Source organism: Endozoicomonas sp. ALD040 (genome assembly GCF_049275945.1).
Lineage (GTDB): Bacteria > Pseudomonadota > Gammaproteobacteria > Pseudomonadales > Endozoicomonadaceae > Endozoicomonas_A.
Window position 1 is genome coordinate 4,813,419 of record NZ_CP184829.1, and the last position, 115,343, is coordinate 4,928,761.

At 50.4% G+C, this 115,343-nt stretch carries 34 protein-coding genes and 1 pseudogene (2 of these 35 cut by a window edge); 17 read left to right on the top strand and 18 right to left on the bottom strand.

Annotation, left to right across the window (positions count from 1 at the left end):
• The 3 genes from ACOJUN_RS17900 to ACOJUN_RS17910 all read right to left on the bottom strand — a co-directional run.
• Positions 1-5,422, bottom strand: partial view of a TcdA/TcdB catalytic glycosyltransferase domain-containing protein gene (locus ACOJUN_RS17900; protein ID WP_422133271.1) — the 5' end (the start) only. Its footprint begins 18,455 nt before the window's first position; the window shows 5,422 of its 23,877 coding nt (coding positions 1-5,422); its start codon is at positions 5,420-5,422; the stop codon falls past the left edge of the window.
• A complete protein-coding gene (locus ACOJUN_RS17905; protein WP_422133272.1) occupies positions 5,355-8,966 on the bottom strand; it encodes a hypothetical protein in 3,612 nt (1,203 codons plus the stop codon). The genes ACOJUN_RS17900 and ACOJUN_RS17905 overlap by 68 nt, the downstream gene beginning before the upstream one ends.
• 123 nt (positions 8,967-9,089) lie before the next feature.
• Positions 9,090-9,731: a hypothetical protein gene (locus tag ACOJUN_RS17910; RefSeq protein WP_422133273.1), complete on the bottom strand. Its 642-nt coding sequence runs from the start codon at positions 9,729-9,731 to the stop codon at positions 9,090-9,092.
• Positions 9,732-9,838: 107 nt separating this feature from the next.
• Here ACOJUN_RS17910 and ACOJUN_RS17915 point away from each other — a divergent pair, with 107 nt between their 5' ends.
• Positions 9,839-10,339 carry a hypothetical protein gene (locus ACOJUN_RS17915; protein WP_422133274.1) on the top strand — a complete coding sequence of 167 codons (501 nt, stop codon included), beginning with the start codon at positions 9,839-9,841 and terminating at the stop codon, positions 10,337-10,339.
• A 725-nt stretch (positions 10,340-11,064) separates the two neighbouring features.
• Here the strand turns inward: ACOJUN_RS17915 and ACOJUN_RS17920 are convergent.
• The 5 genes from ACOJUN_RS17920 to ACOJUN_RS17940 form a co-directional block, all read right to left on the bottom strand.
• On the bottom strand, positions 11,065-14,064 hold the full coding sequence (locus tag ACOJUN_RS17920; RefSeq protein ID WP_422133275.1) for an RING finger domain-containing protein: 3,000 nt from the start codon (positions 14,062-14,064) through the stop codon (positions 11,065-11,067).
• A gap of 232 nt (positions 14,065-14,296) precedes the next feature.
• Positions 14,297-16,537 (bottom strand): hypothetical protein, encoded by a 2,241-nt coding sequence (locus tag ACOJUN_RS17925; protein ID WP_422133276.1) that lies wholly within the window; start codon positions 16,535-16,537, stop codon positions 14,297-14,299.
• A complete protein-coding gene (locus tag ACOJUN_RS17930) occupies positions 16,534-17,223 on the bottom strand; it encodes a hypothetical protein (protein WP_422133277.1) in 690 nt (229 codons plus the stop codon). The genes ACOJUN_RS17925 and ACOJUN_RS17930 overlap by 4 nt, the downstream gene beginning before the upstream one ends.
• Before the next feature lie 220 nt (positions 17,224-17,443).
• Positions 17,444-19,333: a hypothetical protein gene (locus ACOJUN_RS17935; RefSeq protein WP_422133278.1), complete on the bottom strand. Its 1,890-nt coding sequence runs from the start codon at positions 19,331-19,333 to the stop codon at positions 17,444-17,446.
• Entirely contained in the window at positions 19,291-20,175 is an 885-nt protein-coding gene (locus ACOJUN_RS17940; protein ID WP_422133279.1) for a hypothetical protein, read from the bottom strand. The genes ACOJUN_RS17935 and ACOJUN_RS17940 overlap by 43 nt, the downstream gene beginning before the upstream one ends.
• 288 nt (positions 20,176-20,463) lie before the next feature.
• On the opposite strand from ACOJUN_RS17940, the pseudogene ACOJUN_RS17945 reads away from it, so the two are divergent.
• From ACOJUN_RS17945 to ACOJUN_RS17965, 5 genes and pseudogenes are all read left to right on the top strand, one after another.
• Positions 20,464-20,652: pseudogene (locus ACOJUN_RS17945) on the top strand (ISNCY family transposase); the annotation flags it as partial.
• 234 nt (positions 20,653-20,886) lie between these two features.
• Positions 20,887-21,384 (top strand): hypothetical protein, encoded by a 498-nt coding sequence (locus tag ACOJUN_RS17950; protein ID WP_422133280.1) that lies wholly within the window; start codon positions 20,887-20,889, stop codon positions 21,382-21,384.
• A gap of 6 nt (positions 21,385-21,390) precedes the next feature.
• The gene (locus ACOJUN_RS17955) at positions 21,391-23,805 is read left to right on the top strand and encodes an ankyrin repeat domain-containing protein (protein ID WP_422133281.1); all 2,415 of its coding nucleotides are present in this window, start codon (positions 21,391-21,393) and stop codon (positions 23,803-23,805) included.
• 268 nt (positions 23,806-24,073) lie between these two features.
• Entirely contained in the window at positions 24,074-24,322 is a 249-nt protein-coding gene (locus tag ACOJUN_RS17960) for a hypothetical protein (protein ID WP_422133282.1), read from the top strand.
• Positions 24,306-24,743 carry a type II toxin-antitoxin system VapC family toxin gene (locus ACOJUN_RS17965; protein WP_422133283.1) on the top strand — a complete coding sequence of 146 codons (438 nt, stop codon included), beginning with the start codon at positions 24,306-24,308 and terminating at the stop codon, positions 24,741-24,743. Before ACOJUN_RS17960 ends, ACOJUN_RS17965 begins: the two co-directional genes overlap by 17 nt.
• A gap of 324 nt (positions 24,744-25,067) precedes the next feature.
• Here the strand turns inward: ACOJUN_RS17965 and ACOJUN_RS17970 are convergent, their stop codons facing one another.
• The 4 genes from ACOJUN_RS17970 to ACOJUN_RS17985 form a co-directional block, all read right to left on the bottom strand.
• Entirely contained in the window at positions 25,068-25,568 is a 501-nt protein-coding gene (locus ACOJUN_RS17970) for a DUF29 domain-containing protein (protein ID WP_422133284.1), read from the bottom strand.
• Between the two features lie 508 nt (positions 25,569-26,076).
• The gene (locus ACOJUN_RS17975; RefSeq protein ID WP_422133285.1) at positions 26,077-54,645 is read right to left on the bottom strand and encodes a TcdA/TcdB catalytic glycosyltransferase domain-containing protein; all 28,569 of its coding nucleotides are present in this window, start codon (positions 54,643-54,645) and stop codon (positions 26,077-26,079) included.
• A 30-nt stretch (positions 54,646-54,675) separates the two neighbouring features.
• Positions 54,676-83,289, bottom strand: a complete 28,614-nt coding sequence (locus tag ACOJUN_RS17980; protein ID WP_422133286.1) for a TcdA/TcdB catalytic glycosyltransferase domain-containing protein — start codon at positions 83,287-83,289, stop codon at positions 54,676-54,678.
• 30 nt (positions 83,290-83,319) lie between these two features.
• Positions 83,320-93,189, bottom strand: coding sequence for a hypothetical protein (locus tag ACOJUN_RS17985; protein WP_422133287.1), 9,870 nt, complete (start codon positions 93,187-93,189; stop codon positions 83,320-83,322).
• Between the two features lie 366 nt (positions 93,190-93,555).
• Between ACOJUN_RS17985 and ACOJUN_RS17990 the strand changes: the two genes are divergently transcribed.
• On the top strand, positions 93,556-94,188 hold the full coding sequence (locus ACOJUN_RS17990; RefSeq protein WP_422133288.1) for a LysE family translocator: 633 nt from the start codon (positions 93,556-93,558) through the stop codon (positions 94,186-94,188).
• Positions 94,189-94,262: 74 nt separating this feature from the next.
• Here the strand turns inward: ACOJUN_RS17990 and ACOJUN_RS17995 are convergent, their stop codons facing one another.
• A complete protein-coding gene (locus ACOJUN_RS17995; RefSeq protein WP_422133289.1) occupies positions 94,263-95,732 on the bottom strand; it encodes a NarK family nitrate/nitrite MFS transporter in 1,470 nt (489 codons plus the stop codon).
• A 376-nt stretch (positions 95,733-96,108) separates the two neighbouring features.
• On the opposite strand from ACOJUN_RS17995, the gene nirB reads away from it, so the two are divergent.
• Genes nirB through ACOJUN_RS18015 form a run of 4 tightly spaced genes read left to right on the top strand, consistent with a single transcriptional unit; the run spans position 96,109 to position 103,040 of the window.
• Positions 96,109-98,643, top strand: coding sequence for a nitrite reductase large subunit NirB (gene nirB / locus ACOJUN_RS18000; RefSeq protein WP_422133290.1), 2,535 nt, complete (start codon positions 96,109-96,111; stop codon positions 98,641-98,643).
• 40 nt (positions 98,644-98,683) lie between these two features.
• Positions 98,684-99,058 (top strand): nitrite reductase small subunit NirD, encoded by a 375-nt coding sequence (gene nirD, locus ACOJUN_RS18005; RefSeq protein ID WP_422133291.1) that lies wholly within the window; start codon positions 98,684-98,686, stop codon positions 99,056-99,058.
• A 1-nt stretch (position 99,059) separates the two neighbouring features.
• Entirely contained in the window at positions 99,060-100,325 is a 1,266-nt protein-coding gene (locus tag ACOJUN_RS18010; protein WP_422133292.1) for an NAD(P)/FAD-dependent oxidoreductase, read from the top strand.
• Positions 100,326-100,352: 27 nt separating this feature from the next.
• On the top strand, positions 100,353-103,040 hold the full coding sequence (locus tag ACOJUN_RS18015; protein ID WP_422133293.1) for a molybdopterin-dependent oxidoreductase: 2,688 nt from the start codon (positions 100,353-100,355) through the stop codon (positions 103,038-103,040).
• 94 nt (positions 103,041-103,134) lie between these two features.
• On the opposite strand, the gene ddpX is transcribed toward ACOJUN_RS18015, so the two are convergent.
• The 5 genes from ddpX to gltA form a co-directional block, all read right to left on the bottom strand.
• The gene (ddpX, locus tag ACOJUN_RS18020; RefSeq protein ID WP_422133294.1) at positions 103,135-103,701 is read right to left on the bottom strand and encodes a D-alanyl-D-alanine dipeptidase; all 567 of its coding nucleotides are present in this window, start codon (positions 103,699-103,701) and stop codon (positions 103,135-103,137) included.
• A gap of 62 nt (positions 103,702-103,763) precedes the next feature.
• Positions 103,764-104,777, bottom strand: a complete 1,014-nt coding sequence (locus ACOJUN_RS18025) for a PTS fructose transporter subunit EIIC (protein ID WP_422133295.1) — start codon at positions 104,775-104,777, stop codon at positions 103,764-103,766.
• Positions 104,778-104,960: 183 nt separating this feature from the next.
• Positions 104,961-105,584 (bottom strand): HAD family hydrolase, encoded by a 624-nt coding sequence (locus ACOJUN_RS18030; RefSeq protein ID WP_422133296.1) that lies wholly within the window; start codon positions 105,582-105,584, stop codon positions 104,961-104,963.
• A gap of 53 nt (positions 105,585-105,637) precedes the next feature.
• The gene (locus ACOJUN_RS18035; RefSeq protein ID WP_422133297.1) at positions 105,638-106,360 is read right to left on the bottom strand and encodes a TerC family protein; all 723 of its coding nucleotides are present in this window, start codon (positions 106,358-106,360) and stop codon (positions 105,638-105,640) included.
• 313 nt (positions 106,361-106,673) lie between these two features.
• A complete protein-coding gene (gene gltA / locus ACOJUN_RS18040; RefSeq protein ID WP_422137092.1) occupies positions 106,674-107,957 on the bottom strand; it encodes a citrate synthase in 1,284 nt (427 codons plus the stop codon).
• Between the two features lie 440 nt (positions 107,958-108,397).
• Here gltA and sdhC point away from each other — a divergent pair, with 440 nt between their 5' ends.
• From sdhC to odhB, 6 genes are all read left to right on the top strand, one after another.
• Positions 108,398-108,772 (top strand): succinate dehydrogenase, cytochrome b556 subunit, encoded by a 375-nt coding sequence (gene sdhC, locus ACOJUN_RS18045; protein WP_422133298.1) that lies wholly within the window; start codon positions 108,398-108,400, stop codon positions 108,770-108,772.
• On the top strand, positions 108,766-109,134 hold the full coding sequence (sdhD, locus tag ACOJUN_RS18050; RefSeq protein WP_422133299.1) for a succinate dehydrogenase, hydrophobic membrane anchor protein: 369 nt from the start codon (positions 108,766-108,768) through the stop codon (positions 109,132-109,134). Before sdhC ends, sdhD begins: the two co-directional genes overlap by 7 nt.
• Before the next feature lie 3 nt (positions 109,135-109,137).
• Positions 109,138-110,910: a succinate dehydrogenase flavoprotein subunit gene (gene sdhA / locus ACOJUN_RS18055; protein WP_422133300.1), complete on the top strand. Its 1,773-nt coding sequence runs from the start codon at positions 109,138-109,140 to the stop codon at positions 110,908-110,910.
• Between the two features lie 15 nt (positions 110,911-110,925).
• Positions 110,926-111,648, top strand: a complete 723-nt coding sequence (locus ACOJUN_RS18060; protein WP_422133301.1) for a succinate dehydrogenase iron-sulfur subunit — start codon at positions 110,926-110,928, stop codon at positions 111,646-111,648.
• Positions 111,649-112,194: 546 nt separating this feature from the next.
• Positions 112,195-115,026, top strand: coding sequence for a 2-oxoglutarate dehydrogenase E1 component (locus tag ACOJUN_RS18065; RefSeq protein WP_422137093.1), 2,832 nt, complete (start codon positions 112,195-112,197; stop codon positions 115,024-115,026).
• 56 nt (positions 115,027-115,082) lie between these two features.
• Positions 115,083-115,343, top strand: the 5' end (the start) of a protein-coding gene (odhB, locus tag ACOJUN_RS18070) for a 2-oxoglutarate dehydrogenase complex dihydrolipoyllysine-residue succinyltransferase (protein WP_422133302.1). The gene runs 966 nt beyond the window's last position; the window shows 261 of its 1,227 coding nt (coding positions 1-261); it begins with the start codon at positions 115,083-115,085; the stop codon falls past the right edge of the window.

Consider the following 115,343-nt stretch of genomic DNA (forward strand, 5'->3'; position numbering starts at 1 on the left):
CCAGTTTCGACAGCTCACGCAGCTGAGAGCGATAGGCTCTGTGCTGGACGGTCGAGAAAAAAAAGGGTGAACGAGCCCCCATGGTGGTTTGCGAGGTCAAACGCTGATGCTTGTCGACAGACATCAAACCGTCGAGAAAAACCTTGCGATGACGGTTTCCTGAAGGTGGGAGCTCGACGATGAAGACCCTTTCGTCGGGGGCCAGGGCGAGTAATTCTGCGATCAGTAACCTCTCCTGGTGATCGGGTTTCTGATCAGTGTCCAGAGCTTTTTCTGCGTTGGTCACCAGACGAAGCAACAGTCTTCGTATCAGGCTTCGCAGAGCATCAGGCTCCGAGTCCATGTTAATGACTTCGTTGGCCAGTGTGACTACATCAGCCAACGGCAGTTGGTCTATTTTTTCATCAAGCTGCTGTCCTACCAGGGAGTCTGAGTGTTGGGTATAGGCTGACTCAATGGTATTGATCAGTGTCTGGGCATCACGCGATCCAAGCGGACCAGAGGACTGAAGCATAGACAGGATATTGCGCAGATTATCCGGAAAAGCCAGGCTCCTGGTCTCTGGCAAGTCCACCAGAACATAAGTTTCACCCGAAAGGTCGGTGACAACAGGCAGGTACTTGTTGTGTTTGTCGCTATCAAAAGCCTCACCACTGGCCAGAGACACAGGATCAGTAGAACTGAGAGCGCCATCAGGATCGTGCTTCAGCCTTTTGTTAATCCCAAGGGAAAGGCTTGCTTGCAGCGACTTTCTCTGTTCGCTCCTTTTTCTGGCGTTCAGTCTCAGTACTTTTTTGTCTGCTTGGTCCGTCAGATAGTGACCCAGCAAATCTTTCAGAGACTTGATATACCAATCGCTCAAGTCGGAAAAGTGAGTTTGTGACCGTTGGACCGAGAGGGCAAGCAGGTCATCTTTTTCGAATACAGAAGCTATCAGGTCAGGGCTGGAGATCCGGAATGGGTCTATGTCATTGCCACCAGGTGCGACAATGTCCTGCAAAGACCCAAGCAACAGGCGAGTAAACAATGCTGTCATCGCATTGGATGGCGGGTTTGCGACTTTCCGGGCCAGTTGATACCCCGCCTGCTGGGTCCGGAAAAAATTCTCCCGGGCAAAGGGATCGCCATAGGCCACCAGACCCACCCCGGAAAACGGGTCACCGATTGAGTCTGCGCGGACAAAGGCGCTCATCTGACGTTTTTCTTGTGGCTGAAGCTCTTTTGAAGCCCCGGCCCGGGCAACAGGGAGTTCGACATCGGCAGTCGGCAAAGGCATCAACTGGTAAGGAGAAAGGTTATCACCGGTGTTTTGATAGAGTCGACGGTTGTAATCCTCAATCAGATCGGAGAGTTTCTGCCTGCCATTGTTTTCGATAATCGCTTCAAGCAGTAAACGTTTGGCTTGTTGGAAATCAGGGTCACTCTCTTTACCTAGACGAACATAATCCCTGCCGGTGGGTAAAACGGGCAAATTCCGGAGTTTTTTCACCAACCCTCCTGCAACCGGGAGCTTGCGGGTTATTAACTGTCCCCGGTCGTCTTTCTCAAGCACCAGTTTGACGCGATGGTCTGACTGTGACCACAGCGGATCGCCGTTGGCGGGCAGCACACCCGTCCATTTGCGCCCCAACTCATCCACCGCCACCAGAGCGTTACGAGCCGTGATTCGACGTGTCCGGATTTCACCAAACAGTGCTCTGGCGAAAGCCTCCACAGGGTAATGCTCGCCACTGGCATCAGCGCCACAGCCCACCAGACTGACAGTTCTGACAAAGCGCCCGCCGGTTATGCGCTCAAGCACTTTGGCCAGTTGCGCAACCGTCTTCCCGCCCAGAAGAAACTTTTTGGAGTCGGCCTTATCCCCCTGAACCTGACTACCGTGGCCAACTACAATAATGCGGGTGTCGTCTTTAAGAAAATCAGCTTGCAATGCCTCAAGCTTAATGTCGTGGCCTGTATTCGGGTCGTACAGGGAACCATAAGAATCCAGAACTATATGGCGGCTGAAATCGGGCTGGTATTTGTTTGCCAGATATAACCTGGCTGTGGTTTCATTGTCGCTGTCGTCCAGCTGAAGAATGACCTGATTTTTATAATCACTGTCTTGCTCAGCAGTCAGGGCATAACGCTTGGTTTTATCCGTTCTGGGTAACCAGCTACTGGGGCATTCATCAGTATCGTAACTGACTAAATCAATCTGTGCTAATGGATTGACTTGCATGAAATAGTCTTTTACTTCAAGACCAACAGGGTCTTTATTTGAAAAAAAATCAGACAAATAATTCTGGGAGACTTCTATAAATCCTTGGGACCCTGATATGGCCATCGTCGATTTAGCCTGTTGCAATATTCCATCTTTCCGGTAATCAAAAAAACTGTAGGCGATTCTCTGATCAATATTCAATTCCCTGGCGATTGATTTTGCAGTTTTGTCTATATCTGTCTTGGCAGCGTTTAATGGCTTATCGATATTTAAACGTTCAATTAATTTATAACGTCTTATAATTCGTTTCTTAACTGCGTCAAGAGCCTCACTGTCAGGTGGCGCGATAATCAAGTTGTTGTTGATCTTTGCTTTTTCTTTGTAGATTAATTTTATTTCCACTGAACCAGGAATAACCCTGAGCGAATCTTGAAAGACAAAAAGGGGTTTTTCGCCGTGGTTGGCTATGGCTTCTTCAATGCCCTTAATAAGATCAGGGTATTCTTCCTTTATTCTGTCATAGTATTTCTCTTGTTCCGGATCAGGTGTCCGGCCAAAAAACAGCTGTTCCGGCCCTTTCTGGCCAAAATACTTAATGATTGCATGGTTAACGGGGTAATTCGGACCGATCCGACGGTCTCCAAAGGGAAAAAAATCCGGAAATCTAAGGTGTTTAAACAATTCCTTGTTAAAAGCAGGTAGTATATCAACGTCCAAATAGACACCCCCTCCTTCCTTATCTTTGGCAAGTACTTCCACTCTTGCCAAATCTGCTGCAGCGGCCAAAATCCCCCTTAGTGCAAGTTCTTTGATGTACCATTTTTTCAGGCTGGCGTTATTGCCTGTCGGCCAGAGTTGATTGATGTCTGCCAGCTTGAATTCACCAGATACAGGGCTGCTCCTGAGCTTGGCCAACTCGTCGCTGAACGCCTTCATTTGCTTCAGACTGTCTGTTCGTATTTTTTCTAATTCGCTTTCATCCATACCCAAATGGTTGACTAAAAACGCCTTTGCCATTTCGTCAAAGGATTTACCCTGGGCGATGCCGTTTTTTATAGTGCTATAGGCCAGATCTTGCAGTTGATTTAAACGTTTCACAAATTCATTCCTGGCATTTTCTTTTTTCAGGAATGATTCGGGTACTTTCTCAGCGGCAACAGACTCACGTATTTCCCGGGCCAATATGGGCGCTAAAAACGCTTGCGGATCGTACCAGAGCGTCATAGACCAGGCGGGAATCTGTGAAACCCAGATCTTGAGACAGTCTTCAACACCTTTTTTAAGAGGCCCAATCCAGATAGTGTTAAGCTCTTTCGGTACCTCGACCAAAGCATCCAGCAGGTACTGCTTTATTGTGGCGTCCAGCAGGGAGACGGCTGCTTCACCCATAAACGTTTTGGGCAGGTTTTCCTGCATCCGATAGACAAGGGCGTATTTTTGAAGGGGCGTTCCCTCTGGGCGAAGTTGGTCAAATTGGTCAATTTTTTTCTCCAGCGATGCTAAATTATCCGAACCAAGAGTACCCAGATGGGGCTTCAGGCTGTGCTTGAACATCGCCAGAGTCGGCATGGCATCATCGGGATTGACGGGCCCCAGCAACCCGCTGTTGTCTGACAATACAGAAGACAACTGCCGCATTCCAGCGGCACTTTCAGCAAGCAGGTTTTTTTCAGACAAGCGTTCGACTCTGGCGTCCCCCTCATTCATGCGAAGCGCTTTCAGCTTGTCAGACCTGTCGGCCAGCGACCAGGTCACCAGACCCGTGTCTCCAAGCAGGCCAACCCACAGACGCCCCCAGATATCCACTCTCAAAAGACCGTCACGGGCAGTCACTGCCTGGGTTTTTGTTGCTTTCAGGGTCTCTCTCAGGTATTGGCTGACAAGCCCGTCGTGATCAATGCCTGAGCCAACCAGGTTAATGGTTTTAACAGGAGTATCTGCAATCAATTCATTGATTGTTTTTGACAGGTCTGACGCGGTTTGCCCGCTCAGGGTAAATTTCCCATTGCTGGACTGACCCGCACCGACCACATGAATTCGGCTATCTCCGTCCAGAAATTTACCAATATCGGCAGTATTAATCCTTGCGCCTGTCTCTCCATCTGACCAATAACTGCCCTTATTGACCAGCCAACGGATTGAGTTATAACTAACTCTCGTTGGTTCGCGGTTTTTATATTTGTCAAACAGGTAATGGCTGGCCTTGCTAATCGGGTTAGCATCGCCAGACTCCATCTGGAGAACCAGTTGTTGGCTGTATTGGCCAGGCTTTTGCGGATCCGTGTCTATATAACGCCGGATATCGTTTTCCTGGTCCCGGACAGCTGCCGCTGCGCTGGAAATGGTAAAGTGTTCTCTGGCTGAAAATTGCAGAACATCCAGTAAAGCTTCGTAGCCTGCCGTCCAACTCATGGCAAACTTGCTTTCCCTCAATGCCTCATCGCCATTCAGGATTTGATAGCCTTTCCCAAACTTCTGTATCCCTCTGAGTCGGTAATAAACCAATGCCGCAGCAGCATCCTTTGTTTGGGTTAAAACCGCTTCTTTTCGTTTGGCATCATTCCAATTTGTCAAACTGGACAATTCCAGCCGACTAATATCTTCATGTTGTAATAAGAGCGTGCTTTGAGCAAACTCAATGTTTGGGTTGCCTGGTGCCGCCGCGAAAAATAAACCCGGATTTTTTTCTGATGGCACACAGGCCTGATAGGGCATGACTTGAATTTTTTCCAAAGGCTTAAACAGTTGCGAGGGATCAGCACTCGCCAGACGCTGTTCAATGTCGCTCTTCAACTCGGGGTATTTTTCACCGAACCAGGCAATATCGTCTGCAACCTTCTGTTGAATGGCAGGAGCCTGATCGTCAGGAAGGAAATCTTTGCCAAGCTGCCGGATGACCAGCTGTGTCTGTACTGCCCTTACCCTGTCCCAATCTGTTTTGCTGACGCCTGAATAATCAACACCCTTGAAAAGATCCTCATTCAATGCCGGCGAAAGCGACGTATCAGAATAAACACCGCCGAGGGTGGCCATCACCCTCATTTTCACCAGTGCCTCAGCCGCAGGCTGATGGCCACGCAACCCCAGTTCCCTGTAATAGTCCTTTTCAGTCTCCTTACCATCTTCCCCGTAGGCAGCGGTCCAGACCTTATTAAGATCGATGAGGGAAAACTTCGCCTGTGGGTAAGAAAACTCTATCTGCCGTGCAAATTCCTGCAAGGATTTCTGCATTTGGGATTTTTTTTTTGTCAAGGTCCGCCTTGTATTTGAGGTGGCCTGTCAGAAAATTCTTCACCGCCTGATCAAACGGCTGGCCCCGTTCTATTTTTGGCTTTATGGCTTTCCAGGCCTCATCCTGTAACTTCATCAGGTCTTTCAGTAAACCCGATTCAAAATCAGAGGGATTACCGGGATTGGTTTGACCGGCCAATTTACGGGTCATTGACTCTTTAAGGGCTTCGGCAAGCACACCGGCAAGCATTGCATTGGGGTCATACCAAAGATTTATTTTTAAACCGGACTCTGAATTGGCCAAAATCCATGACCGGATACGCTTCAGTTCGTCATCGGTTGGGTTAACGCTGACAAAATGCAGCTGTGGAGGGACTGGCTTCAGATTACTTTCTAACCAGCGCCGGATGTTGGTAGCCAGTTTCGCAAATTTTACGCCGGTTGCCTGTGGGTGATTCACGATCAGGGCGGTGAGTTTTTCGTAGATTTTCAACGCCGAAACAAAGGTTGATTGTGCATTCACATGGCGATAACGATCAAACACCATAAAAGACGAGAACAGGTCTTCAAAACGTTTGTTCAAGTCTGCGTTCAAGATCCGTTGATACTGTAATAACGGCTCAAATTCCATATGGAACGTCTTGGCGTCAGGAATCAGTTTATCAATTAATTTCAAGTCTGAACCTGCCACAGGATCAGAATCGGAACGGCGAACCCTTTGTACTTTTGCCGGTCTTGTGACTGCCGGATAGCGGTGCCGCAGGGAAGGTGGCAGAAGACTGTCATCTGCGGTCATAGTGCCAATGGCAGCCAGTTGCAGACGATAAGTACCGTTCCTGTCAGGCTCTGCCGTCAGTTCCAGATGACGTCCCAGGGAGCCGCGTCCGGTCACTGCCAGACGCACAGATTTTCTACTGTCTGTCTCTGTCGTTTGATTAAACCTTACCTCAACGGAAAGGGTGTCTTTGACCATCATCTGACGGGGGTTCACTACCGGTAACGGCAGTTTGTCCTGTCCGGGATAGTGCCGTGGCAAACCAAGCTCAGTACGAATCCGGTTTTTGGTCGCATTGATATTTTCTTCTGGTGCCAGCCCAAGCGCCAGCCGTAATGCCTCCCCCAGTTGGTAAAAGAACGAAAGATGGCCTGCCAGCCATCCGGAACCGTAGGGCAGGTTCCCCTCATCCGGATCAAAAGGGATAAGCGTGAAGGTGCCGTTATTGACTGTCTGGTTAATGGGTGCAAGGTCTGTCCCATTATTCGGGGCAAGATCATGGACAGTGTCATTTTCCGCACCATGATCGATGGGCAGGTAGGGCAGTGGGCCGGACTGACTGCCGGGGAACGCACCATTGCGATCGGGGATAATCAAGCTGACATACTCCCCGGGGATCGTCCTGTTGCGCTCATCGGGGTGGACCTTAAATATACCTTGGTCGTGTATGTCGCCAAGGGTGTCAGGTCTTATCGGGGTCGTTACGTTGCCCGACAGCATTCGTAACGCGTCGGTATTGTTCAACCGGTGTCTGAACAGGTCGCTGGCATCCACCAGTTGCCGCAGGTCACTGGCGAGGGTCTGATTACCGGAACTGGCCAGATAGTCCGGTGTCAGGTAAACCCCTATCCAGTCACCCAGAGCCTTGAGGGTAAGGAATCTGCCCCGAACGCTGCTGGTGGTGTCGTTAAAGAGCGGCGCCTGTTCCGGCTCCAACAGGCCATCGTATTCATCCTGTTGTGCTTCGTCATTTTTCTTCAGGCGCTGAAGGTTTGCCAGAGCCGTATTGTTGGGATCTCGGGCGATCAGCCAGTCCAGACTGTCATCGAGCGCCCTGCGGAAAAACCATTGTTCACTGCGCAACGGTTGTTCGTCGTAAACGGTTTCGATGGCCTTGAGCAAATCCGCCATTTCCCCGCCTGTACGGTTACTCTCCGCTGACGCTTGCCAGTCTCCCATAACGCTGGCAAGTGCTGGCGCCAGCCCGTCACCCTGATAAAGTTCCCGGACGGCATCAACAAAGTCTTCGGCTGTGCCGCCACGTTTCCTGAGGTCATGGCGTTGGCCTGACATCAGTCGCTGGTATAGATCACCGGACTCTGGTGGCCATTGCCGGGCCTGGTAACGTTCATCAAGCCCATAATGCGGTTGCAGTGCTTTCAGCCTGTTGTCAGTGATTCCCCAGAGCTGTTCAATACCGGCCACAGCCACGGCATTGTCGGTCAGGGTTTTTCGCCATGCAGGTACCAACAGGGATGACAGTCCGTGTCCAAGAGCCTCGTCAGAGTGCCGGGAAAGATCGGCGGCTCCCAGACGAATCAGTGGCTGACTGTCGTTTGTGAAGGTTGCGTCACTGTCAATAAATAATCGGTCGGACTCTGCCTTGATAAGAGGGACCTTGTGATCCGGGCCACCCGGATCACTGGCAATCTGCAGTCCGTGAAGAAAGGTCAGCAATTGCCGGTTAAAACCACCGTATAGAAACAGTCCTGCCAATTTCTTGAGGTCAAAAACCAGCCGCTGGAGCGTTTGTGCCGGATCTTTGTAACCGAGTGAATGGTAGCCTTCCACATCAAGGGTGATGTCGGCCAGTCGCAGTGGCGGAGCGGCGTCGCCCTGGGGGTATACCCTGATGCCTATTTCTGTTCCGTTAGCCCGGGTGCGGTAACCATCGCCAAAAGCAGGGCAGGCTATTGTCTCGTCGATGCGCAAAAGAGGCGCGACGGGTGTGAAAGGAGAAAAACTGTCAGGCACTGGTCTGGTAACATTGCCTGTTGGACGGATCTCCTCACTTTTGAGCCAGGCAAGTGTTTGACCAAGATCGTTTTTAGAATGCCAGTGTCTGGCTTGCAGTTGGGCACTTAGAGGAGTTGGCGGCTTCCCAGGATTTTTTGGGGCATTGAACAGATCAGGAAGCAAAGACTCCAGCCAATAGAGTGAAACCGGTGATACTTTCTGATTCAACCATTTGGCAGCCAGGGTTTCAGAGATAAAGTCGAGCTGTGTTTGCGTGGCTATAGCGGAAACCACGTCATCAGTCTGGCTGATGGGAGACGGGATTAAACCGCCACCATTTTCTGTGGAACCATTCTGACGTGCCTGAAATTCTGACCAGAAGTTATTGGGGTCACAGGCTTCATAAACGACCATTGCCATATTTTTCAGCAACGTGGCAACGAGTTGGTCAGCTCCGAGCGATTGCCCGATTAACAATGTAACGCCATCGTCGTCATAAAAGATATTCTGACCCGGCAAATCAGAGTCAGACAGGATAATACTGATATTCCGATGTAAATAGTGGGGAAAAAAACCGGACTGCTCGATTAACCAGAAGGCTCTGTCAATGGCTGTCCTGACCGTGCTGATGTGTGCTGGCGTGGCAAAGGCTGATCCGGGGCTGGCCTGATCCGTTGACAGTCTGATGCTAAAAATATCGGTATTAACAATGGCCGGGTAAAACCAGCCATCGCTGGTCTTGAACCACTGTCTTTTGGGAGTAGGATTGAGAGGGTTTGTATCAGTTAGATTGGCGGGCATGCAGGAAGCTCTCCGGAGCTGTAATGAATTCTACCGAAGTACAACAGTGGGAAAGACCAACTGGAGTAATGCAACAGATGTTGCTTATCAGTAATATCACTGTGTTAATGATTTCTGAGTTTTTCAACCCTGACTCATCGTAGTCGAAGGTAGTGGAGTCGTCAGGTTTTGTATCATTCCCTGGCTTGCCGACGGTACAAACGACGTGCTCTCGCCACTGCGATTGCCCGACAGGGCACTGAGGTCCTGAACCAGTCGCTGGTAGTGCTGGTAAAGTTCCGTATCATTCAGGCTTGCCATCACTGGTTGCTCACTTTCCGCTGTACCCGTTCCAACGTCGCCTTCCTCACCTCCGACCAGGCTGCACAGGTAATTAACCAGCCGTTGCCCCCTGGATCTCAGGCTTAAGCTGATGGCATCAGAGCTGTCAGCTGCGGCAAAATGAACCAGTTTGCTCCCGGCCCGTGTTCGCCTGCCCAGCGGCAGGCCCCGGCGAATCCAGGCGGCCAGGATAAAACTGCCGCCAGTGACCGGAGGTGGCATCAGGCGGGATAAACCGGCGGGGCAACGAGCCTGGTCACCGCTTTCAGTGGCATTACGCCGAGCCAGCGAATGCCAGCTTGCCGCCTGCAAATCTGCGAGGCTAACACCAGCCATTCGAACACGGTTAAACGAAGCAGGGGCGAATTTGCTAACGATTTGTGCCTTTGTTCCTGCATTGGGGGGTCCGCTGTCAGAAGGTTGTCCATCTTTATTACCTGCCAATTAAATTATCGGAAATTGCTGGGGAATTGCCATCAATCTGCTCACCTAGCTTTCTTTAGAAGTTTGGGGAGTTCGATGTGGCTACGCAATCGGTTTGATTATTTTTGATGCATTTTTTTGTTTTTATAACAACTTTAAGTAGTGTGGCTGAGTCTCAAGATAGTCCAGATGAGGTTGCAAAAGATTTATTAGTATTTTTTTCTGTTGTCAACGATTACCGAAAAGGAGCAGATACAGACAGTGAACTTTTATTCGGTGGTTATACGAAGGGTGTGGGTGGTGGTGTATGTATTTGTGCAGGTGCTCGAGTCAATAAATATTGGGTACTTACATCGAAAACTTGCGCCAAGCTTATTAAGTTAATCTTGTTAGAAGGTGAAAAATCAAAAGTCGAACATGAGATAGGATTTTTCGTTAAACTTTTCAGCAAAGATAATCCCAAGGGTATTGGTTATATTACTGTTACAGCAAACATAATATCAGATAACAATAAACCAATTGCTTTAATAGGTATTGAGTCAGCAGAGAGTGCAAGTGGCTACCTTGACTTAAGTTCGGCAGAAGAAGAAGTAAATAATGGAGATGTAAAAATCATAGGTAGAAGGTGATACGGAAGCAATAGTTCTCCGTGGTTTGCTCAGTGAGTATTTTCTGGTTTTCTGAGGAACAGGTATGGAGATACGACGGTGATTGTGTAATATCTGACATTTAGCTCAAACTTCAGGAAAATGCCTTTAAATAGCACCTTTGCGGAGCTTGGAATTACTGAGAAAAGGTAGCCCCTGATTTTTATTTGTGACACCATACCTTCAAATCACATAAACCGGGGGCGGGAACTAACTCAACTTTACCCAATCAGGGCTTTTTATAAAGAGGGATACTTTAAAAGCTCGCTGCAATAGTAGCCACAGATACAACCAAAAGGCTAAAGACTCCCGCTGTTAAGGAAGCTGCGCCAGCTGTGCATGTTTTTCCGCTGCAATCTCCATCTGAGTTACAGACACATGTACTTGTCTGCAATTTTCCAGCTTTGCCGTTTGTAATGCTACATTTACCAAAGCAACCACAGGCTGTGCAATTGCTACAAGTCCAGGTGCCAACTTCTACGTCACTCGATCTGACACTGTCGAAATCACAACCAGTTGCTGTCCCGCTAGCCTCCTAGGAGCCTGACCGAGAATAGACTGCCCTACTGCGGCGGCAGCAAATTGGTCTGAAAATCCGCTTTTGTTCGTCAAATAGCTCGCTATTCTCCTCACAAAACCGAATTTTCATCCTCAATTTTCTGCCGTCCTCGCTACGGGCGCTATTCTCGGTCAGGCTCCTAGTGGAGTTACTCTTCCTTCCATAGTTCAGTAATTTTCACAATGCTGCTACAACTTTCAGATGTTGGTAAAAAAAAACTTTGGGTCAGCACAAAGCGGCTATCGGCGCTGAAGTTGGTTGCGTGGATTGGATAGGGGTGGCGAATTTCTTGTTCCCATGACCCATCGCCCTCCAGTTGAATGATTTTCGCGGTACGATCAAAACCAAAGGTCATAACTAAGCGGCCATCGGTACTGAAGGTGGCTGAAGTGCCCCGATCATTGTGATGGATAGTGAGTCCTTGATCCCATGATCCTCCATTCTTGTGGCTATGGATTTTTGCGGTTCCATCATAACTGCTGGTTACTGCATGTTGGCTATCGGGACTGAAGGTGGCTGATAAGACCCAATGATTATGGTGGATAGTGATTTCTTCTTCCCATAATGCATCGGTTTTTTCGCCGTAGATTTTTGCCTCTTTGTCGAAACTGGCTGTCATCACATGGTGGCTATCGGGGCTGAAAGTGGCTGAGGTGATACGATCAATATGGGAAATGATGGCTTTTACTCCCCATGTTCCGTCGGCCCGTTTACCAATGATTTTAACCAGTTCGTCATCACTGCCGATAGTCAGCACATGTCGGCTATCGGGGCTGAAGGCGGCTGATCTGATCGAACTAACAGTCCTGATGTGACCGATGGTAACTTCTTTTTCCCATGACTTATCGTCTTTCTGGCCAATGATTTTTGCCGTACCATCGTCACTTGCGGTCACCACATGGCGGTTGTCGGGGCTAAAGATAGCCGAGTTGACTTCGCGCTTATGGATTACGTTGATTTTTACTTGCCATGATCCATCGGCTGATTTGCCCGTGATTTTTACCACGTTATCTTTGCCAACAGTCACCACATGGCTAGCATCAGGACTGAAGCTGGCTAAATGGATCGGACCATCATGGTGGGTGATCCCTTCTTGTTCCCATGATCCACTCTCCTTCAGAACATAAATTTTTGCGGTCCCATCGTCACCGGCGGTCAACACGCGGCTACTATTGGCGTTGAAGGTGGCTAAACGAATGGGCCCATCGTGGCGGATAGTGATTTCTTCTTGCCATGATCTATCCTCCTTTCGAACATAGATTTTTGCTGTCCCATCGTCACTGGTGGTCAACACACGGCGACTATCGGCGCTGAAGCTGGCTATTATGACCGGACTACCGTGGTGGATAGTGAACTCTTCCATCCATGTTCCATCGGACTGATAAACATAGATTTTCGCAGTGCCATCGTCACTGGCGGTCACCACAAGGTGGTTATTGGCGCTGAAGGTGGCTGAGTTGATCACGTCGTCATGGCGGATCTTGGCTTTTGTCACGGGATGAATGAGGGTTCGCAAGAGTTTTGCAAACCGTGAATCATCAGATGCCTGGCTGCTATGTCGGCAAAATTGGACAAAATGGTACAAGGTTGCATAATTTTTTTCTGTTTTATTCCATTCCTTAACGGCTCTTTTTGCAATAGCTAAAGAATGACAACCGTCGTATTTTTTCAATAGTTTGTTAAAGTCGTTAAGTTTTGTTGTTAAGCCATTTAATTGTGTACGACATGTAGGACAATCTTGGACTGCACGATCCCGCCTCCTTTTTTCGAGCCACTGACTTAAACAATCAACGTGATAAAAGTGATTGCAGCACGTTTTCACTATATTTGACGAGCGTTCAAACGGCTCCTTACATACCGCGCACTCTGCACCAATAATTTGACTGGATTCATGTTTATCCACACGCAGTCCATTATTGGCAAAAGCAGTGATCGCTATGAAATCATTTTGCATACACTGTTCATTTGATAAGCGTATTAATTCAAGGAACGATGAGTGCTGGTTAAATTGTTTCAAGGTATCCAGAAAGGGGGAGGGGAGTGTTAATGATTGTGGATTATTTATAATCTCATTCCTTATGGCTAAATCTGATATTTTTTCTAATAGATTGCGAATACGCTCAACCGGGTTTGAATGAAGCAGGAACAATTGAAGGAAGTACTCAGTAAAGCAACATTTTTCGAAATCCCCTATCTGCGGTGGTTGGTCAGGTTGGTTGAGCTTGTGGATTATGTCCAGAACAATCTCAGACAAAATCATCTGGCAGTTGTTGCCAGCGGCTTCTATCAGCTGCCTGATAAATCGGTTGCGTGTTGATTGCTCAAGGGAAGAACGCGGCAGTGCCAATATCGCCTCAAGAGGAGTAATAGTATCGCCGCTGATGTTTGTGCCTTTTGTTTCCAGAACCTGCAAACGCTGAGGCATGTCCAGCTTCTCTAACATTTCCCTGAATTTAAAAGCGGCGTTGGGATTGTCGCTTGCAATAATAGCTAAAAGCTTGTTGGCAAGTAGCTGAAGGTCCTGAGTCGAAGCATTATTTTTACCCTCCTCGCCATTGTCGTCTTCTCTGTTATTGCCATCGCCGCTGCCACTATTTTCTTCTCCGGGTGATTTGTTCTCTCGGTTTTCAGGTGCTTTTCTTTGCTCCTGTTGATGGTGGTGGTTAGTTGCGTCATTTGATCCTGCATTAGGTCTGCTACCAGAGGGTTGTCCATCCTCATTACCTGCCTGTCGGTCATCATTATGATGGGTCTTGCCTATGGACATCAGCCAGTTGATGACGGGTTGCAGAACAGCCAGGTCAATTTCGAATAATCCCGATGGCCAGCCGCCTCCACCTCCCCAGGGTGGAGGCGGCGAATAAAAAAAGCCTCCGTCGCCGACACTGGGAAAATCGGCTTTGTCAGCGAGCTTGCCTCCTGTCAATGTCAGTGTGCTATTGCGGGTTTTCCCATCATTGATTTCAATCAGAGTCTTGCGCCCATCGGGATGATGACGGTCAATAAGGTTTGAGGAGTAACATAACGGCACAATCATCATAGCCAGCAGGGAAAAAGCAAAAATACCAACCACGTCCTTCTTGTTTGTCAGGAAATGCCAGAACAGTCCGTGTTGAATGTCTGTTCTGTAAAAATAAAGGAACGCCATGGGTGAATCTCATTATTCGAAGTGCATCAGAGAATAGCCAAGATTTTCCGGGACTACTCTTCTTTCCATAGTTCAATGGTAACTATTCAGCACCCAGCAAAGGATGATTGCAGTAATTCTTCATGGCTATAAGCAGGGCTTCAAAAACATTCTGACCCTGATTTCCGATGCCAGAGATCAGGTTGCCATGGGACGAGAGCCGAATTTAAACGTGGGGATGAATCAGCTCAGGCTATAGATTCAACAATATAGCCAGCGAGGCGATGACCCCCAAAGCATTGGTCACTGGAGTTGTATCCGCTGATGAAGCAAAGGATTGAAGCTCTGTCATGCAAACAGCTGAGTCAAAGTAGAACTGCCCCTCGACGTTGGTCAGCCCAGTCAAAGCAGTGGCTTTGGAATCATTGATAGGAGTCCAGCTATTCACGATCTGGCAAAGTGTCGGTGCACTGGTCGTTGCCGGGTCGACGGTTGAACTCACAGAACTTGGGCACTCATCTGCCAGTGGCAATGGATCAACGGCTTTCAGGGAGAAATATTCGTTGTCTACTTTCCACAAAGTCATTCCCCGAAAGTGGTTACAGGTCAGTGCCAGATCAAGCTCGTCGTAGATAGTTAAAGCTGTCGTTGTGACGTTGATATTGTTACCAGCCAGATTAATGAGAGGCGCTTTGCAATAGGCAGACGAGGAAAGACCTATTAAAGCGAACCCTCCCCTTCGGGTTTCAATTCCTGTACAACTTTCTCTACGTGTCTTGCCTTTATTATCAATAACAGCAGTGTTTCTGAAGATATTAATATTGCTTCCGGATCCAATTGCAATCTGAGCCAATTCCGAGATTTTGCCCTGGAATGTGTTATCAATTATTTCGAGTTTGTTTGACAGGTTATTGATGTTGCGAAGATTAATGAATATTGCTTCCTCGGGAATTATACTGAGTTTTGTTGTGTGGATGGTTTCACCAATGACCTTGTTATTAGCGAAACGTAAGCCTGGGCCCGTGTGCAAATCATTGGTGGATGCATCCAGATTCGCAGAACAATGAATGTTAACTGCGGCCCAGACAGGAAGATAAAAAACGTTGTTCTCTATAGATAGTGCCCCATAATAGCAGCTTGTGTGGACAATAACGTGAGTTTGAGTACCTGGATTAACTCCGGTTGGCTGGAAAGTAATGTGTTTTATATGATTGTCTGCTGTTTCTCCAAAATTGAATTCGTTATCGCAGTGAGCGCCAACTCCGATCATGTATCTACTTGTAAAGTTATCATGAAGCTTGATAACAATTTCAAAACCGTCATCAGCAGCCCCGATGATCTCCTGACCGCTCTTCAAAACTATTGTATTGGCGATAAAATATTCAACAGTGGGCTTACCTGTCACGGGGGCAACGGTTGGAGAAGTTGTTTTGGAGGAAAGCAAGATAACAGTGTTATCAGGAATCTGTTGTATCAACTCACTTAAATCATCTGCAGGGTCGGCACTGAGAACAACGCAATGTCGTTCCCTGACAAGATCACTGTCGTCGATTAGCCGTTTTTGAACCCCCGTCGTTTGACCTCTGAGAGAGCTGCATAATTTCCTTGGAGGGGAAGTTGCAGTAGTAGTAGGAGCTGCAGTAGCAGGAGCTGCAGTAGCAGGAGCTGCAGTAGCAGGAGCTGCAGTAGCAGGAGTTGCAGTAGCATTAGCATTAGCATTAGCAGTAGCAGTAGCTGCAGTAGCATTAGCAGTAGCTGCAGTAGCTGCAGTAGCTGCAGTAGCATTCTGTTGATAGGTACCGTTTATTGGATAGTCGGGATGTAGGCCAATCTTGCCCAGGGTTCCTGCATAATTAATTTCTATGGGTGTTGATGCTTTAGTGGGTGTTGACTCTTTAGCGGCTCTTGACTCTGAAGTGGCTGTTGACTCTTTAGTGTCTGTTGACACTGTAGCGGCATTTACCGGGCAAGCATTACTATTCGAAAAATCCAGCGCATCCAGAAATTCAGTTCTCGAAGAGCAATTGGCTGTTAACACACGTAGGTCGGCTTTTTGGCAAAGAAGCTGATCATTGGAGATAGATCCAAAATTCGTTATATTGCCATTGATAAAGCTGTTCACCGCCGTGGTGTTGGTGACGACCGCTCCACGTGCAAAAATCCCTGCCCCTATGCCAGCTTTTGCTCTCTCGCCCGAGGTTTTGTTCCTGCTGTTCACCGCCGTGGTGTTGCCAACCGTGTCTGTAACCACGCCCCCCCCGATGTCGATGCATGCATTTTCATTCCTGGTTGTGACATGGCTGTTCACCGCCGTGGTGTTGCCAACCACTCCTAAATAAACCTGCCCCCCCCCGATGCCGGCGTCTGCCCCATAACCCCTGGTTGTGACATTGCTGTTCACCGCCGTGGTGTTGCCAACCGTTCCACGAAAAAATTGCCCCCCCCCGATGCCTGCGTCTGCCCTACAACCCAAGGTTTCGACCGTGCTGTTCACCGCCGTGGTGTTGCCAATCTTTCCTTTATGAACCCACCCCCCCCGATGCCGGCGTTTGCATATGCACCGCGGGTTTCGACCCTGCTGTTCACCGCCGTGGTGTTGCCAACCGTTCCTTTTACCTGCCCCCCCCCGATGCCGGCGTGTGCCTCATAACCCAAGGTTTCGACCCTGCTGTTCACCGCCGTGGTGTTGCCAACCGTTCCTTTAACCAGCCCCCCCCCGATGCCAGCGTAATTTTCATCACCATTGGTGAGAATATGAACATCTTTCGCCCGGATATTACTGACTGTGCCAGTATCATCAACAACACAGGCTGCTAACCCGGTCGTGTTCTGGGAAGTTATATTGGCACCAGTAAAATGAAGGTTCCTGATGCTGCCTTTCAGAGTGTCAATAAAACAGTTAGACAGGCCGCTGATGGTACGGCACTGCCCATAGTACTCCCCGGTGAATGGGTGGGTATCATTGCCAATGGATTGATAGTCTTTAGTGACAACAATATCCGCTTTCTGTTGATAGGTACCGTTCAGTGGATATTCTCGACCAATCTTGCCCAGGTCTTTTGCATCATAAATTTCTATGGGGGCTGTTGACGCTTTAGCGGGTGTAGATTGAGTGGTCAGGGGCAGTAACAGAAATACAGGAGCAATGAACAGAGCCGAATTGTGCTGCAACTTGATCATTTTCAGGACTCCTTGGAAAAGTCGCTAAGAAGCCTAGACGCTGTGTTTATAGTTTTCCATTAATATGATTATGGTGTTGCAAGAAAACAGGCGGATCTTTTTGTCAATACTCTCTTTAGTGCTGCTACTCAGGGTATTAGCCATGACTCCTGAGCCATCCATATACAGGGCGAGGGCGTTGCAACAGCCTCTTTTAAACGAGGGGATGAATCAGCTCAGGCTATAGATTCAACAATATGGCCAGAGAGGCTATGACCCCCAAAGCATTGGTCACTGGAGTTGTATCCGCTGATGAAGCTAAGGATTGAAGCTCTGTCATGCAAACAGCTGAGTCAAAGTAGAACTGCCCCTCGACGTTGGTCAGCCCAGTCAAAGCAGTGGCTTTGGAATCATTGATAGGAGTCCAGCTATTCACGATCTGGCAGAGTGTCGGCGCGCTGGTCGTTGCCATGCCAACGGTTGAACTCACAGACCTTGGGCACTCATCTGCCAGTGGCAATGGATCAACGGCTTTCAGGGGGAAATATTCGTTGTCTACTTTCCACAAAGTCATTCCCATAAAGTGGTTACAGGCCAGCGCCAGATCAAGCTTGTCATAGATAGTTAAAGCTGTCCTTGTGACGTTGATATTGTTACCAGCCAGATTAATGAGAGGCGCTTTTCTATAGGCAGACGACGAAAGACCTTTTAAAGCGAACCCTCCTTCAATTCCTGTACGAATTTCGTCAGGTGTCTTGCCTTTATTATCAATATCAACAGTGTTTCTGAAGATATTAATATTGCTTCCGGATCCAATTGCAATCTGAGCCAATTCCGAGATTTTGCCCCGGAATGTGTTACCAATTATTTCGAGTTTGTTTGACAGGTTATTGATGTTGCGAAGATTAATGAATATTGCTTTCTCGGGAATCATACTGAGTTTTGTTGTGTGGATGGTTTGACCAATGACATGATTATCAGCGAAACGTAAGCCTGGGCCCGTGTGCAAATTACTGGTGGATGCATCCAGATTCGCAGAACAATTAATGTTAACTGCGGCCCGGACAGGGAGATAAAAAACGTTGTTCTCTATAGATAATGTCCGGTTATAGCAGTTTGTGTGGACAATAGCGTCAGTTTGAGTATCTGGATTAACTCCGGTTGGCTGGAAAGTAATGTGTTTTATATGATTGTCTGCTGTTTCTCCAAAATTGAATTCGTCATCGTAGTGAACGCCAACTCCGATCATGTATTTACTTGTAAAGTTATCATGAAGCTTGATAACAATTTCAAAACCGTCATCAGCAGCCCCGATGATGTCCTGACCGCTCTTCAAAACGATTGCATTGGCGATAAAATATTCAACAGTGGGCTTACCTGTCACGGGGGCAACGGTTGGAGAAGTTGTTTTGGAGGAAAGCAAGATAACGGTGTTATCAGGAATCTGTTTTATCAACTCACTTAAATCATCTGCAGGGTCGGCACTGAGAACAACGCACTGTCGTTCGCTAACAAGATCACTGTCCTCGATAAGCCGTTGTTGAACCCCCGTCGTTTGATCTCTGAGAGAGCTGCATAATTTCCTTGGAATGGAAGTTGCGGTAGTAGGAGCTGCAGTAGCATTCTGTTGATGGGTACCGTTTATTGGATAGTCGGGATGTAGGGCAATCTTGCCCAGGGTTCTTGCATCATTAATCTCTATGGGGGTTGACGCTGCAGTGGCTGTTGACTCTTTAACGGCTGTTGATGCGGTAGTGGGTGTTGACTCTTTAGCGGCTGTTGATGCGGTAGTGGGTGCTGACTCTTTAGTGCCTGTTGACACTGTAGCGGCTTTTACCGGGCAAGCATTACTGTTCGAAAAATCCAGCGCATCCAGAAATTCAGTTCTCGAAGAGCAATTGGCTGTTAACACACGTAGGTCTGCTTTTTGGCAAAGAAGCTGATCATTGGAGGTAGGTTCAGAATTCTCTTTAATGCCATTGACATAGCTGTTCACCGCCGTGGTGTTGGCAACCGTTGCTTTAGCTCTAACCAACCCCCCCCCGATGCCGGCGTATGCATACCAACCCCTGGTTGTGACATGGCTGTTCACCGCCGTGGTGTTGGCAACCGTTCCTCTAGGTCTAACCAACCCCCCCCGATGCCGGCGTTTGCATCATCACCTCCGGTTGTGACATGGCTGTTCACCGCAGTGGTGTTGCCAACCGTTCCGAAAACCATCCCCCCCCCGATGCCGGCGTGAGCATCCTCGCCCGAGGTTTCGACCCTGCTGTTCACCGCCTTGGTATTGGCAACCGTTCCTCCACCGTTAACTGCCCCCCCCCCGATGCCGGCGTGTGCACGATAATCCCCGGTTTCGACCCTGCTGTTCACCGCCGTGGTGTTGCCAACCGTTCCGTAAACCAGCCCCCCCCCGATGCCGGCGATTCCATACCAACCCCTGGTTGTGACATTGCTGTTCACCGCCGTAGTGCTGCCAACCGTTCCTTTAATCAGCCCCCCTCCGATGCCAGCGTAACTTTTACGACCATTGGTGAGAATATGAACATTTTTCACCCAGATATTACTGACTGTGCCAGTATCATCAACAACACAGGCTGCTAACCCGGTCGTCTTATGGGAAGTTATATTGGCACCAGTAAAGTGAAGGTGCCTGATGCTGCCTTTCAGAGTGTCAATAAAACAGTTAGACAGACCGCTGATGGTACGGCACTGCCCATAGTACTCCCCGGTGAATGGATGGGTATCATTGCCAATGGATTGATAGTCTTTAGTGACAACAATATCCGCTGTCTGTTGATAGGTACCGTCCAGTGGATAGTCGCGATCTCGACCAATCTTGCCCAGGTCTTCTGCATCATTAATCTTTATGGGGGCTGTTGACGCTGTAGTGGGTGTAGATTGAGTGGTCAGGGCCAGTAACAGAAATACAGGAGCGATGAACAGGTTCGAATAGTGCCGCAACTTAATCATTTTCAGGACTCCCTGGAAAAGTCGACAGGAAGCCTAGACGCTGTGTTTATAGTTATCCATTAATATGATTGTGGTGTTGCAAGAAAACAGGCGGATCTTTTTGTCAATCCTCTCTTTAGTGCTGCTATTCAGGGTATTAGCCATGACTCCTGAGCCGCTCATATAGAGGGCGAGGGCGTTGCAACAGCCTCTTTTAAACGAGGGGGTGAATCACTCAGGCTATAGATCCAACAATATGGCCAGAGAGGCTATGACCCCCAACGCATTGGTCACTGGAGTTGTATCAATGAGAAGATTTTTTCATTGTTCGAACGTCATACCGAATGGATCAGCAAAGGTAAGGCTGGAACCCCTGTAGAGCTTGGCCTCAGAGTCTGCGTATTGCAGGATCAGTTTGGCTTTACCCTGCATCATCTGGTCATGGTAAAACAGACGGACGACCAAGTGACTGTATCTATTGCAAAAGGTGCCAAACAGTGATTTCCCCAGGTTTCACAAGTCAGTTATGACCGGGGTTTCTTATCTACGCCGTCACCATGGATGCACGACGAATCGTGTCTAACTCTACACTCGCGTAGGCTGTCCCGGTAAAGTCTGCGCAGATGTTGGCTCTTGATCCAATGCTTTGCCAGCAACTATTTTGAAAAACCTTGGTACTACTTTTGATCAGCTACAATTTCCATGTTTTGCTCGCTACTTGGTTCTTCTCCTATGAAAACTCCTTCCTACTTAGCCGCCTCTGCAACTCTGGCCGCGTTTATTCACTGCAATACCACCATGGCATGGACTTCGGTAAGGGCTAACTCCGACTCCGTTCTGCCTAATTCAAAGGTACTACAACTATATCGAAACTCTGCCGATGGCGATGAAATTAATTACATCTATTACGATATAGACAAAAGGCGATTGCTTTGGAAAGTTGTTAAGAATGCTGGTCACGAAGAAACTTATGAGCAACTATTACCTGATTTTATTGGCAGTGTCAGCGCATCTTTATTCAAAGGTAATCACTTATACATCGCTGGGCAGTTGCAATACAAACAAGAGTGGTTTATTAGCGCTTTGAATCCAAATGGTGAAGTTATTTGGGTTAGGCAGGGAAATGATAACGATCCTTCCGGCATGCCAAAAGATATTACCTTTTATAAGATCATGACAATGGCAGAAGAAAAAGTAATTTATGCTGTTGGTAAAACACCCAGCACGTAAATTGTTTTGGAGTTAAATTATGAGAATGGTTCAGATGTTTCCGGGGAAGTATTTAATAAATTTCCAAATAGAAAGCTACTTCATACTTCAAGTAACTCAACTGATGATGAAGTCATTTCGAGTGATGCAGGAGGGAGTTTTAGAATGCTTGAGTGGATAGCTGGAATAGTTACTGTTTTAGGTGTGGTAACATTGGGGTCAGTTATTTATGGTGTCTACGAATTTTATAAAAATTTAAAAGAAGAACGTAAGGCGAGAATTACTCATGCAAAGGATGTAGAAAGTAATAGGCGAAAAATTGAAAGTGATTTAATGAGAAAAATGACAAGACAGCAAACAAGCTTTTTATTGATGCCTCCTGATTCATCTGTAGTTATTTTTCCTGATATTTCCGTTACTGATAACCCTGAAGTTAATACTGATGCCGATTGCGCTGAACAAGAGCAATTATTTACATGTTTGCAAATTGCGGTTCGTGAAGGGGATCTTGAAAAAGCAGACAACCTGTTAGATTCTTCTCCGGATTTAATTAATGAATTGGATTCCTTTGGAAATACGCTGTTGCATATAGCCATAACTACCAAAAATTTAAAGATGATTAAGTTGTTGCTTCGTAAAGGAATTAAGTATGATGAAAGCAATAATCAGGGTTTTACCCCTTTGCATTTAGCTGCAACACAGGGGGACGTAAATACCTTAAAAGAACTCTTAGATAAAAAGGCAGATATAAAGCTACTTACCAGTCAGCAACACTCACCACTGCACTTAGCAATCATTAACAAAAAACCTGAAGCTGTAAAGCTATTAATTAAAAGCCTATCTGATATTCCTGAGCGATTGACAATTATCAATCAGGAAGACTATCAAGGTAATACACCTCTTCACTTAGTAATTATTAACAATCATCCTGTAGCTGTTATAAAACAATTGATTAAGATTCCAGCTCGTATTTCTGATCGATTGAGGATTATCAATAAAGAAGACTATCAAGGCAATACACCTCTTCACTTAGCAGTATTGGAAAGAAACACTAATATCGTGACTTTACTTCTTAATTATGGTGCTAGCCAGGAACTATCCAATAATGATGGATTTACACCAATATACCTTGCTGCTATTAGTGGGGTACAAGGTGCAACACAAGATGCAATAATAAGAGTGTTATTAGAATGGAAATCTAAGTTTTCTCAAGATGAATTGTCAGCACTTTTTCATATTGCCGCAAATTTCAATATTAAATCCCTTATGGAAATGTTGCTAAATAGAGATCTACATCGTGGGCTTAAGTTTTATCAACCACCATGCAAGCTTGATACAAAGGACCAGTTTTGCGTTCAAACTCAGTCAGGTCTAACTGTCTTGCATGAGGCAGTTCTTGCCAATTCATATTCTGTAGTAGCGCTTCTAATAGAAGAGCGTTTGATAGAAATTAATGCAAAGGACGACCAAGGTAATACTTCGCTGCACTATGCAATCCAGAATAACGATATAGATATGATTGAAATTCTTTTGAAAAATGGAGCAGGTATTAATATACAGAACAGCCTTGGATACACACCTTTGCATTTTGCAGTTCAACTGGAAAATAAGGAAGTTGTAGGTTGTCTAATGGAACATAAAGGTGAAATTGCCAACCCCAATATTTGTGCGAACGATGGCCGAACACCTTTATCTATTGCCTATAAAAGTAGGCTATTAGACATAGTAAAAGCTCTAGGTCAGGATAAAAGTTTACATTATATAGAAAATGATGAATTTATTAAACTTCTCGAACAGATTTATGTTTTGAAGAAGACTGACGACGAAGGAATTCGTAAAAAACTTCATGAATTTGATCCCGACAAGTCATTCAATCCAAATAAGCAATATTTTTCCGGCAATACGCCTTTGCATGTTGCTTTAAAAATGGAGCTTGACCAATTTTCTGTAATATTTATTAGTTTATACAAGCCAGATTTAAATATCCAGAATGATGAAGGGCAAACACCTCTGCATCTTGCTTTATGTGTTGGAGGAAATCAAGAATCTATAAAATCAATAATACAACAAGAAATTACAAATCTAAATATTAAGAATGATGAAGGACAGACACCTCTGCATGTTGCTTCATATCATGGAAATAAAGCAGCTATAGAATTATTAATAGACGCAGGTGCAGATTTAAATTTCAAGAATAATGAAGGAGAGACACCTCTGCATGTTGCTTTACGTCGTAAAAATCAAGAAACCATAAGATTATTAATAGAAAACAGTGAAGGTTCACAATTAAAGGATAAAAATAATCAGTCGGTTTTAGACTTGGCAACGTCCATTGGTAATGTCGAAGCGGCTTCATTGATTCGAAATAAAATTGAGGGTTCGAAGACCAACGGAACGAAAAGTGACTCTGAGCAGAAACCTCCTGTGGTTATTGAGCTGTAAGATTGAGGTGTACTTCATCCTCGACTTTAGAAGTTCTCAAAGGACAATAGTTCTACTTATATCCCGAGGATTGCTATTCGCCAGGATTGGAACCGATATAGGCAAAAATATGATGACGAGTCTGGCGGATCAGGCTGTCTCTTGCCTGGGGATTATATCGAACGTTGGTTTTTGTCAAACTCTAAAGTCGAACACTTTAAAGATATTATGGAAAATGCTATACGTATCGATCATAGTTCTTATGTTGACACGTTACGGGAGATGACAGATGAGTCAATTTAAAACACTATTGGTCGAGGTTACTGAAGAAGCTGAGAAATGCATTGGCAACAATGCTATAAAGATTGATGCAATAGATGGTAAGCTTGTGGTATTCCCTACAAAAGACCCAAACGCCACCCCTTTAAAATCCATCGACCCTGCCGAGGATAACCCGTTTCGGCAAAATTGTAAAAAATACAAAACCTTGATGAGTGCTAAGGAATGGGAGGGGTTGATTGATGAAGATAATCAATAAACTGGCCCTTGTTGATACCTGTATATTAATAGATATACTGGATAGCCAGAGTATATACTTCAATTGGTCGTGTGATACTCTCAACCAGTGTAGACACGAAGGTTCGGTGCTTTATTATAATCTGGCTATTTTAGCAGAGTTAAGTACAAACTTTGTTAATCTGGCCGACCTTATTGACTTCTTTGATTACAACAATATTAAGAAGATGGAATTAACAGAACAAATTATGTTTGATGCCGGAGTTGCATTTCGCAAATACAAAGGGAATGGAGGTAAGAAACATACAGTGTTAGCAGACTTTGTTATTGGCGCTACGGCAAAAAATAATGATATGGTTTTAATAACAAGGGATAAGGGAAATTTCAAAACCTATTTTCCTGAGGTACCGCTGCTACAACCATCTGTGGGAAACCCACTTTAAAGATATAATGGAAAAGCTATATGTATTGATCAAAACTCTTACTCGACTTTAGAGTTTTCAAAGGACAATAGTTCTACTTATTAATTCATCCAGAATCTGCTAAAAGCAACCGTCTCAAGTCCAGTAAAAAGCGAGACGGTTGCCATGCTCAAGGTTGTGCGTCAGGAAACCGAATATAAAACCGGACTTGGATGAAGAGTCTGGCGGATCGGGCTATCCCTTTCCTGGGTTAAGCGACAGTGGTTTTTTTACCTCGTTCCCACGCTGGGACCCGCAGGGCCTAAAATCATGGGAGCGAGTCAAAATGGAGCAGCGCCACAAAGGTTAGAGTTCAACTCCGTTAAGGGGATACCAGTCTTTTTCCATTAGCTTTTCATAAGACCATGGGCAGGTATCAGGGAAGCTGCTGTTGTCCAGTTTTGGGCATTTAGTGGGGATATGGCGATTCATTTCCCGAATGGCTCCATTTTTCCCATCAGGGTAAGACTCAACTAAAGCATCTTCCACCCGTTGTTCTAAACTGTGATTTTTTCTTAATAATTTATTAATGCCGTCCCTTGCATTATCAATAGAGTTTAGCCACCCGTTTATGACCCGTTTTGTAGCTACAGTATCCCGCAGCACACTGGTTTGGTAGTCACACTTAAGAAGCTGAAGTATGAGATTGGTTAGAAAATGTTCAAGATTATCGACTTTTGATTCTATGCCCAACTCCAAATCCTCTAACAGATTTTCTAAATCCAACTGGTCAAAGTGGCGATTTCGCAGCAAAGCTACCTGATTGGATAACCACTGGTGATAATCGGTTTCGTATAAATTACTCATAGATGTTCACTCCATTAAACGGATACCATTCTTCAGCCATCAACCGCTCCCTCCCAGTCGCGCTCCAGGCGCTTGGTGGGATACCCCCCATCCCTGGGGATAAGTCGCGCTCCAGGCGCTTGGTGGGATACCCCCCATCCCTGGGGATAAGTCGGCCAGCAGGTCTGAGTTTCACTTTTGTTCGAGGTTTGAGGATAGCAGTTGGTGAGGGGGGTGCAAAGTTGTTGGCGGGGGTTTCACCTGGTGAGTAGACCGGCGGAACTTCCCCGTCAGCCCCTCTCAGAACAGTACGTGAACCTCTCGATTCATACCGCTCCCATCAGGCAGGCTTCCTCATTAGCCAAAATTTACTCGGGGGATACCTGTCTTCCAGCAGGTATTACTTGCTAAACCTTGATATCATGCTCGACTTTAGAGTTCTCAAAGGACAATAGTTCTACTTAATTCATCCAGAATCTGCTAAAAAGCGACAGAGGTTTTTAATTTTTTATTAATTAACCTCCGTCGTTTATATTCCCGGCGTCGTCAGGTTCTGAATTATTCTGCCACTTGCCGTCGGCACATACGATGGACTCTCACCACTGCGATTGCCCATCGTGGCATTGATCTCCTGAACCAGACGCTGGTAGTGTTGGTTCAGTCCTGTGTCATTCAGACTTGCCACCACGCGTTGTTCACTGTCCGCTTCACCCGCTCCAACGTCATCTTTCTCACCTCCGGCCAGACTGCCCAGGTATTTCACCAGCCGTTGCCCCCGGCGAATGATCCTGTTCAGAAGAGGCAGGGTTCCGTTGCCTCCACCCTGAGCAGCCAATGCATCCTCCGGGATGCTCTCATTCAGTGGGCGTTTGCCATTTGACTGCGGGGCGTCCACTTGCGCAAGCACTTCGCTCATATTGAGCACCCGGTTATTGACGATCAGGCGCTCAATGGTCTCGCCTTGCTTGCTGAAAAAATTCTGCACTCGAAGGCTCTGGGTGGAGTTTGTCGGCTCAGCGCTATTGTCGCTGTTTTTTAGCAGGCCAGTATTTGGCGAGACCGTCAGGATAAGATCCCCGCCTGCTTTTTGATAGTGCAATGTCTGGCAGTCATGGGTATTAACCTCGAGCTGGTCAGCCGTGCCAGTGGCGTTTGCCAGAACCCATTGGTCAGTGTTAGAGAAGTCATCGCCAGCAAAGTAGTAAGTGGCGCTCTCTTCATCTATCAGATACTGATGTCCGGGGATTTTTTCCTGTAAAAGTGAATAGCCAGATTTCAGCCGTTGACGGATGAATTGCTTGTTATCCAGAATCCCGTCATCCAGCTCCAGACTGTCTGGCCAATCATTGGCATAGAAGAGGTGAGGGTATCGCCAATCGCCTATCCTCACCAGACGTTCGACACCACCGGATGCCATCATGTTTATGCCTTCAGGCGACGGGAGATGCCGACTGATGACCAGTTTCTCAACGGCATAACAGTTCAGCGCCCGAATTTTTCTGCGTGGCCTGAGGGCCTCGGTTTCCAAAACAACCCGGCCATCCCGGTAGATGGTTAGAAACCCTCTGTCATCTATTGTCATAGCCAGGTGCTGACGGGGGGAGGTAAAAAATGGCATGACCTTTCTATGAAAGACCCTGACTCCCTTCGTTAGCCTGATCTCCAGCCCACCAGGTTTCTGGCTCAAGCTGATGGCATCAGAGCCGTCAGCATCGGCAAAATGAATCAGCGTGCTCCCGGCCCGTGTTAGCCCGCCGAGGGGCAAGTCCTGGCGAATCCAGGCTGCCAGGATAAAACTGCCGCCAGTGACCGGAGGCGGCAGCAGGTGGGATAAGCCGGCTGGACAAGGAGCCTGGTCACTACTGTCAGTGGTATTGCGCTGAGCCAGCGGACGCCAGCTTGCTGCCTGCAAATCCGTAAGGCTGACACCTTCCAGCTGAACCCGGTTAAACGAAGAGGGGTCAAAGAACAGCTTCACCGTGCCATTTTCTTTGCCATCTTTCTGTGAATTTTCCAGTTCCAGGCTGACAAGGTTATTGCCGGGGCCGGGATATACGCTGGCACCACTGCTTTTAAGATGAAAAATATCATTTCCCGACTCTCCGAACAGCCCGGCCTCCGGCTTGACCGTACCCGAGATGAAGAACACGTCATCACCTGGCCCGCCATGCACCGATGCCGTGACATTGCTGAGCTGGTAAGTGCTGTCCAGCCGATTGTCAACAGTCAGCCTGGAGTGATAGTAACTCCGAAGGTTTTGGCCGGTCAGAACTCTGGCTTCGTTACTGACCGGATCAATCGTTGTCAGGTGCCAGATATGCTGCTCCAGACTGTCAATAAAGTGCCCGGTAACCAGACTGCTGTCTTCGCGTACACAATGGGGAACGTGCCGTAAATCGATGCTGAAAAATATTTGTCCATCGTAGTTTACTTCCAGAAGGGTATAGTTTTCGGTCAGCCGCCAGTCCAGCTTTTCCGGTTGTACCCCATGCAATATCAGGCTATTCCCGTTGTCCCGGTCTATGATTTGGGTGCCATTGGCCTGGGCGTGGATAACGTAAGTATCCGGACCCAGGTGACCAGAAAGCAGGTCCGGCCCCAGGTTCGCCACCATCCGGTCAGCGTCTTCGCTACCATAATGTCGGTTGTATCCTGTTCCCCCGATGGTGGTGGTGATTGAACTATTGCCCCTGATGTGGGCAGCGGAAATTATGAAAGTATCATCGCCCCCTTTGCCATCGACGGTGAGTCCGGCGAGGGCCGGGATTTCGAAAAAATCGTCGCTGGTCGGGCCATTGAAAACCTCAAAATTTCTGACCGTGGAATCCCATGTCTGATAGGTGACCTGCGATCCGGGCAGCAGGAGCGTAAAGAACAAACGACTTTTGATGTTTATATCCGGTGAGCAGGGTTGCGTATCGTTTACAGGACAAGAGTGGCGCACTGAGTTTTTTTGCACGGACAGTTTCAGCCGGACAAATTCCGGGGCAAGGGTTGCCTGGCTTAAGTCCAGTGTGTCTTTGCCCGGACCACCGTTAAAATGGATATAGGCGGGCAGCTTCAGAACAAAAAGGTAGTCATCCCCTCCCTGGCCATTAAAACTGCGCAGGGCACCTCTGGACACATAAACGTTATCGTTATCATCACCGGAAAATCTTATGTTGCCCTTCCCGGTGTCCTCCAGGATAAAGTGATCGACCGTTAAACCATTCTTCAGGTCGACCGTCACATCACGACTCACGGACAAATCAAAGACCAGTGTATTGGCACCGCTACCGCCGTCCAGCGAGGTACCCTTCTGCCAGGGGGCGTCAATGATGACCCGGTCGTCTCCGTCCCCCATGCTCACCTTGTCCAGGCCACCCCCGGTGCTGAAAATATCCGTACCATTGCTGCCAAAGTAGCTATCATCTCCCGAGGTCCCGGCAATCTTGTCCATAGCATTGAATAGGGTCTGGTGATAGCGCCAGCTGCCGGTTGAGTCAGTATTTCGCCATCGGGTCTTTATGATGCCCTCTGTCACATTGACGGTCATGCCATCCAGTTGATACTTCAAGAGGGTCACCTTGGCGGTCAGACTTCTGGAGCTTCGCCGCAAGAGCCGGGTACTATAAACGACGGCAGACTTGTAATGTACCAGCTGGTTGTGTCCCTCTCCGCCGGTAATCACTGTCGTATTACCCAGGCCAACCGTGAACAGGTTATTGCCTCCCATATCCTGCAACCGGTCATCACCTCCCATGCCCAGCAACACGTTATCCGTGGATGGGTTGCCCGTCAGCTGATCATTGCCCGGGCCGCCAATAATAATGGGGATGCCAGAGTATGAGTCTGAAGACAGGTCAAGGTGAACCGTCGGCATAATCACCGAGCTGTTGTATAAAGGGGAGGGACTGCATTTGCGAATAAAAGGAGTCTCGAAGGTATAATCCATCTCCAGCATGTTCAGGGTTTTGGCCATTGGCTGACCGGGGAATATTCGGGTCCATTTAGACAACGAGGTATATTGGCCTGCCTTCCTGAATCCCGGTATCACCTGAGGGCGCCCATGTTGTTTTCTGCGACCGTCTGCCCCGGTTTCAAACAATGTTAAAGTCAGTGTGTGCCATAATTCCAAAGAAGTAATACCTTGGATATTCCTTGGTACGGCTGCGTCTTCAGAAGGCCTCGGCTGTTGCTTCAGCCTCCGCAAAATACCAGAACCTTCGGTGAGCATCTGCTGTTGATTCAGCTTAAACGTCAGCTTCCGCAAAACACCAGTGCCTGGTTTGCATCTGGAAGAGGCGAAACCAAACTCAACCACCAGCGTGATATTATTGCTTTCCTGGCTACCAATCCTGTGCAGACCAGCGCCGAGGGTTTTTCCTTCATCGGCAAGGCTCTCCAGCTCAGCCTTTTTACGCCATTGATCCCGGGGAAATTCACCCACAGGTTTGTCAGGGTGGCGATTTAAAAATGCCAACATCTCCTCTTTAGTAAAGCTATAGTCATCCACAACCCTGGTGATCCGGCATGTTCTGCTGCCTGAAATAATATGACTCGAGAGGGTAGTGTTCCTCAGGATTGTCAGGGACTCGGTCAGTGACCGGGAAGGTTGTTTGCCCACCACATCGTCCCAGTAAATACCAGTATTGACCTGTACTGTGTTGAAGTTGGATAAACCGGGGGAATGAAAGACAAAAGTCGCATGCTTGTCAGGCATTTGAGCGTCAAAAAGCAGGTTCAGGCTCTCGTCAAAGGGATTAAACGTCAAACTGGCCTTCTGACGGTGCTCACAGGCGTTACCGACTATTTCCCAACGGACCACCACGACTGGCCATTTTCCTGTTGCAGGCTTCTGGTGTTGATAAGCGTGAATTTTGTGATTGCCAAGATCGCTGCCACGACGCAGCCAGATGGTGTCTGCATGAGTGCCCGTGTATACCTCATGCCAGCCCTCACCCAGCATCACCCTGTTAAAGCCGCTGCGCAACCGGATAGAGGTTTCTCCGCCGTTGGCGACCACCGTGTCGTTCCCGCCCCGGACATCCACGACATTGGTGCCGTTGGTGATAACGAACAGGGTATTGCCGTGGTCTCCCCAGATCCTGTCATTGCCCGGGGAGCCCTGAATGACCTCTACCTGTTCCAGATGCTGCCCTGTCGACGAATCAGACGGGTTCCGGTGGCTGAGGTCCAGCCTGACCCCATTTTTTTTAAGACGGTAAGAAACGGTATCCCTGCCAGGACCTCCATACACCTCGTTCGAGCCCTCACCCAACAACGCCAGGTCATCACCCGTCCCCAGGTGGATCAGGTTGGTGCCATCGCCAGCACTGACAACATCATTCCCGCCCAGGGTATGGGCTACATTTTTACCCCCCCGCAAATAAATTTTGTTGGGCTCGGCGGTTCCCCGTACTATCAGACCTTGCTTCGAACCCACCACATTTTCAATACCGCTAATTGTCCCCCCGGTTTCCAGCAGCTGACAGAGGGTTGTGTAAAATACGGTGGGCTCATTGGGTTGGTCTCTTTTGCTGCGTTCTATCAGTCCCTGCTTGCTGAAGTAATACACGTCCTCGTTCGACTTCAGGTAGATGCCCTGATTCGAAAAATAAACATGGCCTCTTTGTGTATGTCCTCTCCAGTTGCTGGCGAATTTGTACAGGATTTTCCCAGCGTAATAGAAGGTCTGGCTGCGGTACTGATCAGAAATCCGTTTTACGCCTGTGTGCTTTTGATCGTACCCCGTCAGTAAATGTTCAGATATCAATACTTTGTCGTTTTGTTCACGCAGGTAGTCAGCTTTTATCTCTGACAGCGGGGCAATGTATAATTTCTTTGGATTCAGATCCTCGTCGGGGGTGGATGCGGTGGTTCTGAAACTGCGCTCTGATATGCGAAAGAGCAGAAGAGAGGTTGTTCCCCCTGTTTCCCTGCCATCCGGCGCAAGGCGTTTAAGGTTGTGGTCTTGCAGGTATTCAGCAAAATGGTTACGCCAGCGTCCCTGTTCCAAGTTAACCTCGAAGAATGCCCGGGATTCTGTCCTGCGAAGGTAATGGTAACCCTTAACCTTTTGCGAGAAATTGTTGATTCTGGAGTAAGGAAACCTGACCTCTGCCGGCAAAACCAGGGTATCTTTTCCATACCCCCCTCTAATGTTTCCTCTGCCTAAACCCGGTTGCAGCACGTCATTGCCAGTACCGCCATACTGTTCGATATCGCCAAGGCCATCTACGAGCCGGTCATTATCAGCGCCGCCGGACTGTAGCGCGCCGTCAAAAATAGTGTCATCACCGGGTCCGCCAAAGCCTTTCCCGCGATATTGCAGATAGAGGACGTCATTACCTCTGTTGCCATAGGCACTCCCTGAATCGCCGATCCAGATCCTGTCATTACCGGGGCCCCCAAACGCCGTCCCTGACTTTTCGATCCGGATAATATCGTGGCCGCGGCCTCCTTCTGCTTTACCTTTCTTAAGGATCAACTGGTCATGGCCTGTTCCGCCATAAAGCTCCCCTCGGTCAGCGATCAGGGTGTCATTGCCACCCAGACCATAAAATATCTTGTAACCTTTCTGGCCATACATATAGTCCTGCTCAGACGTCCCACTCAGTACTCGCCTGAGGTTGAGCCGATCTTCAAGGGCCAGTCCCTTGTCTCTTTTGCCACCCAGAAGTCGGCTAATGGATATCTTTAATGATTCGAGATTATCCTCATACTTATCCTGATCAAGAAAATCGCTGGCGTCCTGGAAGAGCTGAAACTTCCTGTAGCCCGCTTTCTCAAATTGATCGGCCTTGCCGTCAACGTATTTCTTGAATTCGTCGCCTGCCAATAAAGCCTCGAAATCCTGCCTGGCGTTAGGTGGCGGCATCAGTGCCGCCAGGGCAGTCTGCACGAAGCCCAGCAGTGTGCTGACCAGGTCCACTAGCAGACCCAGCGGTGGACAGAGGAAGTCCAGCGCCGTACTGAGCACATCAAGGCCAAGCGTCATCAAATCCAGGCTCATCATTGCCACAAAAAGGGTCGCCTGTTTGTGGTTGCCAGCCTTGCTTGCCGCATCGGCGTTTTCGACATTACCGTTCAGCGAAAGAAAACCAGAGACAATAGCAACGACATTGCCAATAACCGGTAAAGCCCTGGCAACCATTCGCGACGCTTTCGGGCCCAGTTTTAAAGCGACGCCAATAGTCCCTGCCGGATTTTTCGTTTTGACAAGGGTTTTGCTCAGCAACCAGTTGCCGCTCATAGCGAGGGTGTAGGTTGAGCCGATGATGTTCAGGCTCGTCCCTGCATAGGCCATGTCCCTGGCATCATCAGGCATCGCGTACCCGTACTTTTCCAGATTGATCAGTGTCATCGTGGACATGGCTAAACCAGCGATGGCATTCCCTGCGCCGAAACCCACTCTGGCTCGGGTGAATTTCTTACTCCGGTCCAGCCGGTCCAGCGTGCGCATGAATTTCCCTTGCCATCTTTTCGACCCGCCTCCAGGTGTGGTGTCACCGGGCTCAGAGCCATCGCCGCCGGTATGGCCTTTTCGGGGCTGGAGGCGCGCCATGAATTCCGGGCTTGCAAGCAGCTGTTCCTTGACATAGCGGGTGTCGTCGGCGCTGTAGCCCGAGTCATTGAGCAAAATGACCATTCGGTCAATGACTTGCTCCGGCGTCAGTCCCTGTCGTTCCGCCAGCGCTTGCCGTAACAGATCAAGAAGATTCTTTCTAAACCTCGGATTGTCGAGAATGTCCTCGGTGGTAACCGCCGCAAAACGTCCCTGTTCCAGCAGCAGGAAGGCGTCTGCCAGCAACCCCTTGTCACCAGCAGTCTGTCTGATATTAATGAAGCGTCCACTGACCTCAATGGCATCCAGGTGACTGCTGACCCGGTCCATCAGAGCTATCAGGGTTCTGACCGGCCCGAAGCCGTAGCACAGTACGCAGTCTGCATCGGGCAGCCTCGTTGCCTGACCGGCTGGCAAACCTGTCTGGTCCAGTTTCTGCAGGGCCTCCCGGAAATGACGGTCGGACATATCAACCATGTCAGCCATCTGGCCAAAATCGATATCACTTCTGAGTGCGGCAACGCTGTCGGCCACATTCTGGCGAATATCTCTGGCCAGAGTGCGGGCTTCGGAGGAACTTTCCCGCTTCAGCCTGTCCGCCATCCCGATAAAGCTGGTCAGACGTTCCAGCAAGCCGGAGAGGGTCAGCTTGCCTTCCTTAACCGTGAACTCGCCGACCAGCGACTCTGGCGACAGGCTGTCTATGCCCTCGGGTAGTCTGACCCGCTTCTGTTGCAGGGCCAGGAATGTTTTTGTCTGATCCTCTGGTTTCTGTGCTTGGGCGGCTTGCAGCAGAGCCAGTGCTGCCGCGGCGGTCAGCGGACTGTCAGCGTCGCCATTGCCCAGCACCAGTGTGTGTTGGGCAGGCATCAGGTAGGAGGCATCGGCGGTCATTGAAGGGTCGGTCAGCACCCGAATCATCAGGTTGCCGGAGGTCAGCGAAAATGCCTTTTTCCCGGTCAGGCTCAGTAGCCCGTTGAGCCGCTGATAAAGCCCGGTGGCAAGCCTTTCAGGCAGGGAACCCAGCGCGGTGACCTCTGCCGCAAGCAATTTCCCGGCGATGGTTTCGGCCAGACCGGCCGGGATGGCTGACTGCCGGGTATATTGCAGGAAACCCTCTGCAAACTGCTGGCGGGTGACATCGTCCATCTTGTCAATAATGGCATTGACCTGGCCGGTAATGTCAATGTCCTTCAGTTCACTAAAAGTCTCATAATGGCGTGCCAGCTGTGACAGGTAAGCCTCGGTGCCCGAAGCACTTTTACCCGGATTCAGGGGCCGCCGTAACAGTTGCTTCAGACCATCCTGTGATTGGGGAGACATAAGCGGGAAAGGATTGCCCGGGCCCGCCGGGGTTATTTTCAGATAACGCCTTTTACCGTCTGCCATAACGATATGACGAGGGCTGCTGGCGGTGGTTTCAATGGTCGTATCCTGCCCCACTAAAGCTTGCACAGACGTTGGTTCTTTGCTCTGGGCGTCCTGCTGTTGGTTAACCGGCAACTGGAACGGCTTGCCGACGCGCTGTCGCAGTTCTACTGCCTCTTTGAATACGGTGTCCACATCTTGCTTCATATTGGCCAGCAGGCCGGTGTCAAAACGCTCCCAGCCGAGTCCCCGGGCAACAAAAGTGCAGGCTTTTTCCAGTGCGGCGACTGTGGATGTCCCCGAATTTTTGGATGTCTCCGAATTTTTGGATGTCCCCGAATTTTTGGATGTCCTTGAATTCTTTATGGATGTCCTCGAATTCTTTATGGATGTCCTCGAATTCTTTATGGATGTCCTCGAATTCTTTATGGATGTCCTCGTATTCTCGTTTGTGGATGTCCTCGTATTTCTCTCCAGGTTTGCGATTTCATTGATGTCGCTGTCAGGCAGTATGGCCGTTACTGCATCGGTGACTCCCAGGTGTATCCGGCTGGCTGGCTGGCCGTTGCTACCCAGAACCTGCTCCATCTTCCAGTAGATAAAATGAACCAGCAGTGACTTCAGGTAAGCGCTGGCAAAGACTTTTGGCCCGAAAAAGTTTTTTGCCGCCACCCGACTTAACCCCAGCAGCCTGGCGTCAAGCAGGGATTCCATGCCGGAACCGACACTCCAGAAGGCCCGGTAATCCGCGTTGATCAGCTCAGAGCCGGGGGGCGGGGGAATATAGGGGGCGATGGTATGATCAAAGTGGGGAGCTGGGATCAAGGGAGCAGAAGATCGTTTTTCACTGACGATCTTGTTGAAAAGAGTGCGCTCACTGACACTGACTTTAATTTCCCCTTTGGCAAGGCTGTCCTTTATTGCCTGAATCCTGGCGCTATTATGCAGCTCCAAATACGCCAGTGCCCGGCGGTAATCGGCCTCAGTACCACCTTCAGCTAACAGCAGGTTATGATAGCCTGCGACCAGTTGCCGATAGAGGCCTGTGCCTGAGGGATTGTCAGCCACCGGGGTCAGTTCGAACTGACGGGTCAGTCCCAGGGTGCGCGACTCACCGTCAGGCACTGTCCCGGTGTTGATCCCGAACTGCCGCCGCACTTGCTGGCGCAAGGCTGACAGCGACCCACCACCACCCTCAAGAGCTTTCAACAGACTGGCACCGACCAGGCTCGCCAGGGTTTCCCGGAAAATAAATGGCTTGTTCCTGTCCTTCGTGCCCAGCCTTAAAAGGACAATGCCGCTGCCTGTCCCACTCACCTCGACACGACTGTCCACCAAGGGCAAGAGAGGCTTGAGGCTGATTCTTATTTTAAACGGGCTATCATCGGCAATGCCCGCGTCCCTGATGGGTTGCACCAACGCCTGAAGAAGGTTCGACAGACGTGACTCAGCCATCCCCCGGGCAATGAGCTGAAGGTCGTTCTGTAATTGCTCTTTGCCAATACGGCCCTTCCGTTGCAGTCTGCGATAAGGCTCCATGAAGACAAGCAGCCTGATCTGCAAAAGACGGTCTGGCCAGCGATCGGGAAGCTCGACGCGAAAGACCTTGCGGTGCTCTTCGCTGCGGATCAGGGTATAGCCAGGCCCTTGGTCGGAAAAAGCCAGGTCATCCCGGCGACCCAGCGTGAACGTCTTTTGGCCGGCTGTGGTCTGAACCCGGGCCTGGTGACGACCCAGCCCGGTATCGGTGATGAAAGTCGGGGCCTTCCTGCCCGGGCCCGGAGGCAATGGCGGATTTTTTTGCAGGCGATCAAGCCATTTATTGGCCCTCAGGGCATTGGTCCGCAACCTGGTCTGGTCTGTGGTTTCCAAACCTCTGAGCCGCCGTTGAAAAAAATACTCCGCCAGCAGCGGCTCAGCGCCGGTCAGGGACGGTTTTTTGAGCAAATCAACAAGGGTGTCGTCCAGGTTGTCGGTCTGCTGCCGGGACAGCGGTGACAGGGTACGCTCGATCGCGTCCCGGAAATAGTCCGGGTCGGAGGCAGGGGCATGCTGAAGCTCGGCCTGCAGTGCCGCCCCGGCAGGCGGCTGCTGTCTCAACAGTGCCAGCAAACCGTTAAGCTCATCCCCTGCCGGAGCGGCCAGGGGGCTGTTCTGGCTTTCAATGGCAATGAGATGCTGGTTACCCAACCGGGTGACCTTTTGCCGCCCGGTGCTGGTCAGGACAAGGTTTTTCCGGCTACCAGCGGTGACCGGCACATTGTCGTAGGAATCCTCTCCGAGAGGAAGCTGTCCGGGGTCGGCCCATTTATCGCGCACCGCCTTTGCATCTGCCAGTAACGTCTCTGCACGACTTAACCAGGTCAACAACGACTGTCGTTTGGTCGTCGTGAGGGTGCTGCCCCGTCGGTCTTTCAGGGCATCGCTCAGCACACCCTCAAGGTGCCCGGCAAGATCATCGATCCCGGCCAGTGCTTTCAGCTCATCTTTGTCGAGCACAGCCGTGACCACATCCGCCGGGTCAGCCAGAAGTGCAAGCTGCGAAGTTACCATACCCTGGTTGACCAGCCCACTCCAGGCCACCTGGGTCAACAGTGAACGGAGGTTCCCCAGCCTCGAACGACCAGCGCCGGGTAACTGGTCAACCCGTTGGTTGCAAAAATACTGAACCCGCTGAAACAGTAGACGGGTTTCCCTATCTCCTACCAACTGGTCAAAGCCGGACAGGGGCTCGGCAATGGCTTTATAGGCAATGCGGACCTGCTGGCGGGTTTTCACGGTCGTTATCCCGCCTGCTGCAGTGACCACCTGAACAGGCTCGGGGGCGGCAGCATTGGTCTGGACGGTCTGCAGGTCGAACTGCTTGCGAAGTTGATTTTCCAGTTGCAGCAGCGTCCGGTCCCCGGTGATTTTTTTCCCCTGCAACCAGGTCATGGCGATAGCCGGTGAGTCCGACTGGTCAGTACTGGCCAGTGCTGCCCGACACAAATCTTTCAGGACAGAGGCCAGTGCCCCCAGGTAATTACTGGTGGAGTGACGTTGCCCGGCCAACACCGCCGGGTCCACCTGCAACAGCACCAGCCTGTTGCCGCTCAGGTCCCCGTTGCCATCCCGGCGATAGGGTATCACCCGGTCAGCGAGAGCCTGTTTGTCGAGCCTGATCACCAGCCTCAGAGGGTTGGGGGGCGCCATACCGGGGAACAGCTTACTGTCCAGCTCAGTCATAGTGGCGGGTTGGATAAAGCTGTCGGGGAATCCCAGGGCATTGACCAGACGCTGCCCTGCCGGGCTGGCAATAAAGACTCTCAGTTCTGACAGCAGCCGTTGGGCCTGGTTTGCCAGTGGCTGGCCGGGGCGATAGTCGGCAGTAAGGATCACGGCTATCCTGTCATCCGTGCCCGTCAGCGTCCGTAGCTCGGAACTGACGGCTGACAGCCGATGATTTTCCCGGCGGGCAGCGGCCAGTTGCTCCTCCAGCGGTTCCGCCGGGTTGAGTTTGTACAGCCCGTTTGTATCTGACGCGGCATTGTCCAGTTTCAAGCCATAAACTGTCTGGCCATGGTCGTTCTTTTCCAGCACCGGGATCAAGGTTTTCCCGCTGCTGTCGTAGGCGGCTAACAGCCTGTCATCGGTTTGCAGGCGGATTGCGCGGTAGTGATCGCCATCTTCCGAAATTAGCTGATAAACCTCGCCACCGGAACGCTTGACCGCCACCGACGTCGTGGTCAATGTTCCGTCCGAAATCACACGCTCATCTGGGGAACCGCCGCTATTGTGAATACTGTCATGGAGCGAAACTTCATCGTCCAGAGGGGTGGCTGTGATATCGTTACCTGAACGGCTAAGCACTCTGTGCAGCTTACCTTGGTAGGTCAGGAACTCAACTTTGTAATAAGGTTTGCCGGTATCGGTGTCACTGATGTCTGTACTGTCAATGCCCAAAAGGGGGTGATCCGCCAGATTTCCCGTCAGGAGCAGGCGAGTTCCGCACCCGCCGACCCCGCGTCGGCAGCGCTTCTGGTCTGACGCATCCGGGTCCTTGATGACGACAACCTTCAACCCGCTTTCAGAGCGAACCAGCCGGTAGGTCGATGGAGCAAACCCGGCTGCATCGGTTGCCGGGGCTTGGGAGTTGACCGCTGTTTTAAGCGTGTTTATGAAGCTGATCAGTTCCCGCTGCTCAGGGGCCTGATAGGCCAGAACGTCGCTCAGTTGTTCGACCTGCTGATGGCTGAGCATCCCCCTGAACAGGTCCCTGTTATCATTCGACAGTTTCCGGTCAAACTCGTACAGTGCCCTGGCGAAGGTGCCAATATCCGGGTCATCCCGGTGCGTCTGAAGGTAGTCAGAGACCCTGTCAAAGCTCAATGTGAGTAATTCAGGCTTCCAGGCGAACAGCCACGTCATCGCCTGTTTAAAGTCTTTCTGACTGGCGGGTGAACCAATGGGGTCAAACTGACGCTCAATGGCCTCCCGATTGTTGTCTGCCAGAAGGGTATAGAGAGTATTGGCCTGGTTCAGCGCAGGCAGGGAAACCCATTGTTGGGCAGCGTCAAAACCAATGGAGTTGCCCAGTTGCGCCAGTTGTCCGGCCTCCTTTGGCCAGCCAGACTGGAACAGGGCAGCATCGACAGCCTCTATACTCTTGGCCAGACTCAGGGCATAGAACCGGTCGACGACTGTGCCAAAGGACTCGAGGGTCAGCGAAGGGTTCTTCTTCATTCCAAGCTCAATGATGACCGCCGTACCCGTGACCCGCAAGCTGGACGCCTGCAGTAAAATATGGGGGTTTAACCGCCAGTGGACAGGCCGCCCCGCACTCAGGTCAAGCCGGTGCTGCTTGTGGAATTCTCGACGATGGCTTTCCCCCTGGTGACTGAGAATTTCAATAAACCGCCCGACATCATCCCGGAAACGGTCGGGTGCCATCTGGCCGTCCTGCAGGGCTTGCCGGTACAGTCTGCCGCTGTGGCGCCTATCCAGAAACGATCCGGGAAACTGGCTACTGTGTGACCCCCTCAGCAGCATCTGTTGAAGATCGGGTGATGGGGCCTTTTTGTGGGTTACCGGCAACAGAGAGCCAGCATGAAAATAGACCTTGCTGCCATCTTCGGTGGTCAGCGTGTTCTCGCCTGAGAGCGATTCCAGACTCTTGATGCGAAACATCGCCGGTGTCTCAGGATTATCACCTTGAATGATCTGCTCATTGATAACGCCAAGCTGGATTTTGGTAAGGGCACGGGCCAGCCGCCTGACATCGGCCTCCGGATAGTTGGAACCATATTGACCCAGTGCTTCCACCAGGGTGAAACGCTGCAATTTTGGTAATGAGGAGAAGCGTCTCGAAAACCACGGCCAGTCGGTATCCATCCTGGACATTGCCATTTCAAGAAAGGTACGGGTAACCTCCTGATCGCGGCCCAGCGAGTCCGGTTTTAACGCCAGTTTGAGAGGGCCCGTCAGCTTATCGGACTGATACAGCTGCTCCATACTGCTGCTTTCGAGCGGCAGAGCTGCGTCCAGCAGATAATGGCCATCGGCGTCTTTGAAGACCCGTCGCGTTGTGCCGTACTCTGACATCAGCCCGGTCCAGAGTTCCCGGTATTTTCCGCCATCCGCGAGGGGCAGCGAGTAGGTGTCAGGCAGTGTGCCGGGCAAGAGTCCGGTGCCGTTGGCAAGGCGGTAATCCAGGGCCGTCCCCAGCAGGTCCTTGATCCTGTCACCCGCTTGCGGGTCCGGGGTACCGACTGCCTGTTGTGCAAGATCAGTGACCAGATCGTCAGTGACTTGTTGCAGGCCAACACGGTTGATGTGGTGACTGAGTGTGGTCACGGCATCGTCTGAGAGGTAAGTGTGGATATAGTCTGCCAGCCTTGCCCCCGGAAACAGGGCTTGCCCGGGCAGGTCGTCGCTCGACAGTCGGAACAACAACAGGGTAAACAGCGACCTTAACTGGGCATGGATTGCCTCGTTGCCTGAAGCCGGGATAACAGTGTTCACAAACCGGGTGGCGGCCTGCAGGCTGGCCAGCAGTCGCTCTCTCTCAGGACCGTCAGTGACAGCAAACAGAACAGGGGCCAGGGGCTTGTCCAGGTTCCCGGAGGGAAACCTCAGGATGATTCCGGTGTCTGCCTTGCCGGTGATTTTTGTCTGCCAGATTGTCTTCGGCTCATCAACATAAGGAGGCAGCCGGTGCCTGAAATACCCGTCAAACTTTGAGTGAAAGAGTCGGTCACTGAGCGGTTGAGGCTGCGTCGAGATAATTTTGTCCACTGCGTAAAAAGTGGCTTCCAACTTATCCCTGTTGGTGGTCTGATGACTCAGTGAAAGGGGGGGCGTTACCAGTTGCAAACCCGGATAGAGTCCCGGACCAAGCCATTTCAGGGTGGTCAAAGGTGTAGCACCGATTTTTATCGGGCTTTGATACATCAGGGTGTGCGATCCGGTGGGTCGGTGGACCGTGTAAGTTATTTTTTCAAAGATTAACCGGCCCAGGGCGTTGTCTTTTTTTACTGGCTCCGTATTGGCAAGCCGTTCGTGAAAGGTCCAGACCAAATCCCGGTTTTTAACCGGGCCAGACTGGGTCGAGATCGTTTTACCCAGTGCCTGAAAAGCGGCATCCAGCAAAGGCCGGTGCCTGCTCAGCTCATCCAGGGAGAGTGGGGCTGTTATCAGTTGCAGGCCCGGTTGACTGTCGGCAGCCAGCCATTTAAGGGTGAATAAAGGTGAGTCATTGACGACTGTCGGGCTTCTGGCCAGCAGGCTTTCCAGTATGGCAGGTTTGTCAATGGTGTAGGTTTTTTCAAGGACGATCCGGCCAGATGCGGTGTCCTCTTTCAGATTCAGATTCCCGGTGTCGGCAAGCTGCACCAGGGGCGCCAGCCCCATTTGCTGGCGAACCCTTCTTTCAATCCCTTCAACCTCTGAAGGGGCAAGCTGACGGCCACCGTTCAGTTCATGGCCGGATTTAACCAGGGCAGTAAACACTGGAATCAAGCTGGACAAACGGTTTTTTTGACTGGCAGCGGCATCGGGGTTAATCACCACTTTCTCGCCAGTGTGTGATAACCAAACGACGATTTGCTGCTTTCCGGCCACGGCTTTCGGGGCATCAACGGTCAGGGTCTGATCTTGAGATAAAGCTGCGGGATCGTTCCTGATTCTCTTCAGGTAATCTTTGCCCAGATGCGTGGTCAGGAAGTCCTGAAGGCCATCGACTAATAAAAGATACTCTGTGCCCCCATAACGAAAGTAAGCACGGCTCAGTTTTACCGAGATGTGGCGGTCAACCTTAAATGCGGTAGTGCCATCGAACGAATCACGGTCATCATAAAACGAGTCAATAGCCCCAACCCATATCATCGTATTGAGCCCGGCGGTTAATGATGGTTTTTTCTCCGTCAGGGCCTGTTGCAGATAAGTACATCCCGCTTTCCCGATAGCCTGACGCAGAACCAGACCCGCCAGTTCATCGGGCAGGTTCCCGTGTGTTTTCACCAGAGCCGAGACAAAAGTGTCCAGGGATACTTTGGGGTGCTGACGATGGTAGTTCCGAACCCGTTCAAAGGCCTCTTTCAGCCTGCCCTGATCATGCTGGGCGGACAACCGGTAGAGAACCCGGGCGAAATCCGCGACCGACCCGGAAGCAAACTGCCAGTTGTGATTGATGCTGCCGATGCCATTCAAAAACTGTGTATACAGGGGGGCTTTCTGCTTTGGAAAAGCGACCGGTACCCGTTCTGTGGTCAGGCCATAGCTACTGCCAGTGCTGATGGCCGATAATCCCCAGACCGCCTGCAACTCCCTTTGAGTCTGACCGAGTGCCACCAATTCGGGATGGTTTAAAAGGGCTATTGCGAACAGCTTTCCTATAGCGATAGCCTTATGGCTATCAGAAGTAATGTCCTTTATTCCCACCGTCAGGGTCAGCGGATGGTTATTCAGATGACTCTGATACGAGCGCCATTCGGGTTCAAGGATGATGGTCATTTCCCGAAACAAGCGACCCAGTGACATTCCGTTCCCGGAAACGATCTTTGCCGACTCAAGAACGGCTTTAATAAAATCTTCGTCTCCGGAGTCCAAAAGTCTGTAGAGAGTGGCGGGCAGATTGAGTTTTACCAGCCGCTGCCAGCGGGCAACAAGCAGGGCGTCGCTGTCAATGGTTTTCAACGGAAGGTCATTATTGAGCTGGTAAGCCCCGGCCACCCGCTGAAAGTCAAAATCTACGGACACTATTTTTTGCAACTGCGCCAGGGTGTCCCAGGATGATTCTGATCGCCCGCCGGTCATTGCCTTAAGATGGGCAAAAAGTAGCAACTGGCCCAGTGCGTCCTGCCCGGCTGCGTCCGGTGCCGCCCGCTGATGGCTGACGAAGGAGCGGTTCACATGCTCCCGCTTTGCGCGGTCAAGTTGACCCAGCCGGTCGAGGATGGACACCTTTACCCAGTCCCGGTAATGCCAGGTTCCGGTGTCAGAGGTGAGCAGGGATTGAGCTCTTTTAATAAAGACTTGGTCAACGCCCGGGTCTGTTCCCAGCAGATCCGGATCCTGGACTGACTTTATTAATGCAGTTGTTTCGGGATCGGGAGGAGCTACAGCAATATTGGCGAGCTTGGCCGAAGGTTTGCGAACCTCAATGGCGGAGAAGTAATGGATTCCACCCTCTCCACTGTCATGACTGACGATTTTTACTCTTGAATTTGGTTCAACGGAATCAAGAAAAAATATTATTCCGCTTTGAGGAAGTTTGAAACAGTCCTTATAAACATTATTTAGCAGCATTCGCCCATGTTTAATACGATAATCCAGTAAATTCACAAACAGCGAGCTTACTCTGGCTCTTAGTTTTTCTGTAGGCACGTGCCAATTTCGGCCAGCCCCCTCTGCCTCCGCTCCCTTTTCGACCAGCCCATTGATCGTTTCTTCAATCAGCGAAAAAAAGTCTGGGCCATAATTGATTGCGGCATAAAGACGCTCAGCATCAAGGCTGGAAATGACTGACATAATAAGGTCAGCGGTAGCAAATCTTGGTAATCCACCGAGTTTAGTCACAGGACCACCAGCCGTGTTGCCGAGCTTTCCGCGATTGAATTCTTCTGTTGAGCTATCCAGTACCTGTTTATAGAGGTGCAGGGTGAACATTGATGCTAATAAAGGAGAATGCTCCAGATTCAGCTTTTGCAAAAGCTCGTTGGCGCCGTATTGACACTGCTGAAAAACCTTTTTTAAGAAATCATTTTTTAGCGGTGCCATAAGATCAGGTATGACAGACGTTATATCTCCGAATGCACGAAGGTCAATTGAAATATTAATTTGTGGTCTTCGATGATGGGCCCCCATTTTTTTATTCCAGGTTTTCAGTGAGAATTTCTTCTCTGCATTTGGGTTAAACCTCACGGCAAAATGGTGAAGAAACTCTTGCGAGTATTTTTTTTCCAATCGCACCTTTGACAATGCACTATTGTAATCATCAACCAGATTTTTTGTCGTATAATCACCTTTGTCATTTTCAGGTGCGCTATTCACGGTGGCTATTAGAGCTTCCATGGCATCATAAAAACCTGAAGACTTATCCCGATAAAAAGAAAGGGGTTGTGGTCCGGTAATGATTTCCAGTAAAGTCCCAGCAGCTCTCCAATCACTCGTTCTGTCGGTGGTTAACATCAGTGAAGCGTAGGAATTGTCAACTGCACCCTCAGGAATCCCGGCTGAGCGTGCAAATTGGATTTTATCTGGAGTATGTATCTCTACGTAGTGCACTTCCATCTCAATGCCGATTCGCCTGGGATTTTCTATTACTGGGACATTTATTTTTCCCTTAATCTCTGAAACAGAGGGTTCAAGCTCACGCAGGATCTGTTTTTTGATGCGCAAGTAATTGCTGAAATCGCCGCCGGTTTTTTTTAACTTATACGATGCAACAACAAACTGACTGATCAGGCCAGCCATAATGTAATGTGTTTCAACAGCCGTTTTACCTGCGATGGAGTAACGGGTTGGATCAAATTTCAGGACACTGCCGGCATTACCCACCAGAACCGGCTCAGGCGGCAGTGTGCCGGATGAACCGGGGGGAGTGGGCACCAGTAATAGCCGGACAGAGTCAGGTATTTTGACCTGGTCAAAGTTTTTACCGGCAGAAGCATCTATAACACCCTGATTCACCAGAGCCTGGAGATCTCCAAAGACTTGGCTCCGTCCTTCATTCAATGCATTGGAAAAACCCTCGAATTTAGAGGTTTCTTTAAGCATTTGAATAAATCCGATAACGTTATTCCGCAATAAAAACAGCTGTTTTAAAGGAATATCGTTTACCAGAACATATTTGATAAATTGACCAGAGAACAAGAGCGCGATCTTCGGCTGCGAACCTTTACCACCATAGGTATCTGGTAGGATTTCTGAAATAAATCCGGGGCTATCCGGCTTGATTTCATGACCATAGACGTCCATGAAAGAAGAAAACGTTTTGCCAGCGTACGGAATTTTGTCTGGCAGCTTTTGCATAGCACCCAGATCTGACAACAACTTGTTCCTGTCTTTAGGGGGTAAACCGGAGCTGGTTATTCGTTTTTCCAACATCCGGTAGTCCGCGTTCTGCAACTCCAGTGCAGAACGCAGGCGCGAAACCTGCATCTTTTTCCAATAATCTGTGTGTATATCAACCAGACCCTGCACAAAAGTATCGACAGAGGTCTCCGGGTTTTTTTCGAGGTGATTAATAACGGTTCTGACCGAATGGGCAAGACGCTCTTCCCTGAACAATCCCTCCAATGCCAAATGGAAATCATCCACAGTGCCCCGGGCAAACTTAAGATCATGATCTTTACTGTGAGTGACCAGCACCTGATAAACCGGATCACTGTCATTGGGCAGTCGCCGCAGTTTCAGACCATTGTCATAACCGTAATGGCCAACAAGAAAAAGAGGGTAATCCGTTTCCCATATTTCCATAGCCCTGACGATAACAGAGAGGGGTACCTGCTTTGCTTGCAGTTGCAGGAGCAGAGCCAGTCCGTAGGATTGAGTCATCACCCGGGCAAGGCGGGTGTTAGACAAACCTGGCCGTACATCAGCAAGTCCGACCCGAATCATAACAGGCTCATTTTTTTCCCACTGCCGGATAATCACCCGACTGTCCCAGGTCAGGCGGTCTGATTCCAGCCGGATATCAACGAGCGGACTGATCGTCTCCAAACCATTATCTTTCTGCCATTTGCGCCAGAGCAGAAGGCTATCGATGAATTTATTCGGTTTATTGAAATAGCCAATCACATCCTCCAGTCCTTTTGGTGGTTCATCCCATTGCGCCAGCTCACGCAGCTGGGAGTGATAAGCATTATGATCAATGGCAGAGATAGAAAAGGGCGAACGAGCCCCCAGAACGGTCTGTGAGGAAGAATAGCGATCTTCGTCGTAGGGCAGAGAAAAGTCCAGATAAGCCCGGTGTTCAGGGTTTTCCGGAAGCGGAACCCTGAAGCCGCTGTTGTCGTCGGGAAGTCGGCTGGACAACTCCGCGATCAGCAGCTTCTGCTGGCGATTGGGCTTGTCACCGTTTTCCAGCGTGGTGACTACGCTGGCCACCAGACGCGACAAGAGTTTTTGCATCAGGCTCTGGACTGCCCGGTGCCCGGTGTCGAAGTGATCAACTTCATTGGCCAGTGTGACCACATCAGCCAGCGGCAGTCGGGCTATTTTTTCATCGAGCCGCTGTTCTGGCAGGGAGGATGAGCGATGGGAATAGGCTGACTCAATGGCCTTGATCAGCGTTTGGGCATTACGCTTCTCCAGCGGACCTGAGGACTGGAGCATAAACAGGATATTGCGCAGATTGTCCGGAAAAATCCCGCCGTTAAACTCTGGCACGCTCACCAGAACATAAGTTTCGCCCGCAGGGTTGGCGACAACAGGCAGGTATTTGCCAGGTTTGTCGCCAGCAAAAGACTCTCTGTCAGGCAGAGGCACAGGATCCGTGAAACTGACCTTACCATCCGGTTGGTGCTTCAGCCTTTTTTTAACCTCACGCGAAAGGGTATTTTGAAACGACTTTCTTTGTTCATGCCTTTTCCAGGCGTTCAGTCTCGGTGCTTTTTGTTCCGCCCGTTTGTCGGCCAGAAAGTCACCCAATAACCTTCTCAGAGTCTTGACGTACTGCTGGGCCAATTCAGAAAAGTCATTTCGTAGCTTTTGGGCATTCAGGGCAAGCAGGTCATCTTTTCCCAATACCGAAACCAGTAGATCAGGACTAGAAACCCGGAACGGATCTATGTCGTGGCCACCGGGTGCAATAATGTCCTGTAAAGACCCAAGCAGCAGGCGGGTAAACAGTGTTGCCATGGCGTCAGATGGCGGGCTTGCGACTTGCCGGGCCAGCTGATATCCCGCCTGCTGGGTCTGGAAAAAGTTCTCCTGCGCAAAAGGATTACCATAGGCCAGCAAGCCAATACCCGAAAACGGGTCACCGATTGAGTCTGCACGAACAAAGGCGCTGAGGTGCAGCTTTCTTGGTGCCCCTGTCTGCACAAAAGGCAGTTCAGCGTCGACAGTCGGCAACGGCATCAACCGGTAAGGGGAAAAGTTATCACGGGTGACTTGTTGCAGCCGAAGGTTGTAATGGTCAACCAGGTCGGAGAGTTTCTGCCTGCCATTGTTTTGGTGATTGTTGTCGATAATCGTATCAAGCAGTAAGCGTCTGGCCTGATCGAAATGAGGGGCATTCTTGCCCAGATAGGCATAATTCCTGCCGAGGGGCAAAGCGGGTAAATTCCGGAGTTTTTTCACCAGCCCTTCTGCAACCGGGAGCTGGCGGGGCATTAACTGTCCCCGTTCGTCTTCTTCAAGCACCAGCTTGACGCGAGGGTCTGATTGTGACCACAGCACATTGCCATCGGCAGGGAGAATGCCGGTCCATTTGCGCCCGAGCATATCCACCGCCACCAGGGCATTACGGACAGTGATTCGTTTTGTCCTGATTTTACCAAACAGTTTCCTGGCGAACTTTTCCACAGGGTAGTGCTCCCCGCTGGCAGCAGCGCCACAACCCACCAAACTGACGGTGCTGACAAATTGCCCGCCAGTTATGCGCTTGAGCACCTCGGCCAATTGGCTAACCGTCTTCCCGCCCAGGAGAAACTCTCTGGAATCGGCCTTTTTGCGAAACAGGCCCAAGCCAGCCTTGTTACCCTCACTACCATGACCCACAACAATAATACGTGTGTCGTCTTTAATAAAACCGGCTCGCAATATCCTGAGCTCAATGTCACGGCCTGTCACTGGATTAATCAAGGTACCATCAGGCTCCAGTCGTATATGCCAGCTAAAATAGGGCTGGTATTTTTTCCTCAGGTAAACGCTGGCTTTGACTTCATTGTCGCTGTTACCCAGCTGGAGAATAATCTGGTTGCCATAATGGCTGTCTTGCTCATCGTTCAGGGCATAACGCACGGTTTTATCAACATTGGTGACCCAGCTACTGGCCTGTTCATCAGTTTCCAAACTCACTAAATCAATCTTTGCCAATGGATTAATTTGCGTGAAATAGGATTTTTTTTCGTAATCAAGAAGATCCTCTCCTGAAAGATAAGCATTGAAATATTGCTTCATGACATCACGAAACACACTTGGCCCTGATAGCTGCAAGATCGAGCCGGATCCATACATTATTCCATCAGTCCGATATGAAATAAAAAAACCGGCGGCTACTCGATCGATTCCCAATTCATTGATAACGGCTGCCTTGACTTCAGCGAGATCGTAACTATAAAGTTTTGATGGATTGTCTATATCTAAACGTTCAATCAACTGTTGCCGCTTTATCATTTCTTGCTTAACCGCCTTGAGAATCTGGCTGTCTCGTGGCGCAATAATTAAACTATTTCTGGGCTGAACCATTTTTGAAAAAACCAAGGTTATTTCTGCTGAACCAGGAATAGCCCTGATGGATTCTGGAAAAACGAAAAGAGGCTCTTTTTTGTGATTGGCTATGACCTCTCTAACAGCCTGGGTAAAATCAGGGTATTTTTCCTTTAATTGATTATATTTCTCCTGTATTTCCGGATCAGGATTTCTTTTAGGGAAAAGTTGTTCCGGCCCTGGCTCACTTAAATACTCCATAATCAGATGATTAATTAAATTATTCAGTTGGCCTTCAATTAAAATATTTTCCGGAGGGTTAATATATTTAAACAAGCGTTGATTATAATGAGGTAGTGAGTCGACATCCAAATAGACACCTCCCTCACTCTTATCTTTAATAAGCAGATCCACTCGTATCAGATCCGATGCTGCTGCTAAAAGCCCTCTCAGCATAAGCTCTTTCTCGTACCACTTTTTTATGCTTGCGTCACTGCCTGCCTGCCAGAGCTGGTTGATATCGGCCAGTGTGAATCCCCCGGATCCGGGGTTGCCCCGAAGCCTGGTCAGTTCGTTGGCAAAATCCGTGAATTCCTTCAGGCTTTGCCTTTGTATTTGTGCTAATTCTGCTCGATCCATACCCAAGTGGTTGACCAAAAAAACCTTTGCCATGTCGTCGAAGGTTTTGCCCTGGGCAATGCCATTTTTTATAGTGCTGTAGGCCAAATCTTGTAGCTGAAAAATACGTGCCAAAAAATCATGTTTACTCCTTTCTTCTGCCAGGAATGTTGCGGGTATTTTCTCAGCGGCAACAGCGTTACGTATTTCCCGGGCAAGCACGGGTGCCAGAAGCGCTTGCGGGTCGTACCAGAGCGTTATTGGCCAGGAGGAAACCATCTTGGCCCAGACCTTGAGATGAGCTTTAACACCTTCGTTGAGACGACCAATCCAGATAAAGTTAAGCTTTTCAGGGACCTCCACCAAAGCATCCAGCAGGTACTGGTTTATTGTCGCGGCCAGGTGGGAGGTCACAGCGCCACCAGGAAGAATTCTGGGCAGTTTTTTCTGCATCCGATAGACAAGCATGTATTTTTCAAGAGCCGCTCCTTCCTGACGAAGTTGGTCAAATTGGGTAATTTTCTCCTCCAGCGCTGCTAAATCATTCGGCTCGAAAACACCCTGCAGATGCGGCTTCAGGCTGTGCTCGAACATTGCCGGGGTCGGCACCAGATCATCGGGATTAGCGGGCCCCAGCAACCCGCTGTGCTCTGACAAAACAGAGGGCAGCTGACGTATTCTGATGGCACCTTCAGCCAATGTTTCTTTTGCCGACAAGCGCTTGACGGTGATTTCACCGTTACTCATGCGAAGCGCTTTCAGCTTGTCAGAGCTGTCGGCCAGTGACCAGGTCACAAGACCCGAGTCAGAGAGCAGGCCAACCCACAGACGCCCCCAGATATCGACGATCAAAAGACCGTCACGGGCAGTCACTGCTGAGGTTTTTGTTGCTTGCAGGGTTTCTTTCAGGCATTGGCTGACAAGCCCGTTGTCGTCAATGCCTGAGCCAATCAGGTTAATGGTTTTAACCGGGGTACCACCGGTCAGTTCATTGATTTTTTTTGAGAGTTCTGACGCGGTTTGACCGCTCAGGGTAAATTTCCCGTTCTCGGACTTACCAAGTCCAACTACATGAATTCGACTGTTACCGTCGAGAAATCTGCTAATATCGGCCTTGTTGACTCTTGCACCTGTCTCTCCATCTGACCAATCATCATTATCAATGACCAGCAAACGGATTGAGTTATAAGTTTTCTGGTGATTTTTATATTTGCGATACAGGTAACGGCTCGCCCTGCTAATCGGGTTATTATCAGCAGGTTCCATCTGGATAATCAGTTGTTGGCTGTATTGGCTTGTGCTCTGGGGATCCGTCTTAATATAGTTTGCGATCTCGTTTTCGTGGTACCAGAAAGCTTCTGTTTCGCTGGAAATGGTATAGCGTTCCCCGGAAAGCAATAGCAGAGAATCAAGCAAAGCTTTATCGCTTTCTGTCCAACCTACTGCACTATTGCTTTCTGTCAGCGCGTCATCGCCGTTAAGTAATGGGTAGCCTTCCGAAAATTCCCACACCCCCCCGAATCGATAATAAGCCAATTTCGGTTGACCCTTTTCTTTTTTGGTGAAAAACGTTTTTGTATCCTGGATAGATTTCCAAGCTGTTACGCTGGACAGTTTATATTGGTCAATCGTCTGGTAATTTAATAAAAGGCGGTTTTCGACCTCCTTCATGGTCGGGTCGCCCTGTGATACTGAAAAAAAACGACTTTGTGCGTTTTTTAGTGACAGGTCGATCGTACCGGGAATGATTTTAACTTCTCCCAGAGGTTCAAACAGTTGCGAGGGATCAGAACTCGCCAAACGCTGCTCGAGGTCATTCTTTAACCGGGGGTATTTTTTACCGAACCAGGCGAGATCGTCTGCAACCTTCTGGGCAATGGCAGGGTCCTGGTCACCAGGAAGGAATTCTTTGCTGAACTGTTGGATGACAAGCTGTACCTGTACCCTCTTTACCCAGCTCCAATCTGTCATGCTGACGCCGGAGTAATCAATACCCTTGAAAAGATCCTTATTAATGAACGGCGAAAGGAACGTATCAGAATAAACACCACCGAGAGTGCCAAGCACCCTGCTTTTCACCAGTGCAGTGGCCGCTGGCTTATTACCACGCAACCCCAGCTCTCTTAAATAGTAACTTCTGGCCTTCTCACCGTCTTCCCCGTAAGCATCGGTCCAGACCGTTTTAATATCCTCGCGGGAAAACTTCGCGCCGGGATAAGAAGACTCTACCTTCTGTTTAAATAGCTGGTAGGCTTTCACCATTTGGTTTTTATGCTCATCAATATCCGATGATTTATGGTTGAGGTGGCGTACCAGAAAATTCTTCACTGCCAGATCAAATCCCCGTCCCTGTTTCATGTCTGACTCTATGAATTTCCAGGCCTGATCTTGCAGCTTCATGAATCCTTCCATTAAATCCGAGTCAAAATTAGACGGATCACTGGAACCGGATTGACTGGTTAATTGACTGATCACTGCTTTTTTGAGGGCATTGGTAAGCAGAGTAGTGAGCATTGCGTCCGGGTCGTACCAGAGGGTTATTTGTAAATCGGACTTTGAATTGGCTGCAATCCATAACCAGACCCGGTTTAGCTCCCCGGCTGTTGGGCTAATGCTGACAAAATGCAGCTTTTCAGGGACTGGCACCATGCTGGATTCAATCCAGCTCTGGATGTCTGTAGCCAGTTTCGCAAATGTTTCACCGGTTTCCAGCGGGTGGTTCTCGGTCAGCTCAATGAGTTGGTCGTAGACCCCTAATACCAAAGCGAAGGTAGATGGAGTCTGCTCATGGCGAGAGCCATCAAGCTTGACAAAAGCTTCTAGCAGGTCTTCAACACGTGCGTTCAAGTGGTCGTTTGCGGCGCGCTGATAGTCTAATAACGGTGCGAATTTTTCCAGGAACGCATCGGAATCAGGAATCAGTTTGTCAATTAATTTCAGGTCCTGAACTTCAGCAGAATCAGGATCGGTATCGGAACGGCGAACTCTGCGCTTTGCCACTGGTCTGGTCACTGCGTTATAGCGCCACAGGGGGAGAGGCGGTGAGTCGTCAAGCGCAGTTATTGTGCCAATGGCAGCCAGTTGCAGACGATAGGTACCCTTCCCGTCAGGCTCTGCTGTCAGTTGCAGATGACGCCCCAGAGACCCGTATCCGGTCACTGCCAGAGTTATGGATTTTTTACTGTCTGTCGCTGTCGTTTGATTAAACCTTACCTGTACGGGCAGGGTTTCTTTGATCATCACCTGACGGGGGTTTACTACCGGTAACGACAGTTCGTCCTGTCCGGGGTTGTCCTGCCGTGGCAAACCCAGTTCAGTACGAATCCGGTTTTTGGCCGCATTGGTATCTGCTTCTGGCGCCAGCCCGAGCGCCAGCTGCAATGCCTCTCCCAGCTGGTAAAAGAACGAAAGATGGCCTGCAAGCCACCCGGAACCATAGGGCAAATCCCCTTCATCCGGATCAAAAGGGATCAGCGTGAAGGTGCCGTTATTAACTGTCTGGTTAACCGGTACAAGATCATAAGCCGTGTCATTTTTCCTACCATGCTCGATTGGCAGGTAGGTCAGCGGGCCGGACTGACTGTCGGGGAATGCACCATTGCGACCGGGGATAATTAAACTGACATACTCTCCGGGGATCGTCCTGTTGCGCTCATCGGGGGGTATTTTCAGTAAACCTTGGTCGTGTATATCGCCAAGGGTGTCAGGTCTTATCGGGGTTGTTACGTTGCCCGACAGCATCCGTAACCCTTCGGTATTGTTCAACCGGTGTCTGAACAGGTCGCTGGCATCCACCAGTTGCCGCAGGTCACTGGCGAGGGTCTGATTACCGGAACTGGCCAGATAGTCCGGTGTCAGGTAAACCCCAATCCAGTCACCCAGAGCCTTGAGGGTAAGGAATCTGCCCCGAACGCTGCTGGTGGTATTGTTTAAGAGCGGCGCCTGCTCCGGCTCCAACAGGCCATCGTATTCACTTTGTTGTGCCTCATCATTTTTTTTCAGTCGCTGAAGGTTTGCCAAAACTGGGCTGTCGGGGTCTCTGGCAGTCAGCCAGTCCAGACTGCCATCAAGCGCCCTGCGGAAAAACCATTGTTCACTGCGCAACGGTTGTTCGTTGTAAACGGTTTCGATGGCAGTGAGCAAATCCGCCATTTCTCCGGCTGTGCGATTAGTCTCCAACGCCTGCCAGTCTTCCATAACGCTGGCAAGTGCTGGCGCCAGCCCGTCAGCCTGGTAAAGTTCCCGGACGGCATCAACAAAGTCTTCCGCTGTGCCACCCCGTTTCCTGAGATCATGGCGTTGGCCTGACACCAGTTGCCGGTAGAGATCACCGGACTCTTGTGGCCATTGCCGGGCCTGGTAACGTTCATCAAGCCCATAATGTGGTTTTAGTGCTTCCAGCCTGCTGCCAGTGATCCCCCACAGCTGTTCAATACCGGCCACAGCCAGGGCATTGTCGGTCAGGGTTTCTCTCCATGTTGGTATCAGCAGGGCCGACAGTCCGTGCCCAAGAGCTTCGTCAGAGTGCCGGGAAAGATCGGCGGCTCCCAGACGAATCAGTGGCCGACTGTCGTTTGTGAAGGTTGCGTCACTGTCAATAAATAATCGGTCGGACTCTGCCTTGATAAGAGGGACTTTGTTATCCGTGCCACCCGGATCACTGGCAATCTGAAGTCCGTGAAGAAAGGTCAGCAACTGCCGGTTAAAACCACCGTATAGAAACAGTCCTGCCAGTTTCTCAAGGTCAAAAACCAGTCGCTGGAGTGTTTGTGCCGGGTCTTTGTAACCGAGGGAACGGTAGTCTTGGGCATCAAGGGTGATGTCCACCAGCTCCAGCGGCGGAGCACCGTCGCCCTGGGGATATACCCTGACCGCTATTTCCGTTCCGTTAACCTGGGTGCGATAACCTTTGCCAAAGGCAGGACAGGCTATTGTCTCGTCGATGCGCAAAAGCGGCGCGACGGGCGTGAAAGTAGAATAACTGTCAGGCACGGGTCTGGTAACATTGCCTGATGAAGGGATCTCCTCGCTTTTGAGCCAGGCAAGTGTTTGACCAAGGTCGTTTTTAGAATGCCAGTGCCTGGCTTGCAATTCGGCACTCAGAGGGGTTGGCGGCTTCTCAAGGTTCTGTGGGGCATTGAACAGATCAGGAAGCAAGGACTCCAGCCAATAGAGTGAAACCGGTGATACTTTCTGATGCAACCACTTGGCGGCCAGGGTTTCAGAGATAAAGTCGAGCTGTGTTCGAGTGGCTGTAGAACCATATTGGCGCACCTGAAATTCTGACCAGAAGTTATTGGGGTCACAGGCCTCATAAACGACCATTGCCATATTCTTTAGCAAGGTGGCGACGAGCCGGTCAGATCCGATTGATTGTCCGATTAAAAATGTAACTCCATCGTCGTCATAATAGATATTCTGACCCGGCAAGTCAGAATCAGACAGGATAATACTGATATTCCGATGTATATAGTGGGGAAAAAAACCTGACTGCTCAATTAGCCAGAAGGCTCTGTCAATAGCTGTCCTAACAGTACTAATGTGCGCTGGCGTGGCAAAGGCCGATCCCGGGCTGGCCTGATCCGTTGACAGTCTGATGGTAAAAGTACCGGTATTAACCATGGCGAAGTAAAACCAGCCATCGCTGGTATTCAGCCACTGTCTTTTAGGAACAGGATTGCGAGGATTATTATCAGTCGGATTGGCAGGCATACGGGAACCTCTCCGTAACTAACAGGTTGTTCAGCCCATCCCTATCCTAGTTAAAGGTTGCGGAGTCGTCAGATTCTGTACCATTCTCTGGCTTGTCGATGGGATAAACGACGGGTTCTCACCACTGCGATTGCCTGACTGGGCGTTGAGTTCCTGAACCAGGCGCTGGTAGTTTTGGTTCAGTTCTGTGTCATTCAGGCTCGCCACCAGGGGGCGCTCACTCAGGGCTTCACCCGCATTAACGTCGTCTTTCTCACCTCCGGCCAGACTGCTCAGGTAATTCAACAACCGTTGCCCACTGCGAATGATCCTGTTCAGAAAGGTCAGGGTTCCGTTGCCTGCACTCTCAGCGGCCAATGCACCTTCTGCGCTGCTGTCACTCAGCGAGCGCCTGCCACGTGACTGTGGGGTGTCTACTTTCGCAAGCACCTCGTTCCTGCTGAGCACCCTGTTATTGACGATCAGGCGCTCAATGGTCTCGGCTTCCTCGCTGAAAAAATTTTGCACCCGAAGGCTTCGGGTGGCATTGATCGGCTTTGTGCTAGTTTCACTGTTTTTCAGCAGGCTATCATTCGGCAAGATAGTCAGGATAAGATCCCCGCCCGACTTTTTATAGTCCAATGTCCGGCAGTCATGGGTATTAATTTCGAGCTGGTCAGCCGTGCCCGTGGCGTTTGCCAGAAGCCATTGGCTGTTATCCGTGTCATCGCCAGAGAAACGGTAAGTAGCGCTTTTTTCATCGATTAAATACTGATGTCCGGGGATGGTTTGCTCTGAAAGTGAATAACCCGACTCGAGTCGTTGACCGATCATTTCCTTGTTATCCAGAATGCCGTCATCCAGTTCCAGGCTGTCTGGCCAGCCATTGGCGAAGATACGGTCAGGATCCTGCCGAGTGCCTATTCTCACCAGCGGGTCGACACCAGACACCATCATTTTTATGCCTTCAGACGACGGCAGACGTTGGTTGATGATGAGTTTATCAGCGGCATAACAGTTCAGCTTCCGAACTTTCCTGGCTGGCTTGAGGGCTTGCCTGGCCAAAACCATCTGGCCATCCCGATAGAGGGTTAGAAAACCACTGTCATTTATTGTCATGGCCAGGTGCTGACGGGAGGAGGTAAAAAATTGCCTGACTCTGCTACGAAAGACCCTGAAACCATCCGTTAGCCTGATCTCCAGTCTCCCGGATTTCAGGCTCAGGCTGATGGCATCAGAGCCGTCAGCCCCGGCAAAATGAATCAGTTTGTCGACCCCTGTTTGTCTACGGATCCAGGCCGCCAGCATAAAGCGGCCACCGGTGACCGGAGGCGGCATCAGGTGTGACAAACCGGCTGGACAAGCAGCCCGGTCACCGCTGTCAGTGGCATTGCGTTGATCCAGCGAACGCCAGCTTGCTGCCTGCAAATCCGCAAGGCTGACGCCAGTCATTCGAACACGGTTAAACGAAGAGGGAGCAAAGAATAGCTTTACTACACCATTTTCTTCTGCATTCTCCAGCTCCAGACTGACAAGATTATTGCCGGAACCGGGGTGAACACTGACACCCCTGCTTTTGAGATGGAAAATATCATTTCCCGAATCGCCGAACAGTCCGGCCTCCGGCTTGACAGCACCCGAGACGAAGAACTCGTCATCACCTGGCCCGCCATGTACCGGTGCCGTAACATTGTCAAGCTGATAAGTGTTGTCCAGCCGTTTATCAACTGTCAGCCTGGAGTGATAGTAGTCCCGAAGGTTTTTGCCGCTAAGCAGCCTGCTTCCGTTGTTGGCCGGATCAATCGTTGTCAGGCGCCAGAAATGCCATTCCAGGTTGTTGATAAAGTGCCCGGTGGCCAGGCTGCCATCCTCGCGCGCACAATGGGGAACGTGCCGTAAATCGATGCTGAAAAATATTTGTCCATCGTTGTTCACTTCCAGACGGCTATAATTTCCGGTCAGTTTCCAGTCAAGATTTTCAGGTTGTACCCCGTGCAATACCAGGGTATTCCCGTTGTCCCGGTCTATGATTCGGGTACCATTGGCCTGTGGGTAAATAACGTAAATATCCGGGCCCAGGTCGCCGGAAAGCAGGTCAGGCCCCAGGTTTGCCACCATCCGGTCAGCTTTCGGGCTGCCATAATGCCGGTTGTATCCGGTTCCCCCTATGGTGGTGGTGATTGAACTGTTGCCCTTGATGTGGGTAGAGAAAATATTGAAAGTGTCATCACCAGCGTTTCCATCGACAACGAGGCCGGTGAGGGCCGGGATTTCGAAAATATCGTCGCTGCGCGGGCCCTTGAAAATCTCAAAATTTCTGACAGTAGAATCCCATGTTTGATAGGTGACCTGAGATCCGGGTAGCCTCAACGTAAGGAACAGACGACTTTCGATGTTTGTTTCCGCAGAGCAGGGTTGCGAATCGGTTACACAGGAGAGACTCACTGGTTTTGTTTGCACAGACAGTTTGAGCCGGACAAATTCCGGGGTAAGGGTTGCCTGGCTTAAGTCCAGTGTGTCCCTGCCCGGACCACCGTTAAAATGGATATAGGGCGGCAGCTTCAGAAGAAAAAGGTAGTCATTTCCCCCCCGGCCATTAAAACTGCGCAGGGAACCTCTGGATACATAAACGTTATCTTTATCATCGCCGGAAAATCTTATGTTGCCCTTCCCGGTGTCTTCCAGGATAAAGTTTTCGACCGTTAAACCATCCTTCAGGTCGACAGTCACATCACGACGAACAGGCAAATCAAAGACCAGTGTATTGGCACCGCTACCGCCGTCCAGCAAGGTACCCTTCTGCCAGGGGGCGTCAATGATGACCCGGTCGTCTCCGTCCCCCATTCTTATTGTGTCCAGGCCACCCCCGGTGTTGAAAATATCCGTACCATTGCTGCCAAAATAGCTATCATCACCCGGAGTCCCGGCAATCTGGTTGATCCCACTGAATACCGTCTGATGATAACGCCAGCTGCCCGTTCCATTCGTATTCTGCCATCGGGTCTGAACGGTCCCTTCCGTCACATTGACGGTTATCCCATCCAGTTGATAGGTTGAACTGATGACCTTGACGCCAAGACTCCTGGAGTGTTTGTTCAGAAGCCGGGTATCATAAACAATATAACGACTTTGGTCGTGTATTAACTGATTATACCCTTCCCCGCCAGCAGTAACGTTGGTATTGCCCATGCCGACAATAAACTGGTTATTGCCTCCCATATCCTTTAAACGATCATGACCTCCCATGCCAATTAATACGTTATCCGTAGACGGGTTGCCCGTCAGCTGATCATTACCCGGGCCGCCGAAAATGATGGGGATGCCAGAGTAAGAGTCTGAAGACAAGTCAAGGTGAACCGTCGGCAAAATCACAGAACTGTGGTATGAGGGAGAGGCGCTGCATTGGTCACGAAAATAAGTATTAAATCTATAATCCAGCTCCAGCATGGTCAGGGTCTTCGCCATTAGCTGACCGTGGAACAGTTTGATCCATGGTTTCGAGCTGGCCCATTTCGCCGTATTTTGTCTATTGATTTTTTGTCTAATGACACTTGTTGGTATGGCAAATAATGCCTTGGGGCCTTGTTGTTTTCTGCCACCGTCCGCATCGGTTTTAACCAATTTTAAATCCAGTGAGTGCCATGGTCTTAAAAAGACAACACCGTGCTTCTTAATGGGGGGGATTTCACCTTCAAAAAGCACCTGCTGCTGGCCAAGCTGCAAGGTCAGTTTGCGCAGAATACCTCTACGTGGATAGCAACGGTCAGAGACGAAACCAAACTCAATCACCAGATTGGTATGACTACTTCCCTGACTGCCAATCCGGTGCAGGCCAGCGCCCAGGGTTTTTCCCTCTTTGGCAAGGCTCTTCAGCTCAGTCTTTTTACGCCATTGATCCCGGGGGAATTCACTTAAGGGTTTTTCAGGATAACGATTCAAGAATGCCAACATCTCCTCTGTGGAAAAGCTATAGTCGTCTGTTCTCTTTATGATCCGGCAAGGCTCTGTGCCTGCATTAAGATAAGTCGAGAGGGTGGTGTTCCTCAGGTTGGTCAGGGCTTCGGTCATTGACAGGGTAGAGTTTTCGCCCGCCACGTCCTCCCAGTAAAAACTTCTATTGGCATATGGCGTATCGAAACTGGATAAACCAGGAGTGTGAAAGTCAAGGGTTGTCTTCTTATGGGGTTCAAAATCGTCAAAAACCAGATTCAGGCTCTCGTCAAAGGTATTGATCGTCAAGCTGGCTAACTTGAAGAAAACGTCACCGCACACTTCACCAAAATATCCCCATTGGATAACCAACAGTGGCCATTTTCCTGTCGAAGGCTCCTGCCGTTTATGGACGTGAATTCGGTGGTTACCAAGATGGCTGCCGGGGCGCAACAGAATGGTGTCCGCGTGAGTACCCGTGAAAACCTCGTGGCTACTCTCACCCTCACCCTTGCCCTCACCCAGTACCACTGTATTAAAACCGCTGCGCAACCGGATAGCAGTGCTTCCGCCAATGGCAACCACCGTGTCATTGCCGCCCCGGACATCGACGGTATTGGTGCCATTGGTGACAATGAAAACATTATTACCGTGGTCTCCCCAGAGGCTGTCATTGCCCGGGGAACCCTGAATGATCTCCACCTGTTTCAGATATTCTTCCTGTGACCCGGACCGATACTCGCTGGTAAGGTCCAGCTTAAGACCCTTTTTCCGGCCAAGGTAAGAAACGGTGTCCGTGCCAGGACCGCCATCGACCCCGTTCTCACCATCCCCCAACAACGCCTGGTCATCGCCCGAACCCAGGGCTATCCAGTTAATCCCGTTGCCATTGCTGGCATCGACAAAATCATTCCCGTCTCCGGTATGAACCTCATTGCCACTGCCCCATAAGTAAATATTGTTGGGCTGGGCAGTCCCGATCACATTCACACCCATCGTCGACCCTACTACATTTTCGACATTGGCAATCGACCCTCCGGTATCCAGTAGCTGTATGACCGTTGCGTAAAATACAGTGGCCTGATCGGGCCTGGGCCTTTCGCTGCGCTCTCTCAGTCCAGTCCTGCTGAAATAATACAGAAGCCTGCTGGAATCCAACAGGTAAGCGCCCTGTCTCGAAATATACATATGGCCCTTTATTGAAGATCCATCACCATGCTCGGCGTCCCTGAACCTGACTTCCCCAACGTAAAAGTATTCCTGAGGGCCGTAATGATCAGAAATCCGTTCTACTTTCGTATGCTTTGCGTCATACCCCATCAGATAATATTCGGGCATTAATTTTTTATCACGCCCAGCACGTCCGTAATCAGCTCTTATCTGTGACAGGGTGGCAATGTACATTCTGTATGGGCGCACATTTTTGTCGAGCCTTGGTCTGACTGGATTCCTATAAAAACCTGATGGCGACCCACGCATGCCAAAGCGCCTTAAAAGGTATGATGAACTCCATCCTTCATCGCCATCCGGCGCATCGCGATCAATTCTATGGTCTTTAAGATATTCGGGAAAAAGGTTATCCCAGCGCCAGGTTTCCAGGTTAACCTCAAATAATGTGTCAGATTTCGTCCAATTAAGACGATCGTAATTCTTTCTCTTGTGTTCATAGAAGGCTCCAGAGTAGCTAAAATAAGGAATATTGATCTCGTTGCGTGGCAAGATCAGGGTATCATTGCCAGGTCCTCCATAAAGAATCCCCTTGCCCAAACCCGGTTCAAGCCGGTCATTTCCTTTACCACCAAACTGCCTTATATAACCAAGGTCGTCTATAAGATGATCATCACCGGGGCCACCGTACTGAACCCTGCCGTTAATAATGGTGTCTCTACCCGGACCGCCGTAGCCAACACCACCGCTATAGGGCAGATGGAGCAAATCGTTACCACTGCCCCCATGAGCCTCCCCTGACTGGCTGATCTGGATAATATCGTTGCCGCTGCCCCCTTTCGCTATGCCTTTCTCAAGCTTCAACCGGTCATGGTCTGATCCGCCGTACAGCTCCCCCTCGTCGATGATCAGGGTGTCATTGCCACCCAAACCATAAAATATCTTGTAGCCTTTCTTGCCAAGCATGTAGTCTTCCAGGTTCGTCCCCACCTTTGTGAGGCGCCGGTTGATCCTGTCGATAAAGGAAAGGCCTTTTTCGGTACCAGACAGTGATCTCGTTCGGGATACCCATAATTCCTCCAGGTCATCCTCATACATCCTCTGGTGAAGGAACGCCTCGGCATCGGCATGGTACTCAAACCTTGAAAATCCTTTTTCTTCAAAGTCCTCCGCCATGTTGTTAATGTGTTCAGCGAAGCCATCACTTTTCAACACTGCATCGAACTCCTGCCGGGCATTGTTTGGCGGCATAGATGCCGCGATAGCGGTCTGTATGATAGTGAGCAGGTAGCCGATCAGGTCGATAATAATTCCGCACTTGCCACATAAAACGTCCATAACGGCGCCCACAACATCAAGGGCAATCGAAATCGCATCCAGGGCGATCATTACTTCGTAATAAGTGACCTGTTCATCGTTGCCAGCTGCTTTTGCCTCATCTCTGGCCATTTTATTAGCGGCTATGGACGTAGCGGCAGTAGTAATGGAAAGCACATTGCCAGCTACCGGCACCAGTCTGGTCGCAAACCTTGAGGTTTTTGCAACCTTGGTGGTGTTTTCTAAAGCCTCGACAGAAGAGCCCGCTGCACGGCTTCCCCCTTTGCTCACTTGTTTGCCCACTTGCTTGCTGTTTTTACTCAGCAGCCAGTGGCTGGTCATCGCCAGACCATAAACTGAACTGCCGATCGTCAGGCCGGCCCCGGCATAGGCCAGATCCCGGGCTTCATCAGACAGTGCGTCGCCGTATTTCTGCAGGTTCCCAATGGTCTGAACAGCACCGACGAGGCCTGCTATGGATTGCCCTGCGCCGATAGCAGCTTTGGTACGTCCGTATGTTTTACTTCTCTCCAGTTTCCCGAGACCCTTGCTAAATTTCCTGAGCCACTTCTTCGACCTGCCTCCCGGCGCTGTGTCGTCCGGACTCTGGGGATCAGCACTACCGGGATTGTTCTTGTGGGTCTTGAGCTGCTCCATGAATTCCGGGTTGCCAAGCAGCTGATCTTTTACATAGCGGGTGTCGTCAGCACTGTAGCCCGAGTCGTTAAGTAAAATGACCACCCGGTCAATGATTTGCTCTGGCGTCAGTCCCTGCCGTTCCGCCAGCGCTTTCCGGAATAGATCAAGCAGCTTCCTGCGGAACTCCGGATTGTCCAGAATGTCCTCGGTGGCCACTGCGGCAAAACGCTCCTGTTGCATCAGCAGGAAGGCGTCTGCCAGCAACCCTTTGTCTCCGGCAGCCTGCCTGACAGTTTTAAAGCGATCACTGAACTCAATAGCATCCAGGTGCCCGCTGACCCGGTCCATCAGAGCCATCACCGTCTTGACCGGTCCGGAGCCGTCGCACAGCACACAGTCTGGGGCGGGCAGCCTTGTTGCCTGACCGGCTGGCAAACCCGCCTTGTCCAGTCTCTTCAGGGCCTTGCGGAAATCAGAGTCGGTCATATCAACGATGTCAGCCAGCTGGCCAAACTCGATACCGCCCCTGAGTGCGACAACGCTGTCGGCGATATTCTGGTGAATCTCCCTGGCCAGAAGACGGGCTTCGGAAGAGCCCTTGCGGTTCAGCCTGTTCGCCAGCCCGATAAAGCTGGTCAGACGGTCCACCAGTCCGGAAAGCGTCAGCTTGCCTTCCTTGACAATGAACTCACTGACCAGTGACTCTGGCGACAGGCTGTCTATGTCCTTTGGCAGCCTGATCCGCTTCTGTTGCAGGGCCAGGAATGTTTTTGCCTGATCCTCCGGTTTTTGTGCCTGGGCGGCTTGCAGCAGAGCCACTGCTGCGGCAGCGGTCAGCGGACTGGCATCACCGCCGTTGCCCACCACCAGAGTCCGTTGCCCAGGCATCAGGTAGGAGGCATCGGCGGTGATTGAGGGGTCGGTCAGCACCCGAATCGTCAGGTTGCCAGAGGTCAGTGAAAATTCCTTTTTCCCGGCCAGGTTCAGCAGCCCGTTGAGCCGCTGGTAAAACCTGGAAGAAATCTTTTCAGGCAGGGAACCCAAGGCGCTAACCTCTGCCACTAGTAACTTCCCGGCGACGGTTTCGGCCAGGCCTGCCGGGATGGCTGACTGCCGGACATATTTCAGGAAATCATCAGCAAACCGCTGCCGGTTAGCAGAGTCCATATTTTCAATAACCGCCTTGACCTGGTCGCTAACATCAATGTCCCCCAGTTCAATAAAAGCCTTATAATGACGCGCCAGCTGTGACAGATAAGCCTTTGTGACCGAAGCGTTTTCAGCTGGCTCAAGAGGCTGGCGTAACAGCTTCTTCAGAGCTCCCTGTGACTGGGATGACATAAGCGGGAAAGGATTGCCCGGGCCTGCCGGGGTTATTTTTATATAACGCCGGGCACCGTCTGCCATAACCACATGACGAAGGCTGCTGGCGATGGTTTTAATGGTCTTATCCTGTCCCGGTAAACTCTGCACAAACAGTGGCTCTCTACCTTGGGCGTCCTGCTGCTGGTTAACAGGCAACTGGAAGGGCTTTTTGACGCTCTTTCGCAGTCTTACCGCCTCTTCGAACAGGGTGCGCACATCCTCATTCATATTGGCCATCAGGCCAGTGTCAAAACTCTCCCAGCCCAGCCCCCGGGCAACATAAGTACAGGCTTTTGCCAATGAGGCGGCCATGGATGGCTCCGATACCACCCCTCTGCGCGGAAGCAACGTCAGATTTCTGATGGCATTGATATCGCTGTCAGGCAGTATGGCCGTGACCGCATCGGTCAACCCCAGGTGTATCTGGCTGGTTGGCTGCCCGTTGCTCCCCAGTACCTGTTCCATCTTCCCGTAGATAAAATGAACCACCAGCGACTTCAGGTAATCGCTGATAACGGGCCTTAGCCCGAAGTGTTTGTTAATGGCCTTTTTCCGTTGTGACAGAAGCTTTTCCGCCGCCGCCCGACTTAACCCCAGCAGTTTCGAGTCGAGCAGAGATTCCATGCCGGAACCGACACTCCAGAATGCCCGGTAATCCACGTCGACTTGCTCTGAGCCGGAGGGCAGGGTGGTGTATTGGGTGATTGAATGATCGAATGGCCGACTTAACTTTATGGCAACCGGGGAGCGTTTTTGGTTGATGGCCCTGTTGAACAGATCGCTGTCACTGATCTTACCTTCATCATCCTTTGCAAGGAGTTCCGCTGTTGCCAGAATCCTGTCGATGTTATGGATCTCTAAATACTCCAGCGCCCTAAGGTAATCAGCTTTCGTACCTTCAGCCAGTAGCAGGTTATGATAGCCTTCGACCAGTTGCCGATAGAGGCTTGTTTCAGAAGGGGTGGCAGCCAGAGTGAGTTCGTATTGCCGGGTCAGTCCCAGGGGGCGCGACTCAGCGTCAGGCACTGTCTCGCTGTTGATCCCGAACAGCTCCCGCACCTGCTGGCGCAATGCTGACAGCGACCCACCACCGCCCTCAAGGGCCTTTAACAGACCGGCACCGACCAGGCTGGTCAGGGTTTCCCGAAAAATAAACGGCTGGTTCCTGTCCTTCGTGCCCAGCAGTAACAGAGCACGGCGGTTGTTTTCTCCACTCACCTCGACACGGCTGTCCACAAACGACCAGACAGGTTTGGGGCTGATGCTCACTTCATAAGTGCTGCCATCGGGAATGCCTGCATCCCTGACGGGCTTCACAAACGCCTGAAGAAGCTCCGATAAACGGGACTCCCCCAGCCCCCGGGCAATGTATTGAATGTCATTTTGTAACTGATGTTTGCCAATACTGCCCCCGCGTTGCATCTCGCGATAAGGCTCCATATCGACCACCAGCCTGATCGACAAAAGACGGTCTGGCCAGTTATCGGGAAGCTCGACGCTAAAGACCTGCCTGCGGCCACCTTCGCTGCGGATCAGGGAGTAACCAGGGCCCTGCCCGGAAAAAGCCAGGTCATCGCGGCGACCCAGCGTGAAGATCTTTTGCCCATCGGTGGTCTGAACCCCGGCCTGGTGACGGCCCAGCCCGATATCGGGGATGAAAACCGGAGCCTTCCTGCCAGCTCCTGGCGGTATTGGCTGATTTTTTTGCAGGAGATCAAGCCATTTATTCGCCTTCAGGGCATTCATCCGCAACTCTGCGGGGTCTGTTGTTTCCAGATTCTTAAGCCGCCTGTGGAAAAAATACTCCACCAATAGCGGCTCAGCGCCGGACGGGGTTTGCTGCCCGAACAACCCAATAAGGGTGTTATCCAGTTGGCCAGCCTGCTGTTGGGACAAAGGTGACAGTATTCCCTCGATCGCAGTCCGGTAATAGTCCGGGTCAGCCGCCGCAGGGAGCCACTGAAGCTGAGTCCGCAAAGCAGCCGCAGCCTGCGGGCTAACAGGAGACTCCTGCCTTAACAGCGCCAGCAAACCGGTCAGTTCATCCCCTGCCGGAGCGGACAGGGGGCCATTCTGGCTTTCAATGGTAATAAGATGCCGGTCACCCAGCAGGGTGACCTTTTGCCGCTCGGTGCGGGTCATCAAGGCAAGGTTTTTCCGGCTGCCAGTGGTGACCGGCACATTGCTGCGGGAATCCACACCAAGGGGGAGCTGTCCGGGTTCGCCCCATTCGTTGCGCAGGGCCCGTGCCTTCGTCAGAGCCTCCTCGGCATGGCGGAACCGGGTCAACAACGCCTGTCGTTCTGTCTCTGTGAAGACGCTGCCCTGTCGGTCTTTCAGGGCATCAGTAAGCACATCCCCAAGGTGCCTGGCCAGATGATTGATATCGGCCAGAGTCTTAAGCTCGGTGTCATTGAGCATGGACACCACCACATCCACCGGGTCAGCCAGCAGCCCGGGCTGCGCAGTCACCATGCCCCGGCTGACCAGCTCACTCCAGACCACCTGTGTCAACAGTGAGCGAAGGTTGCCCTGCGAACGGTCAGCCCCGGATAACCGGTCAACCCATTGGTTGCAACGATACTGAACCCGCTCGAACAGTAAACGGGTTTCCAGATCCCCCACCAGCTGACTAAAGCCGGACAGAGGATCAGCCATGGCTTGATAGGCAATCCGGACCCGCTGGCCTGTTGTCACGGTGGTTATCCCGCCCGCTGCAGTAACTACCTGAACCGGAGCCCGGGCGGCAGCCGTGCTCTGGACAGGCAGCAGGCCGAACTGCTTCCGAAGTTGATTTTCCAGTTGCAGCAGCGTCCGGTCCCCGGTGATTTTTTTCCCCTGCAACCAGGTCATGGCGATGGCCGGTGAGCCCGCCTGGTCGGTACTGGCCAGTGCTGCCCGACATAAATCCTTCAGCACAGAGGCCACTGCCCCCAGGTAATTACTGGTGGAGTGGCGCTGCCCGTCCAGTACCGCCGGGTCAACCTGCAGCACCACAAGCCGGTGACCACTGACGTCCCCGATGCTCCTGGAACGATAAGGTATCACCCGGTCAGCAGTAGCCTGACTGTCAAGCCTGACCACCAGCCTGAGCTGGGCGGGGGGCGCCATATCGGGCAACAGCTGACTGTCCAGCTCAGTCATACTGATGGGTCTGCTAAAACGGTCAGAGAATCCCAGGGCATTGACCAGCCGCTGACCGGCGGGGGTGGCAATAAAGACCCTCAGCTCGGACAGGAGCCCCCGGGCCTGATTCGCCAGTCGCTGGCCGGGGCGGTAGTCGCCAGGAAGGATCACCGCTATCCGGTCATCGGTACCCGCCAGGGTTCTTAGCTCGGCACTGTCATCTAACAGCAGGTGATCTTCCCGGCGGGCAGCGGCCAGCTGATCCCCCAGCGATGCAACCGGGTTGAGTTTAAACAGCCGGTTGGCATCTGACGCTGCGTTGTCGAGCCTCAGGCCATAAACCGTTCGGCCATGGTCGTTTTTTTCCAGCACCGGAACCAGGGTTTCCCCGCTGCTGTCGTAAAACGCTAACAGCCGGTCGCCGGGTTGCAGACTGACGGCGCGGTATTGACCGCCATCTTTCGAAATCAGCTGGTAAACCTGGCCGCTGGCACGCTTGACCGCTACCAACGTACCCGTCTCCGTCCCGGCCTGAATGACACGCTCAAAACGGGAGCCGCCGGTATCGTGGATACTGTCATAAACCGAAGTTTCGCCCAGGGGGGTGACGGTGATATCGGTGCCTGAGCGACTGAGCACCCGTTGCCACTCCCCCTGGTATGTCAGGAACTCAACTTTGTAATAAGGTTTGCCGGTGTCACTGATATCCGCACTGTCAATGTTCAAAAAGGGGCGATCCGCCAAATCTCCCGTCAGTAACAGCCGGGTCCCACAGCCGCCAACCCCACGCCGACAACGTCCCTTGTCTGAAGCATCCGGATCCTTCAGCCCAGCCTGCACCCCGCTGTCGGATTCAACCAGCTGGTACGTCGATGTTACAAACCCGGTTGCAGCGGTTACCCGGGCTGGCGAGGTGAGTGTTTTTTTAAGTGCACCTATATAGCTGACCAGTTCCCATTGATCAGGCACCTGACGGGTCAGAACCTTCTTCAGTAATTCCACTTGTTGATGGCTAATCCCTCCCCTGAACCGCGTTCTGGCATCATCCGGGAGGTTCTGGTCAAACTCGCGCAAGGCTTTGGCAAAGGTTTCAATATCCGGGTCATCCTGATGGGCCTGAATGTAGTCAGAAACCTTGTTCAGGCTCAATGAGAGTAATTCAGGCTCCCTGGAGAACAGCCATATCATCGCCTGTTTAAAGTCTTCCTGACTGGCGGGTGACCCAATGGGGCCAAAATGATGTGCAAGGGTGTCCCGGTTGTTGCCTGCCAGAAGGCTATAAAGAGGACTGGCCCGATTCTGCGCCTCGGTTGTCGAAACCCAGTAGTAGGCAGAGTCAAAACCAACGGCGTTGCCCAGTCGCGCCAGTTGTTCAGCATCCTCTGACCAGACAGACCGAAACAGGGCGGTATCCACCGCCTCGACACTTTTGGCCAGAGCCAGGGCATAAAACTGGCCGATCATTATGTCCAGGAACCTGTGCTTCAGTAACAGGTTGTACTTCATCCCAAGCTCAATCGTCACCGCCGTATCCCGGACCCGCAGCAGGGACTCCCGCAAAAGAATCTGAGGGTTTAACCGCCAGTGGACAGGCCGACCCGCACTCAGGTCAAGTGAGTCCTGCTTCTGGAGTTGCTGGCGATGGCTTTCCGGCTTCAAGTCAGTGAAAATTTTAATAAAATGCTCGACATCATTCCGGTAACTGTTGGGTAGCAGCTGACCATCCAACATGGATTGCCGGTACAGTCTCTCGCTGTGGCGCGTATCAAGAAACGACGGGGGAAACCGGTTACTGTGTGACCCGCTCAGCAGCATCGGGTGTGGATCTGGCCTGACCGGTGGTGCCTTGGCCTGACCCGTCAGCACTGGCACCAGAGAGCCTGCCTGCAGATCGAACTGGCTTCCCCCGTAGGTCTCCAGTTTCAAGCCATGGCTTCCGTCTTTAAGCGATTCCAGACTCCTGATGCGAAACACCGAGGGTGTCCCGGACTGATCATCCTGACTGATCTGGCTGTTCACTTCGGCGAGCTGGAGGTCGGTAAGGGCAAGGGCCAGCCGCTTGCTATCAGCCTCCGGATACTGCACGCGATATTGATCAAGCGCTTCCACCACCTTGAAACGCTGCAATTCCGGTAATGAGGAAAAGTGTTCTGAAAACCACGGCCAGTCGGCTTTATCCACCTTGGACATCGCCAACTTGATAAACGCACGGGTAACTTCCTGATCACGTCCCAGCCATTGCGGTTTCAACACCAGCTTGAGATGGCCCGCAAGATTATCGGGCTCAGCTGCTTTGCGGCTAAACAGGCGCTCCACATTGCCGCTTTGACCCGGCAGGACCAGGTTCAAAAGATAATGACCATCAGCATTTCTGGAGACAGGCTGCGGTGTGCCGCCCTCTGACACCATACCAGTCCAGAGTTCCCGATATTTTTGGTCATCGGCCAGGGGCAACGAGTAGGCATCCGACAGTACCGCAGGCAACAACCCGGCTCCGTTGGCAAGGCGGTAATCCAGAGCTATCCCCAACAGGTCTTTAATCCTTTTATCCACTTGCGCATCCGCAACATCGGTTACCTGTTGGAGGTCAGCGATTATCGCTTTCAGTTCATCAGTCACCGATTTCAGGCCATCGCGGTTGATATAGTGACTGAGTTTGGTTACGGCAGTGTCGGAAAGGTAGGTATGGATACAGTCTGCCAACCTTAGCCCCGGAAACAGGGCTCTCTCCTGTGGGTTGTCCCCCGACAGTCGGAACAACAACAGGGTAAACATCGACCTTAACTGGGCAGTGGCTACCCCATCGCGGCCTGAAGCCGGGGTAACAGCCTTTACCAAACGGTTGGCGGCCCGGAAGCTGGCCATCAACCGCTCACCCCCGGGGCTTTGGCTGCCAGCAAACAGTGCCACCACCAACGGCTTACCCAGATCCTCAAAGGGAAACTTCAGGGTGATCCCGGTGCCTGCCTCGCCGGTCGTTTCTGTCTGCCAAATTGTGGTCTGGTCAAAAGGCTGTTTTACAACAATAAAATCTGACAGGTCACCAGCATAATTATTAAAGTTTGTGGCTAAGTCATAGTGGGTGGCCGGGTGCGGCAGTTCCGAGATCACTTTACCCAGCGCGTAAAAATTTGGTTCCACCCTAAGCCTTTTCTCGTCCAGCTCATTCGGGGAAAGCGGGACTGTTATGAGTTGCAATCCCGGCTGTTTTCCGGTGAGCCATTTCATCATAATGGTCGGGCTTTCGAGCAGAGCATCAGGCTCAAGGTAGGGGACTCCGTAGGCTACGTTTTCAAAGATTAACCGGCCCAGTTTGCTCTCTTTTTTTACCGTCCCGGTGTTGGCAAGCTGTCTGTGAAAAGCTCGGACTAAATCCCAGTTTTTAACCTGGCCAGACAATGCCGAAACCGTTTTATCCAAAGCCTGAAAAGCGGCATCCAGGAAAGGCCGGTGCTGGTTCAGCTCATCGGGAGAAAGCGGGGCCGTGATTAGTTGCAACCCCGGCGGGTTTCCGGCATCAAGCCATTTCAGAGTGATCAAAGGGAAACCATTGATTTCTTTCGGGCTTTTGACCTGCAGGTTTTCTGACTTGGCAAGTTCGCGGATGCTATAGGTTTTTTCAAGGACTATCCGTCCAGATGCGGTGTCCTTTTCTACAGTCCCTGTGTCGGCAAGCTTCACCAGGGGGGCAAATCCCATTTGCTGGCGAACCATTCGTTCAATGTTTTTCGCATCAGGGAGGTCAGACTGACGGCCACCGTTTAGTTCATAGCCAGATTTAACCAGGGCAGTAAACACCGGGATCAAGCTGGAAAAACGGTTTTTTTGACTGGCTGTGGCATCGGGATTAATCACCACTTGCTTGCCAGTATGTGGTAACCAGACGACAATTTGCTGCTTTCCAGCAACAGCTTTAGGGGCATCAACGACCAGGGTCTGATATTTAAGTGTGGTTTCGACCTTGGTTCTCTTCAGGTAATCTTCGCCCAGAGGCGTTGCCAGGAAATCCTGAAGACTATCGACTAATGAAAGATACTCCGTTCCGCCATAACGAAAGTAAGCACGGCTCACTTTTACCGATATGTGCCTGTAAACCTCAAACTCAGTTATGCCATTGAACGAATCACGGTCATCATAAAACTGGTCAATAGTCCCGACCAATATCATTGTTTTCAGACCGGCAACTACGGAGGCTTTTTTCTTCGTCAGGGCCTGTTGCAGATAAGTGCATCCCTCTTTCCCGATAGCCTCACGCAGAACCAGACCCGCCCGTTCATCGGGCAGATTTCTGTGTGTATTCACCAGAGCCGAGGCAAAAGTGTCCAGGGATACTTTGGGATGCTGACGATGATAGTTCCGCACCCGTTCAAAAGCCTTTTTAAGGCTGTCCTCATCATGCTGGGCGGAAAACCAGTACAGAACCCGGGCGAAATCCCTGACCGACCCGGAAGCAAACTGCCAGTTGTGATCGGTGCGGCTGATGCCATCGACAAACTGTGTGTACAGGTCGTCTTTCTGGTTTGGCACAATAGCCAGCGCCAGTTCTGTGGTCAGGCCATAGCTACGGCCAGTGGTGATTGCTGATAATCCCCAGATTGCCCGCAACTCCGTTTGAGTCTGGCCGATAGCCGCCACGTCGGGATGGTTTAGCAGGGCTGTTGCGAGTAGCTTTCCTGCAGCGATAGCCTCACGGTTATCAAAAGTGGTGTCTTTTATTCCCACCGTCAGGGTCAGTGGATTGCTATCGAGGTAACTCTGATACAGGTACCTTTCAGGGTTGAGGGTAATGTTTATTTCCCGACACAAACGACCCAGTGACATGCCGTTCCCGGAAACTGCCTTTCCCGATTCAAGAACCGCTTTAATAAAATCTTCGTGCCCGGAAAACAAGTCCAGAAGCCTGTAGACAGTGGCAGGCAGATTGAACCTTGCCAGCTGCTGCCAGCGGGCGACAAGCAGGGCTTCGCTGTCAGTGGTCGTGGCAGGCAGCTGGTGATCCCAGCTGGTTACCCGCTGAAGGTTAAAATCCACAGACACTATTTTTTGCAACTGCGCCAGGGTGTCCCAGGATGATCCCGTTCGTCCACCGGTCATTGACCTGAGATTGGCCGTCAGCAGCAACCGGCCCAGTGTGTCCTGCCCGAATGTGTCCGTTACTGCCTGCTGATAGTCGAAGAAGGAGCGGGTTACATGCTCAAGCCTTGCCTGATCGAGTTGACCCAGCCGGTTGAGGATGGATTGCTTGATCCAGTCCCGGTAATGCCTCGAGATGATGTCAGTGGTGAGCAGGGATTGGGCTCTTCTGAAAAAGATCCCGTCAACATCCGGGTCCGCTCCCAGTAACTCTGGATTTTGAACGGACTTTATTACCGTAGTCGTGGCCGTCCCGGGAGGGGAAAAAGCCATTTTTTTAAGTGCAGGCCAGGGTTCGCGCACCTCGATTATACCAAGGTAATGGGTTTCACCCTTGCCATTGTCATAACGAGTGACGTGTTGTCTTGAGGCGCCTGTGGCACCAATATAAACAATCGTCGATTCTTTGCCTTCGCCTTGCGGTAATTCGATAGCATCTGCTTTAGAAGGGGGTAAGGGCATCCTTCCATATTTGATACGGTAATCCAGGGTGTCGATAAACAGCGATTCTAATCGGGCTTGCAGTAGTTTTTCGGGCGCTGTCCACTGCCTGCCAGTTCCTTCAGCCAGAGATCCCACTTCGGCCAGGTTATCGACCGTTGCCTGCATCAACGAAGCAAAGGCTTGCCAGCTGTAATCCCCGATGGCTGACTTAAGTTGCTCTGCATCCAGATCAGAGATAACCGTCATTAAAAAATCGGCGGTACCCAGCCTTAATAATCCCTCAAGTTGAGTGACCGGTGAGTCTTTAATACCCCCTTTATTTCTGTGAAATTTTTGGGTCGAACTGTCTAATGCCTGCTTGAATAAATGAGCGGTAAACATGGAGTTCAGCAAGTCAGAATTCAGCCCCAGTCTTTCTGAAATGACAGAGGCCTGATATTGGCTCAACTCAAAAACTTGCCTTAATAAATCACTTCTCCTTGGGACAATAAGAGTGGCAACATAGGATGTTATATCCCCAATCCCCCTGAGATCGACCCCGATATTGACCTGAACATGATAAGATAATGGCTTTCCTTTTAGCTCGGCGGGCAATGAGACTTCAGGATTCATCTTTCGATTAGTGCCTAACCGGTATTTTTCTAAATCATCAGTGGGATTATTGCCCAGTAGCTTGTCATTATACTTTTGAGTGATGTCGTCTACGGTATAACCACTCTCAGGTAAATTGGCTAAAATATCGGCCAAGGTTTTGGTGGCACGAAATACAACAGAGGATGCATCCATGTAATCCGAGAGAGGTTTGGGTCCGGTAATGATTTCAATGATAGAGCGACCTTCACTCTCTTCGCTGGATACAACCAGATCAGGGTAGACAGGGTTCAAAAGCTTGCTGGAGACATATTCAGTAAACGCAAGCGGTTGTCTCGATTCAAGAGCTACGGTTGTGCCATCAAACTCTATTTCAAGACCGATTCGTCCATTTTTCTTGTCTCTAGGGATCTTTGGATCTTTTGCATCCCTTTGTAATGTCGCAATGTCGTCAATGCCAATTTCATGCAGAATGTTTTTTCGAAGGGTTTCAGAATTGCTGTCGATACCTTCCAACCGATTTGCGGCACCAATATAGCGGGCTACCAGGCTTGATAAAATGTGATATTGTTCAACCCGCATTTTGCCTTCGGTGACATACTGGCTCGGATCAATTTTCAGGACACAACCGGCATTACCAACCAGAACCGGTTCCGGCTGAGTTGTAGCCAATGAACCGGGAGGCGTGATGACCAGTAATAGTCGGACAGAGTCAGGTATTTTGACCCGCTCGAAGCCTCTGCCGACAGAACCATCAATAACCCCCTGATTCACCAGAGTCTTGAGGTTGCCAAAGCTCTGGCTCCGTGTTTTCTTGAGTGTTTTGGAAAAATTCTCGTATTTGAAGGTTCTTTTGAATATTCGAAGCGTTCTGATAATTGCATCCTGTACTGAATGCATCTCATTGGAAGGCGCATCGTTTTTCAGAATATCCCTGATATATTGGGCAGAGAACAAGATTGCGATTTGCGGCTGCGAGCCTTGGTCGCCATAGAAAGCCAGTGGAAGTTCTCTGAGGATTCCGGGACTGCCCGCTTTGATTTCCTGACCATGGAAGTAAGAAGACGTTCTGTCAGTGTCCGGACCTGTGTCTGGAGGGTTTTGCATAAAACCCATATCTGACAATAACCTGCTCTTGTCTTCAGCGGACAAACCGGAGCTGGAAATTCGTGCTTTCAACATCCGGTAATCCGTGTTCTGCAACTCCAGCGCAGAACGCAGCCGCGAACCCTGCATCTGTTGCCAGTAATCTGTGTAGATATTTACCAGTCCTTGCACAAACGCATCGACAGAGCTCTCCGGCTTGATTTTGAGGAAGTTAATAACGGCTCTGACCGAACGGGCAAGACGTTCTTCCCTGAACAATACCGCCAATGCCCTATGGCAATCATCCACAGTGCCACGGGCAAACTTAAGATCATGGTCATCGCTGTTAGCGACCAGCACCTGATAAACGGGATCACTGTCGGCGGGCAGTCGCCGCAGTTTCAAACCGTTGGTAAAACCGTAACGGCCAGCAGGAGAGCGAGAATCATCCGTTTCCCAAATTTCCATAGCCCTGGTGATCACAGAATCGGGTGCCTGCTCTGCTTGCAGTTGCAAGAGCAGAGCCAGTCCATAGGATTGAGTCATTATCCGGGCGAGGGGAAGGTCAGACGATTCTGGTCGTTTACTCGACAGTCCGACCTGGATGATAGCAGGCTGATTTTTTTGCCACCGCCGGATAATCACCTGACTGTCCGAGATCAAAAGGTAGGGTTCCAGCCGGATATCAACGGGTGGCGTGATCGTCTGCAAACCATTCTCTGTCTGCCATTTATGCCAGGTTAGAAGGCTATCGATAAATTTATTCGGTTTGTTGAAATAGCGAAGCACAGCGTCCAGCTCTTTTGGCAATCCATTCAGTTGTGCCAGCTCACGCAGCTGGTAGCGATAAACATTATGATCAATTGCCGAGAGGAAAAATGGCGAACGCACTCCCAGAAAAATCTTCGAGGAAGAATGGTAATCTTCGTTGTAAGGCAGGAAAGGGTCCAGGTAAACCAGGCGTTCGCGGTTTTCTGACAGCGGGATCCTGAAACTGCGGCTGTCTTCGGGAAGCCGGTTGGACAACTCAGCAATAAGAAGCTTCTGCTGGCGATTCGGTTTGTCACCGTTTTCCAGAGACTTCACTACGCTGTCCACCAGCCGCAACAACAGCTTTCGCATCAGGCTCTGGGCAGCCCTGTGCTCGGTGTCGAAGTTATCGATTTCATTGGCCAGTGTGATCACATCAGCCAGCGGCAGTCGGGCCATTTTTTCATCGAGCCGCTGTTCTGCCAGGGAGGGTGAGCGATGGGAATAGGCAGACTCAATGGTCTTGATCAGCGTCTGGGCATTACGCTGCTCCAGCGGACCTGAGGACTGAAGCATAAACAGGATATCGCGCAGATTATCCGGAAAAACTGCGCTGTTAATCTCTGGCACGCTCACCAGAACATAAGTTTCGCCCGAAAGGTTGGTGACAACGGGCAGGTATTTGCCGTGTTTGTTGCCAGCAAAAGTCTCTCTATCAGGCAGAGACACAGGATCAGTGAAACTGACCGTACCATCCGGTTGGCGCATCAGCCTTTTTTTAACCCCAAGCGAAAGGGTGCTTTGGAACGACTTTCTCTGTTCACGTCTTTTCCAGGCGTTCAGTCTCGGCACTTTTTGTTCCGCCCGTTTGTCGGCCAGAAAGTCACCCGATAACTCTCTCAGAGCCTTGACGTACTGCCTGGCCAATTCGGAAAAGTCATTTCGTTCCTTGTGGGCATACAGGGCAAACAGGTCATCTTTTCCCAATACCGAAACCAGCAGATCAGGGCTGGAGACCCGGAACGGATCTATGTCATGGCCAGCGGGTGTGACAATGTCCTGCAAAGACCCAAGCAGCAGGCGGGTAAACAGTGCTGCCATGGCTTCGGATGGTGGGCTTGCGACTTGCCGGGCCAGCTGATATCCCGCTTGTTGGGTCCGGAAAAAATTCTCCTGCGCAAAAGGATTACCATAGGCCAGCATGCCAACCCCCGAAAACGGGTCACCGATTGAGTCTGCACGGACAAAGGCGCTCAGGTGCAGCTCTCTTGGTGCCCCTGCCTGCGCAAAAGGCAGTTCGACATCGGCAGCCGGTAATGGCATCAACCGGTAAGGGGAAAAGTTATCACGGGTGACTTGTTGCAGCCGAAGGTTGTAATCCTCAATCAGGCGGGAGAGTGGCTGTCCTCCATTGTTTTGTGGCTGTCCTCGATTGTTTTGTGGCTGTTCTCGATTGTTTTCGATAATCGTAGTAAGCAGTAGGTCTCTGGCCTGGTTGAAGTGACGGTCATTCTTGCCCAGATAGGCATAATCCCTGCCGGGGGGCAACGCGGGCAAATTCCGGAGTTTTTTCACCAGCCCTTCTGCAACCCGGAGCTGACGGGTTATTAACTGGCCCTGTTTATCCTTCTCGAGCACCAGTTTGACCCGAGGGTCTGACTGTGACCACAGCACATCACCCTCAGCAGGTAGAGCGCCGGTCCATTTGCGCCCAAGATCATCCACCGCCACCAGAGCGTTGCGGACGGTGATGCGTTCTGTCCTGATTTCAGCAATCAGTTGCCTGGCGAATTGTTCCACAGGGTAATGTTCCCCGCTGGCATCAGCGCCACAACCCACCAGACTGACAGTCTTGACAGACCGCCTGCCGGTTATGCGCCCAAGCACTTCGGCCAGTTCCCTGGCTGTCTTTCCGCCCAGAAGAAACTTGCTGAAACCGGTCTTTTTGTCCTGAACCTTAGTACCATGACCAACAACAATAATACGTGTGTCGTCTGTAAGAAAACTGGCTTGCAATATCCCGGGTTCAATAGCACCACCTGTCTTCGAATCAATCAGGGTGCCATCAGACTTCAGTCGTATAAGCTGGCTGAAATCAGGCCGGTATTTATCGCCCAGGTATAAGCTGGCACTGGCTTCATTAATGCTGTTACCCAGCTGGAGAATGATCTGGTTTATATAACGGCTGTCTTGCCCAGCAATCAGGGTATAACGCTGGGTTTTATCAGCACCGGCAACCCAGCTACTGGACCTTTCACCCGTATAAAAACTCACTAAATCAATCCTTGCCAGTGGGTTAATTTGCGTGAAATAGGAATTTGATTTGTGATCCAAATGTTTATCTTCTGCAAGAAAATAAGCGAGATGCTTCCTGATGACTTTAGCCATCAAACTCGGCCCGGATAGCTGCAACGTGGATACAGACCCAAAAAGTATTCCATCGCTTCGATAGTTAACTAAAAAATCGGTAGCTTTATCACTGATTCCCAATTGATCTGCAATGGATTGTCTCAGTTGCTCGCTATCGGAATCAGCAAATTTTACCGGGTCGTCTATATTCAGACGCTCAACCAACTGCTGACGCCTTATCATTTCTTGCTTAACTGCCTTGAGAACTTCACTGTCTGGCGGCGCAACAATAAAGTTATTATTGGGATGGATTTTATCTCCAAATTCCAACGTTATTTCCATCGAACCGGGAATAGCCTTGATTGAGTCTGGAAAAATAAAAAGAGGCTCTTTGTTATGATTAACGATGGCTTCTCTAACCTGCTTAAAAAAAACCGGGTATTTTTCCTTTAGTTTTCTACATTCTTCCTGTATTTCTGTCTCAACCATTCTGTCAAAAAACAGTTGTTCCTCCCCTGGCTCCCCCAAATATTCCATAATCATATAGTTAATCACATAACCCTGTCTTTCTGACGATGAAATCTCATCCGGGAATTCAATGTGTTTAAACAGTTTCTCATTGAAAGGAGGCAGTGTGTCGACATCCAAATAGACACCTCCCTTTTTCTCAGTAAGAATACCCACTCTTGCCAAATCAGCTGCTGCCGCTAAAACCCCCCTCAGCCCACCTTCTTTCTCGTACCATTTTTTCAGGCTGGCTTCTTTGCCTGACTGCCAGAGTTGATTGATATCTGCCAGCGTGAATCCCCCGGATCCGGCGTTGCCCCGGAGCCCGGTTAGCTCTTTGGCGAGATCCGTGAATTCATTCAGAGTTTGCCTTTGAATTTGTTCTAATTCTCCTTGATCCATACCCAAGTGCCTGACTAAAAATGTCTTGGCCATGTCGTCAAAGGTTTTACCCTGGGCGATGCCTTCTTTTATAGTGCTGTAGGCGTGGTCTTGTAGATGATACAAGCGTGTCAAAAAATCATCTCTGGCTTGTTCATGTTTCAATAATTCAGGTATTTTCTCAGCCGCAACAGTCTTACGTATTTCCCGGCTAAGCACAGGCGCCAGAAACGCTTGTGGATCGTACCAGAGCGTTTGCGACCAGGAGGGAACCATCTTGGCCCAAACCTTGAGATAGGTTTTAACCCCTTCTTTGAGACGACCAATCCAGATAAAGTTAAGCTGTTTAGGAACCTCCACCAAAGCATCCAGCAGGTACTGGTTTATTGCCGCAGCCAGATGGGAGGCTGCTGGTTCCCCACTCAGAATTTTGGGCAGGTTGTTCTGCATGCGATAGACAAGCATGTATTTTTCAAGAGCACTTCCTGCTGGGCGAAGTCGGTCAAATTGTACGATTTTATTCTCCAGCGATTCCAAATCATTCGATTCGAGAACCCTCAGCAAACCCGGCTTCAAACGGCGCTTGAACATCGCCAGAGTCGGCACTACATCATCAGGATTGACGGGACTCAGCAACCCGCTCTCCTGTGATAACACAGAGGACAGCTTCCGGAGTCCAATGGCACCTTCAGCCAATGTTTCTTTTTCAGACCAGCGTTCGACGGTAATTTCACCGTCACTCTTACGAAGCGCTTTCAGCATGTCAGAGTTGTCGGCCAGTGACCAGGTGACCGAATCTGTGTCAGAGACCAGGCCAACCCACAGGCGCCCCCAGATATCGACTCTCAAAAGACCGTCACGGGCAGTCACTGCCGAGGCTTTTGTGGCTCTCAGGGTTTCTTTCAGGTAGTCGCTTACAAGCCCGTTGTCGTCAATGCCTGAGCCAACCAGGTTAATGGTTTTAACCGCCGTATTGCCGGTCAATTCATTGATTTTTTTTGCCAGTTCTGAGGCGGTTTGGCCGCTCAGGGTAAATTTCCCGCTCCCGGAGTCACCCAGACCTACTGCATGAATTTCGCTTTCACTGTCCAGAAATTTGCCAATATCGACCTTGTTAACCTTTGCGCCCGTCTCTCCATCTGACCAATCATCGTTATCAATCACCAGCCAACGGACTGAACGATAACTGCCTTCTGCCGGTTGAAGATTGTTGTATTTGCGAAACAGATAACGGCAGGCCCTGGCAATGGGGCTATCATCGCCAGACTCCATCTGGATAACCCATTGCTGGCGGTATTGACTTCTGCTCTTTGGATCGGTGTTGGTATTGATTGCGAGATCGATTTTGTGGTCCCAGACAGCCAGTGATTCGCTGGAAACCATGTAGTGTTCTCTGGCAGACAATCGAAGAACATCCAGCGAATCTCTATGGCTGCCAGTCCATCCCATTTCACTATTGCTTGTTACCAGTGCTTCATCACCACTCAGTATTGGATAGCTTTGTGCAAAATTTGATATAGCCCCGAGTCGATAAAAGGCCAAAAACGGGGAACCTGTCTTTTTTGTGCTGATAAACGTTTTTTTATCCTGGGTCGTTTTCCAATCTGTCACGCCGGACAACTGATACTGATCAATCGTCTGATAAGCGGATAAAAGACTGTTTTGGACCATCTGCATGGTCGGGCTGCCCTTTAATGCCGCAAAGAAGACACTGGGGACTTGTTTCGATGGCAGGTAGATCTCACTGGGAATGACTTTAACTTCTCCCAGGGGCTCAAATAGTTGCGAGGAATCAGAACTCGCCAGAAGCTGCTCAATATCGCTTTTCAACCTGGGGTATTTTTCAGCGAACCAGGCGAGATCGTCTGAAATCTTCTGTTCTATGGCAGGATCCTGATCATCAGGAAGGAATTCCCTGCCGAACTTTTGAATGACAAGCTGAATTTGTACTCTGTTCACCCTGTTCCGATCTGTTCTGCTAACGTCTGAATAATCAATATCCTTGAAAAGATTCTCGTTAATGGCAGGCGGAAGGGACGTATCAGAATAAACGCCACCGAGAGCGCCAATCACTCTGGTTTTCGCCAGTGCACAGGCTGCAGACAGATGGCCGCGCAATCCCAGTTCCCTGCGATAGTAATTTTTAGCCTTCTCTCCGTCTTTTCCATAAGCAGGGGTCCAGACCTTATTAATATCCCCATAGGAAAACTTCACCCCGGGATAAGAAGACTCTATCTTCTTTTTGAATCGCCGGTAGGCTTTCATCATTTGGGCTTTTTTCGCATCAATAGTCGATGATTTATGGTTGAGGTGGCCTACCAGAAAATTCTTCACCGCCAGATCAAATCCCCGGCCCTGCTTCATATCTGACTCTATGGATTTCCAGGCCTGATCTTGCAACTTCAGGAATGCTTTTATTAAATCCGATTCAAAATTAGCCGGATCACCGGCGCCAGATTCACTAGTTAATTGACTGGTCACTGCTTTTTTGAGGGCTTCAGAAAGCAGACTGGTGAGCATTGCGTGTTGGTCATACCAGAGGGTTATCTGCAAACCAGAGTTTGCATTGGCTGCAATCCATAACCGGATACGGTTCAGCTCCCCGACGGTTGGGCCAATGCTGACAAAATGCAGTTTTTCAGGGACTGGCTTAATGGTGGCATCCAACCAGCGATGGAAGTTTGTCGCCAGTTTCATAAGTTTTTTGGCGGTTTCCATTTCGATCAGGGGATTCCCGACCAGGTCGGTAAGTTTTTCGTAAACTCCCGTCACTGAAGCAAAGGTTGATGGAGAACTCTCACGACGATAGCCATCAAGCTCAGTAAAAGCCTTCAGCAGATTTTCAAAACGTGTGTTTAAGTCTGCGTTCACAGAACGTTGATAGTGTAATAACGGTGCAAACTCCTTACGGAACGTCTCAGAGTCAGGAATCAGTTTATTCATTAATTCAAAGTCTGAACCTGCAACAGGCTCAGTATCGGAACGGCGAACCCTTTGCCCTGCCGCCGGTCTGGTAAGTGCGGGATAGCGGCGCCACAGGGAAGGAGACAGAAGACCGTCATCGGCGGTCATTGTGCCAACGGCAGCCAGTTGCAGACGATAGCTGCCATTCCCGTAAGGCTCTGCTGTCAGTTCCAGATGACGCCCCAGGGAGCCATATCCGGTCACGGCCAGAGGTACGGATTTCCTACTGTCTTTCGCTGTCGTTTGATTAAACCTTACCTGTATGGGCAGGGTCTCTTTGAGCATCAACTGACGGGGGTTTACTACCGGTAACGGCAGTCTGTCCTGTCCGGGGTTGCCCTGTCCAGAGTAGTGTCGAGGCAAACCAAGTTCAGTACGAATCCGGTTTTTGGCCGCATTGGTATCTTCTTCTGGCGCCAGCCCGAGCGCCAGTCGCAATGCTTCTCCCAGCTGGTAAAAGAACGAAAGATGGCCTGCAAGCCACCCGGAACCGTAGGGTAAATCCCCCTCATCCGGATCAAAAGGGATCAGTGTGAAGGTGCCGTTATTGACTGTCTGGTTAATGGGTGCAAGGTCTGTCCCGTTATTCGGGGCAAGGTCATGAACGGTGTCATTTTCCGCACTATGACGCATGGGCAGGTAGGTCAGCGGGCCGGGCTCTCTGCCGGGAAATGCACCATTGCGACCGGGGATAATCAGACTGGCATACTCTCCGGGGATCGTCCTGTTGTGGTCATCGGGGGAGACTTTCATTAAACCTTGGTCGTGTATGTCACCAAGGGTATCAGGTCTTATCGGGGTCGTTACATTGCCCGACAGCATCCGTAACTTGTCAGTATTGTTCAACCGGTGTCTGAACAGCTCGCTGGCATCCACCAGTTGCCGCAGGTCACTGGCAAGGGTCTGATGACTGGAACTGGCCAGATAGTCCGGTGTCAGATAAACCCCAATCCAGTCACCCAGAGCCTTGAGGGTAAGGAATCTGCCCCGAACGCTGCTGGTGGTATTGTTTAAGAGCGGCGCCTGCTCCGGCTCCAACAGGCCATCGTATTCACTTTGTTGTGCCTCATCATTTTTTTTCAGTCGCTGAAGGTTTGCCAAAACTGGGCTGTCGGGGTCTCTGGCAGTCAGCCAGTCCAGACTGCCATCAAGCGCCCTGCGGAAAAACCATTGTTCACTGCGCAACGGTTGTTCGTTGTAAACGGTTTCGATGGCAGTGAGCAAATCCGCCATTTCTCCGGCTGTGCGATTAGTCTCCAACGCCTGCCAGTCTTCCATAACGCTGGCAAGTGCTGGCGCCAGCCCGTCAGCCTGGTAAAGTTCCCGGACGGCATCAACAAAGTCTTCCGCTGTGCCACCCCGTTTCCTGAGATCATGGCGTTGGCCTGACACCAGTTGCCGGTAGAGATCACCGGACTCTTGTGGCCATTGCCGGGCCTGGTAACGTTCATCAAGCCCATAATGTGGTTTTAGTGCTTCCAGCCTGCTGCCAGTGATCCCCCACAGCTGTTCAATACCGGCCACAGCCAGGGCATTGTCGGTCAGGGTTTCTCTCCATGTTGGTATCAGCAGGGCCGACAGTCCGTGCCCAAGAGCTTCGTCAGAGTGCCGGGAAAGATCGGCGGCTCCCAGACGAATCAGTGGCCGACTGTCGTTTGTGAAGGTTGCGTCACTGTCAATAAATAATCGGTCGGACTCTGCCTTGACAAGAGGGATCTTGTGATCCGGGCCACCCGGATCACTGGCAATCTGCAGTCCGTGAAGAAAGGTCAGCAATTGCCGGTTAAAACCACCGTATAGAAACAGTCCTGCCAATTTCTTGAGGTCAAAAACCAGCCGCTGGAGCGTTTGTGCCGGATCCTTGTAACCGAGTGAATGGTAGCTTTCCACATCAAGGGTGATGTCGGCCAGTCGCAGTGGCGGAGCGGCGTCGCCCTGGGGGTATACCCTGATGCCTATTTCTGTTCCGTTAACCCGGGTGCGGTAACCATCGCCAAAAGCAGGACAGGCTATTGTCTCGTCGATGCGCAAAAGAGGCGCGACGGGTGTGAAAGGAGAAAAACTGTCAGGCACTGGTCTGGTAACATTGCCTGTTGGACGGATCTCCTCACTTTTGAGCCAGGCAAGTGTTTGACCAAGATCGTTTTTAGAATGCCAGTGTCTGGCTTGCAGTTGGGCACTTAGAGGAGTTGGCGGCTTCCCAGGATTTTTTGGGGCATTGAACAGATCAGGAAGCAAAGACTCCAGCCAATAGAGTGAAACCGGTGATACTTTCTGATTCAACCATTTGGCAGCCAGGGTTTCAGAGATAAAGTCGAGCTGTGTTTGAGTGGCTATAGCGGAAACCACGTCATCAGTCTGGCTGATGGGAGACGGGATTAAACCGCCACCATTTTCTGTGGAACCATTCTGACGTGCCTGAAATTCTGACCAGAAGTTATTGGGATCACAGGCCTCATAAACGACCATTGCCATATTGTTTAGCAACCTGGCAACGAGCCGGTCAGTTCCGGGAGCATCGGCCAGACTGGAGGGTTGGCCTGAAGCCTGGGGCAATGATGACGGATTGATGATCGATTGCCTGATTAAAAATGTCACGCCATCGTCATCATAATAGATATTCTGCCCCGGCAAATCACGGTCAGACAGGATAATACTGATATTCCGATGTATATAGTGAGGAAAAAGACCGGACTGCTCGATTAGCCAGAAAGCTCGGTCAATGGCTGTCCTGACAGTACTGATATGTGCTGGCGTGGCAAAGCCCGACATCGGTCGGGCCCGGTCCGTCGACAGCTTGATGGCAAAAGTATCAGTATTAACACTGGCCGAGTAGAACCAGCCATTGCTGGTCTTGAGCCACTGTCTTTTGGGAGAAGGATTGAGAGGATTGGTATCGGTCAGATTGGCAGGCATACGGGAAGCTCTCCGTAACTAACAGGTTGTTCAGCCCCCGTCTATCCTAGTTAAAGGTTGCGGAGTCGTCAGATTTTGTTTCATTCCCTGGCTTGCCGATGACACAAACGATGGGCTCCCGCTACTGTAATTGCCTGACAGGGCACTGAGGTCCTGAACCAGTCGCTGGTAGTGCTGGTAAAGTTCCGTATTATTCAGGCTTGTTCCTACTGGCCGCTCACTCTCCGACCCAATGTTGTTTTTCTCACCTCCGGCCAGGCTGCACAGGTAATTCACCAGCCGTTGCCCTCTGCGAATGATTTTGTTCAGAAAGGTCACGGCTTCATTCTCTCCCCCGTCACTGTCGTTCATGGCTAACTTGCTGTCATTCCTGTTGATCATAGCCATGGGGTTCAGGCTGACTTGTCCACCTTTAAAGTGCAGACTGGCCAGCACCTCCGGTTTCACCAGTGCCAGTGTCTGGTTAGTGCCGGTATTGATGATCCTGAAGGTTTGGCTCTCCAATGGCAGGGAAGCGCTGCTGCGGGTAAAGTTGCTGCTGCGGGTGAGATTGCTCTGCACCTGCGGGTTACACTGGCTGAACGCCACCTGTTCCGGGGTCAGGTCGGTAAAGAACAGTGCGGTGCTGTTATCACCCGACAAACGTCGTAAATCCGCCTTAGACCCGGACGACAGTAGAACATAATGCTTGCCATGGCTGTCGATTGTGCGGGCTGGCCTGCACGCCCGCAGGTCATAGACGTCATTGCCAACACCGCCGACCAGCGGGCGGGTCCAGTCGAGAATGGCCTGCCAAAGGCTGCTGTTGCCGGGCGTATCCAGCCTCCGGTTGTCACACTGGTCGCCCCGGTTTGCCAGCACTTCTGGCCGTGCTGCGATGTTGCCTGAGGTTCCCAGCAGCAGCAGGTCATGACCGCCCCATCCACGGAGTGACCACTGTCGGGCGTCGGCGCCAAGGTACAGAATATTACTGCGGCTATTGCCCCAGAGTCTCGCTGTCCTGTTACCGACGGCGGACGAGCTGATCACGGAGGGCAGAAACGGCCATGACTGGTAACCGCTGTCGGGTTTCGGCCCGCTCACCTGAACACTGCCCGGCTCCCAGCCCCACTGTCCTGTGACGGTAATAAACACCTGACGTCTGACGTATGTGGCGTTCAGGGGTTCCAGTGTCAGTTTAATCCCGTCCATCGCCTGGTAGGTGACGATTTTTACGGGTTGGTCCTGCTGGATGTACAGGGGGTTGCTGGCTGTGGCGTTGATGAATCGGAGGCGTTCCTTCCTGACGAGGCTGCTCACCGTGAGTGGCAGGACGACCCCCTGACCTGAGTCCGTCACCCGTGCTGCAAGGTCGGATAATGACAGCTCAAGGTCATTGAACACCAGCGTTGTGGGTTGCAGGAACTGGTCGTGCTGTCTGGCCCAGACCTGCTGAATCTCGATCTCGGCATCGCCGGTGGTAAACCGGTTGGACAGCACCAGGTTCTGACCCCGGCGCCAGGCAAGGAAGAGGAAGGCCGATACATTCAGTTCAATGCGGGTTTGTGCCCTGTCGTGCTTGGTGATGCTTTCTTCAGCCAGGCCGGGATGGATGAGGATTCGGGCAAAAAATGACAAGTCTGTCTCATCCAGTTTAATCACGTCGGACCCACCCTGGCTCTCCACCATGATCCCGAACCGCTGTCGGGTACCGTTCCGGACAAAGGCCACCCGATGCTCTTGGTAGTAAGTGTCCAGCCGCAACGTTTCCAGTTTGATCTTGTCGGCTCCGGGGGTTCCTGACAGCAGCAGACCCTCGGCCATCACGGCGACCCTGCCAAAGGTGCCCAGTGATTGGTAACCCTTTTGGGTGACCCGGTACAGCGTCTGGTTGTTCCGGTTATAAACGACCGTGCTCGTTGACGGAGGGAGCGAGAACTTCCGGACGCTGCCAATCACTTGCTGAACGCCGTGCTCCTTGCCAGGCAAACCGAACAACAGTCTCTGTTTACGGGGACTCTGGCCCTGGTAATCCATCCAGGCTACCTGGGTTGGGGAATAGCCAGAGCGCAGCGTGAGGGCGATCAGTTCGGTGTCAGCCTTCTGGCGTATGCCCGCTGGCAGAGATCCCATGGCCTGGTTAAAATCTTGCCGGGTCCAGTAGACCAGCCTGCCGGTGGTGTTTCTGGGTCCCATCAGGCTGAGGTCCAGCGCCACCAGGGCCAGATGCTCCCGGTTAGCCAGGTATTGGGCCGTCGGTGTCTGGATGCGCCACGCCCGGGCACCGTGTTCCCAGTGGTGGCTACCCCTCAAGTCGATACGCTTAGCCATGTAACGGCAGGGAACGGAGATTTGGTCATCGAACTCACTGGGCATCCCGGTCAGCGAAGCGGCGGCGGCCTCACCACAAAAGGGATGGCCTTTGGCGCCCTGATCAGGCTGTCGGAAAAACTCGAAAGCCTCCTCTTTGCGAGTGTCCGACAGCGCGAGCAGTTGGCCGTCGTCGTTCACCATGACTTCAAACTGGTCACGGGTGTTGGCTGCCAGCAGGGTGTCGCTGTCCGGGTAGTACCAGACGTCCAGTTGCCTGATCGCGCTGAACAGGGGGTGGTCGATGATTGCGGTGATGGGTCTCAGCGGCACCAGCCCCACCTTGGCCGAGAACCCCTCCCGGGCCCCTTTCAGCCGGTCTCGCAGCAGACTCTTGAGCTCACGGATGAAAAAACGGGCACTGGTGGTGGTCCAGGCTGTACCGGGGTGTTCTATGGTCAGTTTGGCGAAGATCAGGTTGACTACCTTGCCCAGGTTCAGGCTGTCCACCATCAGGCCAGACTGGGGGGTGAACTGGTGCACACTCAGGGTATCGTTCGACTTGGCGACGATCTGCCCGGTGGCTTCCACCTGCCAGTTCTTAAAAGGTCCTGACTCCACCGACAGGTTTTCGCTGACCACCCGGGTGTTATCCCAGGCCTTGTCCGGTATCCACAGCCGGTAGCCACCGTTGGTATCGGCCAGGAGGCTGCCGGAGTGCGCCTGCACATGCCTGAAGACGCCGACTCTGGCTATCTTTGCCTTTACTTCTGCCTTTTCCAGCGCTCGCTTCTCGCCTGCAGGGCGGATCAAATGGAAACCGGAGTTCAGCCGCTGGATACCACCGGGGCGATTCACGTCGGTGCTGAAGTAATACAGTTTGCCGGAGTGCCGACTGAACAAAATGTAGTAAACAGTCTGGCCCCGAACCACCACCTTGTGGACCGGCAGGTGCTCTTCACGCAGTGCCCTGCGGACACGCTCATTGATCGTCCGTAAACGGCTTCCGTCGTTTCTATTGTTTGGCATGTCGCCATCCAGCAGGCTGCTCAGGAAGGTAATATAGCTTCGGGTGGCGTCGTCATAAAAACCGGTTCTAAGAAGACGGCGGCTGCCGTAGCTATCGACATCCTGCAAGGGAATCAGCCCATGGTCGGATGTCGTTGTGTCAGATGCCACTGCAGGTGGGGTAGGGGGTACACTGAGCTGGCCATCCAGGGTTTCTGCCGCAATCACCTGGTGAGCCAGCTGACCGGACGGGCTGGCCGTCAACAGGTAATAATAGGGGGCATCAAATACCAGCAATTGTGACTCATCTTTGTTCGGCACTATCTTTGAGACATGGCGGCCAAACGAGCGGGCACTCAACTCATCGAAGTGCCTGATTTCCCGGGTCAGTGCCTCTTTATTCTGAAATAACACCTGGCCGTTGGCGGAGTCAAAAAAATAGTAGCCGGTAGCCGGGTTTCCCTGGACCGGTTGCAGCTGGACCGGTTGCACCTGGGCGCTGGCAGCAATGAGCCGGATTTCCTGATGCTTAAGGGTATCGTACCAAAGCAGGACCCGGCCCAACTGATCCCAGTCTGCTTCGGCCAGTCCCAGCTTGCCAGGGAAGCAGCGGTAGGGTTTCTTGAGATACTCATTAACCTGTCGGTCACAGTCCCGCTGGTGCTGTAACCAGGCTGGGTTCTGCCGATTATTGCTCTTGGGTAGTGGGTCAAGGGCACCGTTCATCTCCCACCGGTTCGGTATTTTGGGTGACCACCCGGATGTGGTTGTGGTCCACCGGTTCGGCGCTCCGGCCATACAGCGTGCACGGATCTGAGGTGAGAAGTCGCAGTCTTTCAGCTCCAGCGGCAGGAACCGGCTGGCCGCAGTGTAACGGCTCATGATTCTGTTCAGTTTCGACGCCCTTGATGGCCCGTCATTCATTCCTCCATTGTCGTACAAGCGCTGAATCACTTTGTGATCCAGCAGCCGCCACTCAAACTGTGCGTTGGGATCCCGGGCCACTACTTTATACGAGGGAGCCTGTTCATACCAGGAGTGTGGTCTTGGTTCAGGAAATCGGAAAAGGGTCTCACCCAGCTTGAAGTCCCGGTTATCTTCATAGGACAGGCTCACCCAGGACCGACAGTTTTGTACCTGGTCATCCCGCTCAGTAATGCAGGCATAGGGGAGCTTGCCGTCGTAGTTCAACACCCAGGTAGAGGCCGTCTGCCCCTGGGGGTGAAGGTGGATAGTGTGTTCACCGTTGGATATCAGGGCGTAGGTTTTGTTGGCCCCTTCAGGACTATACACGTCATACTTCAGAAGTCGGGAGAATGTCGATGAGACCTCGCGAAAGACGACGACGTGATCCTTGTTATCGAGATACAGTCTGCTGGTTGACCGACGGTATTTCAAACTGTCGGTATGGGTGAACATCTGGCCAAGGTATTTATAGTCGTAGCTGATGTCATCACATGAGCCATGCCCGTCGCACTCGGTATACCGGGTGTCTTTCACTTTTTTCTGGTATAACCGTTTCAGCTTGCTGTCGCTGACAGCATCCAGAAGTTTCGCACCGGGGGAACTGCTGTCTGGCGCACTCCCCAGAGAGGTCTGGTCCAAGGGACTGTAGAGGAGCTTGACCTCCCACGGGGGTACAGAAGGCATTAAAATGACCTTTTTATCGCTCATCTGCCCCAGGTTGCGGAATACCCCGTCTGAGCATTGATACCCGGTTAAACGCGACTCCGTCCGGCACAATGTCGCCAGGGCATCGTCGATCAGGTTAAAGGTGTCAGGGGAGTATTCGATCCGGTTGATGTCGCTGGCGCAGTGCCGTAAAGGAGCCTTAGGTACATAGGGTATCTTCTCACAGTTTTTCTGTTTCCAGTCGTCTTTTTTCCCGGCGATTAAGGTTGGCTTGAATGAATAGACGCCACCGTAGGTCAGGGTCTGGTTCGCCAGGTTGATAGACCGGATGTTCAGGGGCAGGAGACTTTTGCCATCCTCGCTCATCAAGGCATTGAGGGTCTGCTTGTTGGCCAGGAAGCTTTTGGGGTCCAGCTGGGCGTGGATCAGGTCAAAGATTTTGGCAGCCTCACCCGAGGCATCCTGCAACTTTTTGTAGGCCAGCTTTTTTAACTTCCTTTTATAGTTCTCCTGAAAAATACCCCTGACGTAGTGCATGATCCCGTCAATAAATGCCCCGACTGGCCCGAGGAACTCTGAAATGACGGAGACATAGGTATCCACCCACTCAAAGGTCACCATGGATTCCATGAGTTTCTTGACTTCCGGGTCCTCTTCGTTCTCGTACTCAATGAGGGTCAGGGTGAGACTGGCTCCCGGCACGGCGAGACCCAGTATGGGCACAAAACGACCGACTTTTTTACCCAGCCTGCCGACTTTTTTCAGACCGCCGGGCAACTTGCCCGACCCGGAAATATCGGGTAGCTTTGGTGGTTTCTGACCGGGGGGCAATGACGACCGGATGGCCGGGATGATTGTCTTGATCCCCTGTCGCCCGAGATTGATGATCTCAATCCCTTGCAATGCCACAGCCGTATAAAAAAGCGTCTGGCGCCCGGTATAAATCTGCTGTTGGGTGTCCGTCATATTCTGAGACGGGGGGTTTTTGTAATGGTGTCCCACAGGGGAAAGCCCTGCTATCAGGTCGTAAAGGCCTATAAAAGACCTGAGCTTTTCCAGTCCGTTGGTGGAAGATTTTTTTCCTTTGACCCGGAATCCCTGACGACCCGTCCCCTGGAGAAAGCCCCGGAAGCGATCAAAGGCACCGGAGGTAAACCGGATGTTCTTACGGGTCAGGGTATCGGGTTCCATAAAGTCCATGCGCCAGCCACGGCCATCCCGACGAAGGGTATCCAGTTGGGGAGCCATGCTGTCGGCGAGTGAGTGCCGGGCTTTAATGTCCCCCAGGGCGGTATCAAACTCCAGCAGCCGCTGCCTGAATTCGGCTCGTTCAGAGGCCACACTTGAGAGGCTGTCTTCAGTCCGGGGCGGCACCGGAACCGAAAGGTGGCTGGGCGGCAAATAGCGGAGCGGGGGATTTGAATCCGATGGCCGGGGCGACCTCAGCACAGTCTTTTCGCCGGGAAGCAACCGGTACTCCGGTTGTCCGGTGCCCGGGGAGCGCAGCACAAGGCTTTCAATCGCCGGGCGGTCCTTCGGCATCAGATGCTGGATATCTTTCACCAGTCGTTTGAAAACCTGGGGGCTGCCACTTCTGGGTTCGACAATCAGCTTGCCGACCAGGGGTTTGCCATGGGTGGGCGAGCGGGTCATAAAGGTTTTCAGGGCGTTCAGGGCTGTGATTCCGCGGGACTGGTTGCTGCTGGCAAGATCGCTGACGGTCAGGGTGGCGATGTAGCGGTCCGGGGTAAAGTCGACCAGTGTCGTCAAAGCATGGGCAATCAGTCTGGCTGGCCGACCGAGAACGGTGACGCGGTTGCCGTCTCCCCCGGCGATGGCCGACTGAACCCGGCCATCGGGTGTGAGCAGCACATAACCGGCAGCGGGGGTAGCTTTCAGCAACAGGGGCTGACCACTCAGGGTGCCGTCTTTTATCTGCTGTTGAGCGCGGGTAAACGAATCTTCGTCCAGGGCAATGACCGAGTGCATGCCCCGGGCGTGAGCCAATGCGTCCTTGCCTTCCAGGCGACGAAACCGGGTGAAAAAATTCTGCAGCCAGCGCTCATCTTCGTTGGCGGGTTTGATCAGGGCGATATCCGTTTTTTTCCTGTCGTTGCCAAGACGGAGCTGGGTTTTGAAGCCGGAAAGTAACCGGAGGGCATACTCCAGGTTTTTGCGTCGAGCATCGCAGCTGCCGGCACCGGCTGATCTTCGAGGCCTGTCACAAGGCATCTGTAGCCGGCCTGTGAGAAGCTTGATGTTGGCGAAATCATTTTTGTATTCCTTGTTAAGTTCGGCGGCACCCAGTATCGATTTAGGATCGAGAGTGTAGATATCGAATGCCTTGACCTGTATCCGACGTTTGAGGGTTTCGAAGGCTCTGGTCTTTTCTTCGTTGCTATGGAAATTGGCCATTGCCTGCTCAAGCTGATCTATCTGATCAGGCGCGCTGAAACGCAGTGCGTAGCGCTCAAGCCACTGAGTGTATGTGTGAGAACTTAGTGCAAGGCTAAGTGTGTCTGCCAAACGAATAGTTTCTCCTGCAACCAAAGTGGCGAAAGTGGCTTTTTCAGTTTGTGGGTGTTCCTTTAATCCATGAAAGATCGCGGTTTTGAACTCAAAGTGAAATGTGTAATTTTCAGCATTTTTTCTTCGATCCCCAGGCTCATCTTCGCCTATGGCTTTAGACAACTCATCTTCGAGTCCGGCAAAGGTAGGCCTGTCTTCGATTACGACTTTGACCAAATCATCGTTGAGTTTGGCATCAGCAAACTCTCCTTTGAGTAGAGCTTCGGTAAATTCTTTTGTGAGTTTGTCATCGTTCGGATCCTCTTTGCTTGTCTTATCGATAAACTCATTTTCGAGGTCAAAGGAGGCCAACCCGAACTTGGCTCGGTATGTCACGGCGCCGCTACGGTCAAGGGTAAAAACAATGCGGTTGAGATCTGGATAGGGGGCATTTTTCGAGGTTGACGGCCCGTGAGGATCACCTGCTGACAAGAATCCTCGAATCGCAACAGCTGAGTTTGCATAGATACCTTGTTTGGCCAAGTTCCTTAAAACTTCAGGTACAATATAATTTTTCTGGCTGGTATTTAGTACACCCTCAGAATCTTCAATGCCTTGTGCAGAGTTATCAAAAAAGAATTTTATGGTTTGTACTCTGGTATTTTTTGGGATCAACGTTCCCAAAACCGCTGATAGCTTTAACATTAAGCGCTTGTAATAGAAAGTATCATATAGATTCAAGTCGCTATTATAGAAATGAAGGCTTCCAGTCATGATGACTTTAGTGTCTTCGCCAATATTTTTGAGCGTTACTCCTGACACTTTTTGAAGTGTTATTGTTTCTATTTGATTTGAATCAACAGCATTGTATAAGACGCTGTTTTTTTCAGTGCGGTACTTATTATAAAGTTTAAAGCAATGTATTAAAGAATCGCTTATGCCTTCTATGTTTTTATCTGAATAATGAACGATTATTAATCTTTCATATGATTTCTGACCACTTGTTGGTGACGAGTTAAAACCAAGGTTTCTAAAACTTCTGTTATAAAAGAGATTATTCGCTATGAAGTAGTTAATTGGAATGATTTTGATGTCTTTTGGTTTTTCAAGATTTATTAATCTTTCAAAAGCATCATAACCTAATTTTGCAGTAATGATGCAGTTAAATTTGTCGATATCATGCCGAAGATCAGTTGATATGGTTGCAATTTTATCGATGTCATTATCAGAGATAATAACTTTTCTTTCCATATAGAATTTATGAATAGCCTTCCTTATCTTTAATGTGATTTCTTTTTTTCTTAGTGATGATTTTTTTAAATTTTCTACAGTCTCATGAAGTAAACAGATTTCATCAAGTAGTAGTTTGATTGTTGGGTGTCCTTGGCGAGAGGCCACCATCAGGGGCTGGATTGAATCATCAAGAGCTATAGTGGGAGTATCATATTCAAAATTTACTTTCTTACTGAAGAATAATTTATTACGGCTATACACCTTTAAGTCATATTTCGGCAGACTATGGAATAAATCACTAATACTGCTTTCTGCTACGATACCTTGAATTCGAGTGATTTCTTCTCTCGACAGGGTTGTACCGTATCTCTCAAAATAAGGGCTGGGATCTGAAATAGTTCCATCTGAAAACATTTTTTTAAAAAGAGCATGTAGCTTGGCACTTTCGAGCTGCTTTTCCTTCTCAGAAGTCACTGCCGTCCCCGATATAGGATCAAGGGAACTGCTTCTTTTTAGAAAGGGGTGACTGTCCATTTCCGGTAGTAGTCCTTTATCAATATATACCCCTCCTAGTACGAATTTTTGACTCAGCCCGATAAATCTTTCGATGATTAAACTGTTAGTAAAGCCTAAACTGTATCTGATAAAATTTTTATATTCTTGATCTAGGTTTTTCAGCTTTTTATGAACAATAGCGTTGCTGATTAAATTTTTAATTTTATCTAAAGAATTATTGATTTTATTCCATTGGATGACAAATTCCTTCTTTACACTGTCTGGAAGATCAGATTCCATTATATTTAATTCTTCTATTTCACTGCTTTCTCCCATAAAGTTATCAATTTTTTGCCAGATGCTGTCTTTCAGCCGAGCAATATCACCGGGGTCATCTTTTTCGATAGCGTTATTGCTTATCTCGGAAAACAGCAGCGAATATAGAATTTTTTGGTATATCAAACGTTCGGGGGCCCAGACATTGATTTTATAATCCGGGTTAACCTCGGCCCATATTTTTAGAAAAGCAAACTCCAAACCTTCAATAGGGCTGACAATACTAACATGAATTAATTTGGGTACTTCGTGATTTGGCATGATAACACCTGAAGGATTGACCCACACGATCTCCAGAGGGGGGGCGATACTTGCCCTTTCACTGACGTGATCAAAAGGCTCAGAATGGGAAAAAAGCGCAAGATGCAGTTTAGTACGGAACTCCGTCAGGTTCCTCATGAAATCTGCAAACAATTCTCCGGTATAGCTCAATAGCTTGATTCATATCCTCTGTTCAATGATTCGATCTATCAAGAACTGATGAAAGGGGTAGGGGGGGAGGGACAGCGTTTGAATTTCCTGATATTTTATTTGCATTCAATGTCGTTTATTGCACAACTACTCAAACCAAAGCGGCGGGAGCGTCCAGGGATCGACGCTATGGCCTCCTGCTCTGTCAGGAGGATTCAGAATCAAAGCGGTTTTTTGCAGGCATGTGTGCGGGCCATGTATCTTAAGGAAGTGTTTTGTAGGAGAGGTAAAAATAGCAACTGGTAGTGCTATAGGGAGTGCTATAGGGTACAGTCGCTGCTTTTGGAGTGAATAATGAGTATTGAAGTTTGGTTTCTGTATGTTGTTTCAATCTTTGTAGTCATACTCATTCCTGGTCCTCTATCTCTGTACATGGTGTCCAATTCTATTAACTATGGGGTTATCAGATCCTATCCGGCATTTTTGGGTGGTACGCTGGCTTCATCACTTTACCTGGTTATTTCGGCCACTGGTCTTGGGGCCATTCTTACGGCTTCGGAAAACATGTTTCTGATACTGAAACTGATGGGAGTTCTTTATCTGGTTTATCTGGGGGTTAATACCATCAGGAAGTCGATGGCTGACACTACCAGTAAACGTCTCAATGATTGTTCTTTGCAGTTTCCCGGCTTCAGTAATCTGTTTAAAAAAGCTTTTCTATTGGGAGCCAGTAATCCAAAAGATATTATTTTCTTTATGGCTTTCTTGCCTCAGTTTATTAATAGAGATCAGGATCTTGTGCAACAAATATTGATCATTGTAATGACTTGGGGTGTAGTGGATTTGGTTTGCAAGCTTCTCTATGGGCTACTGTCAAAATCTGTGAAACCTATGCTGAGTACAAAAAAAAGTATGTTGTTATTTGAGCGTTCTACAGGGGGGCTCTATGTTCTGGCGGGTATCGCTGCCGTGTTGGTTGTGAAATAGAGAGCCAGGCCGAAGAGTATCCGGTGGCTGTGTTTTGTTTCAGTGGCCCATTGTGGACCACTGAAACAGAATGATCAGGTCACATCAATCATGGTGACACTGCCGTCAGGCATCACTTCGGCCATCTGACCCTTGGGTTCTTCCATCAGGAAGAGGGTAAAGAAACCCAACACTGCAGTGCCTGCGATAACCATGAAGAAGGTGGAGTAGTCCACCAGAGACAATACTGTCAGGTAGAAGACAGCGCCCACGTTACCATAGGCTCCTGTCATACCGGCAATTTGACCTGTGAGTCGACGCTTGATCAGGGGTACAGCCGCAAATACCGCACCTTCACCGGCCTGCACAAAGAAGGAGCAGGCCATGGCAGCAACAACAGCAAGAACCAGTGGCCAGCTGGAATCAATGATACTCATCATGTAGTAACCACCGGCCAGGCCTGCAGTGAGAACCAGCAGAGTGATCTTGCGGCCAAACTTGTCACTGAGTAATCCTCCGCCCGGACGGGACATCAGGTTCATGAAGGCATAAGCGGAAGCGACCAGACCCGCCATGACCGGATCCAGTTCAAAGGTATCTGCAAAAAACAGAGGTAGCATGGACACCACGGCCAGTTCAGAACCGAAGGTAGCGAAGTAAAGAACGTTCAGAACGGCCACCTGCTTGAACTGATACTGGTGAATAGCTGGCACAGGCTCGGAGAAAATGTGCTTGTTGACCTGCCAGACTTTCCAGACATCAAACAGGTAGATAGCAGTCAGACCGACATAAATAGCCGTTGAAATCCCGGCACTCAGCATGGCAACACCCTTAGGTGAAAGCTTCCAGGTCAGCAGAGCCAATGCCGCATACATGGGAATCTTCATGATCAGCAGCAAGGCAAAGTCGCCTTTGCTGGTGACTTCCATGGCGCCAATGTTCTTGGGGCGGAAGTAGGTAGCACCTTTAGGGGTATCTGTGACGTTTATGTAGAAGACGACACTGAACAGCAAGGAGATTAATCCGGTCAGGCCAATGGCGTAACGCCAGCCATCTTCTCCACCAAAGAGCAGTGCAATGGTGGGCAGAGACATGGCAGCAGCAGCAGAGCCAAAGTTGCCCCAGCCACCGTAAATACCTTCTGCGGTACCCAATTGGCGAGCGGGGAACCACTCAGATACCAGACGAATGCCGACCACAAAGCCTGCACCAATAGTACCCAGCATAAAGCGGGCTATGGCGGCCTGGGTAAAGTCATCTGCCATGGCATACATAAAACAAGGAATACTGCAGATGGCCAGGAGTCCGGAATAGACTTTTCTGGGACCGTAAACATCAGTGAGCATACCGATGATGACTCGAGCCGGAATAGTGAGGGCTACGTTCAGAATCAGCAGGGTTTTCAGTTCTTCACGAGTCAGGCCCAGAGACTCGGAAATAGCCAGGGCCAGAGGCGCATGGTTAAACCAGACCACAAAGCTAATAAAGAAGGCAATCCAGCTAAGGTGCAGAATCTTGGTCTTCCCGCTAAAAGAAAACAGGTTAAATGAATCGGGGTTGCTCATACATCCTCCTTGTTTAAGAAATTCCCCAAGCAAAAGCAAACATCAGGCCAATATGATAAATGCACCGATTTGACTTGCATTTTTATGCGTATTTAATGAATTTTCTCTTCTATGCAAGAAAGTTCTTTATTTGAGTGCGGGAAGTTTCTGAGTATTTTTATTCTGCTCACCAAAATGGTGCTCTTTAGCTGTTTGATTATTTCTGCGTGCATTATTTTTGTGCGAGTAGCTAAAGTCTCAGGAAAGAATTTCCTGTTTTTATCGTGTTTTGAAAGTGGGCACGGCAGTTGCATAGGCACAAGAATTAGAAAAGAGGCTGGCTCTAAAGGATGCAGTTGTTCCGGCCCAATGCTAGATACTAAAGAGGATGTCTGGGATGATCGGAAAAGAAACCCTGGTGGTTGTCGGTAACGGCATGGTAGGTCACCGCTTTCTGGAGAAACTGGTAGATGCTGGCGGCCTGAAACGCTTCGATGTGGTGGTATTTGGAGAAGAGATCCGTCCTGCCTATGACCGGGTTCATCTCAGTGAATTTTTCACAGGTCGCTCAGCGGATGACCTGTCTATGGTTTCTGAAGGCTTTTATGAGCAGGAAGGCATTAATCTTGTTCTTAATGAAGCCATTACATCAATAAATCGTGAGTCCTGTGAAGTAGTGACAGCCAGTGGCATGACTCAAAAGTACGATCAGCTGGTACTGGCTACAGGCTCCTATCCATTTGTTCCTCCCGTACCCGGGCATGACCGTGAAAACTGTTTTGTCTATCGTACCATCGAAGATCTGGAAGCGATTAAAGAAGCTGCCCGTAACAGTAAGATCGGTGCCGTTGTGGGTGGCGGTCTGTTGGGGCTTGAAGCAGCAAAAGCTCTGAAAGATCTTGGGCTGGAAACCCACGTGGTCGAATTTGCTCCCCGTCTGATGGCTGTTCAGGTGGATGATAGCGGTGGTGCCATGCTCAGACGCAAGATCGAGGGTCTGGGGGTCACGATTCATACCTCCAAAAATACCCGACAGATTGTTGATGGTGAAGGCGCTGTTCACCAGATGCAGTTCGCTGACGGCGAACAACTGAATACCGATATCGTACTGTTTTCAGCCGGTATTCGCCCAAGAGATGAGCTGGCGAAAGCTTCCGGACTGGAGTTGGGTGAGCGAGGCGGTATCGTTATAGATAACGACTGCCGTACATCTGATGAACGTATATTTGCCATTGGTGAGTGTGCACTCTGGAGTGGCCGTATCTTTGGTCTGGTGGCACCGGGCTACCAGATGGGGCAGGTGGTTGTAGATCAGTTGACGGGTAAGAACGGTAATCAGTTTACTGGTGCCGATATGAGCACCAAGCTGAAACTGATGGGTGTTGATGTTGCCAGTATTGGTGATGCCCATGGCAATACCGAAGGTTCCCTGAGCTACCAGCTGATTGATGAAGAGAAAGAAGTTTATAAAAAACTGGTGGTTTCCAGAAATAAGAAAAAGGTTCTGGGAGCTGTATTGATAGGCGATGCTGAAGAGTACGGCAGCCTGTTGCAGATGATGCTGAATGACATGCGTCCCCCGGAAAATCCTGCTGAACTCATTCTGCCTCAGACCGATGGTTCTGCAGCGACAGGTTTGGGCGTGGCTGCTCTGCCAGAAACGGCTCAAATCTGTTCCTGCTATGACGTCAGTAAAGGTGATCTGGTCAACGCGGTAGCCGGTGGCTGCATGGATATGGGGTCACTGAAAGCCGAAACCAGTGCCGGAACCGGCTGTGGTGGCTGTACGGCTCTGGTCAAACAGGTTCTGGATCATGAGCTGACGGAGTTGGGTGTTGAGGTCAAAAAAGATATCTGTGAGCACTTTCCACACTCCAGGCAGGAACTCTATCACCTGGTTCGTGTCGGTGAATTAAAGTCTTTCGACGAAGTTCTGGCAAAGCATGGCAAGGGGCGTGGCTGCGATATCTGTAAGCCTACCATTGGCTCTGTTCTGGCTTCCTGCTGGAACGAATATGTGTTGAAAGATCAGCATGCTCAGCTGCAGGATACCAACGATTATTTTCTTGGAAACATGCAGAAAGACGGCACTTATTCCATTGTGCCAAGGGTTCCGGGCGGTGAAATTACGCCCGATAAACTGATCACCATTGGTGAAGTAGGACGGGACTTTAACCTCTACACAAAAATCACCGGTGGCCAGCGTATCGATCTTTTTGGTGCCCGTGTGGAACAGTTGCCAGAGATCTGGAAACGTCTTGTCGATGCCGGTTTTGAAACCGGTCATGCCTACGGTAAATCACTGCGCACCGTGAAATCCTGCGTCGGCAGTACCTGGTGTCGTTATGGGGTGCTGGACAGTGTCAGTATGGCGATTGCAGTTGAAAATCGTTACAGGGGCGTACGTTCTCCTCACAAAATCAAAATGGCTGTGTCCGGATGTACCCGTGAATGTGCTGAAGCCCAGAGTAAAGATGTGGGTGTTATTGCCACGGAAAAAGGCTGGAACCTTTACCTCTGCGGTAATGGTGGCATGAAGCCTCGTCATGCCGACCTGTTTGCCACCGAGCTGGATGATGAAACGCTGGTCAAATACATCGATCGTTTCCTGATGTTCTACATTCGCACTGCAGATCGTCTGCAGCGTACTTCTGTCTGGATGGAAAATCTGGAGGGTGGTCTCGATTACCTGCGTGAAGTGATTATTGAGGACAGCCTGGGTATCTGTCAGGAGCTTGAAGATGAGATGACCTACCTGGTGGGTACCTATCAATGTGAATGGAAAACCACCCTCTCAGATCCTGAGAAACTCAAACGTTTCAATCACTTTATTAACAGTGATGAAAGCGACACTAATGTGGTGTTTGTGAACGAGCGAGATCAGATTCGTCCGGCTACCCGTGACGAAAAAATTGCCCTTAAACAGCTGTAAACGAAGTGCCTATAGCGCTGAAAAACAGGAGACTTTAATCATGACTCAAGTGCTCACAGCCAGTACAGCCAATAAAGGTTGGACAACCGTTTGCAGTGAAAGTGATCTTATTCCTAACCTGGGTGTTTGTGCTCTGGTGGATGGTGTGCAGGTTGCGTTGTTTAAAGTAGACGACCAAGTATATGCATTGGATAATTATGATCCATTCAGTCAGGCCAATGTTATCTCTCGTGGTCTGGTAGGTGATCTGGAAGGGCGTCTGGTAGTGGCATCGCCCATTTACAAGCAGCACTTTGATTTGACTACGGGTCAGTGTCTGGAAGATGAGAGCGTGGCGCTGAATGCTTATCCCGTAGAAGTGGTGGACCAGAGGGTTCAGGTCTCACTGGTATCGGTTTCCATTGAGGCAGCCTGATATGACAGCGGTATTCAAGGCGGCTGACGTTAGTCGTCAACCGCCATTGCAGCGGAAGCTGCTGGTGGTGGGAAATGGCATGGGCTCAGTCCGTTTTCTGGAAAAGCTGGTTGAGCAGAGCGGTCATCAATATCAGGTCACCGTCCTATCTGAAGAACCCTGCCCGGGCTATAACCGAATCCAGTTATCCAAACTGTTGGCAGGCAGCGTCGATCTCCAGGGGATTCAGCTGCAGCCTGAGTCCTGGTATCAGGATCAGGATATCAATCTGTTATCGGGCTGTGACTATCGGGTTAGTGATCTCAATCTTGAGTTGAAGCGAGTCGAGACAGAGGGTGGTCAATGTTTTGATTACGATCATCTGGTCCTGGCGACGGGATCTCTACCCAATCGTATTCCCGTACCTGGGGCCGACCTGGAAGGCGTTATGGCTTTCAGGAATCTCGATGATGTTGAGCAGATGCTGACCGCTTCATCCGGTCCTGAGGCAAAGGCTGTGGTGATTGGTGGCGGACTTCTGGGGCTTGAATGTGCCAGTGGTCTTGCCAGACGGGGCATGAAAGTCACCGTGGTGGATACCATGTCCATTCCCATGGCCCGACAACTGGATGAAAAGGCCGGTAAGCTTTTGCAAGGAGCACTGGAAGAAAAGGGCATTGAGTTTCGTTGCAGTGCCATGCTCGATTCCTACACGGGCAAAAATGGTAAAGTGACTGGCGTGCAGCTGAAAGATGGCGAGTGGTTGCAGGCTTCGCTGGTGGTCGTCACTGCAGGGGTTCGGCCCAATATAGAACTGATCAGGGAAACCGGGCTGGAGTGTGACAGAGGTATTCTGGTGAATGACAGAATGCAAACTTCTGACCCTTCAGTAACGGCAATTGGTGAGTGTGTTCAGTTGAATAGTGACCTGTTTGGGCTTGTGGCGCCGGTTTATGGGCACGCTCAAGTGGCTGTGCATCGCCTGTTGGGTACCTCGGGAGAGCGGTTTGAGCCGGTTCCGATTCCTACCAGTCTGAAAGTTGACGGTATTGATCTGTTTTCCAGTGGACAGTTTGTTGCGCAAGAGAGTGATGAAGAGATCATCATTGATGCTGCAGGGGTTGGCATCTACCGAAAACTGGTGATCCGTGATAATAAGTTGATGGGGGCTTTGCTCTTTGGAGATGCTTCCGATGGTCTCTGGTATCAGGAATTGATGGAAACAGGACGGGATATTTCAGATATTCGCGACCGACTTGTTTTCGGCAAACGTTATCTGAATTCCTAGGAAACTACTAATAAAGGAAGTATGTCTATGTCTGGCAGCATCGATATCTGCAATAACCAGCAACAAGTCATCCATACGACGTGTGCCTATTGCGGTGTTGGCTGTGGTATCAAGGCGACGGTCACCAATAAAGATTTGCATCTTGTAGATATAGAAGGCCGCAAAGATCACCCCGCTAATTTCGGGCGCCTTTGTTCAAAAGGCAGCGCTCTTGGGGAAACGGTTTCTCTGGAAAATAGACTGCTAACGCCTTTTATAGGTGAACAGAGAGTCAGCTGGGATTTTGCTCTGGATGAAGTCGCTGAGCGACTGAAAGCCACAATAGAAGAGTACGGCCCTGAAGCGGTGGCTTTATACGGCTCTGGTCAATTACTGACAGAAGATTACTATGTGGCCAACAAACTAATGAAGGGTTTTATTGGTTCCAGCAATATGGACACCAACTCACGCCTCTGCATGGCTTCTACGGTAGCAGGTCAGAAGAGATCACTGGGTTCCGATACGGTTCCCGGCAGCTACGAAGATCTTGAATTGGCCGATATGATTGTTCTGGTCGGAGCCAATACGGCCTGGTGTCACCCGGTATTATTCCAGAGAATAAGAGCTGCAAAAGAGCAGCGTCCGGACATGAAGGTGGTTGTTATTGACCCCCGTGCCACTGACACCTGTGATATTGCAGACCTGCATCTTCCGCTGAAATCAGGCACGGACACCGCTCTCTTTAATAAGTTATTCAGTTATCTCGATAAGCACGATAAGCTGGATCAGTCGTACATTGATCAGCACACCCAAGGTTTTAATGAGGCTCTGAAAGCCGCCAGAAAAATAGGAAGCTTTTCAGAGGTCGCTGAACTTTGCGGGATTGAAAAACCTGCACTCAAGCAATTTTGTGAGTGGTTTGCCGGGACCGATAAAGTTGTCACGGCCTGGTCTCAGGGTGTGAACCAGTCGGTTGCTGGCACCGATAAAGTCAATGCCATTATCAACTGTCACCTGATTACGGGTCGTATTGGTAAGCCGGGATCTGGACCCTTGTCGCTTACAGGTCAGCCTAACGCAATGGGAGGGCGAGAGGTTGGAGGTCTGGCCAATCAGCTGGCTGCCCACATGGATTTTTCAAACACAGACGATGTAGATCGGGTCAGACGGTTTTGGAAGGCGCCGAATATTGCCACTGTGCCGGGTAAAACAGCTGTCGATTTGTTTAATGCCATGGATAAGGGCGACATTAAGTTTGTCTGGATTATGGGCACCAATCCTGTAGTCAGTATGCCTGATGCCAATAAGGTTATCAGTGCGCTGAAAAAGTGTCCGACGGTTGTCGTGTCTGATTGTATTGGGAAAACAGACACCTCTGAGTTTGCCCATATTCGTCTGCCAGCGGCCGGCTGGAGTGAAAAGGATGGTACGGTCACAAACTCGGAGCGAAGAATTTCCAGACAAAGGGCCCTTTTTGATCTTTCCGGAGACTCTAAACCTGACTGGTGGATTATTTCAAAAGTGGCAGAGAAAATGGGTTTTGGTGACGCCTTTGATTATCAGAGGGCTGCTGATATTTTCCGCGAGCATGCGGCTCTTTCAGCTTTTGAAAATAATTCTGAGGGTCGTAGAAGAGATTTTAATATTGGTGCTCTGGCAGCTATCTCAGATGCAGAATACGAAGCGCTTGAGCCATTTCAGTGGCCACTGGTTTCAGGGCAGACGTCTCATCCACATACAAGATTGTTTGCTGAGGGTGGTTTCTTCACTGAAACAGGTCGTGCAACTATTGTTTCGACGAAGTTTGAGGTCTCCTACCATCAGCCCAATGCTGATTACCCGCTGTTGCTGAATACCGGCAGGGTTCGTGATCATTGGCACACTATGACACGCACCGCACTCTCTCCCAGGTTGAGTCAGCATATTGATGAGCCTTTCCTGGAAGTTCATCCTGCAGATGCTCAAAAATATGGGCTGGTTGATCAGGCATTGTGCCGATTGTCCACAGCCTTTGATTCCATTTTGATCAGAGTGGTTGTGACATCTACAGTAGGTAAGGGTAATGTTTTTATGCCCATGCACTGGACACGTCAGAACAGCAAGACCGGGCATTGTGGTGTGCTGGTGAAGCCTGCGGTAGACCCCTGGTCAAAACAACCGGGCTGTAAACACACTCCTGCAAGGATTGAGGCTGTATCTCTGAAACAACAGGCTGTGTTACTGAGTCGCAAAAAACAGGATTTTGAGCCATTTGATTATGCGACAGAGGTGAAATTCCAGCAGGGATTCCGATATGAGCTGGCAGGTCAGGGCATTGATTCTTCCATGCTGGAATCTATCGGCCCTGAGAGGGAAAGAATTGATTACACCGATCCGAAGACAGGCAGCGCCCGTAGCGCCTGGTTTGCTCTCGGCCAGCTACAGGCTCTTCTTATTATCGGTGAGTCATTGTCAGACTGTGATCGTGCATGGCTACAGGCTGCCTTTGAAAAAGAGGATATTCCTTTTTCGGAGCGCTGGCGTTTACTGGCAGGTATGCCACCTCAGGGAGAAGATACCGGCAAAGTAGTGTGTGCCTGTTTTGGTGTGGGGGAGAAAACCATTTGTCGTGTGATTGAAGAGGAAGGCTTCAGTGATCCTGCTCAGGTGGGCCTGTCTCTGAAAGCCGGAACAAACTGTGGCTCCTGTATTCCTGAGATTCGCAAATTGATCACCAGTGCGGCAGCACTGGCATAGACACACACTTCATTCATTCTGAGTTTTCGTCGAAGAGCGACCCGCACTTCGACAAGCTCAGCGTGAACAGTGTGAAGTAGAACCCTTAGCTGAACTAAATAATACCTGAGCCGATTTCACTTTCTTCTAATATCGGATACAGGTCGGCATCAGGCAATTGATAATGCCACCATTCGTTTTGTAAAGAGTCGAATCCAGCGACATTCATGGCACCTGCCAGTATTAACCGGTTTTTCTGTGCGAGCTCGGAAATCTGGTCATTGCCATGGTGAGCCAGAGGACGAAAGTCGTCAAACTCGGTACCCATTTCCAGTGTCCGCCCAAACCGATCAACCAGCGTGAGATCGATAGCTATTCCTCTGCAGTGGGTTCGCAAACCGGTTTTCGGGTGAGATACATATTCAGGGTCTGGTACACAGTTAAAGAGTTCTTGCTGGGCTTCCAGGGGGCGAAAGGCATCCCATATTTTTAATTTGAGCCCCATGGGTTGAAGAACTTCAATGACGTTTTGCAATTTGTTGGCGGCTTCTTCGTGCATCAGGCAGAGAGGTTTTTTATAAACCTGCTTACCGGTGAAGTTGTTCTCGGTGGCGTAGACTATCTCGAGAACAAGGTCGTGACTTTGCGGCGTGACTTCAACCAATGGATGCGAGTTCTTCATATGTTGATCTAACCTTCAGGCATTTTTAATTCAGGGTAAAGGTAATTATCGTCGACAGGTTCTTAAAGTTCTGGTTTTACAGGTTTTAACAGGTTGACAGCCAGAGCTGTTACCAGTGCGCCTGCGATAGTGGCCAGAATGTACCAGGAGCGACCGTCGACAACCGGTAGAACGATCCAGCCTCCCCAGGGAGCGTAGTTGATAACTTCGGCCATGAAACCTATAACATTGCCTGTAATACCTCCCAGAACAATGGCGGGTATGACCCGTATCGGGTCAGCAACAGCGAAGGGGATTGCCCCTTCTGATATACCTATCATACCCATGGCCAGAGCGGCCTTGCCAGCCTCTCGCTCTTCAGCAGTGTATTTGCCGGGTGACAGCAGAGTGGCCAGCCACATACCCAGTGGCGGGGTGCATATGGCGACGCCGACACCGCCCATAAGGTAGGGGTGGTTCTTTACCTGAGTCTGAGCAAACAGGGTAGCGACTTTATTAATTGGGCCGCCCATGTCAAAAGCGGTCATTCCTCCAAGAATGACCCCCAATGAAACCTTCGATAATCCCTGAAGACTATGCAACCAATCGTTGAGGTGACTCATCATATTGGCGATGGGTTGTCCAATCACCCAAATCACCAGAGCGGAGGTCAGAAAAGTACCTGCCAGAGGGTAGACAAAGATGGTAGCAACAGGTTGTATGTTCGATGAGAAGGGGATTCTCTTGAGGGCATTGACGATATAGCCCGCGATAAGCCCGACAATCATAGCCCCCAGAAAACCGCATCCAAACTGAGCTGCCAGCCATGCTCCGATCATGCCAGGTGCCAGGCCGGGGCGGTTGGCAATAGACCAGGCTATGTAGCCTCCCAGAACCGGGATGAAGAGGGTAAAACCAGCGACTCCCATCTCCCACACATCTTTGAGAAAACCGGATTCGGGCGGGGCTCCCTTGCCATGAAACATGACAGACACCGATAGGAGCACTCCGCCAGCTACCACGAAGGGAATCATGTGGCTGGTGCCTGTGAGTAGATGGGATCTGAGCTTAATGAATTCTGCTTTCACGCTATTCATTAATATCACCCGTTTTAGTCATTGATGCCCTTTGAGGTATCTGGGTAGAAGAATCTCCGGGGCAGGCCAACAGGCACAAGGGTCCCGGAGACTGGCTGCTTTTAATCCCGAATAAATTCCGTGAGAAGTGGCCAGGGAAGCCATATCTGAAACAGTTGAGCCTCATAGGGGTCTGTCCGGGCTTTAAATGTGAAAGCTGAAGTCTAGCAGCTCAGACGGATTGTCAAGTATGAAAGCGGGCTTCGCGTCTTCAAGAGTTTTACGGTTATGCCACCCCCAGCTGACTGCAACGGGAACAGCGCCAGCTTCTCGAGCTTCATGCAGGTCTCCTGAGGTGTCGCTAACGAAATAACAGGGCTGATCCGGGTGCTGTTTCATCACTGTTCGGATTTTGTCCGTTTTGATAAAGCTCTGTTCCATACCCATTATTCCCCTGAAACACCGGATATTCTGATTATTCAGGAAATGCTCTGCAGCTTGGGTAAAATTGGAGGTGATCAGGTACAGAGGGAAGTGTTGGCCAAGGTGCTGCAAGCTCTCACTGACATCAGGAATAGAGCGGCAGTTTTTCATGAACTCCAGGTGGGCAAGTCGTGCATGATTCATAAGAGCGTGTTGCACTTTGTCTCCGGCGACTTGCTGGCTTAGCTTTTTAAAAAAATTGCCTTCAAAAAGGGCGAGAACTTGCTCTTCTGTGGCCAGGTCTTCTGCGTCCAGTTTGATCAGAACTTCTGACCAGAAAGAGAAGAAGGGTTGCCAGGAGTCGGCAATCACGCCACCCATATCAAACAGAATCGGACAGGACATAACAGCTCCGGTGATAAGAGGGTGTTGCTCAATTGTTTGAGAATACTCCAATGCTACTTGTTTGTCGCAGACTGTCTCGATCGCAAACGGGTGTTGAGCATCTCGACGGCCATAGAAAAGGCCATGGCAAAGTAGATGTAGCCTTTTGGAATATGAAAGTCGAGACCTTCTCCCATAAGGGAGACTCCCACCAGAATCAAAAAGGAGAGCGCCAGCATTTTGAAGGTAGGATGATTGCTGACAAACTCTCCGATAGGGGCTGCAGCAAACATCATGATGCCTACCGAAATAACAATGGCGGTGATCATGACCCAGAGGTGTTCTGCCAGTCCCACTGCTGTAATGACTGAATCCAGGGAGAAAACAATATCGATGAGAGCAATCTGGATCAGGGTTATAACATACCCTCGTGGTTTAAGGTGAGATCCTTCATCTTCGCCGGGCTCAATAGAATCGTGAATCTCGTGAGTGGCTTTAATCAGCAGGAAGAGCCCGCCTCCGAGAAGAATCAGGTCGCGGCCGGATAGGGCATGATTGAACAGATGGAATAGAGGGGCAGTGAGACTCATGATCCAGGTAATGGAGAGCAGCAGGGCGATCCTTGTGAACATGGCCAGTAACAGCCCGAGTCTGCGGGCGCTGTTGCGTTGGTGTGCAGGCATTTTGTCGACAACGATCGTAATAAAAATGATGTTGTCGATGCCCAGAATAATCTCCAGAAGGGTCAGTGTTGCCAGAGCTATCCAGGGCTCCGGGGTCAGAAAAAGTTCAGTCATTGTTTCTATCGTATTCGCTCTATCGTATTAGCCGTTCTTGCCGGGATGCTCTTCCCTGAGCTACTCGTTAATAATATCGGTTAAAAATAGACGAGGCTGATAGCTGTGAAGAATGTTTTGACCCCCGGAAGTCTGAAAGGTTGTTCTGTCGGTGTTGTAAGCAATCAGCTCGAGGCGTTGTTTTTGGCCGCTTTCGAGAAAATGCAGGTCACGTTGCGAAGATGATGAAAGTGGGCAAAAAAGTCTGAGGCAGAAGGGAGGGCTGAAAGCCAATAAGACTTCGGCTTTCAGCAGGTAACGGGTATAGCAGTGATTAGCGATCGGAAACCGGGATAAAGTCTCTGGAAGTCTCGCCGGTGTAGAGCTGACGCGGACGACCAATGCGGTATTCACCACTGATCATTTCATGCCAGTGAGCGATCCAGCCCGGAGTACGACCGGTTGCGAAGATTACTGTGAACATCTCTGTTGGAATGCCCAGGGCTTTCAGGATAATGCCGGAGTAAAAGTCTACGTTCGGGTACAGCTTTTTCTCGACGAAGTATTCGTCTTCCAGTGCTATCTTTTCCAGGCGCTTGGCGATCTTGAACAGTGGATCGTCTTCCAGGCCTAGTTCACTCAGAACTTCGTCACAGGTCTGCTTCATAACCTTGGCACGTGGGTCAAAGTTTTTGTAGACTCGATGGCCAAAGCCCATCAGGCGGAAGGGATCATTCTTGTCCTTGGCGCGATCAATGAATTCATCGATGTGTTTCTCATCACCAATTTGGTTCAGCATCACCAGCACTGCTTCGTTGGCACCACCGTGAGCCGGTCCCCAGAGAGCTGCGATACCAGCAGCAATACAGGCGAATGGGTTGGCACCACTGGAGCCTGCCAGACGAACAGTCGAAGTTGATGCGTTCTGTTCGTGATCAGCATGCAGCAGGAAGATGCGGTCCATGGCGCGTGCCAGTACAGGATTAACCTCGTACTCTTCACAGGGAGTAGCAAACATCATGTGCAGGAAATTGCCGCCGTAACCCAGGTCATTGCGCGGGTAAACGAATGGCTGGCCGATGGAGTATTTGTAGGTCATGGCTGCCAGCGTAGGCATTTTGGAAATCAGGCGATAGGCGCAGATTTCACGGTGACGTTCGTTGGTGATGTCCAGTGAATCGTGATAGAAGGCAGAGAGAGCACCTACTACACCGCACATCACGGCCATGGGGTGAGCGTCACGACGGAAACCGGAGAATAGATCCACCATTTGTTCATGTATCATGGTATGACGCATGATGGTGTCTTCAAAATGCTTCTTCTCTTTGCTGTTAGGAAGTTCGCCATAAATCAGCAGGTAGCAGGTTTCCAGGTAGTCAGAGTGCTCAGCAAGCTGCTCAATCGGGTAGCCACGGTGCAGTAGCACGCCCTTCTCACCATCTATGTAAGTGATCTTTGACTCGCAGGAAGCGGTAGATACAAAACCAGGGTCGTATGTGAACAGACCATTGGCAGTCAGGCTGCGAACATCAACAACATCTGGGCCCAGGGACCCCGTATGTACAGGAAGTTCCAGTTGTTTGCCGTCAATCGAGAGGGTTGCTTTCTTTTCAGCCATCATAGGCTCCTGTCTTGCCGTTTATTCTGTCGTTATCGTCTTCTCGGACCCATAATTATTATGCGTACAGAATAAGTTTTTTTGGTTGGGGCCCTTTACGGTTCGACCACTATAGGGCCAGAAATTTGTTTGTCAAACCTGTGTATCTGTGAAAAAGTCTGCGCAATAAGTTCAGAGGTCTATAGTAAATTTGCCTAGAGTGTTAATCAATTGTAATTGAAAACCGAACTGTTTATACTCCTCAGCCGAAGTCGTGGAGGACTTCATGAGGGGGGTGAGAAAAGAACGTTAACATGAATTAACGCGGCTTCTTAACCTGCATTCAGGGTAGCCTGTTCAGGCAAGCCTGATAAAAAGAGGGTATGAACCCGAGTGGGTCGTAGTCTCTGGATATTGTTGCTGATTCAGCTGTGCACGCCTCGGGCGTTGGGACAAAAAACGTGAATAGCAAAAGACCTGTCAATCTAGACATAACCACAATTAAACTACCTCTGCCAGCGTATACCTCGATCCTGCACAGGATTTCGGGAATATTGCTGTTTGTTGGGGTGGGTTTCCTGCTCTATGCACTGGATCTGTCGCTGTCTTCAGAGCAGTCCTTTGCCGAACTGAAAGCGCTCATGTCGGGTGGCCTGGTCAAATTTATTGTCTGGGTGTTGCTTTCCGGGCTGATCTACCACTTTGTTGCCGGTGTCAAGCATTTGTTAATGGATATCGGTATTGGTGAAGGTAAGGAGTCAGGTAAGGCTGGTGCGATCGTCACCATTGTTTTATCAGCTGTACTGATTGTGCTCGCGGGGGTGTGGTTGTGGTAACAAATATTACCAACTTGTCCCGAAGTGGACTCTACGACTGGATGCTGCAGAGGTTGTCTGCCATCATTCTGGCTGCTTACACGTTGTTTTTAGGCGGCTATGTTCTTATAAATCCTGGTCTGGATTTTCAGCAATGGAACGGACTGTTCGAGCAGACCTGGATGAAGGTATTTACCTTGCTCGCCATTCTTTCCATTGCTGCCCACGCCTGGGTGGGTATGTGGACCATTGCCACTGACTACCTGAATGCTCGTGCACTTGGGAACAAGTCTGTTCTGATTCGTTTCCCCTTCCAGCTGATCTGTTTTGTAGCAGTATTCAGTTACATTGTCTGGGGCATTCAAATTCTCTGGGGGAATTGATCTATGACAGCTCTTCGCACACTGACTTACGACGCCATCGTAATCGGCGGCGGTGGCGCTGGCATGCGCGCTGCACTGCAACTGACTCAGGCCGGTATTAAAACGGCCTGTGTGACCAAAGTGTTTCCAACTCGCTCTCATACTGTATCTGCCCAGGGTGGTATTACCTGTGCTATTGCCAGTGCAGATCCTCAGGATGACTGGCGCTGGCATATGTTCGATACCGTAAAAGGTTCGGACTATATCGGTGACCAGGATGCAATCGAGTATATGTGTTCAGTAGGTCCCCAGGCTGTGTTTGAACTGGAGCATATGGGGTTGCCTTTTTCTCGTACTGAAGAAGGGCGTATCTACCAGCGACCATTCGGTGGTCAATCCAAAGAATTCGGTAAGGGTGGTCAGGCTGCTCGAACCTGTGCGGCTGCTGACCGCACAGGGCACGCTCTTCTACATACTCTGTATCAGGCCAACCTGAAAGGTGGTACTACATTTCTGAACGAATGGTACGCCGTAGATCTGGTGAAGAATCAGAATGGTCAGGTGGCCGGTGTTATTGCGATTTGCATGGAAACAGGCGAAACCGTTTATGTTAAATCCAAAGCAACTGTTATGGCTACCGGCGGTGCTGGACGTATCTATGCTTCCACCACTAACGCCCTGATCAATACCGGTGACGGTATTGGTATGGCTCTGCGTGCTGGCTACCCAATGCAGGATATGGAAATGTGGCAGTTCCACCCAACCGGTATTCACGGTGCGGGGGTTCTGGTGACTGAGGGTTGTCGTGGTGAAGGTGGTTACCTGATCAACAGTGAAGGTGAGCGTTTTATGGAGCGTTATGCGCCCAATGCCAAAGATCTGGCTGGCCGTGACGTAGTAGCTCGCTCCATGATTCTCGAAATTCTGGAAGGACGTGGCTGTGGACCGGATAAGGACCACGTGCTGCTGAAGCTTGATCATCTAGGTGAAGAAACTCTGAATCTGCGTCTGCCAGGTATCTGTGAACTGTCCAAGACCTTCGCTCATGCTGATCCGGTTAAAGTGCCTGTTCCGGTCGTTCCAACCTGTCACTATATGATGGGTGGTATTCCTACCAATGTGGGTGGGCAGGCTCTGTTTCCGGATGCTGAAGGTAACGATAAAGTTGTAGAAGGTCTCTATGCCTGCGGTGAAGCTGCATGTGTATCTGTTCACGGTGCTAACCGTCTGGGTGGTAACTCTCTCCTGGATCTGGTCGTGTTTGGTCGTGCAGCAGGTATCCAGATCGAGAAAAATCTGAGAGAGGGTTTCGATGGTGTTGATGCTTCTGACAGTGATGTTGAAGCGGCCATGTCCCGTCTGGATCGGCTGAACAAGTCCGGTAGCGGTGAAAAGGTTGCCGACGTCCGTAAGGATTTGCAAAACACTATGCAGCTCTACTTCGGTGTATTCCGTGAAGGCGATAGTATGCAGGAAGGTCTGAAGAAGCTGAATGAGTTGGGTGAGCGTCTGAAAAATACTCACCTCGAAGACAAGAGTCAGGCATTTAATACAGCCCGCATTGAAGCTCTTGAACTCGAGAATCTCTATGAAGTAGCTTATGCTACTGCGGTTTCTGCCGAAGAGCGTAAGGAGTCTCGTGGTGCTCACGCCCGGAACGACTTTACCGAGCGTGATGATGAAAACTGGTTGGCACATTCCGTGTATTTTCCGGCTGAAAAACGGGTCGGCAAGCGTCAGGTCAACTTTGCTCCTAAAACCATGGACGCTTTTCCACCGAAAGCCAGAACCTACTGAGGAGGAGGCAGGAATATGTTGGGTAGTTCATTAAGTGTCAGTGTCTATCGCTACAATCCGGAGACTGACTCCAAACCTTACATGAAAGACATTGAGGTGGATATTCCTGAAGGCAAAGACCTGATGGTGCTCGATGTCTTAAACCTGATCAAGGAAAAAGACGAAACCTTAGTGTATCGTCGCTCCTGTCGTGAAGGTGTTTGCGGTTCCGATGGTATGAGCATTAATGGTACTAATGGTCTGGCTTGCGTAACATCTTTGTCGGAAGCCATGGGTAGCAAGAAGAAGTTGATTTTGCGTCCCTTGCCTGGACTGCCGGTCATCCGTGACTTGATCGTGGACATGAGTCTTTTCTATAAGCAGTACGAAAAGATCAAGCCCTTCTTGATCAATGAAGAGCCTGCACCGGCCATAGAGCGTCTGCAGAGTCCTGAAGATCGTGAGAAGCTGGATGGCCTGTATGAGTGTATTCTCTGTGCATGCTGCTCCACAGCCTGTCCATCTTTCTGGTGGAATCCCGACAAGTTTGTTGGTCCATCCGGCCTGCTGCAGGCCTATCGTTTTCTGGCTGACAGCCGTGATACTGCGACTCAGGAACGACTCGCGGAACTGGATGATCCGTTCAGCGTTTTCCGTTGCCGTGGTATCATGAACTGTGTGGCTGTGTGTCCAAAAGGCCTGAATCCAACCAAGGCAATTGGTCATATTAAACAGATGCTGTTTGATAGTGCATCCTGATCGGTCACTCTAAAAGGCGGCCTTAAGCGATTAAGCAGACAACAGGGGGGCTCTTTTATTGCTGCACAAGAGACTCCCTAGAAGAGGAAGTTGTCGGAGAACTCGATTTTAGATCAATTTGAGGGTGGTCCGATTACATGAAATGTGCGAATGTTATGTGAGCGTACGTTTTTTCTATCAGCAGTATCTACACTGGTTTTCAAAACTAATTTTCAACATAAAGGGTCTGAGGCTGACGCCAGAATTCTGGAGGAGCTGACGATCCAAAGAGAATTTCTGGCTATGGTCCCACTGTCGCACGAATTAAGTGGAACTGTAGTTTATTCTAAGCCTGACTGACTACTGACTCTCCAAACCAATGAAGGGCAGGTCAGGCAGGTTTTATCAGCGGGACGGCCGGTCAATCACCGGTCTATCTGTGGAGTTTGAATAAGCGGGGGAGGCGAAAGCCCCGGTTTTCAGCGCTCTGCCTGTCAGGACAACAGACAGGCAGACCACAGTGCGACTCTCATGATTAGACAGCCCTTCATTCACGGGGTAGTGATGATGCAAGAAGGTGTGATGCAGCAAATGTGGGATACCTCACATATATCCGGGGGGAATGCTGCATACGTCGAAGAACTTTACGAACAATTCCTTCGCGATCCGAATTCGGTCTCTGAGGAGTGGCGTGATTATTTTGAAAAACTTCCTCAGGTCAATGGTGGTGGTCCGGATGTACCTCACTCCACCATCCAGGAAAATTTTGTCCTGATGGCGCGTCAGCGTCAGAGCACCCGCCCAATCCAAGCCGGCACCATTTCCAGCGATCATGAGCGCAAGCAGATTCAGGTGTTGCGTTTGATCAGTGCCTTCCGAATCCGCGGGCATCAGCAGGCCAGAATAGACCCATTGGGTTGTATGCAGCGTGAACAGTTTCCCGATCTGAGCCTTGAGTATCACGGGCTGAGCGAAGCAGATCTGGATACTGAATTTCAGACCAGTACCATTTTTATCGGTAAAGAGCGGGCAACGCTGCGCGAGATTATCGACTCTCTCATGGCCACCTACTGCGGCTCCATTGGTGTTGAATACATGCACATTGTCAACACTGAAGAACGTCGCTGGTTCCAAAGCCGCATGGAAAGTGTTCGAGGTCGTCCGGATTTGGGCCTTGAAGGTCGGCAGCATCTGCTGGAACGCCTGACTGCGGCGGAAGGTCTGGAAAAATACCTGGGAACCAAGTACCCGGGCACCAAACGTTTTGGTTTGGAAGGAGGGGAATCATTGATTCCCATGCTGGACGAAATTATCCAGCGCTCCGGTTCTTACGGCGCCAAGGAAATCGTGATCGGCATGGCTCACCGTGGTCGACTCAACGTATTGGTTAATATTCTCGGAAAGAACCCTTCTGAACTGTTTGACGAGTTCGAGGGTAAGAAAATGGCCGATACCGGCTCTGGTGACGTGAAGTATCACCAGGGCTTTTCCTCCAACGTCATGACACCGGGTGGTGAAGTTCACCTGGCACTGGCATTCAACCCTTCTCATCTGGAAATAGTGTCCCCTGTAGTAGAGGGCTCTGTGCGTGCTCGTCAGGATCGTCGTAACGATTCTGCCCGTGGTCAGGTTATACCGATTGCCATTCACGGTGATGCCGCATTTGCTGGTCAGGGGGTAGTCATGGAAACCCTGCAGATGTCCCAGACCCGTGCTTATAAGACCGGTGGTACTCTGCATATTATCGTCAACAACCAGGTGGGTTTTACAACCAGTAAACAGGAAGATGCCCGTTCTACAGAGTACTGTACGGATGTAGCCAAGATTGTCGGTGCTCCTATCCTTCATGTGAATGGTGATGATCCTGAAGCCGTCCACTTTGCGACCAAAATGGCGCTGGATTACCGAATGGAATTCAAGCGCGATGTTGTTATTGATATGGTCTGCTACCGTCGCCGTGGTCACAATGAAGCAGATGAACCTTCCGGTACACAGCCTCTGATGTACCAGATTATCAAGAGTCACAAGACGACCCGTGATCTCTATGCAGAGAGACTGATGGAAGCAGGCGTCATGGATGCAGAGAAGGACAAGGCGCTGGTAGACAGCTACCGTAATGCATTGGACAACGGCGGTCATGTTGTTAAGTCGCTGGTAAAAGAACCCAACAAAGAACTGTTTGTTGATTGGACTCCTCACCTAGGACATGAATGGACTGCGCGTCACGATACCCGCGTAGCCCTGGCTACTCTGCAGGGCCTGGGGCAGAAACTGTGCAAGGTGCCTGAAGGTTTTGTTGTTCAGCGTCAGGTCAGCAAGATTATTGATGATCGACTGAAAATGGCTGCGGGAGCACAATCCATCAACTGGGGTGCCGCTGAAACATTGGCATACGGTACCCTGATTATGGAAGGTCATCCGGTACGCATTACCGGTCAGGATGTTGGTCGAGGCACTTTCTCTCACCGTCATGCGGTGCTGCACAATCAGAAAGACGGTTCTACCTATGTACCACTGGCCAATATTTCCGAAAAACAGCCTGACTTCCAGATCTGGGACTCTTTGCTCTCGGAAGAGGCTGTGCTGGCTTTCGAATATGGTTATGCGACTACGACACCGGGCGCACTGGTTATCTGGGAAGCCCAGTTTGGTGACTTTGCTAACGGCTGTCAGGTAGTTATTGACCAGTTTATTACCAGTGGTGAGCACAAGTGGGGGCGTCTCTGTGGCCTGACCATGCTGTTGCCTCACGGTTATGAAGGTCAGGGCCCGGAGCACTCTTCAGCGCGTCTTGAGCGTTATCTGCAACTGTGTGCAGAGCACAATATCCAGGTGTGTGTGCCAACCACTCCGGCTCAGGTGTTTCACATGCTGCGTCGTCAGGTGTTGCGTCCGCTGCGAAAGCCATTAATCGCTTTTACTCCCAAGAGCCTGCTTAGGCACAAGCTGGCAGTTTCCACGTTGGAAGAGCTGGCTGAAGGCAGCTTCCAGACCATCATTCCAGAGGTTGATGTGCATGAAGCAGCGGAAATTACCCGTCTTGTCATGTGCAGCGGTAAGGTCTATTACGATCTGCTTGAGTATAAGCGTGCAAATGAACTGAAAAATTCAGCCATCATTCGTATCGAGCAGCTGTATCCTTTTCCTCAGGATGACCTTGATGAGGTGATTGCGCACTATCCAAACCTGAAGGATGTTGTCTGGTGCCAGGAAGAGCCGATGAACCAGGGCGCCTGGTATTGCAGCCAGCATCATATGCGCCGTGCTCTCGATAATCACTCTAACAACCTGCGTCTGGCCTATTCAGGTCGTGATGCTTCAGCGGCACCAGCATGTGGTTATATGTCCAAGCATGTAGAAGAGCAAGAAAAGCTGGTAGAAGACGCTTTTAACGTTTAATTGATGATGCCCCGGTTGCTCCGGGGCGATCGGTCGCAACCCCGAAAGGATCCATAATGGCCACTGAAATAAAAGCACCAACGTTTCCGGAATCTGTCGCTGACGGTGTGGTTGCCACTTGGCACAAGAAGCCCGGAGAAGCTTGCTCTCGTGATGAGCTGCTGGTCGATATAGAGACCGATAAGGTAGTACTGGAAGTTGTTGCTCCAGCGGATGGCGTGCTGAAAGAGATTCTCAAGAATGAAGACGAGACGGTCCTGAGCGAAGAGGTTATTGCCGTTTTTGAAGCCGGTGCAGCATCCACAGCCTCCGTTCCA

Excerpts from the sequence above, each read along its gene's own strand:
- ACOJUN_RS17905 (WP_422133272.1), bottom strand. The coding sequence starts at position 8,966 with ATGCCCGCCAATCTAACTGATACAAACCCTCTCAATCCTACTCCCAAA.
- ACOJUN_RS17915 (WP_422133274.1), top strand. The coding sequence starts at position 9,839 with ATGCATTTTTTTGTTTTTATAACAACTTTAAGTAGTGTGGCTGAGTCT.
- ACOJUN_RS17920 (WP_422133275.1), bottom strand. The coding sequence starts at position 14,064 with ATGGCGTTCCTTTATTTTTACAGAACAGACATTCAACACGGACTGTTC.
- ACOJUN_RS17930 (WP_422133277.1), bottom strand. The coding sequence starts at position 17,223 with ATGATCAAGTTGCAGCACAATTCGGCTCTGTTCATTGCTCCTGTATTT.
- ACOJUN_RS17940 (WP_422133279.1), bottom strand. The coding sequence starts at position 20,175 with ATGATTAAGTTGCGGCACTATTCGAACCTGTTCATCGCTCCTGTATTT.
- ACOJUN_RS17950 (WP_422133280.1), top strand. The coding sequence starts at position 20,887 with ATGAAAACTCCTTCCTACTTAGCCGCCTCTGCAACTCTGGCCGCGTTT.
- ACOJUN_RS17960 (WP_422133282.1), top strand. The coding sequence starts at position 24,074 with ATGAGTCAATTTAAAACACTATTGGTCGAGGTTACTGAAGAAGCTGAG.
- ACOJUN_RS17965 (WP_422133283.1), top strand. The coding sequence starts at position 24,306 with ATGAAGATAATCAATAAACTGGCCCTTGTTGATACCTGTATATTAATA.
- ACOJUN_RS17970 (WP_422133284.1), bottom strand. The coding sequence starts at position 25,568 with ATGAGTAATTTATACGAAACCGATTATCACCAGTGGTTATCCAATCAG.
- ACOJUN_RS17975 (WP_422133285.1), bottom strand. The coding sequence starts at position 54,645 with ATGCCTGCCAATCCGACTGATAATAATCCTCGCAATCCTGTTCCTAAA.
- ACOJUN_RS17980 (WP_422133286.1), bottom strand. The coding sequence starts at position 83,289 with ATGCCTGCCAATCTGACCGATACCAATCCTCTCAATCCTTCTCCCAAA.
- ACOJUN_RS17985 (WP_422133287.1), bottom strand. The coding sequence starts at position 93,189 with ATGAGGAACCTGACGGAGTTCCGTACTAAACTGCATCTTGCGCTTTTT.
- ACOJUN_RS17990 (WP_422133288.1), top strand. The coding sequence starts at position 93,556 with ATGAGTATTGAAGTTTGGTTTCTGTATGTTGTTTCAATCTTTGTAGTC.
- ACOJUN_RS17995 (WP_422133289.1), bottom strand. The coding sequence starts at position 95,732 with ATGAGCAACCCCGATTCATTTAACCTGTTTTCTTTTAGCGGGAAGACC.
- nirB (WP_422133290.1), top strand. The coding sequence starts at position 96,109 with ATGATCGGAAAAGAAACCCTGGTGGTTGTCGGTAACGGCATGGTAGGT.
- nirD (WP_422133291.1), top strand. The coding sequence starts at position 98,684 with ATGACTCAAGTGCTCACAGCCAGTACAGCCAATAAAGGTTGGACAACC.
- ACOJUN_RS18010 (WP_422133292.1), top strand. The coding sequence starts at position 99,060 with ATGACAGCGGTATTCAAGGCGGCTGACGTTAGTCGTCAACCGCCATTG.
- ACOJUN_RS18015 (WP_422133293.1), top strand. The coding sequence starts at position 100,353 with ATGTCTGGCAGCATCGATATCTGCAATAACCAGCAACAAGTCATCCAT.
- ddpX (WP_422133294.1), bottom strand. The coding sequence starts at position 103,701 with ATGAAGAACTCGCATCCATTGGTTGAAGTCACGCCGCAAAGTCACGAC.
- ACOJUN_RS18025 (WP_422133295.1), bottom strand. The coding sequence starts at position 104,777 with ATGAATAGCGTGAAAGCAGAATTCATTAAGCTCAGATCCCATCTACTC.
- ACOJUN_RS18030 (WP_422133296.1), bottom strand. The coding sequence starts at position 105,584 with ATGTCCTGTCCGATTCTGTTTGATATGGGTGGCGTGATTGCCGACTCC.
- ACOJUN_RS18035 (WP_422133297.1), bottom strand. The coding sequence starts at position 106,360 with ATGACTGAACTTTTTCTGACCCCGGAGCCCTGGATAGCTCTGGCAACA.
- gltA (WP_422137092.1), bottom strand. The coding sequence starts at position 107,957 with ATGGCTGAAAAGAAAGCAACCCTCTCGATTGACGGCAAACAACTGGAA.
- sdhA (WP_422133300.1), top strand. The coding sequence starts at position 109,138 with ATGACAGCTCTTCGCACACTGACTTACGACGCCATCGTAATCGGCGGC.
- ACOJUN_RS18060 (WP_422133301.1), top strand. The coding sequence starts at position 110,926 with ATGTTGGGTAGTTCATTAAGTGTCAGTGTCTATCGCTACAATCCGGAG.
- ACOJUN_RS18065 (WP_422137093.1), top strand. The coding sequence starts at position 112,195 with ATGCAAGAAGGTGTGATGCAGCAAATGTGGGATACCTCACATATATCC.